General features: G+C 72.7%; 85 protein-coding genes and 2 pseudogenes. 34 read left to right on the forward strand and 53 right to left on the reverse strand.

Features of this window, described 5'->3' with window-relative positions:
* Positions 1–217: 217 nt before the first annotated feature.
* The gene (locus tag Ani05nite_RS18820; protein WP_203770036.1) at positions 218–697 is read right to left on the reverse strand and encodes a DUF2231 domain-containing protein; all 480 of its coding nucleotides are present in this window, start codon (positions 695–697) and stop codon (positions 218–220) included.
* A 183-nt stretch (positions 698–880) separates the two neighbouring features.
* Between Ani05nite_RS18820 and Ani05nite_RS18825 the strand changes: the two genes are divergently transcribed.
* Both Ani05nite_RS18825 and Ani05nite_RS18830 read left to right on the forward strand, forming a co-directional pair.
* Positions 881–1,315: a Fur family transcriptional regulator gene (locus tag Ani05nite_RS18825; protein WP_203769946.1), complete on the forward strand. Its 435-nt coding sequence runs from the start codon at positions 881–883 to the stop codon at positions 1,313–1,315.
* Positions 1,316–1,354: 39 nt separating this feature from the next.
* Positions 1,355–2,215 (forward strand): oxygenase MpaB family protein, encoded by an 861-nt coding sequence (locus tag Ani05nite_RS18830; RefSeq protein WP_203769947.1) that lies wholly within the window; start codon positions 1,355–1,357, stop codon positions 2,213–2,215.
* Here the strand turns inward: Ani05nite_RS18830 and Ani05nite_RS18835 are convergent.
* From Ani05nite_RS18835 to Ani05nite_RS18865, 7 genes are all read right to left on the reverse strand, one after another.
* On the reverse strand, positions 2,207–3,040 hold the full coding sequence (locus tag Ani05nite_RS18835) for a RecB family exonuclease (protein ID WP_203770037.1): 834 nt from the start codon (positions 3,038–3,040) through the stop codon (positions 2,207–2,209). The genes Ani05nite_RS18830 and Ani05nite_RS18835 overlap by 9 nt on opposite strands.
* Positions 3,041–3,129: 89 nt before the next feature.
* Positions 3,130–3,747 carry a MarC family protein gene (locus Ani05nite_RS18840; RefSeq protein ID WP_203769948.1) on the reverse strand — a complete coding sequence of 206 codons (618 nt, stop codon included), beginning with the start codon at positions 3,745–3,747 and terminating at the stop codon, positions 3,130–3,132.
* A gap of 51 nt (positions 3,748–3,798) precedes the next feature.
* Positions 3,799–4,650, reverse strand: coding sequence for a PHP domain-containing protein (locus tag Ani05nite_RS18845; protein WP_203769949.1), 852 nt, complete (start codon positions 4,648–4,650; stop codon positions 3,799–3,801).
* Positions 4,651–4,693: 43 nt separating this feature from the next.
* On the reverse strand, positions 4,694–5,557 hold the full coding sequence (locus Ani05nite_RS18850; protein ID WP_203769951.1) for a PH domain-containing protein: 864 nt from the start codon (positions 5,555–5,557) through the stop codon (positions 4,694–4,696).
* Positions 5,558–5,566: 9 nt separating this feature from the next.
* The gene (locus Ani05nite_RS18855) at positions 5,567–5,725 is read right to left on the reverse strand and encodes a hypothetical protein (protein ID WP_015625668.1); all 159 of its coding nucleotides are present in this window, start codon (positions 5,723–5,725) and stop codon (positions 5,567–5,569) included.
* A gap of 130 nt (positions 5,726–5,855) precedes the next feature.
* A complete protein-coding gene (locus tag Ani05nite_RS18860; protein ID WP_307836709.1) occupies positions 5,856–6,524 on the reverse strand; it encodes a DUF6758 family protein in 669 nt (222 codons plus the stop codon).
* Positions 6,525–6,626: 102 nt separating this feature from the next.
* Positions 6,627–7,310, reverse strand: a complete 684-nt coding sequence (locus tag Ani05nite_RS18865; protein WP_203769952.1) for a TrmH family RNA methyltransferase — start codon at positions 7,308–7,310, stop codon at positions 6,627–6,629.
* A gap of 443 nt (positions 7,311–7,753) precedes the next feature.
* Here Ani05nite_RS18865 and trxA point away from each other — a divergent pair, with 443 nt between their 5' ends.
* The 4 genes from trxA to Ani05nite_RS18885 all read left to right on the forward strand — a co-directional run bounded on the left by trxA (position 7,754) and on the right by Ani05nite_RS18885 (position 11,255).
* The gene (gene trxA, locus Ani05nite_RS18870; protein WP_203769953.1) at positions 7,754–8,116 is read left to right on the forward strand and encodes a thioredoxin; all 363 of its coding nucleotides are present in this window, start codon (positions 7,754–7,756) and stop codon (positions 8,114–8,116) included.
* 99 nt (positions 8,117–8,215) lie between these two features.
* The gene (locus tag Ani05nite_RS18875) at positions 8,216–10,201 is read left to right on the forward strand and encodes an intein-containing Rv2578c family radical SAM protein (protein ID WP_203769954.1); all 1,986 of its coding nucleotides are present in this window, start codon (positions 8,216–8,218) and stop codon (positions 10,199–10,201) included.
* 46 nt (positions 10,202–10,247) lie between these two features.
* Positions 10,248–10,655, forward strand: coding sequence for a CoA-binding protein (locus Ani05nite_RS18880; RefSeq protein WP_203769955.1), 408 nt, complete (start codon positions 10,248–10,250; stop codon positions 10,653–10,655).
* Positions 10,656–10,745: 90 nt separating this feature from the next.
* Complete coding sequence (locus Ani05nite_RS18885) at positions 10,746–11,255, forward strand: DUF4190 domain-containing protein (RefSeq protein ID WP_203769956.1); 510 nt, start codon at positions 10,746–10,748, stop codon at positions 11,253–11,255.
* Between the two features lie 70 nt (positions 11,256–11,325).
* On the opposite strand, the gene Ani05nite_RS18890 is transcribed toward Ani05nite_RS18885, so the two are convergent.
* The gene (locus Ani05nite_RS18890; RefSeq protein ID WP_203769957.1) at positions 11,326–12,273 is read right to left on the reverse strand and encodes an SDR family NAD(P)-dependent oxidoreductase; all 948 of its coding nucleotides are present in this window, start codon (positions 12,271–12,273) and stop codon (positions 11,326–11,328) included.
* Positions 12,274–12,444: 171 nt separating this feature from the next.
* Here Ani05nite_RS18890 and Ani05nite_RS18895 point away from each other — a divergent pair, with 171 nt between their 5' ends.
* Positions 12,445–12,930 carry a DUF4190 domain-containing protein gene (locus tag Ani05nite_RS18895; RefSeq protein ID WP_203769958.1) on the forward strand — a complete coding sequence of 162 codons (486 nt, stop codon included), beginning with the start codon at positions 12,445–12,447 and terminating at the stop codon, positions 12,928–12,930.
* Between the two features lie 5 nt (positions 12,931–12,935).
* Here the strand turns inward: Ani05nite_RS18895 and Ani05nite_RS18900 are convergent, their stop codons facing one another.
* Together Ani05nite_RS18900 and Ani05nite_RS18905 are read right to left on the reverse strand one after the other, a co-directional pair.
* On the reverse strand, positions 12,936–13,571 hold the full coding sequence (locus Ani05nite_RS18900; RefSeq protein ID WP_203769960.1) for a hypothetical protein: 636 nt from the start codon (positions 13,569–13,571) through the stop codon (positions 12,936–12,938).
* A 77-nt stretch (positions 13,572–13,648) separates the two neighbouring features.
* Entirely contained in the window at positions 13,649–14,584 is a 936-nt protein-coding gene (locus Ani05nite_RS18905; RefSeq protein ID WP_203769962.1) for a DMT family transporter, read from the reverse strand.
* Positions 14,585–14,715: 131 nt separating this feature from the next.
* Between Ani05nite_RS18905 and Ani05nite_RS18910 the strand changes: the two genes are divergently transcribed.
* Positions 14,716–15,414 carry an HAD family hydrolase gene (locus Ani05nite_RS18910; RefSeq protein WP_203770040.1) on the forward strand — a complete coding sequence of 233 codons (699 nt, stop codon included), beginning with the start codon at positions 14,716–14,718 and terminating at the stop codon, positions 15,412–15,414.
* A gap of 1,223 nt (positions 15,415–16,637) precedes the next feature.
* The gene (locus tag Ani05nite_RS18915; protein WP_203769963.1) at positions 16,638–17,135 is read left to right on the forward strand and encodes a hypothetical protein; all 498 of its coding nucleotides are present in this window, start codon (positions 16,638–16,640) and stop codon (positions 17,133–17,135) included.
* 11 nt (positions 17,136–17,146) lie between these two features.
* Here the strand turns inward: Ani05nite_RS18915 and Ani05nite_RS18920 are convergent, their stop codons facing one another.
* Positions 17,147–18,019 carry a PhzF family phenazine biosynthesis protein gene (locus tag Ani05nite_RS18920; protein ID WP_203769964.1) on the reverse strand — a complete coding sequence of 291 codons (873 nt, stop codon included), beginning with the start codon at positions 18,017–18,019 and terminating at the stop codon, positions 17,147–17,149.
* Between the two features lie 33 nt (positions 18,020–18,052).
* Here Ani05nite_RS18920 and Ani05nite_RS18925 point away from each other — a divergent pair, with 33 nt between their 5' ends.
* From Ani05nite_RS18925 to Ani05nite_RS18935, 3 genes are read left to right on the forward strand one after another with little or no spacing between them, the layout of a single operon-like run.
* Positions 18,053–19,363 carry a magnesium transporter MgtE N-terminal domain-containing protein gene (locus Ani05nite_RS18925; protein ID WP_203770041.1) on the forward strand — a complete coding sequence of 437 codons (1,311 nt, stop codon included), beginning with the start codon at positions 18,053–18,055 and terminating at the stop codon, positions 19,361–19,363.
* Positions 19,360–19,884, forward strand: coding sequence for a DUF1003 domain-containing protein (locus Ani05nite_RS18930; RefSeq protein ID WP_203769965.1), 525 nt, complete (start codon positions 19,360–19,362; stop codon positions 19,882–19,884). The genes Ani05nite_RS18925 and Ani05nite_RS18930 overlap by 4 nt, the downstream gene beginning before the upstream one ends.
* Before the next feature lie 21 nt (positions 19,885–19,905).
* A complete protein-coding gene (locus Ani05nite_RS18935) occupies positions 19,906–21,057 on the forward strand; it encodes an Mrp/NBP35 family ATP-binding protein (RefSeq protein ID WP_203769966.1) in 1,152 nt (383 codons plus the stop codon).
* Between the two features lie 3 nt (positions 21,058–21,060).
* Here the strand turns inward: Ani05nite_RS18935 and Ani05nite_RS18940 are convergent, their stop codons facing one another.
* Positions 21,061–21,480: a twin-arginine translocase TatA/TatE family subunit gene (locus Ani05nite_RS18940; protein ID WP_203769967.1), complete on the reverse strand. Its 420-nt coding sequence runs from the start codon at positions 21,478–21,480 to the stop codon at positions 21,061–21,063.
* 79 nt (positions 21,481–21,559) lie between these two features.
* The gene (locus Ani05nite_RS18945; protein ID WP_239130247.1) at positions 21,560–22,825 is read right to left on the reverse strand and encodes a S1C family serine protease; all 1,266 of its coding nucleotides are present in this window, start codon (positions 22,823–22,825) and stop codon (positions 21,560–21,562) included.
* Between the two features lie 164 nt (positions 22,826–22,989).
* Between Ani05nite_RS18945 and Ani05nite_RS18950 the strand changes: the two genes are divergently transcribed.
* The gene (locus Ani05nite_RS18950; RefSeq protein ID WP_239130249.1) at positions 22,990–23,691 is read left to right on the forward strand and encodes an O-methyltransferase; all 702 of its coding nucleotides are present in this window, start codon (positions 22,990–22,992) and stop codon (positions 23,689–23,691) included.
* Here the strand turns inward: Ani05nite_RS18950 and Ani05nite_RS18955 are convergent.
* Both Ani05nite_RS18955 and Ani05nite_RS18960 read right to left on the reverse strand, forming a co-directional pair.
* Complete coding sequence (locus Ani05nite_RS18955) at positions 23,681–25,105, reverse strand: leucyl aminopeptidase family protein (protein ID WP_377880651.1); 1,425 nt, start codon at positions 25,103–25,105, stop codon at positions 23,681–23,683. The two genes, Ani05nite_RS18950 and Ani05nite_RS18955, sit on opposite strands and share 11 nt — an antisense overlap.
* 76 nt (positions 25,106–25,181) lie before the next feature.
* The gene (locus tag Ani05nite_RS18960; protein WP_015625691.1) at positions 25,182–25,349 is read right to left on the reverse strand and encodes a DUF3117 domain-containing protein; all 168 of its coding nucleotides are present in this window, start codon (positions 25,347–25,349) and stop codon (positions 25,182–25,184) included.
* A 292-nt stretch (positions 25,350–25,641) separates the two neighbouring features.
* Between Ani05nite_RS18960 and Ani05nite_RS18965 the strand changes: the two genes are divergently transcribed.
* The 3 genes from Ani05nite_RS18965 to Ani05nite_RS18975 all read left to right on the forward strand — a co-directional run bounded on the left by Ani05nite_RS18965 (position 25,642) and on the right by Ani05nite_RS18975 (position 28,213).
* A complete protein-coding gene (locus Ani05nite_RS18965) occupies positions 25,642–26,454 on the forward strand; it encodes a PaaX family transcriptional regulator (RefSeq protein WP_203769969.1) in 813 nt (270 codons plus the stop codon).
* The gene (locus tag Ani05nite_RS18970; RefSeq protein ID WP_203769970.1) at positions 26,451–27,284 is read left to right on the forward strand and encodes an enoyl-CoA hydratase-related protein; all 834 of its coding nucleotides are present in this window, start codon (positions 26,451–26,453) and stop codon (positions 27,282–27,284) included. Before Ani05nite_RS18965 ends, Ani05nite_RS18970 begins: the two co-directional genes overlap by 4 nt.
* A gap of 131 nt (positions 27,285–27,415) precedes the next feature.
* Positions 27,416–28,213, forward strand: a complete 798-nt coding sequence (locus Ani05nite_RS18975) for a serine protease (RefSeq protein ID WP_203769971.1) — start codon at positions 27,416–27,418, stop codon at positions 28,211–28,213.
* Between the two features lie 47 nt (positions 28,214–28,260).
* On the opposite strand, the gene Ani05nite_RS18980 is transcribed toward Ani05nite_RS18975, so the two are convergent.
* The 5 genes from Ani05nite_RS18980 to ndhC form a co-directional block, all read right to left on the reverse strand.
* Positions 28,261–28,818, reverse strand: coding sequence for a hypothetical protein (locus tag Ani05nite_RS18980; RefSeq protein WP_203769972.1), 558 nt, complete (start codon positions 28,816–28,818; stop codon positions 28,261–28,263).
* A 178-nt stretch (positions 28,819–28,996) separates the two neighbouring features.
* A complete protein-coding gene (locus tag Ani05nite_RS18985; RefSeq protein WP_203769973.1) occupies positions 28,997–29,587 on the reverse strand; it encodes a DNA-3-methyladenine glycosylase I in 591 nt (196 codons plus the stop codon).
* Positions 29,588–29,621: 34 nt separating this feature from the next.
* Positions 29,622–30,119: an SRPBCC family protein gene (locus Ani05nite_RS18990; RefSeq protein WP_203769975.1), complete on the reverse strand. Its 498-nt coding sequence runs from the start codon at positions 30,117–30,119 to the stop codon at positions 29,622–29,624.
* Positions 30,116–30,643 (reverse strand): DivIVA domain-containing protein, encoded by a 528-nt coding sequence (locus Ani05nite_RS18995; RefSeq protein ID WP_203769976.1) that lies wholly within the window; start codon positions 30,641–30,643, stop codon positions 30,116–30,118. The genes Ani05nite_RS18990 and Ani05nite_RS18995 overlap by 4 nt, the downstream gene beginning before the upstream one ends.
* Positions 30,644–30,727: 84 nt before the next feature.
* Positions 30,728–31,105, reverse strand: a complete 378-nt coding sequence (gene ndhC, locus Ani05nite_RS19000) for an NADH-quinone oxidoreductase subunit A (RefSeq protein ID WP_203769977.1) — start codon at positions 31,103–31,105, stop codon at positions 30,728–30,730.
* A gap of 198 nt (positions 31,106–31,303) precedes the next feature.
* Here ndhC and Ani05nite_RS19005 point away from each other — a divergent pair, with 198 nt between their 5' ends.
* Complete coding sequence (locus Ani05nite_RS19005) at positions 31,304–33,157, forward strand: 2-oxoacid:acceptor oxidoreductase subunit alpha (RefSeq protein ID WP_203769978.1); 1,854 nt, start codon at positions 31,304–31,306, stop codon at positions 33,155–33,157.
* Positions 33,150–34,196: a 2-oxoacid:ferredoxin oxidoreductase subunit beta gene (locus Ani05nite_RS19010; protein WP_203769979.1), complete on the forward strand. Its 1,047-nt coding sequence runs from the start codon at positions 33,150–33,152 to the stop codon at positions 34,194–34,196. The genes Ani05nite_RS19005 and Ani05nite_RS19010 overlap by 8 nt, the downstream gene beginning before the upstream one ends.
* A gap of 19 nt (positions 34,197–34,215) precedes the next feature.
* Here Ani05nite_RS19010 and Ani05nite_RS19015 read toward each other — a convergent pair whose 3' ends face one another.
* Positions 34,216–35,061: a LysR family transcriptional regulator gene (locus Ani05nite_RS19015; RefSeq protein WP_203769980.1), complete on the reverse strand. Its 846-nt coding sequence runs from the start codon at positions 35,059–35,061 to the stop codon at positions 34,216–34,218.
* Positions 35,062–35,152: 91 nt separating this feature from the next.
* On the opposite strand from Ani05nite_RS19015, the gene Ani05nite_RS19020 reads away from it, so the two are divergent.
* A complete protein-coding gene (locus Ani05nite_RS19020; protein ID WP_203769981.1) occupies positions 35,153–35,884 on the forward strand; it encodes an SDR family oxidoreductase in 732 nt (243 codons plus the stop codon).
* Positions 35,885–35,888: 4 nt separating this feature from the next.
* On the opposite strand, the gene Ani05nite_RS19025 is transcribed toward Ani05nite_RS19020, so the two are convergent.
* Complete coding sequence (locus Ani05nite_RS19025; RefSeq protein WP_203769983.1) at positions 35,889–36,905, reverse strand: potassium channel family protein; 1,017 nt, start codon at positions 36,903–36,905, stop codon at positions 35,889–35,891.
* Between the two features lie 187 nt (positions 36,906–37,092).
* Here Ani05nite_RS19025 and Ani05nite_RS19030 point away from each other — a divergent pair, with 187 nt between their 5' ends.
* Positions 37,093–37,596, forward strand: coding sequence for a phospholipase (locus tag Ani05nite_RS19030; protein WP_203769985.1), 504 nt, complete (start codon positions 37,093–37,095; stop codon positions 37,594–37,596).
* A gap of 16 nt (positions 37,597–37,612) precedes the next feature.
* On the opposite strand, the gene Ani05nite_RS19035 is transcribed toward Ani05nite_RS19030, so the two are convergent.
* Both Ani05nite_RS19035 and Ani05nite_RS19040 read right to left on the reverse strand, forming a co-directional pair.
* Complete coding sequence (locus Ani05nite_RS19035) at positions 37,613–40,264, reverse strand: winged helix-turn-helix domain-containing protein (RefSeq protein WP_377880748.1); 2,652 nt, start codon at positions 40,262–40,264, stop codon at positions 37,613–37,615.
* 1,207 nt (positions 40,265–41,471) lie between these two features.
* Positions 41,472–41,687: an FmdB family zinc ribbon protein gene (locus Ani05nite_RS19040; RefSeq protein ID WP_203769989.1), complete on the reverse strand. Its 216-nt coding sequence runs from the start codon at positions 41,685–41,687 to the stop codon at positions 41,472–41,474.
* 323 nt (positions 41,688–42,010) lie between these two features.
* Between Ani05nite_RS19040 and Ani05nite_RS19045 the strand changes: the two genes are divergently transcribed.
* From Ani05nite_RS19045 to Ani05nite_RS19055, 3 genes and pseudogenes are all read left to right on the forward strand, one after another.
* Positions 42,011–43,663: a lytic transglycosylase domain-containing protein gene (locus Ani05nite_RS19045; RefSeq protein ID WP_203769991.1), complete on the forward strand. Its 1,653-nt coding sequence runs from the start codon at positions 42,011–42,013 to the stop codon at positions 43,661–43,663.
* Between the two features lie 60 nt (positions 43,664–43,723).
* On the forward strand, positions 43,724–44,767 hold the full coding sequence (locus tag Ani05nite_RS19050) for a GNAT family N-acetyltransferase (protein ID WP_203769993.1): 1,044 nt from the start codon (positions 43,724–43,726) through the stop codon (positions 44,765–44,767).
* A 91-nt stretch (positions 44,768–44,858) separates the two neighbouring features.
* Positions 44,859–47,201: pseudogene (locus Ani05nite_RS19055) on the forward strand (lamin tail domain-containing protein); the annotation flags it as partial.
* Positions 47,202–47,213: 12 nt separating this feature from the next.
* Here Ani05nite_RS19055 and hemB read toward each other — a convergent pair.
* The 8 genes from hemB to Ani05nite_RS19095 form a co-directional block, all read right to left on the reverse strand.
* On the reverse strand, positions 47,214–48,203 hold the full coding sequence (gene hemB / locus Ani05nite_RS19060; RefSeq protein ID WP_203769997.1) for a porphobilinogen synthase: 990 nt from the start codon (positions 48,201–48,203) through the stop codon (positions 47,214–47,216).
* A 339-nt stretch (positions 48,204–48,542) separates the two neighbouring features.
* Positions 48,543–50,129: a bifunctional uroporphyrinogen-III C-methyltransferase/uroporphyrinogen-III synthase gene (locus tag Ani05nite_RS19065; RefSeq protein WP_203769998.1), complete on the reverse strand. Its 1,587-nt coding sequence runs from the start codon at positions 50,127–50,129 to the stop codon at positions 48,543–48,545.
* Between the two features lie 85 nt (positions 50,130–50,214).
* Positions 50,215–51,144 carry a hydroxymethylbilane synthase gene (hemC, locus tag Ani05nite_RS19070; RefSeq protein WP_203769999.1) on the reverse strand — a complete coding sequence of 310 codons (930 nt, stop codon included), beginning with the start codon at positions 51,142–51,144 and terminating at the stop codon, positions 50,215–50,217.
* Positions 51,141–52,436 (reverse strand): glutamyl-tRNA reductase, encoded by a 1,296-nt coding sequence (locus Ani05nite_RS19075; protein WP_203770000.1) that lies wholly within the window; start codon positions 52,434–52,436, stop codon positions 51,141–51,143. The genes hemC and Ani05nite_RS19075 overlap by 4 nt, the downstream gene beginning before the upstream one ends.
* The gene (locus Ani05nite_RS19080; RefSeq protein ID WP_203770001.1) at positions 52,433–53,173 is read right to left on the reverse strand and encodes a redox-sensing transcriptional repressor Rex; all 741 of its coding nucleotides are present in this window, start codon (positions 53,171–53,173) and stop codon (positions 52,433–52,435) included. Before Ani05nite_RS19080 ends, Ani05nite_RS19075 begins: the two co-directional genes overlap by 4 nt.
* Before the next feature lie 248 nt (positions 53,174–53,421).
* The gene (locus tag Ani05nite_RS19085) at positions 53,422–54,063 is read right to left on the reverse strand and encodes an HAD family hydrolase (protein ID WP_203770002.1); all 642 of its coding nucleotides are present in this window, start codon (positions 54,061–54,063) and stop codon (positions 53,422–53,424) included.
* 9 nt (positions 54,064–54,072) lie between these two features.
* Positions 54,073–54,324, reverse strand: coding sequence for a glutaredoxin family protein (locus Ani05nite_RS19090; protein ID WP_203770003.1), 252 nt, complete (start codon positions 54,322–54,324; stop codon positions 54,073–54,075).
* The gene (locus tag Ani05nite_RS19095; RefSeq protein WP_239130255.1) at positions 54,321–55,826 is read right to left on the reverse strand and encodes an AMP-binding protein; all 1,506 of its coding nucleotides are present in this window, start codon (positions 55,824–55,826) and stop codon (positions 54,321–54,323) included. Before Ani05nite_RS19095 ends, Ani05nite_RS19090 begins: the two co-directional genes overlap by 4 nt.
* A gap of 401 nt (positions 55,827–56,227) precedes the next feature.
* Here Ani05nite_RS19095 and Ani05nite_RS19100 point away from each other — a divergent pair, with 401 nt between their 5' ends.
* Positions 56,228–57,088: an ECF subfamily RNA polymerase sigma factor, BldN family gene (locus Ani05nite_RS19100; protein WP_239130297.1), complete on the forward strand. Its 861-nt coding sequence runs from the start codon at positions 56,228–56,230 to the stop codon at positions 57,086–57,088.
* A gap of 181 nt (positions 57,089–57,269) precedes the next feature.
* On the forward strand, positions 57,270–58,427 hold the full coding sequence (locus Ani05nite_RS19105) for a DUF5667 domain-containing protein (RefSeq protein ID WP_203770006.1): 1,158 nt from the start codon (positions 57,270–57,272) through the stop codon (positions 58,425–58,427).
* Positions 58,428–58,511: 84 nt separating this feature from the next.
* Here the strand turns inward: Ani05nite_RS19105 and Ani05nite_RS19110 are convergent, their stop codons facing one another.
* From Ani05nite_RS19110 to Ani05nite_RS19130, 5 genes are all read right to left on the reverse strand, one after another.
* The gene (locus Ani05nite_RS19110) at positions 58,512–59,588 is read right to left on the reverse strand and encodes a lysophospholipid acyltransferase family protein (RefSeq protein ID WP_203770007.1); all 1,077 of its coding nucleotides are present in this window, start codon (positions 59,586–59,588) and stop codon (positions 58,512–58,514) included.
* Entirely contained in the window at positions 59,585–60,673 is a 1,089-nt protein-coding gene (locus Ani05nite_RS19115) for an NAD-dependent epimerase/dehydratase family protein (protein WP_203770008.1), read from the reverse strand. The genes Ani05nite_RS19110 and Ani05nite_RS19115 overlap by 4 nt, the downstream gene beginning before the upstream one ends.
* A gap of 69 nt (positions 60,674–60,742) precedes the next feature.
* The gene (locus tag Ani05nite_RS19120) at positions 60,743–60,844 is read right to left on the reverse strand and encodes a 30S ribosomal protein bS22 (RefSeq protein ID WP_007465623.1); all 102 of its coding nucleotides are present in this window, start codon (positions 60,842–60,844) and stop codon (positions 60,743–60,745) included.
* Positions 60,845–61,020: 176 nt separating this feature from the next.
* Positions 61,021–61,233: a helix-turn-helix domain-containing protein gene (locus Ani05nite_RS19125; RefSeq protein WP_125803603.1), complete on the reverse strand. Its 213-nt coding sequence runs from the start codon at positions 61,231–61,233 to the stop codon at positions 61,021–61,023.
* 187 nt (positions 61,234–61,420) lie between these two features.
* The gene (locus tag Ani05nite_RS19130) at positions 61,421–62,341 is read right to left on the reverse strand and encodes a proline dehydrogenase family protein (RefSeq protein ID WP_203770009.1); all 921 of its coding nucleotides are present in this window, start codon (positions 62,339–62,341) and stop codon (positions 61,421–61,423) included.
* A gap of 79 nt (positions 62,342–62,420) precedes the next feature.
* Here Ani05nite_RS19130 and Ani05nite_RS19135 point away from each other — a divergent pair, with 79 nt between their 5' ends.
* Positions 62,421–62,957, forward strand: coding sequence for a CGNR zinc finger domain-containing protein (locus Ani05nite_RS19135; RefSeq protein ID WP_203770010.1), 537 nt, complete (start codon positions 62,421–62,423; stop codon positions 62,955–62,957).
* Between the two features lie 10 nt (positions 62,958–62,967).
* Here the strand turns inward: Ani05nite_RS19135 and Ani05nite_RS19140 are convergent, their stop codons facing one another.
* Positions 62,968–63,786 carry a sugar phosphate isomerase/epimerase family protein gene (locus tag Ani05nite_RS19140; RefSeq protein WP_203770011.1) on the reverse strand — a complete coding sequence of 273 codons (819 nt, stop codon included), beginning with the start codon at positions 63,784–63,786 and terminating at the stop codon, positions 62,968–62,970.
* 111 nt (positions 63,787–63,897) lie between these two features.
* On the opposite strand from Ani05nite_RS19140, the gene Ani05nite_RS19145 reads away from it, so the two are divergent.
* Entirely contained in the window at positions 63,898–64,770 is an 873-nt protein-coding gene (locus Ani05nite_RS19145; protein ID WP_377880636.1) for a DUF3109 family protein, read from the forward strand.
* Here the strand turns inward: Ani05nite_RS19145 and Ani05nite_RS19150 are convergent, their stop codons facing one another.
* The 4 genes from Ani05nite_RS19150 to Ani05nite_RS19165 all read right to left on the reverse strand — a co-directional run bounded on the left by Ani05nite_RS19150 (position 64,771) and on the right by Ani05nite_RS19165 (position 67,854).
* Positions 64,771–65,190, reverse strand: a complete 420-nt coding sequence (locus Ani05nite_RS19150; RefSeq protein WP_203770012.1) for a hypothetical protein — start codon at positions 65,188–65,190, stop codon at positions 64,771–64,773.
* A 101-nt stretch (positions 65,191–65,291) separates the two neighbouring features.
* On the reverse strand, positions 65,292–65,693 hold the full coding sequence (locus Ani05nite_RS19155) for a hypothetical protein (RefSeq protein WP_203770013.1): 402 nt from the start codon (positions 65,691–65,693) through the stop codon (positions 65,292–65,294).
* 144 nt (positions 65,694–65,837) lie between these two features.
* Positions 65,838–66,521, reverse strand: coding sequence for a response regulator (locus tag Ani05nite_RS19160; protein WP_203770014.1), 684 nt, complete (start codon positions 66,519–66,521; stop codon positions 65,838–65,840).
* Positions 66,522–66,552: 31 nt separating this feature from the next.
* Positions 66,553–67,854 carry a sensor histidine kinase gene (locus tag Ani05nite_RS19165; protein ID WP_203770045.1) on the reverse strand — a complete coding sequence of 434 codons (1,302 nt, stop codon included), beginning with the start codon at positions 67,852–67,854 and terminating at the stop codon, positions 66,553–66,555.
* A gap of 216 nt (positions 67,855–68,070) precedes the next feature.
* On the opposite strand from Ani05nite_RS19165, the gene phoU reads away from it, so the two are divergent.
* Entirely contained in the window at positions 68,071–68,718 is a 648-nt protein-coding gene (gene phoU / locus Ani05nite_RS19170; protein ID WP_203770016.1) for a phosphate signaling complex protein PhoU, read from the forward strand.
* Between the two features lie 64 nt (positions 68,719–68,782).
* Here the strand turns inward: phoU and Ani05nite_RS19175 are convergent, their stop codons facing one another.
* Positions 68,783–69,532, reverse strand: coding sequence for a phosphoglyceromutase (locus Ani05nite_RS19175; RefSeq protein WP_203770018.1), 750 nt, complete (start codon positions 69,530–69,532; stop codon positions 68,783–68,785).
* Between the two features lie 144 nt (positions 69,533–69,676).
* Between Ani05nite_RS19175 and Ani05nite_RS19180 the strand changes: the two genes are divergently transcribed.
* Complete coding sequence (locus Ani05nite_RS19180; protein ID WP_203770020.1) at positions 69,677–71,023, forward strand: MDR family MFS transporter; 1,347 nt, start codon at positions 69,677–69,679, stop codon at positions 71,021–71,023.
* Between the two features lie 85 nt (positions 71,024–71,108).
* Positions 71,109–71,903: a hypothetical protein gene (locus tag Ani05nite_RS19185; RefSeq protein WP_203770022.1), complete on the forward strand. Its 795-nt coding sequence runs from the start codon at positions 71,109–71,111 to the stop codon at positions 71,901–71,903.
* A 274-nt stretch (positions 71,904–72,177) separates the two neighbouring features.
* Here the strand turns inward: Ani05nite_RS19185 and Ani05nite_RS19190 are convergent, their stop codons facing one another.
* From Ani05nite_RS19190 to mshA, 3 genes are read right to left on the reverse strand one after another with little or no spacing between them, the layout of a single operon-like run.
* The gene (locus tag Ani05nite_RS19190; protein ID WP_239130258.1) at positions 72,178–73,422 is read right to left on the reverse strand and encodes an MFS transporter; all 1,245 of its coding nucleotides are present in this window, start codon (positions 73,420–73,422) and stop codon (positions 72,178–72,180) included.
* A gap of 16 nt (positions 73,423–73,438) precedes the next feature.
* Entirely contained in the window at positions 73,439–73,936 is a 498-nt protein-coding gene (locus tag Ani05nite_RS19195) for a type III secretion system chaperone family protein (RefSeq protein WP_203770024.1), read from the reverse strand.
* Positions 73,930–75,234, reverse strand: coding sequence for a D-inositol-3-phosphate glycosyltransferase (mshA, locus tag Ani05nite_RS19200; protein WP_239130261.1), 1,305 nt, complete (start codon positions 75,232–75,234; stop codon positions 73,930–73,932). The genes Ani05nite_RS19195 and mshA overlap by 7 nt, the downstream gene beginning before the upstream one ends.
* Before the next feature lie 142 nt (positions 75,235–75,376).
* Here mshA and Ani05nite_RS19205 point away from each other — a divergent pair, with 142 nt between their 5' ends.
* Positions 75,377–76,135, forward strand: a complete 759-nt coding sequence (locus Ani05nite_RS19205; RefSeq protein ID WP_203770026.1) for an SDR family oxidoreductase — start codon at positions 75,377–75,379, stop codon at positions 76,133–76,135.
* Complete coding sequence (locus Ani05nite_RS19210) at positions 76,132–76,884, forward strand: class I SAM-dependent methyltransferase (protein WP_203770027.1); 753 nt, start codon at positions 76,132–76,134, stop codon at positions 76,882–76,884. Before Ani05nite_RS19205 ends, Ani05nite_RS19210 begins: the two co-directional genes overlap by 4 nt.
* 3 nt (positions 76,885–76,887) lie before the next feature.
* On the opposite strand, the gene Ani05nite_RS19215 is transcribed toward Ani05nite_RS19210, so the two are convergent.
* The 3 genes from Ani05nite_RS19215 to Ani05nite_RS19225 form a co-directional block, all read right to left on the reverse strand.
* Positions 76,888–78,645 carry a DNRLRE domain-containing protein gene (locus tag Ani05nite_RS19215; protein ID WP_239130271.1) on the reverse strand — a complete coding sequence of 586 codons (1,758 nt, stop codon included), beginning with the start codon at positions 78,643–78,645 and terminating at the stop codon, positions 76,888–76,890.
* A gap of 237 nt (positions 78,646–78,882) precedes the next feature.
* Positions 78,883–79,284 (reverse strand): response regulator, encoded by a 402-nt coding sequence (locus tag Ani05nite_RS19220; RefSeq protein WP_203770031.1) that lies wholly within the window; start codon positions 79,282–79,284, stop codon positions 78,883–78,885.
* Positions 79,285–79,357: 73 nt separating this feature from the next.
* Positions 79,358–81,088 (reverse strand): S8 family peptidase, encoded by a 1,731-nt coding sequence (locus Ani05nite_RS19225; protein ID WP_203770032.1) that lies wholly within the window; start codon positions 81,086–81,088, stop codon positions 79,358–79,360.
* Between the two features lie 232 nt (positions 81,089–81,320).
* Between Ani05nite_RS19225 and Ani05nite_RS19230 the strand changes: the two genes are divergently transcribed.
* Complete coding sequence (locus tag Ani05nite_RS19230) at positions 81,321–81,545, forward strand: DUF7455 domain-containing protein (protein WP_203770033.1); 225 nt, start codon at positions 81,321–81,323, stop codon at positions 81,543–81,545.
* Between the two features lie 78 nt (positions 81,546–81,623).
* Positions 81,624–83,426 (forward strand): sensor histidine kinase, encoded by a 1,803-nt coding sequence (locus Ani05nite_RS19235; RefSeq protein WP_239130273.1) that lies wholly within the window; start codon positions 81,624–81,626, stop codon positions 83,424–83,426.
* A gap of 10 nt (positions 83,427–83,436) precedes the next feature.
* Here Ani05nite_RS19235 and Ani05nite_RS19240 read toward each other — a convergent pair whose 3' ends face one another.
* The 3 genes and pseudogenes from Ani05nite_RS19240 to Ani05nite_RS19250 all read right to left on the reverse strand — a co-directional run.
* On the reverse strand, positions 83,437–84,219 hold the full coding sequence (locus Ani05nite_RS19240) for an SRPBCC family protein (protein ID WP_239130285.1): 783 nt from the start codon (positions 84,217–84,219) through the stop codon (positions 83,437–83,439).
* A gap of 74 nt (positions 84,220–84,293) precedes the next feature.
* Entirely contained in the window at positions 84,294–85,046 is a 753-nt protein-coding gene (locus Ani05nite_RS19245) for a hydrolase (protein WP_203770035.1), read from the reverse strand.
* Between the two features lie 110 nt (positions 85,047–85,156).
* Positions 85,157–85,480 (reverse strand): annotated as a pseudogene (locus Ani05nite_RS19250) (methyl-accepting chemotaxis protein); the annotation flags it as partial.

The raw sequence follows: 85,480 nt of genomic DNA on the forward strand, positions 1-85,480 counted from the left end.
CCCGGCGGAGCGCGGCCTCCCCAGCACCCGGCCTGCCCGGCGGAGCGCGGCCTCCCCAGCACCCGGCCTGCCCGGCGGAGCGCGGCCTCCCCAACATCCGGCCTGCCCGGCGGCGCGCGGCCTCCCCAACATCCGGCCCGCCCGGCGGCGCGCGGCCTCCCCGCGACGAGCGCCGCTCCGGCCGCCACCCCACATGGCGGCCGAAGCGGCAGACCCGTCACCCCCCGGAGCCCCAAACTGCCTGAGCCCCGGAGTCACCGGTCCTGAACACGTAATAGCCGGAAACCGCCGCCAGCGCCACCATGATCACCGACAGTCCGATCGAAGCAGCGCGCGGTAGCGGGCGTTCCGAGCGGCGCAGCGTCAGGAAGACCATGACGAGCGTCACCACGCCCAGGCCGAGCGAGTAGTAGAGCGTCAGCGTCCCGAAGCCCATGTGGTCGTCGATCGCCTCCAGCGGCGCGCCCTTCAGGCCGCTGGCCACCAACCGCTCCCGCAATTCTTCGCCCGACTCCGTGGCGACCCAGGCGGTCAGGGGCGCACCGACCGACAACAGCACCGCCGCCCAGCCGATCTTCGCCCGCCAGCGCGGCACGAGCGCGTACCCGATGGCCGCCAGTGCCAGCAGCGGCACGAACACCACCGCCGCGTGGATCACGAGAGCGTGTACGGGCAGGCCGTTGATCTGGTCGAACACGGTCACCTCCGGTTTGTCGCACGGGATCCCGGTCCGCCAGACCAGAACTCTCTGACGACGCAAACATCCCCCCTGTGTGCGCCTACGCGCAGTTGACCATTTCGGTTCACCGGCGCGCGCACCGAACCCGCACTATTCATGATCAGGTTGAGCGGGTACGACGACCCGTGCTGTCATGGTGTGATGCCGACCGAGGAGCAGCTGCTGCGAGCCACGGGGCTGCGGGTCACGCGACCCCGGCTGGCGGTGCTCCACGTGCTGACCCAGGGTGGCCACCTCGAGGTCGAGGAGATCACTCGCCGGGTCCGCGAGCGGCTCGACTCGGTGTCGGTCCAGGCGGTCTACGACGTGCTCGGCGCCCTGTCCCGGGCCGGGCTGGCCCGCCGCATCGAGCCGGCCGGCAGTCCCGCCCGGTTCGAGGCCCGGGTCGGCGACAACCACCATCACATCGTCTGCCGCAGCTGCGGGGCGATCGAGGACGTGGACTGTGACTTCGGCGGGCGGCCCTGCCTCGACCCGGGTGTCGGCCACGGCTTCGAGGTCGACGAGGCGGAGGTCACTTTCTGGGGGCTGTGCCCCTCGTGCCAGCGGGCGAGGCTCGCCGACCGCTCTGCCTGAACCTGTTCAACTTCGCCTTCCGCGTGGCACTCTGGGGTGATGGACAGCAGCCCGGACATGGGACTCTTCGGCCCGGAGTCGGTCACCTGGAAAGTGCACAGCGAACCGATCGTGACCATGGGTGGCCTGCGCTCGCTCTACCTGCAGGCGCTGCACCCGCGCGCGGTGGCCGCGATCGCGCAGAACTCGGGCTACAAGTCGGACCCCTGGGGACGCTTCAACCGCACTTCCGAGTACGTCGGCACGGTCCTCTACGGCAGCACGGACGAGGTGGAGCGGATCGCCAGCCGGATCCGCCGCATGCACTCCCGGATGACGGCGACCGACCCGCGCACCGGGGAGCGTTTCCGCATCGACGAGCCCGAGCTGCTGCGCTGGGTGCACGTCGCGGAGGTGGAGTCGTTCCTGTCGACCGCCCGCCGCGCCGGCCTGAAGCTGACCGACGCGGAGGTCGACACCTACTACACCGAGCAGCTCAAGGCGGCCGAGCTGGTCGGCCTGGACCCCGCCACCGTGCCGGGCACGGCGGCCGAGGTGGCCGCCTACTACGAGCGGATGCGGCCGCAGCTGGGCATCACCCGCGAGGCGGCCGAGACGGCGCTCTTCCTCACCGTGCCGCCCCTGCCCGACTTCTGGGGCAACCGGGCGCTGCGGCTGAGCCTGAACTTCGGCCCGGCCCGCTGGGCGTACTTCGGGGTCGCCGGCACGGCGGTCGCCCTGCTCCCGCCGTGGGCCCGCAAGATGTACGGCGGCCTCGGCCTGCCCACCACGGACCTGTCCGCCGACCTCTCGGTGCGCGGCATGCGCCTGCTGCTCGCCGGGCTGCTGGCCGCCGCCCCGGAGCAGTACAAGATGGCCCCGATGCGGCGGGCCGCGCTGGAACGGGCCGGCCTAGCCTGACGGCCGTTCGAGGTGCTCGACGGCGGACCACGGCTCCTTGGCCGCCACCTCCTGACCGGCCGGGCAGCTGCGCCGGAAGTCGCACCAGCCGCAGAGGCTGCCGGGCCGGGTGGGGAACTCGACGTCCGGGTCCGCGCCGGACGCCACCGCCTTCTCCGCCGCCATGATGTCGCGGGCGGTGTCCTCGGCCCGCGCCACCTGCCGGGCCAGCGACTCGTCGGTGTGCTCGTGCACCGCGGTGGTGCCCGTCGGCAGGTGGTGCAGCTCGACCCGGTGGCACGGCCGGCGGAACACCCGCTGCGCCGCGTACGCGTAGAGCGCCAGCGCCTGTGACCCGCGGGCGTCGTCGGCGTCGAGCCCGGACCGGCCGGTCTTGTAGTCGACGATGACCGCCTCCGGCCCCTGCTCCCCCGGGCGCGAGTCGATCCGGTCGGCCCGGCCGTTGAAGGCCAGCACCGCCGTCTTGGTCGCCACCACCCGCTCCACGCCCAGCGGCTCGTCCAACGGGTCGAGGCCGCGCACGTAGGTCTCGAGCCAGGCCAGCGAGCGGCGGTAGGCGATCCGCTCCTGCTCCACGTCGCGGTAGCCCTCGCGCACCCACGTCGACTTGAGCAGGGTCGGCAGCGACTCGGCCACCCGGCGGTCGCTCGGCACGGCGTACCAGTTCTTCAGGGCTGTGTGCACGCTCGCGCCCAGCGAGTTGTGCGCCCAGGGCGGCCCCTTGGGCGGGGCCGGGCGGTCCACGTAGGTGTAGCGGTAGCGCCGCGGGCAGTCCGTGAACGTGCCGAGCTTGCTCGGCGTGCAGACGAAGAGCCGCTCGGGCATGCCGGCGAAGCCCAACTGCTCGGGCACCGCGGCCGATCGGGGGGAGGTCCTGGGCACCCGGTAATCCTGCCAGCACCCTGCGACAAGAATCAGGCCCCGGCGGTGTACAGCTTCACGAAGGCGGCCACGGCGTCGGCGATGAGCTGCACCGCGATGGCCGCCAGCAGCAGTCCCGCGATCCGGGTGAGCACCTCGATGCCCCCCGGCCGCAGCAGTTTGACGATGCCGCCGGAGAACCGCAGCACCAGCCAGACGGTGGCCATCACGGCCAGGATGCCCAGGCCGATCACCCAGTAGTCGTTGACCCCGTCCGCGCGCTGCACGAACAGCATGGTCGCGACGATCGCACCGGGTCCGGCCAGCAGCGGCGTGCCCAGCGGCACCAGCGCCACGTTGGTCGTGCTGCCCTGCTCGGAGGGCTCGTCGGTCTGGCCGGTCAGCAGTTGCAGCGCCACCAGCACCAGCAGCAGCCCGCCCGCGCCCTGCAGCGCGGGCAGCTGGACGTGCAGGTAGTCGAGCAGCGTCTGCCCGGCGACCGCGAAGATCACGATCACGCCGAGCGCCAGCAGCACCGCCTGGGTGCCCGCCCGGGTCCGCTCCCTGGCCGGCAGCGTCCCGGTCAGGGCCAGGAAGACCGGCACCATGCCCGGCGGGTCGACGATCACCAGGAGGGTCACGAAGACCTCGCCGAACAACTTCAGATTCACGGGATCAACCTAGGCGGCGCCGTCGGCTGGTGCCCTGAACTGCGGCGACCGTCACCCCAGGACCGCGACGCCCCGCGCGGCGGCCACGATCTGCTCGTACGCCCGCGGGTCGGTGGTGAAGGCGCCCAGCCGGACCGTCTTGTGCGTGCCGTGGAAGTCGGAGGAGCCGGTGGCGACCAGGCCGAGCCGGTCGGCCAGCGCCCGCACGTGCCCGCGCTGGGCGACGGTGTGGTCCTCGTGATCGGCCTCCAGGCCGAACAGGCCGGCGGCGGCCAGCTCCACGATCAGCTCGTCCGGCACGATGCGGCCCCGCACGGTCGCGTTCGGGTGGGCGAAGACCGGCACCCCGCCCGCGGCCCGGACCGTGCGCACGGCCTCGAAAACATCAAGATCGGCTTTGGGTACGTAGTACCGGGCGCCCAGCCACCGGGACGCGAAGGCCTCGTTCGTGGTGCCCACCAGCCCGGCCCTGATCAGCGCCTGGGCGATGTGCGGGCGGCCCACGGACCCGCCGGCCGCGTACCCGCTGACCTCCGGCCAGCTGATGTCGACCCCGTCCGCCCGGAGCAGCTCGACGATCTTCTCCGCGCGCTGCTCCCGGTCGGTGCGCAGGCGCTGCAGGTCGGCGGCGAGCACCGGGTCGGCCGGATCGAAGAGGTACGCGAGCAGGTGCAGCGGGATCGCCGGCTCGACTCCGTACCACCGGCAGGAGAGCTCGGCCCCGCGGATCAGCGTCAGGCCCGCCGGACGCGCCGCCGCGGCCGCCGCCCAGCCGCCCGTGGTGTCGTGATCCGTGATCGCCATCACGTCCAGGCCGGCCTCGGCGCCCGCGGCCACCAGCTCGGCCGGGGTGAGCGTGCCGTCGCTGGCGGTCGAATGGCAGTGCAGGTCGATTCTGGTCACCCGAGGACGCTACCGGGTGGCCGCCGCCGGTCACTGAGGACCGTCAGGCGTCGTCGCCCGCGTCACCGTCCTTGCCCAGCCGGGCCTCGACCGCCTGCGGCTCGTACATCTCCTCGACGACGCGCAGGTACAGCTCGTTGGGGTTGGGCAGGTGCTTGACCTCGCGCAGCGCCTGGTCCTGGCCGGCCGACTCCAGCACGAAGGTGCCGTAGCTGAGCATGCGGCCCAGCGCGGACTGCTCGTACTTCATGTCGGTGACCCGCAGCAGCGGCATCATGGCGACCTTGCGGGTGATGATGCCGTTGACCACCATGACCCGCTTGTTGGTCAGGATGAAGCGGTCGAAATACCAGTCGCCGACCTTCCAGGCGACCCAGCCCATCACGCCCAGCCAGATCAGCACCGCCGCGGTGACCAGGCCGTCGATGTCCTGCCTGGTCAGGAAGCCGGCAAGGTAGCCCAGCAGCAGCGTCGAGCCGATGCCGACCAGCAGCGGAGTGGACAGATGGATCCAGTGCCGCTTCCACTCCCCGCGGTACCGCTCCGTCGGGAAGAGATAGCGGGAGACCAGGGTGGTCGGCTCGTCCTCGAGCGGCAGCACCCGGCGGGGTCCACCCGGGACACCCGATCCGTCCCCGCCGAGACCCTGCAGCTCCTCCTCGGTGAAGATCGGAGCCTCGTACTCGCCGGGGTCGCGGTACTCGTCGTCGCGGGGATCGCTGCCGTAGCCCGCGCTGGGCGAGTAACCGGCGTCGGGGGAATAGCCCGGGCCGGCCGAAGCCACTCCCCGGCGGTACTCGGGGCCGTCGTCGCGAAACGCCGGATCGTTGTACCCGAAGGTGTCGTCGTCGTCCCGAGGGCGGCGCGCACCCTCGTCGTCAGGTTGCCGCGGCTCGCCAGGACCCATCAGGTGATGTTAAGCGACGAGGTTGGTGAAGAACGTTCCGAAACCACGGGCAATGTCCCCGATGGTGTCGCCCAGCGACTCGAACACCGCGGCGGCCGAGTTCGGGTTGAAGGCGATGAAGAAGATCAAGAATGCGATGCCAAGCCAGGTGAGAACCTTCTTGATCATGGCGGGCCTTCTCCTCCGTTGCGGGTGACGGTCATCGCCGCAGCAACACTCACGGTATCAGTTCAACTGCGCTCTGTGAACAATGTGCCCGAAAAGCCGATGGTGTTCCCGCCGGTCGAGGCCCTCATGTTCAGGCCTTTCCGTGCAGGTACGGGCTCGGCGCTCCGTACACGAGCTCGGGCGGCACCTCGTCGGACAGGTCGTGCAGGACGACATGTTCGGCCAGAAAGTAGCCCGCGCTTGCCGGCCACGCTACCGCATAGAGCCACATTCCTTTGGCTTCACTCACATAGGCGCTGCGATCTTCCGGCGACTTCACACACCACAGTGGAGTGGGATGCCCACCGACCCTGATCTTGGCATGCGGGCCGGGGTGTCCACCCGGGTCACGCTCGCCCAGCGCCTCGGTGATCAGGTATCCGGGGTCGATGCCGGAGATGCCGGCGAACCGGGTGCCCAGCCCCACGCCGGGCTGCTCGGCGATCAGCACGAGATCGGCCGGGCCCCCGCCGAGCGGCTCCGGGCCGCTGCAGGACAGCGCCGTCGCCCGTACGCCGGAACGCTCGTCGCCCGCCCAGCCGACGCCGGTGACCATCCAGCCGGCCGGCAGCGGCCACGGGCACCAGATCGGCATGTGCTCGACCGTGGGCGCGGGACGGCGCCGTACGCTCTCGAGGATCTCGGGGCTGATGTGCTCCGCCACGTGGAACGGAGCGACGTCGCCACAGTCGTCGCAGCGCCATTCACTGTGCATCAGGTCCGGCGGCCGGACCTGCGCGGCACAACGGGGGCAACTCACTGTGACACCCACCCTCTTAAGGTGGGGCCCGCCGGACCCCTCGTCAAGCGAATCGGCAGAACCCGGGTCAACCCGCTCGTTCTCCGCCCGGGCGAGTGACGATCAACCGGGCGGCGGGCCGGCGTGCTCACGGATCCAGGAGTGCATGGCGATGCCGCTGGCCACGCCGGCGTTGATCGACCGGGTGGAGCCGTACTGGGCGATCGAGAACAGCGCGGCGCACGCGGCGCGGGCCGCGGCGGAGAGCCCGGGACCCTCCTGGCCGAAGAGCAGCACACACTCCCGGGGCAGGCGCTCGCTCTCCATGGGCCGCGAGCCCGGCAGGTTGTCGATGCCGATCACCGGCAGGGCCGCGGCGGCCGCCCAGGCGGTGAACTCCTCGATCGTCGGGTGGTGCCGGACGTGCTGGTAGCGGTCGGTGACCATGGCGCCCCGCCGGTTCCACCGCCGCAGTCCGACGATGTGCACCTCCGCGGCCAGGAAGGCGTTGGCGTTGCGGACGACCGTGCCGATGTTGAGGTCGTGCTGCCAGTTCTCGATCGCGACGTGGAACCCGTGCCGGCGCCGGTCGAGATCGGCGACGATCGCCTCGCGCCGCCAGTAGCGGTACCGGTCGACGACGTTGCGCCGATCGCCGCCGGAGAGCAGCTCGGGATCGTAATGAGGATCGGTGGGCCACGCGCCGGGCCACGGGCCGACCCCGACCGCAAGCTCCGGCTCGTCCACCGTCGCGGCCCCGGCCGCCGGAGCGGGCGGCGGCGCGGGGGCGAATTCTTCGGCGGTCATGGTGCAGGAGGCTAGCCAGGGGCCCGTCGGCCGCACCCGGGGGGAGACGCAATGAGCGGCGGGGCCCTCCCCGGCACCCGCCGCCCACGCTCTGTTGGGAAGGAGTTTGCCTTACCGTGCGTATCCGTGTGAAGGATTCCCGACGGTGACCCAAGTCACATTTAACTTTGTTAGCTATTACGCCGGGTGGTGACCTCATCGTTATCAAGCTGCGATACGTCGGGCCGTGTCGGTCACTGGGGCATCGGAGCGGCGAAACCGGACGACACAATTCGCCGGACAACCGAAGGCGCCTTCCCTACTGTGCGTTACGCTGAGGTGCCAAAGTCCTCCCGGCGTCCAGGTGTCACCGCGCCCACACCGGGAATCAGTGAGGACGACGGCGGGTTGACACCGCACGTAGGCCTCTTTCCCGTGGCCTTTTCCCCGTGGACGGAGAGATCATGGCGACCGTTGCGCTGACCGCAGAGAACTTCGACGAGGTGACCGGCAAGGGCGGCATCGTCCTGGTCGACTTCTGGGCCAGCTGGTGCGGGCCCTGCGTCCGCTTCGCGCCGACGTACGAGCGTTCCTCCGAGAAGCACACCGAAATCACCTTCGGCAAGGTCGACACCGAGGCCCAGCAGGAGCTGGCCGCGAAGTTCGACATCCGCTCGATCCCCACGATCATGGCCGTACGCGACGGCCTCATCGTGTTCTCGCAGCCCGGCGCCCTGCCGGAGTCGGCCCTGGAGTCGCTGATCGACCAGGTCGAGAAGCTCGACATGGACGACGTGCGCAAGCAGCTGGCCGCGCACAACCACTGAGCGCGCAGCAACGCGAAAGCGCCGCGGACCACCTCCGGTCCGCGGCGCTTTCGGCGTTGCGGGTAGACAGTGGATCGAACGTGTGTTCGAATTCTGGCCATGCGATGGTCACACCTGTCGGCCCCGGCCGGCGACGACTCGCTCCTGGACGCGGCGCCGGCGGCTCCACCCCTGCCGCTGGCGCTGCCCGGAGCGACCGTCCGCACGTTCGACACCCCCGGCTTCGCCGGCATGACCTTCTACGAGATCCGGGCCAAATCCCTGATCAACAGGGTGCCCGGAGCCTCCCGGGTGCCCTTCGGGTGGACGGTCAACCCCTACCGCGGCTGTTCCCACGCCTGCTCGTACTGCCTGAGCGGGGACACCCCGATCCTGCTGGCCGACGGTTCGGCGCGGCCGCTGTCCGAGGTGAAGGTGGGCGACGCGGTCCTGGGCACCATGGGCGCCGGCCCGCACCGGCGCTACGTGCCGACCACCGTGCTCGACCACTGGACCACCACCAAGAAGGCCTTCCGGGTGACCCTGGCCGACGGCACCCGCCTGGTGTCCAGCGGCGACCACCGGTTCCTGACCGACCGCGGCTGGCGGCACGTCAGCCCGGCCGAGCCCGGGCTCCCGGCGCTGGCCGTGGGCGACCGGCTCGCCGGCGTGGGCGGCCTGGCCGAGCCGCCCAAGGAGTCCCCCGACTACCGCGCCGGCTTTCTGTGCGGCCTGGTCCGCGGCGATGCGGGCGCGCCGGCCGGGGCCCGGGAGAGCGACGCCTGGATCCGCGCGGACGCCTACCTCGAGGACGTCCCGATGCACGTGGCGCTGCGCTGGCCCGAGCTGCCCTCCGGCGGCTGGTACCGCGGCTTCCTGGCCGGCGCGTTCGGCGCGACCGGGCTGGCGGACCGGCTGGCCGTCGTCTTCACCAGTCGCGACCAGGCCTTCCTGGACCGCGTCACGGACGCCCTGACCCACCTGGGCCTGCCCAGCCGGCGGCCGCCGCACCCCCAGCTCGGCGAGGTCTACTCCGTCGAGATCGCCCGCGACCTGTGGGCCGCCCTGCGGTTCCGCCACCTCACCGGGGTGAGCGGAGCGCCCCTGGACGCGTCCGGCGTCGGCGTGCGCAGCGAGCCCCCGCTGACCGTGGCCGACATCGAGGACCTGGGCCTGACCCTGCCGCTGTACGACATCACCACCGGCACCGGCGACTTCATCGCCGACGGTGTGGTCAGCCACAACTGCTTCGCCCGCAACACCCACACCTATCTCGACCTGGACGCCGGTCACGACTTCGACTCCAAGGTGGTCGTCAAGGTCAACGCGGGCGAGCTGATCCGCCGCGAGCTGGCCGCGCCGGCCTGGCCCGGCGCGCCCATCGCGATGGGCACCAACGTGGACGTGTACCAGCGGGCCGAGGGTCGCTACCGGTTGATGCCGCAGATCCTGGCGGCCCTGCGCGACTTCGCCAACCCGTTCTCCATCCTGACCAAGGGCACGCTGATCCTGCGGGACCTGGAGCTGCTGCGCCAGGCCGCCTCGGTCACCGATGTCAGCCTGTCGATGTCGATCGGCTTCGTCGACGAGCGGATGTGGCGCGCGGTGGAGTCCGGCACCCCGAGCCCGCGCCGCCGCCTGGACGCCCTCGCCCGCCTGACCGACGCCGGCTTCTCCGTCGGGGTCCTGATGGCGCCGATCCTGCCGGGCCTGACCGACTCGGACGAGTCCATCGAGGAGACGGTGTCGGCGATCGCGGCGGCCGGCGCGGCCAGTGTCACCCCCCTGGCCCTGCACCTGCGGCCGGGCGCCCGGGAGTGGTACGCGGCCTGGCTCACCCGCGAGCATCCGGAGCTGGCGCCGCGCTACCGCGAGCTGTTCGGCGGTGGCTCGTACGTGCCGCAGGCGTTCCAGAAGGAGCTCGGCGCGCGGGTCCGGATGGCGGCTCGCCGGCACGGGCTGCACCGGGCGACGCCGGGCGAGGCGCGTACGGTCGGCGCGAACGCGGCCCCGGCGGTGGGCTATGCGGAGTCCGATCCGGCCGCCGACGCGCGCGGACGCAGCGTCGGGCGCGTGCCGGAGTCCCAGCAGCTGACCCTGTTGTGAGCCGAGCGGCGCGGCGCCCGACCCGGGCGTGGCTAGAGTCGGTGCCATGAGGAGCGCACAGCAGATCCTGGCCGAGGCCGACGTCATCGCCGTGGTCGGCGCGTCCCGGGATCCCCTCAAGCCGTCGCACAGCGTGCCGCTGCAGATGCTGCAGCACGGCTGGAAGATCATTCCGGTCAACCCGTTCGTGGACGAGATCTTCGGGATTCCGACCGTGCCCACGCTCGCCGACCTGCCCGGGCCCGTCGACCTGGTGAACATCTTCCGGCCGGCCGCCGACGCCCTCGAGATCGTCCGGCAGGCCGTCGCGATCAAGGCCCCGGCCGTCTGGCTGCAGACCGGCATCGTCTCCGCCGAGGCCCGCCGGATCGCCACCGAGGCCGGTCTCGACTACGTCGAGGACCGCTGCCTGGCCGTCGAACGGGCCGTCGGACAGCTCACCAGGCGGGACTGAGCCCGGAAGGGCAGGCCGGATACCCCGCGTCGGGTCCTCACAGTTACGCCCCGGCTAGTACCGTGCCGGGGTGAACGAGGAGGACCTCACATGACCTACCCGCCGCCCGGTGGTACGCCGGATCCATATCAGCCCCAGCAGCCCTACGGGCAGCAGCCGGGTTACGACCCCACATCGCCGTACTCGCAGGACCCCTACGCGGCCCCGGCCAGTGGCGCCCCGTCCAGCGGACAGCCTTACGGCCAGCCGCCGCCGTACGGCGCCCCGTCCAGCGGACAGCCCTACGGCCAGCCGCCGCCGTACGGCCAGCCGGCCGGTTACGGCCAGGCGTACTCGCAGCCGCCCTACCAGCAGCAGGCGCCGACCAACACCATGGCCATCCTGGCGCTGGTCTTCGCCTTCGTGTTCGCCCCCGCCTCGATCGTCATGGGCCACGTGGCCAAGAAGCAGATCCGGCAGACCGGCGAGTCCGGCGAGGGCCTGGCCACCGCCGGCCTCTGGCTGGGCTACATCTTCACCAGCATCTACGTGCTGATCTGCGCCTTCTACATCGTCGTGGCGATCTTCGCGATCGGCTCGAGCAGCGCGTCGACCTACTGACGCCCGGACCGCCCGGTGGACGCTGGTCCACCGGGCGGTTCCGTGTCGTGCGGCACCGCGCCGGGCCGGCTCAGCGGAACTCGGCCTCGCGGACACTGTTGCCGCCGTCGACCACGAGCATCTGCCCGGTGATGTAGGACGCCGCGGGCGAGCACAGGAAGGCGATCGCCGCCGCCACCTCGTCCGGGGTTCCCGGCCGGCCGATCGGGGTGCCGAGGCCCTGCTTGATCTCCGTGACGGTGGACGCGGCCGTGTAGATCGTGCCCGGCGCCACACAGTTCACGTTGATGCCGTCGGCCACCAGCTCCATCGCCAGCGCCCGGGTCAGGCCCACGACGCCCGACTTCGCGGCGGCGTACGCGGCTTCGGTCGGCAGCGCGTTGATCGGGCCCGCGGTGGCCGCCAGGTTCACGATCCGGCCCCAGCCCTGCTCCGACATGCCGCCCACGAACGCGCGGCTGCACAGGAACGCCGTGCTCAGATTGCGGTCGATCTCGGCGCGCCACTCGTCGTAGGTGAGCTGGGCCACCGGGCGCAGCACCTCGGGGCTGGTCCGGCTGGCCAGGCCCGCGTTGTTGACCAGCACCTGCACGTCGCCGAGCTGGTCGAGGATCGCGTCGGCGAGCGCGCCGACCTCCGCCTCGTCGGTCAGGTCGGCCACGAAACCGGTGACCCCCAGCTCGGACGCGCGCTCGTGGATGCGCCGCGTGGTCGAGACGATCGCCACCCGGGCGCCCAGGTCCCGCAGCCGGCGCGCGGTCGCGTACCCGATGCCGTCCGGGCTGCCGGCGCCGGTGACCAGCGCGACCTTCCCGTCCAGGCGCAAGGTCACGGGGCCCTCCTCGGCCTGGTTCTCGGGGTCGTCCGGGACGGGGCCGGACTCGGCGACCGGATCGGCGCCGGTGTCCTGCTCGGGCTCGGAACTGGGCGCGGCAGACCGGGGCCGGCGGCCGGCCGCCGGGCGGGTGGCGTCCCGCCTCGAGCGGCTGCCGCTGGCGATGCGGGCGTCGAAGACCATGCGGCGATCCTGCCCGCTCCCGCGAGCCGGGGCAAACATCGGACCGCCGTGGCGTACGCCGACCGCACCCCGCGCACAACCAGGCACGCGGCGTGCGCATGGGGCCGGCCATGGGCGTGACAGGGCCGCCTATCCTGACGGGCGCAGCGGACCCGCCGGACGGAGGCAGCCATGACGTATCCACCCCGGCCGGGACCGGACGGCACGTACCCGCCGCCGCCGGATCCACCGATCGAGGCCTACCAGCCGCCCGTGCCGCCCCACCCGGAGCAGTACGGCTACGGCTATCCCCCGGCCCCGATCGCGCCCGGCTACGGCCAAGGCAACCCGGGCAGCCCGTACTCCTATCCGGCGTACTCCCATCCGGCCTACCCGTACGCGCCGGCCCCGCCGACCGAGGGCCTGGCGATCGCCTCCCTGGCCGTGTCGTGCGCGGGAATCGCCGGGCTGTGCCTGTGGTCGGTCGGCGGGCTGCTCGGCATCGTCGGCGCGATCCTCGGCCACGTCGCCCGGCGCCGGATCCGCGCCACGGGAGCCGGCGGCGCCGGTTTGGCGCTGGCCGGCATCATCGTCGGCTGGTCCGTGACCGGCCTCGCGGCGCTGGGCGTCGCCGCGTTCGTGTTCTTCCTCACGCAGAGCGGCTCGTCGACGTACTGACGGACTCAGCCGCCGGGGCGGGGCGCGGGCGGCACGCCGGGCTCCGCCAGCGGGATCACCGGGCCCTGCTCGACGAAGACCAGCGGCGCCTGTCGCCCGTACCGTCGCGGCAGTTCCTCCCGCGCCCGCTCCACGTCCGGGGTGCCGATCTCCACGCCGGCGCCGTCGTGGCGGGCCACCACGCTGGAGATGCGTACGCCGGCGGCCTGCCAGGCGGGCAGGTCGGCGACGATCCGGTCGTGCCAGCCGGTCAGCTCGGCCAGGCTGTGCCCGGCGTCGCGGACCACGATGCAGGTGTTGTCGGCGCTGGTCCGGATGAACTCGTCGAAGGCCGCCGACGGCACGCGATAGACGATCGCCCGTACGCGTTCCTGGTCGACCTCCAGCCCGGCGTAGCTGCCGGCGTGCTCGGCGCGGCCGCCCGCGTCGATGCGGGCCATCGCCGCCTCGAGCGCCGCCGGCGTCGCGGGCAGGACCCGGCCGCCCACCGTCACCGTCTCCGGCCGGCGGGTGAATTCACATCCGGCCGTGGTCCAGCCACCGACCAGACCGGGCTCGGGAGTCTCGGGCTCGCCGCACGAGCCGGTCACGAGCACCGCCCCGAGCAGGAGCCAACGGAGCAGGTATCGACAGCGGCGCATCTCATCTCACCTCTCTACCGCGCGTGGCGGCAGTTCGCCAAGGTTCAACGAGACGAGCGGGGCCCGGCGGCGGCCGGTCAGCGCGGCGTCGGGTCCGCCACGTCGGCCAGCGACGCCGTGGCCCGCCGCCGCTCGCGGCTGCCACCCAGCACCACCACGGCGACGCCCAGCACCAGCAGGCCCAGCCCGGGCAACGCCACCAGCCGCGGCGTCTGTCCCAGCCACGCCCAGGCCAGCAGGGCCGCGCCCGGCACCTCCAGCAGAATCAGCACGCTCACCGTCGTGGCCGAGGTGCGCTCGAGGGCGTAGTTGAACATCGAGTGCCCCAGCAACTGCGCGCCGACCACCAGCGCCAGGATCGCCGCCCAGGTCCGGCCGTCGTATCCGTGCAGCTCGACCCCGGCCGCACGGCACACCACGAGCAGGATCGCCGCGCAGGTGCCGTAACAGACCCAGGTGTACGTGGTCGTGCTCAGCCGGGACCGGGCGCCCTCACCGAACGCCGTGTAGACCGCCGCGGCGAGCGCGCCCACCAGGGCCAGGACGTCGGCCAGGACCGCCTGCGCCGAGACCCCGATGTCCAGGCCGGTGGCCCAGGCCGTACCGGCGACGGCCAGGCCGATGCCCACCCAGCCGGCGGTCGACGGACGCCGGCCCTGCAGCGCCGCGATCATGCCCTGCCAGACCGGCTGGGTCGCGACCAGCGCCGTGGCCGTGGCCACCGAACCCAGCTGCACGCTCGGCATCCAGGTGGCGAAGTGCAGGGCCAGGGCCACCCCGGCGAGGACGGCGAGCAGCCCGCCGCGCCCGCGCAGCGCGCCCAGCTCCGCCCGCCGCGGGCCGGCCGTGATCGGGGTCAGCGCGACGAACGCCAGCCCGTTGCGCCAGAACGCCACGGCCAGCGCGGGGGCCGCCGCGAAGGCGATGAGCGGGGCCGAGGTCGAGACCGCGAGGACCGCCACCGTCAGCGCCGCCGCGGTCAGCCACGGGGGCCGTTCGCGGGGTGAACGCATATTCATCCCTCGCCGTCGCTTCTTGCATATCTACACATCACAGTTTGTCGACCTCGGTTGAGCGGAAAGTGAGGCAGTCGTTACGCTCGCCGCCGATGCATTCCGTCAATCCCTCGGGAGAGTGGTATTCGATGCCCGCGTTCCAAGCGGTCGTGTTCGACTTTTTCGGCACGCTGACCCGCTCCGTCCGGAGGGGGCCGCAGCATGCCGACATCGCCCGGGCGCTCGGCTGCGATCCCGACGCGGTGCTGAGCGTCCTGGATCGTACGTTCCAGGTCCGGGCCCGCGGCCACCTCGGCTCCGCCGAAGCCACCCTACGGTGGGTCACCGAGCAGGCCGGCGGTCACCCGCGGACGTCCCAGCTGAAGGCCGCGGTGCCGGCGCGGGTCGACGCGCTGAAGGCCGACACGCGCCTGCGGGCCGACGCGGAGAGCGTTCTCACGGCGATCAAGGCGCGCGGCCTGCGGACCGCGCTGATCAGCGACTGCACCCACGAGCTGCCCGCCTTCCTGCCCGGCCTGTCGATCGCGCCGCTGCTGGACGTGAACGTCTTCTCCGTCGAGGTGGGCCGGTGCAAGCCGGACCCGCTGATCTATCTGGAGGCGTGCCGGCGGTTGCGGGTGGCGCCGGAGGAGTGCCTTTACATCGGCGACGGGGGTAGCCGGGAGCTCACCGGGGCGGCGGCGGTGGGGATGACGGCGGTGCGGCTGGCGGCGACCGATCTGGCCGACCACCTGGTGTTCGACTCGGACGAGGATTTCGTCGGGCCGAGCGTGGCTTCGCTGAGCGGTGTGCTTGATCTACTTGATCGGCAGCCTGCGCTGGCCTGATTGCATGCAGGATGCATTGGGCCCTCAGGGTCTTGGGTCGAGTTGCATGGGTGTAAGTGGGGTTGTCGGGGCCGCTTCGCCGCCGGCCGGCATGCGGATTTTGCGTCGTCCCGGCCGGTTGAGCGCTTCGCCGGCCGCCGGGGCCAGTGCGGATCTTGGGTCGCTTTGCCTGGTGGCCGCTTTGACGTCGCCCAGCCGGGGATGCGGATCTTGGGTCGTTCCGGATGGGCGGGACGCTTTACTGGCCGCCGGCTGAGCGCGCGGATCTTGGGACACGCTGCCCGGTTGGCCACTCGGCCGACCGTCGGCCGGACATGGCGATCTTGGGGTCCGCTGCCCGGTGGCCCCCGCCCTCGGCGGCCGGCCGACCCCGCGATTCTTGGATCGTCCCGACGGTGGGCGCTTCGCCGGCCGTCAGCCGAGCGCGCCGGTCCAGGAGCCGCTGGGGGGATTCCACCGACCGCTGACCGGACATGTCGATCTTGAGACACGCTGCCCGTTGGCCGTCTCCCCTGGCGGTCGGCCGAGCATACGGATCTTGGATCGTCCGGCCTCGTGGGCGGCTTCACCGACGGCCAGCCGGCATTTGATGTTGGGCAATCCCGGCCGGTGGGCACTCCACCGACCGCCGGTCGAGCGTGCGGATCTTGGGAAGCGCTGCCGGGCGGGCCACCCCACCGACCGCCGGTCGACCACGCCGATCTTGTGACGCACTGCCAGACGGGCCACCCCACCGACCGCCGGTCGACCATGCCGATCTTGATAACCCCTGCCCCGGTGGGCCGCTTCGCCGACGGCCGACCGGCATGCGGATCTTGGGGCGCGCCGACCGCCGTGCGGATCTTCGAGCGCGCGTCCGGCGGGCCCTTCAGTGACAGGCCCGCAGATCCCGGACGACGCCGCCAGCTGCGCATGCGGCCGCCGGAGCGTGCGAGACCCACCGATGCCGAAGCGTCTGGAACTTTGTGACGCGCTGCCCGGTGGCGCCGCTTCGCCGACGGCCGGCCGGCCGCCATGCGGATCTTGGGACGCGCCGACCGTGCGGATCTTCGAGCGTGCGGCCGGCGGGCCCTTCAGTGACAGGCCCGCAGATCCCGGACGACGCCGCCAGCTGCGCATGCGGCCGCCGCAGCATGCGAGACCCACCGATGGCCGAGGCCCCGGCCGCCCGGGCACACCGATCGTGTCCCGGCGCCGCCCGGACCCCGTGCGAGGATGGGCAGGTGACGACCGAGCTCGTGGCCGAGGCGATCAAAAAGGCCGGCATCGCCTGGATCAATGTGCCCGGCGGCCCGCCCCTGGCCCTGTGGGTCATGCCGCTCGACGGAGCCCTCATCGTGGTCTGCGGCCCCGGCGAGCAGGAAGCTCCCGGCCTGGCCGAGGCGTCGCGCGCTGAGGTCCGCCTGCGCGGCGACAACGGCGGCCTCATCGTGATCGTCGAGGCGCAGGTGGAGCGTCTGGCCCCGGGCAGCGACGCCTGGCAGGAGATCGCTCCTCAGCTCGCCGGCAAGCGTCTCAACGCCACCGGCACCGCCGAGGACCTGGTCGCGCGCTGGGCGGAGGCCGGGTGCGCGGTGCTGCGCCTGACCCCGCTGGAGGAGTCGGTCGCCGCGCCGGAGCTGCCGGCCGGCTCGCAGGCGGAGCCGCCCCGCGGGAGCCCGGCCCGGGTCCGGACGCGCCGGCCGTTCCGCCTGCATCGGGTGCGCAAGCGTAAGTCCTGACCGGCCGGTGGTCAGCCGACGAAGGGTGGCACGGCGATCTCTCCCCGGGCGATCGGCACCACGTGGCCGGAGACGGTGGCCGCGGTCACCGCGCCGGCCGACGCCGTCACCGTGCATTCGAGCAGGGACGGCCGGTGCATCTCGACGCCCTGGTGCACGGTGTAGGGCGTCGTGCCCTCGCCCGGCAGCCAGCCCCGCCCGACCAGCCACACGCCCAGGCCGAGGGCCGCCGACCCGGTCGCCGGGTCCTCCGCCACCGACACCCCGGGGCAGAACACCCGCACGTACGCGGTCCGTTCTCCGTCCTCCCAGGCGAAGACGCTGATTCCGGTCACACCCAGCGCCCGGCCCCGCCCGGCGTCGGCCCACGCGCGGGCCAGCGCGTCCCGGCGTACCGGAAGGAAGACGAATTCCAGGCCGCACCCGGCCACCGCCGGGGCCGCCGGGCCGCCCGCGAAGTCGTCGGCCGTCAGGCCCACCAGCTCCAGCAGGTCCGCGACCGGCGGGGCCGGGTGCAGCGTCGGCTTGCCGCCGCTCAGCGTCGCCGCGTCCGGGGTCACGGTGATCGGCAGCAGGCCCGCGCCGCATTCCTGGACGAGCTGCCCGGGCTGGGCCAGCCCGCGCCGCACCGAGGTCACCGCTGCGCCGACGCTCGGGTGGCCCGCGAACGGCAGCTCCGTCTCCGGGGTGAAGATCCGGGCCCGGTACGTGGCCCCCGCCGCCGACGGCAGCACGAACACCGTCTCCGAAAGGTTGAACTCGCGCGCCAGCGCCTGCATCTGATCGCCGGCCAGCGCGTCCGCGCCGAACACCACGGCCAGCGGGTTTCCCGCGAACGGGCGGTCGGTGAACACGTCGACGATCTCGTACGCCACGGTAGACATGGTTCGACGCTAACTTAGGCTGGTGCCGTGACCATGGGGAGCAGGGTTTATCTGGCGCGGCTGGCGGCGCTGCCCGTTTTCGACCCCAACGGCGACCGGGTGGGCCGGGTGCGCGACGCCGTCCTGCGGTTGCGGACCACCAACCGGCCGCCGCAGGTCGTCGGTCTCGTCGCCGAGATGGCGCTGCGCCGGCGGATCTTCCTGCCGATCGGGCGGGTCACCTCGATGGACGCCGAGGCCGTGGTGCTCAGCACCGGCATGCTGAACCTGCGCCGGTTCGAGAAGCGGCCCAACGAGCTGCTGGTGCTCGAGGAGGTGCTGGACCGGCGGGTCATGGTCGAGCCCGAGGACCGGCAGGGTCCGGCCCAGGCCGGCACGGTCGTGGACCTGGGCATGGAGCTCAACCGCAACAACGAGTGGCTGATCACCCGGGTCGCCGTCCGCCAGCACACCGGCCGGCTGGCCCGGCGCGGGCACACGTACCAGGTCGAGTACGACCGGATCCGCGGCCTGGTCGGGCCGACCGACACCCAGGGCACGTCCAACCTGGTCGCGCTGCTGGAGCAGATGCGGCCCGCCGACATGGCCAACGCGCTGCAGGATCTCGCCGACGCCCGGCGCAACGAGGTCGCGGCGGCGCTGAGCGACCGTACGCTCGCCGACGTGTTGGAGGAGCTGCCCGAGCACGACCAGGTGGAGATCCTCATCCAGCTCGACCGGGAGCGGGCCGCCGACGTGCTGGAACGGATGGACCCGGACGACGCCGCCGACCTGCTGGCCGAGCTGCCGAAGGCGGAACAGGCCGTGCTGCTGGACCTGATGGAGCCCGAGGAGGCGGCGCCGGTCCGGCAGCTGATGAGCTACACCCCCGGCACCGCGGGCTCGGTGATGACCTCGGAGCCGGTGATCCTGACGCCGGACACGACGGTGGCCGAGGCGCTGGCCCGCATCCGCGAGCCCGAGCTGTCGCCGGTGGTCGCCGCGCAGGTGTTCGTGGCGCGGGCGCCGTCGGCCACCCCGAGCGGGAAGTACCTCGGCATGGTCCACTTCCAGCGGCTGCTGCGCGAGCCGCCCTCGTCGATCCTGGGCGGCCTCATCGAGACGGACATAGATCCTTTGACGCCCGAGACGAACCTCACCGAGATCACCCGGCGGATGGCGACGTACGACATGGTGGCCATGCCGGTGGTCGACAACGCGTACCGGCTGGTCGGGGCGGTGACCGTGGACGACGTGCTGGACCACTCGCTGCCGCGGGACTGGCGTGACCGGGACGCCCAGGACGCCCAGGAGGAGGCCGACGCGCAGCGCCAGGCCCAGCCGGAGCCGAGGGCCGGTTCATGACGGAGCCGCGCCGCGACCGGCTGGATCAGCCGATCGAGCCGGGACGGGTGCGCCTGCCCCGCTTCGACCCGGAAGCCTTCGGCCGCTGGTCGGAGAGCATCGCCCGGTACATGGGCACGGCGAAGTTCATCGTCTACATGACCATCGTGATCGGGGCCTGGTTCGCCTGGAACACGCTGGCGCCGAAGGACATGCGCTTCGACCCGTACACGTTCACGTTCCTGACGTTGATCCTGTCGCTGCAGGCCTCGTACGCCGCGCCGCTCATCCTGCTGGCGCAGAACCGCCAGACCGACCGGGACCGCCTGGCGATGGAGGAGGACCGGCGCCGCGCGGCCATGCAGAAGGCCGACACCGAGTACCTGGCCCGGGAGATCGCCTCGCTGCGGATCGCCGTCGGCGAGGTCGCGACCCGCGACTTCGTGCGCTCCGAGCTGGCCCGGCTGGCCGACGAACTGGACGAGGCGGCCCACCGCCGGCAGAAGCTGGAACGTAAGGAGTGGGAGGAGGAGCGAACTTAGCGCCGACGTAGCATGGGGTTCATGTCCGCCCCAGCCGCCACCCTCGAGGACGCGATCCAGGCCGCCCTCGCCACCGTCGACGATCCCGAGATCCGCCGCCCGATCACCGAGCTCGGCATGGTCAAGGGCTTCACCGTCGCCGGCTCCGGTGTGAAGGTCGAGCTGCTGCTCACCGTTGCCGGTTGCCCGCTGCGTGACAAGCTCACCGCCGACATCACCGCCGCGCTCACCGCGATCCCCGGCATCACCGCCGTGGAGATCGACTTCGGCGTCATGACCGAGGAGCAGCGCAAGGCCCTGCAGGCCACGCTGCGCGGCGGCGGCGCCCAGGCCGCCGAGCCGGTCATCCCGTTCGCGCAGCCGGGCTCCAAGACCCGGGTGTACGCGGTGGCCAGCGGCAAGGGCGGCGTCGGCAAGTCCAGCGTCACCGTCAACCTGGCGGCCGCCCTGGCCCGGCGCGGCCTGTCGGTCGGCGTGGTCGACGCCGACATCTACGGCCACTCGGTGCCCCGGATGCTGGGCGTCGACGGCCGGCCCACCCGGGTCGAGGACATGATCATGCCGCCGCAGTCGCACGGCGTGAAGGTCATCTCGATCGGCATGTTCACCGCGGGCAACGCCGCCGTGGTCTGGCGCGGGCCGATGCTGCACCGCGCGCTGCAGCAGTTCCTCGCCGACGTGTTCTGGGGCGACCTGGACGTGCTGCTGCTGGACCTGCCGCCGGGCACCGGCGACGTGGCCATCTCCCTGGCCCAGCTGCTGCCGAACGCGGAGATCCTGGTGGTCACCACGCCGCAGATGGCGGCGGCCGAGGTGGCCGAGCGGGCCGGGGCGATCGCGATGCAGACCCACCAGCGCCTCGTCGGCGTGGTGGAGAACATGTCCTGGCTCGAGCTGCCGGACGGCACGCGCATGGAGGTCTTCGGCGCGGGCGGCGGCCAGACGGTGGCCGACTCCCTGACCAGGACGATGGGCGCCGCGGTGCCCCTGCTGGGTCAGATCCCGCTGGACACGCTGGTCCGCGAGGCGGGCGACGCCGGCACGCCGGTCGTGCTGGCCGACCCGGAGGCCCCGGCCGCCAAGGCGCTGGACGCGATCGCCGACAAGCTGGCCATCCGGCGCGAGTCGCTGGTCGGCAAGCCGCTGGGCCTGCTGGTCAACGCCCGCAAGTAGGGCCTACGTAGCGTCGAGATCGAATCTGCGCGGCGCCGGGGTGGACTTCTCCACCGCGGCGCCGGCGTCGTTGCGCTGCGCCCTGATGTCCGCGGCCGCGGCAACCTCGCCGAGGTCGGACTTCACGCCGTTCAGGTCGTTCTTGACGTCGTCGAACAGGCCCTGCAGCGGCTTGCGGATCGCCTGCTCGTCGTCCTCGCTCAGCAGGTGCTTGCGGATGAACGCCTTGGGGTGCAGGTCCTGCAGCTGAATGTCGGTGCCCAGCTCGCGGCTCAGGTCGGACGTGGCGTTCTGGGCCATCGCCCGCAGGCCCCGCAGCATGCGCAGGCCGTCGCCGATCACCTTGGGCAGCCGCTCGCCGAAGATCAGCAGCGCCAGCATCAGCAGGGCGCCGATCTCCCACCAGTTGAGGTTCTCGAACACGCGCGGACCTCCCTCGTCGCGTACCCCAGCAAGACTACGCACGCCGGCTGTGGTCGCGCTGTCCGCCCACGAGGGCGATTCACTTCGCGTCGGCCGCCAGGGTCACGGACGCCGTCTGGACCTTCGTCCCGCGCCGGTATTCGACCGCGACGACCGATTCCGGGGCGTACTTGCGGACGAGCGCGATGAGGTCGGTGCCGTCCTCCAGCAGGTGACCGTTGATCTTGGTGACCACGTCGCCGGACTTCAGCCCGGCCGTCGCCGCCGGGCCGGCCGGCTGCACCGAGCGCAGGCGGGCCCCGGTCGAGCCGGTGGCGCCGCTCGGGCCCCCGGTGCTCACCTCGGCGCCGATCACGGTGCGCCGGGCCTTGCCGTGGTCGATGATCTCGCGGGCGATGCGCATGGCCTGGTTGATCGGGATGGCGAACGCGAGACCGATGTTGCCGGCCTCGGCGTCGCTGCCCCCGACCGACCTGATCACCGAGTTCACCCCGACCACCCGCCCGGCCGCGTCGACCAGCGGGCCGCCGGAGTTGCCCTGGTTGACCGCCGCGTCGGTCTGGATGGCCGCGTAGTAGCGGACGGTGCCGCCCGGCTCGCCGGCCTGGATGGTGCGGTCCAGGGCGCTGACGATGCCCGACGTCACGGTGTTGACCAGAGCCAGCGGTGAACCGAACGCCAGCACCGGGTCACCCACGGCAATGGAGTCCGAGTCGCCAAGTGAGACAGCCGTCACACTCTTCCTTGCGACTTTGATCACTGCGAGGTCCGATTCCGGGTCCCGCCCGACCACCGTCGCGGACGCGGTGGACCCGTCGCTGAACGAGACCGACATGGTGTCGTTCGCGCCCTCCACGACGTGGTCGTTGGTCACCACGTAGCCGTCCGGGGAGATCACGAAGCCGGACCCGATCGCGCCGGTGACCCGCACGGTGACCACGCTGGGCAGCACCTGCTTGGCCACCCCGGCCAGCGAGTCGGGCGCCCGCTGCGCCGCCGACGGGGCCGCCAGCGGCGGGCCGCCGAGCGCGGTCCCGCCGCCGACACCGCTACGGGTGGCGAACACGAAGCCCAGCGTGCCGCCCAGGCCGCCGGCCAGCAACGCCGTGACCAGGCAGATGAGCAGCACCGGGGCGATCGACCGGCGCGGCGCGTCGGGATCGACGACCGGCTCGGGCGGTGGGCCGGTGCTCACCGGGGCGGACGACACGACCACCGCGGACGGTGCGTACGGGTCTCGCCACGGATCGGTCAATGCGTCGGACCACCACGGCGAGTCGGCCGGCGCTCCGGGCGTGGCGGGCGGCGGCGGTGGAGGCTGGCGCCAGTTCCAGCCGTCGGTCACGTCGTGCCTCCCATGGTTCGACCGGAGCGGCGGGCTCCGGCTTCCAGGATGACACGGATCGGTGGAGATCATCCGGTCCGTGGGACCCCGGGTCGCGGAGCGCCGCTTTCCGCCGCCGAAGTCCCGGTGCGCGAAGGGTGAGCATCGCTCTACGCTCATACCCGATGTGCACCGGTTCCGACCGCGCATCCCCGCTCCCGACGGAGGTCGTCATCGTCACCGCAGCCCGATCGTTCGGCGCCCCGACCGCGCAGTCGGTGCAGTTCGCCGAGGCCTACGCCGCCGAGGACATCGTCCTGCAGACCGCCCGCAGCCTGGCCCACGAGGTCGGCTTGGCCGCCGTGAGCCCGGGCGCGGGGTCCGTGCTGAGCGTGCTCACCGCGGCGGGCAGCGCCAAGGCGGTGGTCGAGATCGGCACCGGTACGGGCGTCAGCGGCGTCTGGCTGCTCCGCGGCATGCGCGCCGACGGCGTCCTGACCACGATCGATGTGGAGAACGAGCACCAGCGCATCGCCCGCCGGATCTTCCAGGAGGCGGGCTTCGCCGCGTCCCGGACCCGGATCATCACCGGCCGCGCGCTGGACGTGCTGCCCCGCCTCGCCGACGGCGTCTACGACCTGGTGTTCGTGGACGCCGACGCCACCGAGTTCGGCGCCTGCGCCGACGCCGCGCTACGGCTGCTGCGCCGCGGCGGGATCCTGGTGGTCAACGGCGCGCTGGCCGGCGGCCGGATCAGCGACCCGTCGGCCCGCGACGTCGACACGATCACGATCCGCGAGACGGTCAAGGCCGTCCGCGAGTCGGAGGACTGGATCCCGGCGGTCGTCCCGACCGGCGCCGGCCTGCTGGTCGCCGTCAAGCGCTGACGAGCCAGCGCAGCAGCGTACGGGTGCCCCAGCCGGTGGCGCCCACGGAGAGGTCGCCGTCGTCCTGCTCGGCCCAGCTGGGCGCCGACATGTCGAGATGGGCCCAGCGGTCCCGCCGGTCGCCGAGAAACTCGCTCAGGAACAGCGCCGCCACCACCGAACCCGCGCCGCGCGTCGGCGAGCTGTGCCGGTCGGCGATGTCGCTGCGCAGGTATTCCCGGTAGTCGTCGGGCAGCGGCAGCCGCCACATCGACTCGCCGGCGGCGGCGCCGGCGGCGGTCAGGGCCGCCGCCAGCTCGTCGTCGTAGCTGTACAGCGCCGCGGTGCGCTTGCCCAGGGCGACCGCGTTGGCGCCGGTCAGGGTGGCCAGGTCGAGCACCACGTCGGGGCGCAGCTCGGCGACCGCGTACGCCAGCGCGTCGGCCAGCACCAGGCGGCCCTCGGCGTCGGAGTTCGTCGACTCGGTGGTGGTGCCGTCGTACTGGGTGATGACGTCGCCGGGGCGGTAGGCCGAGCCGCTGACCGCGTTCTCCGCCAGCGGGGCCAGCGCGGTGATGCGTACCCCGAGGCCCAGGTCGGCCGCGCCCAGCGTGGCCGCGACGACCGCGGCCGCCCCGCTCATGTCCTTCTTCATCAGCTTCATGCCGTCGCGGGTCTTGATCGAGATGCCGCCGGTGTCGAAGGTGATGCCCTTGCCCACCAGGACCACGTGCCGGGACGCGGACTCCGGCCGCCAGCTCAGCTCGAGCAGCCGCGGCGGGCTGGCCGAGCCGCCGCCGACGGCCAGGATGCCGCCGAAGCCCTCGGCCGCCAGTTGCGCCGGTTCGCGGACGGTCGCCGTGAGTCCCGGGCGTGTCGCGGCCGCGGCGACGATCTGCTCCGCGAACCAGGCCGGGTTCTTCACCGAGGCCGGCATGTTGGCCAGGTCCCGGGCGAGCCAGGTGGCGGCGGCCGTCACGCGCGCCGTCTCGAGGCTCTGCTCGTACGGGTGGGCTCCGGTGACCGCGATGGTGACCTCCGCCGTCCGGGGGCCCCGCGGCGCGTCCCGGAACCGGTAGCCGCCCAGCCAGAGGCCCTCGGCCAGCCCGCACAGCCCCTCCGCCGGCACGTCCGGCCCGAGCGCGATCCCGACCGGCTCGTCCGCGCGTACCGTCCGGATGATCGCCGCCCCGGCGGCCCGCCAGCCGGCCTCGTCGCCGGCGCCGATCCCGGCCAGCAGGACCCTCGCGGGCTGCCGGGCCGGACGCGGCAGCAGCTGCACCGCGCCGGGCCGGGCCGGGTCGTCCGCGCTGCTCAGCAGCGCTGTGACCTCCCCGGCCAGCGGTTCGGGCAGGGCGTCGGCGCCGGCCGGGCCGACCGCCAGCACGAGGGTGGAATCGTCGGCGGGTCGGGGCGTCAGCCTGATCGCGAACACTGGAGGATGACCTTTCCTCAGGACATGGAAAGCCCGCCGGTACGGCAGGTACCGTACCGGCGGGCCACGTGAAACGTCAGCCGGCGATCGCCTTCAACGCGTCACCAAGCGCGTTGGCCTCGTCCGGAGTCATCTCAACGACGAGACGGCCACCACCCTCCAGCGGGACGCGCATGACGATGCCGCGCCCTTCCTTGGTGACCTCCAGCGGACCATCGCCCGTCCGCGGCTTCATCGCCGCCATCTTGTCTCCCCTCAGACCTACATCAGGGTCGCGGTGGGTTACCCCACAGCCACTTCGTCAACGCGCCGTGCTCAGCCCCACGGTGCGCCGTACCTCGTATCCGACCGGCGGAGTCGCCCCCGCTGGACCGACCCGAGACCGCAGCGCTGCGGACCTCGCCCGACGTCGTCCGACGCGGCCCACCGTGCCGATCAAACATTTTCCCTGATGAACACCGGCTTACCCAAACCCAGCCCGGGCGGATGTGACAGCGTCTAGCATATCGCCTTTCGGGCTGTCACAATGTGCGGTCATGCAGGCGCGGTCGGCACTCTTCGACCTCTACGGCGACTATCTACGCCCGAGGGGTGGCCGCGCGCCCGTCGCCGCGCTCGTCAAGCTGCTCGCGCCGGTCGGCATCGCACCGCCCGCCGTCCGCACGGCGGTGTCCCGCATGGTGCGTCAGGGCTGGTTGCACCCTATGCGACTGGTCTCCGGCCCGGGTTATCTGCTCACCCCGAAGGCCGCGCGCCGGCTCGACGAGGCCGCGGCCCGGATCTACCGGACCGGGCGCAACGGCTGGGACGGGCGCTTCGATCTGGTCCTCACGCACGCCCCGGTGCCGCGCAAGGAGGCCAAACGCCTGACTTTTCTGGGCTACGGGATGCTGGGGGAATTCGGCTGGGTCGCCCCGCGCGCCGCGGACGAGGTGGACGCCGTCCTGGCCGACGCGGGGGTCGCCTACGAACGGTTCAGCGCCAGCCACGCCGCCGGCGCGACCGGCGCCGCGGAGATCGTCGGGCGCGCGTGGGACCTGGCCGAGATCGGCCGGGCGTACGAGGAGTTCATCGCGGCGCAGCGCCCGACCGTCACCGCGGTCAACGCGCGCAGCACCGACGAGGAGGCGTACGCCGCCCGCTTCCAGCTCGTGCACGCCTGGCGCTCGTTCCTGTTCCGCGACCCGCAGCTGCCCGCCTCCCTGCTCCCGCCGCACTGGCCGGGCACGAGCGCGGCGACCTTCTTCGACCGGCACGCCGCCCGGCTGCGGCCGGCCGCCGACCGCTACGTCGAGAGATGCCTGGCGTCGGTCTCCCGCGGCGGCCGTATGGGATTCTCAGAGCCATGACAGCCATCCAACCGCCCCACCCGCCGTCGCTGACCGGGCTGAAGACGGACTCCTTGCTCGTCGACCGCACCGACGCTGTCGTCACGCTCACGCTCAACCGGCCCGAGGCGATGAACGCCCTCGACGTCGATCTCAAGGAGGCCCTGCGGGACACGCTGGCGGCCATCGAGAACGACCGGTCGGTGCGGGCGGTCGTGCTGGCCGGCGCCGGCCGGGCCTTCTGCGTGGGCCAGGACCTCCGCGAGCACGCCCGCGACCTGGACAAGGGCGCCACCGAACTGGACACCGTGCGGCAGCACTACAACCCCATCGCGCAGCGGCTGGCCAGCCTGCCCAAGCCGGTGGTCGCGGCGGTACGCGGCACCGCCGCCGGCGCCGGCGCGTCGCTGGCCCTGCTGGCCGACTTCCGCATCGGCGGTCCCCGCACCACCTTCCTGATGGCCTTCGCCAACGTCGGCCTGGCCGGGGACACCGGCGTGTCGTGGTCGCTGCCGCACCTGGTGGGCCGGGCCCGGGCCCTGGAGCTGCTGCTGCTGGCCCAGCCGTTGCGCGCCCAGGAGAGTTACGACTACGGCCTGCTCACCCAGCTGCTGCCCGACGACGAGCAGGTGCTGCCGGCGGCGCAGGAGCTCGCCGCCCGGCTCGCGGCCGGCCCGACGGTGGCGTACGCGGCCATCAAGCGGGAGCTGTCCATCGGCACGGCCGGGTCGCTGTCCGACGCGCTCGCCGCGGAGGCCCAGGCGCAGGCCATCTGCGGCGCCACCGCCGACCACAAGGCCGCGGTGACCGCGTTCGTGGCCAAGGAGAAGCCGACCTTCGGCGGACGGTGATTCTTCCTGCGGGGTGGTGCCGGCGATATGAGCATTTCGGGATACCCGCATCTATGCAGGTAAATGTTTGACTCTCCCCCATCGAGATGAGGTGCAGCCGCAGGGCGCATCTCGGGCTGGGGAGGTTCCGAATGGCAAGGTGGCGCAGGATCCTGGGCGGGGCGGCGGCCGCTCTGACGGTGGCCGCGATGGGCACCCTGATGCAGTCGTCGCCCGCGGCGGCGGCTCCCGACGGCCCGGACATGGTCGTCGGCGGCACCACGGCCACGCAGGGCGAGTTCCCGTTCATGGTCCGGCTGTCGATGGGCTGCGGCGGGGCGCTCTACAGCCCGACCCTCGTGCTGACCGCGGCCCACTGCGTGAACGGCACCGGCACCAACACGTCGATCACGGCCACCGTCGGCGTCGTCGACCTCAACTCGACCAGCAAGGTCACCCGCCGGTCGAACTACGTCTACCGGGCGCCCGGCTACAACGGCAACGGCAAGGACTGGGCGCTGATCCGCCTGTCCAGCCCGGTGACCGGCCTCGCGACCCTGCCCATCGCCAGGACCACGGCGTACGACTCGGGCACGTTCACCATCGCCGGCTGGGGCGCGGCGACCGAGGGCGGCGGCCAGCAGCGCTACCTGCGCAAGGCGACCGTGCCGTTCGTCAGCGACGCCACCTGCAACTCCAGCTCGATGTACGCCGGCCAGATCATCGCCAGCAACGAGATCTGCGCGGGCTACGCCGCCGGCGGCGTGGACACCTGCCAGGGCGACTCGGGCGGCCCGATGTTCCGCCGCGACGCGGCCAACGCCTGGATCCAGGTCGGCATCGTCAGCTGGGGCGACGGCTGCGCCCGGCCGAACAAGCCCGGCGTCTACACCCAGGTGAGCTACTTCGCCGCGACCATCGCCTCGGCGGCGAGCAGCCTCGGCGGCTGACTCCCGCAGTAACCGAACGGGCCCGGAGCACACGCTCCGGGCCCGTGCTAGTCGTCGTCCTCGTCCTCTTCCGGATCCTGGTTGGCCGGCTCGCCGAGCACGAAGGCCTGCATGGCCAGCTCGTCGCCGGACGGCGAGACGAAGGTCGGCAGCTCGGCCGGGCCGAGCTCCAGCGCGTACGACCAGAACTGCCGCACCGCGTCCGCCGGGGTGGCGGCCTCGATCGGCAGGTCCAGGCTGACCAGCCAGGTCTGCCGGTCCGGGCCGGCGTGCAGCGGGGCGGCCAGCCGCTCGAACAGCTCGTCGTCGACCTCGGTCACCGGCTCGGCGAGCTTGAGCCCCTCGGCCGGCGCCGGCGCGTCGAAGGAGCGCCGGGTGTAACGGATCGCCAGCTCGGGCTCGCCGTGCGCACCCCGCCGGGCGGGCGCGGCAGCCACCACGCCCAGCGCCACCACCCGTGGCGCCTCCTCGCCGGCGACCAGCAGGACCCGCTCATCGGCCGCCGGTCGCACCCCGGCCAGTCCCGCCACGGTCAGGGTGTCGTGATGGAACAACCGCTCGGTCGCCCACCGATCCGCTGGAATGATCACCGCCCACTGCGCCATGGGGACCATCTCATCACGCGCCGGCGCGGCGCCCGGCGCTGGCTCGGGCCGGGGTGACCGGGCCGGCGCTCAGCCAGGCCTCGCGGCGGCCTGAGTGAGCCGCTGAGGCTGGAGAACGCCGCGGGGATCCCCGGGCCAGGGCGGCCGGGTGAACCCTGGCAGAGCGGCGCTGATCACCTCAGGCCCGGGCCGGCGGGACGAAGCAGCCCGCCAGGTGGTCGTCCACCATGCCGGTCGCCTGCATCAGCGCGTAGGCCGTGGTCGGCCCGACGAACTTGAAGCCGCGTCGCTTGAGGTCCTTGGCCAGGGCGATCGACTCCGGCGTGGTCGCCGGGACGTCCGCGCCGGTCGCCGGGCGGGGCCGCGGCGCCGGGGCATGGGACCAGAGCAGGGCCGCGAGCCCGTCCGGCAAGTCGGCGGCCACCCGGGCGTTGTGCAGGGCCGCGTCGACCTTCATCCGGTTGCGGACGATGCCCCGGTCGGCCATCAGCCGGGTCGCGTCCGCCTCGGAGAACGCCGCCACCGCGGTGATCGAGAAGCCGGCGAACGCCGCCCGGAAGGCCGGTCGCTTGCGCAGGATGGTGATCCAGGAGAGCCCGGACTGGAACGCCTCCAGGGTCATCCGCTCGAACAGCGCGTCGTCGGTGCGGACCGGCTGTCCCCACTCGAGGTCGTGATAGGGCAGGTAGTCGGGCGTGCTGCCGCCCCAGCCGCACCGGGCCAGGCCGTCCGCGCCCACCACCAGCCCGGCGTCGGTCACATCGGTCATGCCGAGCACCGTACGAGGCACCTCTGACAGGAACTCAGGGCAGGCGGCCCTGCTCGACCAGGCGGCCGAACTTCTTCAGCGCGCCCTTGAGGCTGAGCTTCGAGCCGGGCCAGATCAGCGGCCAGGCGAGCCGGGTGGCGGCGCCCCCGGGCAGGTGGAACCACTCGTGCATGACCACCTGGGTGCGGTCGCCGGCCATCGCCGTACAGCGCATCGCGCCGGGACCGCGCAGGACCTTGCCGCAGTGCACGACGCGGACCTCGTACGGCGCGTCGACCCGCACCACCCGCATCTCGTCGCGCAGCGCGGCGCTGCCGAACCCGGTGATCGCCTCGATCAGGCTGCCCTCACCGCCGTCGCCCTCGACCACCCGCACCCTGGTGAGGGGGATCCAGTCGGACTGCCGCTCCCAGTTGGTGAAGGCGGCGAAGACCCGGGCGGCGGGCGCGTTGACGATGACGGTCGCGGTGACCTCGCCGGTGCCGGGGGTCGCGGCGTCGCCGAGCCCGTCGACGGGGCCGGGCGCGCTCATCGGCTCTCCGCCGGTTCCTCGTCACCGGCCGCGCGGGTGGGCTGCGCGGCGGGCTGGCCCGCGGCGGGCGCTCCCTCGGCGGCGGCGCCGGCGGCGGGCTGGCCGGCGGGCTTGTCGTCCGGCGGGGTGACGTCGGGCACCACGACCGGCTCGGCGGGCGGCGGAGCCACCGCGGCCTCCCGGGCCCGGCGCAGCACGTCCGCGTCGGTTGTCCGGCCCTCGCGCAGCGCCGTCACCTCGGCCTCGAGCACGCCGATCAGCTCGCTCTTGTAACCGATGTCATAGGCGGCCCGCTGGAGCGCCTGATCGACCTGCGCCATCCGGTAGCCGCGGAAGGCGGTGTCGAAGCGGGTCCGGAACACGTCCTCCTCGCCGAGCGGGCGGTCGCTGGGCAGCGGCAGCGACTTGCCGTCGGGCTCGACCGGCGTCAGTCCGGGGTCGCCGCCGCTCACCATGACGGTCACACCGAAGACGATCGCCGCGACGACCAACGCCACGACGACGAAGAGGAGAAGCTGGCCCATGGGCACGATCGTGGCACGACCGCTGCGGGTGTGCGAGCCCGCCACCCCGCCGGGCCGGAAACGCCGGCCGCCGATCGAGGGGCGTCAGGTCCAGGTAAGGATCTTCTTGCGCCAGGCGTAGACGATGCCGAGCGCGAGAACCGCCACGAAAACGCCCATCTCGGCGACCGTGAGCAGGCCGAATCCGGGGCGGTCGAAGACCACCGCCCACGGGAACAGGAAGACCGCCTCGACGGCGAAGAGCACATAGAGGTACGCGTAGACGTAGTACCGGATCTGCGCCTGCGCCCAGTCGCCGCCGACCGGGTCGACGCCGCTCTCGTAGGTCAGCCGCTTGCCCACCGGCTCGGCCGGGCGGGCGGGCCGGAGCAGCTTGTTCGCCCCGAACGCGGCGACGAAGACCAGCACGCCGGCGGCGAGCACCAGCCCCAGCGTGGCGTACGAACCCAGATAGCCCTGCACGGCCGCAGCCTAGCGACCGAAGTTTGAACTCGGTTGGCCCAGGTAAGCCTCACCTGGCTACTGTGGTCAACGGTCTGAAGTCGGACACGCACCCGTCCCCACGACGGTAAGGAGTGCCGACGTAGGCTGGAAGTGACTATTGCGGGCCGGCTCATCGACGTGCGTACCCGCCGGCCGGCTCCCTCAGGAGGTTGGAACGTGGGCGCTCCCGCGAAGCGTGTCGAGCAGCTCGATCGTGTGGTCATCCGCTTCGCCGGCGACTCCGGCGACGGCATGCAGCTCACCGGCGACCGGTTCACGTCGGAGACCGCACAGCTCGGCAACGACATCTCGACGCTGCCGAACTTCCCGGCGGAGATCCGCGCACCAGCCGGCACGCTGCCGGGCGTCTCCAGCTTCCAGGTGCACTTCGCCGACTACGACATCCTCACCCCCGGCGACGCACCCAACGTGCTGGTGGCGATGAACCCGGCGGCCCTGAAGGCGAACCTCGGCGACCTGCCGCCGGGCGCGGACATCATCGTCAACACCGACGAGTTCACCAAGCGCAACCTGGCCAAGGTCGGGTATGCGGTGAGCCCGCTGGAGGACGGCTCGCTGGAGGGCTACGCCCTGCACCCGGTGGCGCTGACCTCGATGACCATCGGCGCGCTGGCCGAGCTCGGGGTGGCCAAGAAGGACGCCGAACGGGCCAAGAACATGTTCGCCCTGGGCCTGCTGAGCTGGATGTACTCGCGCCCGTTCGAGTCCACCATCCGGTTCCTGGAGCGCAAGTTCGCCAAGCGCCCGGACCTGGTGGCGGCGAACAAGGCGGCCTTCCGGGCGGGCTGGAACTTCGGCGAGACGACCGAGGACTTCTCGGTGCGCTACGAGGTGAAGCCGGCCAAGATGCTGCCGGGCACCTACCGCAACATCACCGGCAACGCGGCGCTCGCGCTGGGCCTGGTGGCCGCGGGCGTGCGGGCCAAGCTGCCGGTGTTCCTGGGCGCGTACCCGATCACCCCGGCGTCGGACATCCTGCACGAGCTGAGCAAGCACAAGCGGTTCGGCATCACCACGATGCAGGCCGAGGACGAGATCGCCGCGGTCGGGGCCGCCCTGGGCGCCTCGTACGGCGGCGCGCTCGGCGTCACCACGACCTCGGGCCCCGGCGTCGCGCTCAAGGGCGAGACGATCTCCCTGGCCATCGCGCTGGAGCTGCCGCTGGTCATCGTCGACGTGCAGCGGGCCGGGCCGTCCACGGGCATGCCGACCAAGACCGAGCAGGCCGACCTCAACATGGCCCTGTACGGCCGGCACGGCGAGGCCCCGCTGGCGGTCATCGCCCCGAAGTCGCCGTCGGACTGCTTCCACGCCGCGATCGAGGCGGCGCGGATCGCGCTGAAGTACCGCACGCCGGTGATCCTGCTCTCGGACAACTACGTGGCCAACGGCTCCGAGCCGTGGCTGCTGCCCGAGGTCAACGACCTGCCCGACATCTCGGTGGCGTACACGACCGAACCGAACGGCGAGGACGGGCGCTTCCTGCCGTACCTGCGGGATCCGGAGACCATGGCCCGCCCGTGGGCCATCCCCGGCACGCCGGGCCTGGAGCACCGGATCGGCGGCCTCGAGAAGGCCGACAAGACCGGCGACATCTCCTACGACCCGGCCAACCACGAGTTCATGGTCCGCACCCGGGCCGAGCGCATCGAGTCGATCCCGGTGCCGGACGTCGCGGTCGAGGACCCGGACGAGAACGCGCGGGTGCTGGTGCTCGGCTGGGGCTCGACGTACGGCCCGATCGGCGCCGCCTGCCGGGCGCTGCGCCAGCGCGGGCTGCCGATCGCCCAGGCGCACCTGCGGCACCTGGCGCCGCTGCCGGCCAATCTCGGCGAGGTGCTCAAGGCCTACGACCGCGTGATCATCCCGGAGATGAACCTGGGCCAGCTGGCCCACGTCATCCGGGCCCGGTACCTGATCGACGCGGTTCCCTTCAACCAGGTCAGCGGCCTGCCGTTCACGGCCGCCACGCTGGAGAACATGCTCGAGGACGTGGTCAAGAATGGCTAGCCCGACGATTCCCCTGACCCCCGTGAAGCTGACGGCCAAGGACTTCAAGTCGGACCAGGAGGTCCGCTGGTGCCCCGGCTGCGGTGACTACGCGATCCTGGCCGCGGTCCAGCAGTTCATGCCGGAGCTGGGCATCGCCCGGGAGAACACCGTCTTCGTGTCGGGCATCGGCTGCTCGTCGCGCTTCCCGTACTACATGAACACGTACGGCATGCACTCGATCCACGGCCGCGCGCCGGCGATCGCGACAGGGCTGTCGGCGTCCCGCCCGGACCTGTCGGTCTGGGTCGTGACCGGCGACGGCGACGCGCTGTCGATCGGCGGCAACCACCTGATCCACGCGCTGCGCCGCAACGTCAACCTGAAGATCCTGCTGTTCAACAACCGGATCTACGGGCTGACCAAGGGGCAGTACTCCCCCACCTCCGAGCTCGGCAAGATCACCAAGTCGACCCCGGCCGGCTCGGCCGACTCGCCGTTCAACCCGCTGTCGCTGGCGCTGGGCGCGGAGGCGACGTTCGTGGCCCGCACGATCGACTCGGACCGCAAGCACCTGCAGTCGGTGCTGCGCGCGGCGGCCCAGCACGAGGGCTCGGCGTTCGTGGAGATCTACCAGAACTGCAACATCTTCAACGACGGCGCGTTCGAGGTGCTCAAGGACCCGAACACCCGCGACGACCACCTGATCCGGCTGGAGCAGGGCGAGCCGATCACCTTCGGCGCGGAGCAGCAGTATTCGGTGGTGCACCCGGCCGGCGCGTTCGGCCTGTCGGTCCGCCCGTCGGCGGAGCTGTCCGGCGAGACCCCCGTGGTGCACGACGCGACGGTCGACGACCCGGCGTACGCGTTCGCGCTGAGCCGGCTGTCGGGCTCGGATCTGGGTACGACGCCGATCGGGGTGTTCCGCAACGTCCAGCGGCCCTCCTACGACGAGCTGATCCGTAAGCAGCTGGAGGACGCGAAGGCGCAGGTCACCGGGACGCCGGAGCAGATGCTGGGCGAACTGCTCAACGCCGGCGACACCTGGACCATCCTCTAGGACCGCGGGCGCCCGCCCCTCAGAGGCGGGTCGCGGTGCGGATCAGGCCAGCCAGGGCCCGCGAGCGGCTGTGCGGCGGCCAGGCGATCACCGTGGTGACCGGGGGTGCGTCCACCACCGGCACCGCGGCCAGGTCGCGGCGCAGGTCGGCCCGGGTCGACTCGGGCAGGACCGCCGTGGTCCGGCCGAGGGCGATCAGTTGCAGCAGCTGCGTGCTGTCCCGGGCCTGCGGGCCGGATCCGTCCGGGTAGCTCCCGTCGGGGCCGGGCCAGCGCGGCAGCGGCAGATCGGGCAGCGTGGTCACCTCGGCCAGTCGCACTTCGGACCGGGCGGCCAGCGGATGCCCGGCCGGCAGGACAGCCACCTGCCCCTCGGTGCGGAGCTCCTCGGTGTCGAAGCCGGCCGTCGAGTCGAACGGCAGGTGCAGCAGGCCCACGTCGGCCCGCCCGTCGCGCAGCAACCGTTCCTGCTCGCCGATCCCGCACAGCAGCACGTCGACGGTGGCCGCGCCGGGCTCCGCGGCGTACGCCTCGAGCAGTTTGGCCAGCAGCTCGCCGGATGCTCCGGCCTTGGTGACCAGCACCAGCCCGGGGCCGTCCGGGGCCCGGCCGGCGCGCCGGGTACGGCGGTCGGCGGCCTCGACCGCGTCCAGCGCGGCCCGGCCCTCCGCCAGCAGCACCGCGCCGGCCTCGGTCAGCGTGACGGTACGGCTGGTGCGTTCCAGCAGCGCCACCCCGAGCCGCCGTTCCAGCTGCGCGACCGCCCGGGACAGCGGCGGCTGCGCGATCCCGAGCCGCCGCGCGGCCCGGCCGAAGTGCAGCTCCTCGGCGACGGCGATGAAGTACCGCAGCTCCCTCGTCTCCATGCCCGCACGCTACCGCCCCCGATACCCCCCGGGTATTGATGCCCACCGAGACGGTGTTGGTGGGCCGCCGGCCCCCGGACAGGATCGGCGCATGAGCGAGCAGAGGATCGCGCTGGTCACCGGCGCGAACAAGGGAATCGGGTACGAGATCGCGGCCGGCCTGGGCGCCCGCGGCTGGAGCGTCGGCGTCGGCGCCCGCGACGACGCTCGCCGGGAAGCCGCGGTGGACAAACTGCGAGCGGGCGGCGTGGACGCGTTCGGCGTGCCGCTGGACGTGACCGACGACGCGAGCGTGGCCGCCGCCGCCCGGCTGGTCGAGGAGCGCGCCGGCCGGCTGGACGCGCTGGTCAACAACGCCGGCATCACCGGCGGCCGGCCGCAGGAGCCGACCCGGGTGGACCTCGGCACCATCCGGACGGTCGTGGAGACCAACGTGCTCGGCGTGATCCGGGTGACTAACGCGATGCTGCCGCTGCTGCGCCGCTCGGCGTCGCCGCGGATCGTGAACATGTCCAGCAGCGTCGGTTCCCTCACCCGGCAGTCCGGGCCCGCCGGCGAGACCACGACCGGGCCGGTGGCCGTCGCGTACTCGCCGTCGAAGACGTTCCTCAACGGCGTCACCGTGCAGTACGCCCGGGAACTGCGGGGCACCGGCATCCTGATCAACGCCGCCTGCCCGGGCTTCGTCGCCACCGACCTCAACGGCTTCCGGGGCGTGCGTACCCCCGAGCAGGGCGCGGCGATCGCGATCCGGCTCGCGACCCTGCCCGACGACGGCCCGACCGGCGGCTTCTTCGAGGACGCCGGGACGGTTCCGTGGTGACGGATCAGACAGCCACGCCGAGGCCGCTGTTCTCCTCGTCGCGGATGTAGATGAGCATGTCTCCGGTGTCGATGGTGATCGACTGCTGGCCGCCCAGCGGCATCACCTTGCCGCGCCGGATGAGCGCGACGACCAGCGTCTGCAGCTCCCGCGGGTTGCGGCCGACCTCGTCGCGTTCCGCCGACCGCATCGCCAGGGCCATGCCCTGGCCGGGGGTCAGTAGGTCCTCCACCACGTCGATCAGCGGCGGGGTCGTCGTGGTCAGGCCGAGCAGCCGGCCCGCCGTCGACGACGACACGATCACGTGATGGGCGCCGCTCTGCTTGAGCAGGGCGGCGTTCTCCTGCTCGCGGACCGCCGCGATGATCCGGACCTGGCCCGCCGTCAGCTGCCGCACCGTGAGGGTGATCAGCACGGACGCCTCGTCACTGTCGGTGGCGATGATGACCGACTTGGCGTTCTTGACGTCGGCCTCGAGCAGCACGGCCGAGCGGGTGGCGTTGCCCTCGATCGCGACCAGGCCGTTGGCGGCGGCCTGGCGCAGGGCCTCCTCACGGTTCTCGACGATCACGATGCGGGACTTGTCGTACCCCGTCTCCAGCAGCGCGCTGATCGCGGCCCGGCCCTTGGTGCCGTAGCCGCAGACGATGATGTGGTCCTTCAACTTGCGCCTCCACCGAGTGACCCTGATGTTCTTGCGGTACTGATCCGTCAGCACCTCGAGGGTCGTGCCGACCAGGATGATCAGGAACAACACGCGGGCCGGGGTGATGAACACGATGTTCACCAACCGCGCGTCGGGCGTCACCGGCGTGATGTCGCCGTATCCGGTGGTGGAGAGCGACACGACCGCGTAGTAGAAGCAGTCGAGCAGGGACAGGCCGTCCTCGTTGAGATCGCGGTATCCGTCGCGGTCGATGTAGATCACCAGCACGGTGAGCAGCACCAGGACGACGGCCGCGACCACCCGTACGGCGAGCGCCCGCAAGGGTCCCTGTCGGACCAGCGGTAATCGGATCACTGAACGGCCGCCTGCACGTTCACACCATAGCGGCCGGGACCCACACCGCTTTCCAGGACAGCACACGACAGGCCCGCCGCGGAATACCCACCGGTAAGTTGAGGCATCGTTAAGGAAATCTCCATTGATCGTCTTGTATGTCGAAACCCGTCGAACCAAGACTGGCGGCCTACCGCTGGAGGTTTCGATGAAACGGTCCGTCCGCCGTACCCTCGTCGTCCTGATCTCTGCTGTCGCCCTGCTGGCCCCCTCCGCCGCCGCTTCCGCCGCGGCGGACAGCAAGGCCACCGTCCTGTCCCGCTGGACCCAGACCACCGCGACCAGCACCACCGCCTGGAACGACGCCCGGCTCGACCGCGCGCCGTGGGCGAGCTACGGCTTCGACTGGACCACCGACTACTGCTCGTCCAGCCCGGACAACCCCCTCGGCTTCAACTTCACCAACGCCTGCTGGCACCACGACTTCGGCTACCGCAACTACAAGGACCTCGGCGCGTTCTCGGCCAACAAGTCCCGGCTGGACAACATGTTCTACGCCGACCTCAAGCGCAAGTGCGCCACGTACAGCTCGGTCCTCCGGCCGGCCTGCTACAGCCTGGCCTGGACGTACTACCAGGCCGTGAGCATCTTCGGCTCGCTCGAGGCGGTCAACCCGTCCGACATCGACCGGGCCCGCAGCCTGGTCGAGTGACGCCCGGCCGGCCCGGTCAGCCCAGGGTGTGGGCGAAGCGGGCCGACCCGTGCTCGAGGTCCGGATGCTCGACGGCCAACGCCATCGCGACGGCCCGGCCGAAGCCGATGTCCGCCCCTTCGGCATAGGCCGCGTCGAAAGCCGCGTCGCCGAGCATCCGCCTCAGGGCGGCCTGCTGCCCGGCCCAGAACCCACCGAACTGGGTGGCCCGGCGCGCCCCGCGCACCGATTCCGCCGCCCCGAACAGGACAGTCGCGGTGCCCGGGTCACCGCCGACGGCGCACCGGACGGCGATGGCCGCGACGGCGTCCGCGGCGGCGCCCCGGAAACCGTGCCGCAGGCGCGACCGCAGGGCGACGACGAGATGGTCGTGCGCGGCGACCAGGTCGCGGCGGCGCAAGGCCACCATTCCCAGAAGCCAGTCCACGGTACGGCTGCCCCGGTCCTCCGGCCGTCCCGCCTCGAGCTGGCGGGCCCCGCCCAGCAGCTCCGCCGCCTCGTCCAGGGCGTCACGCCGCCACAACAGCTCGGCGAGCGTCACCACCGCCGGCAGCGCAGCCCCCGGCACCCCGGTGCGTTCGGCCCGGGCGACGACCTCCCGGCACAACCGCTCGGCCTCGGCCGTCCGGCCCGCCTCCACCAGCGAGAGCCGCTGCCCGGAGAGCGCCCGGACCAGCAGCGCCGGATGACCCGTCCGGCGGGCGATCGCCTCGGCCCGGTCCAGGAAACACCGGCGCTCCTCACGGTCGACGGCCAGTCCGGCGTGGACCAGGTACGCGCTCGCGAGCTCCTCGGAGTCGACCCGCTCACCCCGGTCGGTGCGGTCGCCGTCGACCCGGGCGTACAGCCGGTGCAGCAGCTCCCGGCCGTCGCGGTTGCCGCCGTGCTCGCGCCACCAGGGATCCAGCGCGCGGGCCAGCCGCAGCCCGGCCGAGACGCTGCCCTCGGCGGCCGACCAGCGCAGCGCCGCCTGCCACTCCTGCACGTACGGGGCCAGCTCGGTCAGCGACACCGTCCGCGGCTGCCCGTCGGTGTCGACGGCCACCCCGCTCAGCGTGTGCAACGCCCAGGCGACGTGCCGGTCCCGGGCGGCCGGCTCCTCGCCCGCGGCGGCGAGCCGGCGAGTCGCGTACGCCCGGACCTGCTCGGACAGCTGGTAACGCGGCCCGGTCACGACCTCGACCAGCGACCGGTCGGCCAGCTCCGACAGGGCGCCGAAGGCGTCCTCACCGGACCACTCGACGGTGCCGAGCTCGACCGGCCCGGCGAAGACGGCCAGCCGGCGCAGCAGCCCGGCGGCGCCGTCGCTGAGACCGCGGTACGACCAGTCGAGGCTGTTGGTGAGGCTCGCGTGCCGGCCGGCCTCGACCCGGCCGGCGTCGAGCGCGGCGATCGGATCGTCCAGCCGGGCGACCAGCTGCGCGGCCGACACGAGCCGCAGCCGGGCGGCGGCCAGCTCGAGGGCCAGCGGCAGGCTCTCCAGCTTGGCCGCGATCCCGGCCAGGTCGGTGGCCTCGCCGGGCGGGCCCGGCCGCCCACCCCGGGCCGCGGCGGCCCGCGCGGACAGCAGGGCGAACGCGTCGGCCGGGGCGAGCTGCGGGATCCGCCAGACCAACTCCCCGGGCACGCCGAGCGACGCGCGCGAGGTGGCGAGCACGTCCATCCGGCGGCAACCGGCCAGCAGCCGCCGGACCAGCTCCCGGGCGGCCTGGTGGCGGGCCTCGCAGGTGTCGAGGATGAGCAGGGTACGGCCCGCGGCGCAGCGCTCGACGAGGGTGTCGAGCAGCGGACGGGCCGGCTCCGGCCGCACGCCCATGGCCGCGGCCAGCGCCTCGGCCGGCTGCTCCTCGGCGAGATCCACCAGCCAGACCCCGTCCGGGTACGCCGACCGCAGCTCCTCGGCGACGGCCAGGGCCAGCCGGGTCTTGCCGGCGCCGCCCGCCCCGGTGACAGTGACCAGACGGTGCGCGCCGACGAGGCCCTTCACCTCGGCGACGTCGTGCTGCCGGCCGACGAAGGGAGTGAGAGCCGCGGGCAGGTTGTCCACCGGCGCGCCCGGGGTGCGCGGCCGCGGGAAGACCCGCTCGAGCCCGGGGGCGACGATCTGGAAAAGCCGCTCGGCGTCGTCGAACCCGCGGAGCCGGAACGGACCGAGATCCATCAGATCGACGCTCTCGACCCGCGGCGCTGGGCCGGTGCGACGACGCGGGCCGCTGCCACCGGCGGCGGCACCGACCAGTTCCTCGCTGCGAGAGGTCAGATCGGCCGACCAGGTGCTGATGGCCAGAGCGGTCGCCTCGGAGCAGAGCACCTGACCGCCGTGAGCGGCAGCGGCCACCCGGGCGGCGCGGTGCACCTCGGCGCTGGTGTACTCGCCGGCGACCGGAGTGGCCCAGCCGGTGTGCAGTCCCATGCGGACCCGGGGTGCGGCGTCGGCACTGGGCCACGGATGCCCGGCAAGTGCACGCTGTGCTGCCACACACGCCGAGACGGCGGCGGCGGCATCCCCGAAAGCAACGAAGAAGGAATCACCCTCCGTGAAAAGCTCGACGCCGGCGTAATTACGCAGCGCTGCGCGCACCACGCCACGATGGGCGTTGAGCACCCGGCCATAACCATCGCCGAGCATCCGAGCCAGGCGCGTGGAGCCCTCGATGTCCGTGAACATGAAGGTCACAAGCCCGCTCGGCAGCCCGGTCCGTCCCGCCACGGTGAGAACCTCCGCCCCCTTGGGAAGTCGAGCTTCATGCTGCCGCACCGCAATCACACGGCACATCGTAGAAACGGTCGGTAACCGTCTTGCCGCCACGGCCGGCCCCCGGAAGGGCGACCCTCGGTCGGGTCATCGACGGTCACGCACGGCACTACGCGTGACGTAACGACGAGGTTCAGGTTCTGGTTGCGCTGCGGATGGTCATTTCCACCGACCCGTTCGGACGGCCCCGGACGAGTCAACGTTTGTGCGACTCCGGCTGGTCACCTGACGATCACCAGAGCGTCATGGCGGGGACCGGCCACAGTCGACCGGAGAGGAGATCCCCGGGGAGGGGCTGGTGATACCTCTTGCCTGAAATGGTTCCGGCGGGTGGGTCGGATTGGTGGGTTGGCGGGTGGGTTGCTAGTTGGGTGGCGGCCTTGATCGGCTCGGGTTGGGCTCGGTCGCGGCTCAGCCCGGGTCGGTCGCGGCCCAGTCGCGGCCTGGCCCGGCCCGGTCGCGGCTCCGTCGCGGCCGACCCGGCCCGGGCTCGGTCGCGGCGCGGACCGGTCGCGGCGCGGACCGGTCGCGGCCCGGCAGAGTCGCGGCCCGACCCAGGCCGCAGCCCCACCCGTCGCGGCCGGACCCAGTCGCGGCGCGGACCGTGCCGCCGGGACCCAGACTCGGCCGAGCCAGTCACAGCCTGAACCGGTTCCAGCCTGGGACCAGACTCGGCTCGGGCACGGCCTGGAGCAGTCGCGGTCTGGAGCAGTCGCGGCCCCAACCCAGATGCAGCCGAAGCTGGTCACCGCCAAAGCGGGCCGCGGCCGGGCCGGTCGGTTCGGTCGACGGCTGGTCTGTCTGTCTCAGGCCCGGCGCGTCCGTCGCTGACTGCTCCGCCTCGTCGGTGGAGGGCTGCTCGACCCGAAGACCGGCGTGCGGCCACTGCTGACCGATGACATCCTCCGGCCGGCCAACTCTCCCGGCTGTGGGTCACACGGACTCGATGGGCTCGGCCGGCGTGCAACCATCCGAGCACGACCGCTCCCTGTCAGGCCGCCGGACATCTGGCCAACCCGTCAGATCTTGGCGCGCCCGGACCAGCATCGCGGACAGCGCCGCGTTGGCCAGGTCTGCCGGGCGGGCCTCGACGTAGCGCGGTCAGGCCCCTCCGGGCGTGTCAGCAGCCGCAGGCACCGCCGCAACAGCCTCCGCCCCCTCCAGAGGGAGGTGACGGCGTGGCTCCTCCCCGGCCCGTGACAGCGACTGTGGACAGGAGCTTGACCGTGTCGGCGTGCTCCTGGGGACACGGCGCCGGTGCGGCGGACTCGGCCATCGGCCGGTTCAGCTCGAAGGTGTCGCCGCAGGCGCGGCAGCGATAGTCATAGCGCGGCATCCTCACAGGGTATGGCGCGGGCGGGTCGGTTCGCCGCCCTGGTCGGCCAGGCTGTGGACAACGATTCGGGCGAGATCGGAGGACCCCCGCGCTCGCCGTCGCCCGGTAGTGTCTTTCGGGTGGCGGACGGGCACGAGACATCTCCGGAGCGGCGCGGGCGGCGGTCCCCGGCGCCGCATACCGATGGGCCCCTCGGCAGCTCGGGAGCGGCGCCCGAGGAGTCGCTACCGGCGGTCGGGGCGGCCGACAGCACGACCGGCGGTCCGACCGGTGGAGCCGGCGGTCTGGCCGGCGCGGCCAGTGCAGCTGACGGTTCGCCAGGTGTGGCCGATGGCCCAATCGATGCGGTCGGCGGCCTGACCCGCGGTTCAACCAGCACGACCGGCGGGGCCAGCACGACCGGCGGGGTCAGCGCGACCGGTGGGACCAGCACGACCGGGGGCCCAATAGGCACGGCCGGGGATGCGGGCACGGCCAGCGGCTCGGCTCGGCCGGCCGAGGCAAGCTCTCGGCCCGAGACGGATGTCGAGCCGGAGGGAAAGGTTGGTGCCGGCAAGCCGGCTGATCCCTCCGCGGGCAGGTCAGGCGAGTCGGACAACACGAGCGGACGCGAGGCGACAGCGACCGGCGAAGAAACCGGGCACGCCGTCGCGACCCCCGAACCGGCGGACAAGGACAGCGACAAGGACAAGAGCAAGAACGAGGACAAAGGGCAATACCGGCCCTACACCTCGGATATGACCCCCGCCGCCGACAAGCAGTTCCCGGGCGGTGACGAGTCGAACAAATCCGAAGCGTCCGACCAGACGGCTAAATCCGACAAATTAGACGCGGACAAGAACAAGGCCGAGAAACAAGCAGCTGCCGCGGCCAAAGCCAGCCCCAGCAACAAAGATCAGCCCGCAAGCACGAGCAACTCCGACAAAAAGCGCGGAACCACGGACAAGGCCGCCGCGGAGAACACCAGCGACGACCCAGGCAAAGCTCAGACCAAGGGAAAAACCGAACCCACCCCACCCACAGCAGCCGCACTGGCCGCCGCCTCCCAGGGCCGAGCGACCCGAGTCCTCCGCCGCGCCAACCCCGTCCGGGTCGCCCGGAGCACCGCCCGCACCACCTCCGCCTGGGCCAAACGCCCCAGCGGCCGCCTCATCCTCCCCGCCCTCATCGCCGTCCTGCTGCTCGGCGCCGCCGGGACGGCCGGTGCTTACCTCGTACCGCAGGCTTTGCAGTCCGTGCCGTCGCCCAGCGCGACTCCCGGCTTCGGCCAGGATGCCGGTCTGCCGTCGGGACCGCCGTCCAGTTTCGGCGGGCTGCCGCCGGCTCCCGGCGCCTCCGCCCCGGTCGTCGGTGGCACGTTGCCCGGCGCTCCGCCCGCGGTCGGCGGTGCGCGGCCGGCCGATGTGCTGGCTTCGTGGGCGCAGCAGACCGGGACCCGGGCCGGGATCCCGGTCGTGGCCGTGCAGGCTTACGGGTACGCCGAGCTGGTCGTCGGGCGCACCACCCCGAGTTGCCATCTGTCCTGGACCACCATCGCGGCCATCGCCAAGGTGGAGTCGGCGCACGGCAGCGCCAACGGCGCGGTGCTCAATGTCGACGGGTCCGTCGCGCCGCCCATCTTCGGGCTGGCGCTGGACGGCAAGGGCGGGCGCCAGGAGGTGCGGGACACCGATCGGGGCGCGCTCGACGGTGATCCGCAGTTCGATCGGGCCATGGGACCGCTGCAGTTCATCCCGCAGACGTGGGCCGCGGTGTCCGCCGGCAATGGTGTCGATGCCGACAACAATGGAGTTTCGGATCCGCACGACATCGACGACGCGTCACTGGCCGCGGCCAAGTACCTGTGTCAGGGCGGGCGCGACCTGGCCAAGCCGGATGCCTGGTGGGACGCCATTTTGTCGTACAACGCGCTGCGTCCGTACGCGCAGAAGGTGTTCGACGCGGCCAACGATTACGGGCAGCGCAGCCGGGTCTGATTGTCAACTCACAGTGACGGGCCGCGTACATTTGCCCACCCGGCACTTCCCTGAAGGTCCATGTACCGGCAAGCTGTACGGGTGAGGGTGCGTGAGTGGGATCCCCGAACCGCGTCGGCGGGGGAGATCCGGTCGCTCGTGGAGACGTACAACGCGGTGCTGGCCGCGGATCTCCCCGACGATCCACCGTGGCAGGACGTCCAGGTCGTCGACTATCTGGCCGAGACCATGCCGGGTGAGCGCCGGATGAGCTGGGTGGCCGAGGACGACCGGCTCGCCGAGGGCGAGAGCACCATCTACGGCCACGTCAGCGTCCTGTTGCTGGGCGACATCGGCGTGCTGGAGGTGCTGGTCCATCCGGCCCTGCGTCGGCGGGGGCTCGGCCAGCAGCTCGTCGCGGTGGCCGCGCGCCGCGCCTATCTCGAGGGCTTCTCCTCCATCGGGGTCGAGGCGATCGGGGACACCCCGGCCATCGCGTTCTACGAGGCGCTGGGCTTCGAACAGGAGTATGTGGAGACCCGCAGCGTCCTCACGCTGTCCAGCGTGGACTGGAGCGCGCTGAAGGTGATGGCCAACGGCATCAGCCCGGGCTACCGCGTCGAGTACCACCCCGGCGGGCCGCCCGCCGCCCTGCTGGAGGCGTACGCGCAGGCCAAGCTGGAGGGCCAGGAGGGCGACGACAACGACCTGGACCTGCGGCCGAGCTCGTCCGATCCGCAGCGGCTGCGCGACAGCCTCGACACGCTGCACCGCCGGGGCCTGAAGCCGTACATCGTGCTGGCCATCCACGAGGCCTCCGGCGCGGTGGCCGGGCTGACCGAGGTGGTCGTGCCCGCGCAGCACCCGGAACGCGCCGACCAGTACGACACGATCGTGGTCCGGGAGCACCGCGGCTACGGCATCGAGCGGGCCATCAAGGCGCGGATGCTGTTCGAGCTGCGCGCCGCCGAGCCGGGCCTGCGCGAGGTGCAGACCTGGAACGCCCAGCACAACGAGTCGATGCTGAAGGTCAACGCCGAGCTGGGCTTCCAGTCCGACCGGGACTGGTACGAGTACGGCGTGGACGTGGCCCAGCTGGTCCAGCGGCTCGAGCCCACCGACTGAGCTGGGAGGCTCCGTGCTGCGTCGCCGCGTCCTGCCGCTGTTCACCGCCGCGCTGCTGACCGGCGTGCTGCTGCCCGGCGTCGCCCGGGCCGCCGACGAGCCGCTGACCGTCGGGGCCGTGCAGGGGCCCACCACCGACACCGAGAATCCGCGCACCGACCGGTCGCCGCTGGCCAACCCGTCGGGCAACGGCACCAGCAGCGTGCTGTACGACGTACGCGGGGTCGTCGCCCAGCGCACGCTGGCCCGCACCGCCGCGGGCGCCGCCCAGCACGGCTTCTTCCTGCAGAGCCGCCGCGGCGCCGACGACGGCGACCCGGCCAGCTCCGACGGCGTCTTCGTCTTCATGGGCGGCTTCACCACGCTGATCGGCGGCTACGAGCCGGTCGTCGGTGACGAGATCGTGGTGCGGGCGCGGGTGTCGGAGTACTTCTCCATGACCCAGCTCTCCGGAGCCTCGCTGGTCAGCAAGCTGGCGTCGGGCGTGCCGGCCGCCGACCTCCAGGTCGACGACGCGGTCCCGCCGGGGAGCCTGGCCGCCGCCGACCGCTTCTGGGAGCGGCACGAGGGCATGCAGCTGCGGGTCCGCGACGGGGCCGGGGTCGTCGCCGGGCGCAACGTGTTCGCCGGCACCGCCGACTCGGAGATCTGGGTCATCGACCGGGACGATCCCCTGCTGGGGCGGTCAGACCCGTACGCACGGCGGGTCTTCCGCGACGCGCATCCGCTGGACAACCTGCCCGGACTCGTCGACGACGGCAACGGCGACCGCATCCTGCTGGGCACGACCGGGGTGAAGGCGACCGCGGGCGACAGCGGCGCGCTGCTGCCGCCGGCCAGGACCTTCGACGTGCTGTCGGGCGACGCGGTCGGCGGCCTCACCTATTCCTTCAACAAGTACGGCATCCAGCCGGCCGCCGTCGCGTTCACGTCCGGCGCGGACCCGTCCCGGAACCATCCGCCCCAGCCGGCCGCGCGCCGCAGCGAGTTCGCCGTGTCGACGTACAACGTGGAGAACCTGTACGACTTCCGCGACGACCCGTTCGACGGCTGCGACTTCACCGGCAACGCCGGCTGCCCCGGGGTGAGCCCGCCGTTCGACTACGTGCCGGCCAGCGAGGCGGCGTACCGGGAGAAGCTGGCCGACCTGGCCGGCCAGATCGTCACCGACCTGCACTCCCCCGACCTGATCCTCGCCCAGGAGGCCGAGGACCAGGACCTGTGCGCGGTCGCCGGGGACGCGCTGGTCTGCGGGGACGTCAACGACGCGGACGGGCAGCCGGACACGTTGCAGGAGCTGGCGCTGACGATCAAGGGCAACGGCGGCCCGGCGTACGCGGCGGCGTACGACCGCACCGGCGCCGACGCCCGCGGGATCACGGCGGCGCTGCTCTACCGCACCGACCGCCTCTCCCTGGCCACCGTGACGGCGGCCGACCCGGTGCTGGGCTCGGCGCCGCAGGTGAGCTACCGGGGCGAGCCGCTGGCGAGCAACGCGGACGTGTCCAACCCCAAGGCGCTGAACGCGGTGCTGCCGGCCGACGTGGACAGGTCGACCGGCGTGGACGGCCCGAACGTCTACACCCGGGCCCCGCAGGTGGCGCTCTTCGACGTCGCGGCGGCCCCGGGCGACGCGGAGCATCTCCAGCTGTGGGCGGTCAGCAACCACTTCTCGTCCGGGCCGGACAGCCGCGTCGGGCAGCGCACCGAACAGGCCGCCTACGGCGCGGCGATCACCTCGGCGATCGAGCGGACTCACGCGCCCGCGCGGATCGCGTACGGCGGCGACCTGAACGTGTTCCCGCGCCCGGACGACCCGGTGCCGGCCGACCCGGGCGACCAGCTCGGCCCGCTGTACGACGCCGGCCTGCACAACCTGTGGGACGACCTGGTGGCCGACGCGCCGGCCTCGGCGTACTCGTACGTCTTCGACGGCTCGGCCCAGACGCTGGACAACCTCTTCGTCAACGACGCCCTGTACGGCGACCTGATCGAGATGCGGGCGGCGCACGTCAACGCCGACTGGGCCGCGGCCGACGAGGGCAACGGCACGAAGGGCGCCAGCGACCACGATCCGCAGGTGGCCCGCTTCCAGTCCCGGGCCGCCCTGTCGGTGGCGGACGCGACCGTCGTCGAGGGCGACCGCGGCACGACGTCGCTGGTGTTCCCGGTGACGCTGACGCGCCCGTTGAGCCGGCCGCTGACGGTGTGCGCGGGCAGCGTGCCGGGGTCGGCGCGGGCCGGGAGCGACTTCGAGCCGTACCTGGGCTGCGAGGTCGTGCCGGCGGGCGCGACCGGCCTCACCTTCGCGGTGCGGGTCCGGGGCGACACGCGCGCCGAGCCGGACGAGCGGCTGACGCTGGTGGTCGCCGGCCTGGCCGCCGTCCGCCTGGCCGACGCCCGCGCCACCGGCACGATCATCGACGACGACTGAGCTTCCGGACCGTCAGTAGCGCTCGCGGAGCAGCTGGGCGGCCTCGGTCGCCCAGTAGGTCAGCATGATCTGGGCGCCGGCCCGCTTGATTGACGTCAGCGTCTCGAGCATGACGCCCTGCCGGTCGATCCAGCCCTTCTCCGCGGCGGCCTCGACCATCGCGTACTCGCCGGAGACCTGGTACGCGGCCACGGGCACGTCGACCCGTTCCCGCACGGCGGCGATCACGTCGAGGTACGGCAGCGCCGGCTTCACCATGACCATGTCCGCGCCCTCGGCGACGTCCAGCTCGACCTCGCGCAGCGCCTCGCGGACGTTGGCCGGGCTCTGCTGGTATGTGCGCCGGTCCCCCTGGAGGCTGGACTCGACGGCCTCGCGGAACGGGCCGTAGAAGGCGCCCGCGTACTTCACCGAATACGCCAGCGTCGAGACGTTCTGGTGCCCGGCCGCGTCCAGCGCCCGGCGGACCACGCCGACCTGGCCGTCCATCATGCCGGAGGGGCCGACGACGTGCGCCCCGGCCTCGGCCATGGCGACGCCCATCCGGCCGTAGAGCTCCAGGGTGGCGTCGTTGTCGACGGTGCCGTCGGGGGCGAGGACGCCGCAGTGCCCGTGCGTGGTGAACTCGTCCAGGCACAGGTCGCCCATGATCACGGTGGCCTCGCCGACCTCGGCGACCAGGTCGCGGAGGCCGACGTTGAGGATGCCCTCGGGGTCGAGCCCGGACGAGCCGGTCGCGTCCTTGTGGGCGGTGTCCGGCACGCCGAACAGCATCAGGCCGCCGACCCCGGCCGAGACGGCCTCGTGGGCGGCCTTGCGCAGCGACTCGCGGGAGTGCTGCAGCACGCCGGGCAGGGAGCCGATCGCCCGCGGCTCGGTCAGGCCCTGCTTGAGGAACAGCGGCAGGATTAGGTCGGCCGGTGCGACCCGGGTCTCGTCGACCAGGCGCCGCAGGGCGGCGGTGCGGCGCAGCCGCCGTGGACGCACGTCGGGGAACGACACGCTCTCTCCCTCAGCCAGGCCGGCCACGGGAGCCGGCGGACCCGGACCGGTCGAGCGATCGGCCCGGCCGGGCCGGCTCCGGGCCGGTCCGGCGGTGCAAAGGGGCCGGCAGTGAGCCGGTCCGGCGGGGCAAAGGGGCCGGCAGTGAGCCGGTCCAGCGGGGCAAACGGGCCGGCAGTGAGCCGGTCCGGCGGGGCAAACGGGCCGGCAGTGAGCCGGTCCGGCGGGGCAAAGGGGCCGGCGCTGGGCCGGTCCGGTGACCGCTGCGGCGCGGCCGGCGCGGGGCCGGCCGAGCCGATTCTGGCGGACCGGCCCCCGGCGGGGCCAGTCCGCAGACGATCAGCGGAAGCGCAGGGCGGTCGGCCCCTGCACCTTGGAGCCGCGGCGCTGCTTGGCCGGCATCGCCGCCAGCTTCTCGCGCAGCTCCACGGCGTATCCGGCCAGCGCCTCGACCAGGTCGGGCACCGACGCGTGCTGCGGCTGGACGTCGACCCGCAGGCCGAACTCCGTCGCCGTCTCGGCCGTCTTCGGGCCGATCACCGCGACCACCGTGCGGGCGTGCGGCTTGCCCGCGATGCCGACCAGGTTGCGGACCGTCGAGGACGAGGTGAACAGCACCGCGTCGAAGCCGCCCGACTTGATGGCGTCGCGGATGTCGGCCGGCGGCGGCGCCGCGCGGACCGTGCGGTACGCCGTGACGTCGTCGACCTCCCAGCCGCGCTCGATCAGGCCGGCGGCCAGCGTCTCGGTGGCGATGTCGGCGCGCGGCAGCAGCACCCGGCCGACCGGGTCGAGGATCTCGTCGTGCGGCGAGAACTCGGCCAGCAGGCCCTCGCTGGACTGGTCCCCGGCCGGGATGAGCTCGGGCTGGATGCCGAACGCGCGGACGGCGTCGGCGGTGGCCTCGCCGATGCAGGCGATCTTGACGCCGCCGAAGTGGCGGGCGTCCAGGCCGTGCTCGGCGAACTTCTCCCAGACCGCGCGGACGGCGTTCACCGAGGTGAAGACCACCCAGGCGTACCGGCCGTCGACCAGGCCCTTGACCGCGCGTTCCATCTGGGCCGGGGTGCGCGGCGGCTCGACGGCGATCGTCGGCACCTCGCACGGGATGGCCCCGTACGCCCGCAGCCGGGCACTCATCGCGCCGGCCTGCTCCTTGGTGCGCGGGACGAGCACCTTCCAGCCGTACAGGGGACGGTTCTCCCACCAGCTCAGCTTGTCGCGCTGGGCGACCTCCGCGCCGACGGTGAGCACCACCCGGCCGGTGAAGCCGAGCGCCGCGGCGACGAAGCTGTCCACCGACGAGGTGGTCGTGTACTGGGTCTCGCCGGTGCCGTCGCCGGTCACGCCGACCGGCGTGCCGGGCTCGACGCCCGCGGCGAGCAGGCCGTCGCGGACGGCGGCCAGGTCGCCGGCGTCGACGGCGAGTGCGAACGAGCCCTTGACCGCGGCCGCGGCCAGCGCGTCGAAGTCCAGCGCGGTCACGTCGTCGATGTCGGCCGCGGTGCGCACGCCGGGCAGCGGCACACCCGCGTAGGTGGCCACCCCCTCGGCCTGGCCCAGGCCGGGCACGACCTCGAAGTGCACGGCGGTCCGGGCGACGGCCTGGACCTCCTTGACGACGGCCTCGTGGCCGAACGGGTCGCCGGCCACCAGGTGCACGGCCGACAGGCCGGACTTGGCCGCGGACAGCAGCACCTTGGCGACGTCGCCGGGTGCCCCCTCGGCCGGGCTGAACTGGGTGTCGTCCTTGGCCTCCGCCCGGATGGCCGCCAGCAGCGACTCGGGCACGCCACGGTCGTAGACGACCTGGTCGGCGTCGGCGAGGGTGTCGTGGGCCCGGCGGGTCAGCAGGCCGGGGTCACCGGGTCCGGCGCCGACGAAAGCGATGCGCCCTGCGGACTTGCGGGCGGTGCGGGTGGTCATTCTCTGCCTTCCTTACGCATGCGCTCCTGGCCCTCGCCTGCTAGGCCGTCGTCTGGTGCGACCTGGTGCCGCTCGGTGCAGTCGCTCATGCAGTGCTCCCCATCAGGGTATCGGCGCCGTTGTCGAGGAGATCGGCGGCGAGCGCCTTGCCGATCTCCGCCGCGTCGGCGGGCGTTCCGGTGCGCGACAGCCGGACAGCTCGGGCCCCGTCCGGGCTGATCACCGCACCGCGCAGGTAGATCTCGTCGCCTTGCTCACCCTCGGCGAGCTCGGCGTGTGCCGCGACCGGTGCGGAGCAACCGGCCTCGAGCGTGGCGAGCATCGCCCGTTCCGCCGTGACGGCGGCGCGGGACGGTGCATGGTCGAGTGCGGCCAGCAGCTCGACCAGGTCTGCGTCGTCGGATCGGCACTCGACCGCCAGCGCACCCTGGGCGGGGGCGGGCAGCATCAGCATCGGGTCCAACGTTTCCGTGATGTCGGCGGAGCGGCCGATACGCGCCACGCCGGCCCGGGCCAGCACGACAGCATCGAGGTCGGCCTCGGGGCCGAGCACCCTGGCGATGCGGCTGTCGATGTTGCCGCGAATCGGCGTGACCTGCAACTGTAGGCCCAAAGCATGCAGTTGCGCGATTCGGCGCACCGCTCCGGTGCCGATCACGGCGCCGGGCGCCAGCTCCGCGAGCGTCTTGTCGCCGCGGGCGATCAGGGCGTCGCGCGGGTCCTCGCGCTGCGGTACGGCCGCGATGTGCAGGCTCGGATGCTGGGCCGTGGGCAGGTCCTTGTACGAGTGCACCGCGAAGTCGATCTCGTTGGCGATCAGCGCGTCGCGCAGCGCGGAGACGAAGACACCGACCCCGAGCTGAGCCACCGGCGCGCCGGAGCGGTCGCCGGCGGTGACGATGCGCACCAGCTCGACCGGGCGGCCGGTGGCCGCGGTCAGCGAGTCGGCGACGAGCTGGGACTGGGCCAGCGCCAGGGTGCTGCCCCGGGTGCCGAGGCGAAGGGCGGTGCTCACGCTTGTCCTCCGATCTCCGGAACGGCGTCGGCCTGGGTGGCGTGCGGGACGTCGAGGTCGAACAGCTCCCGCAGCAGGGCCGCGTACTGGTCGCCACCGGGTTCGGCGGCGAGCTGGCGGACCCGCACGGTCGGCGAGTGCAGCAGCTGCTGGACGACCCGGTGCAGGGTACGGGAAACGTCGGCCCGTTGCTCCGCGGTGAATTCCGGCCGGCGCGCGGACAGCTTGCGCAGCTCGGCGCTGACCACGTCCTCCGCGCGGGTGCGCAGGGCGGCGACGGTCGGGGCGACCTCGGCGCCGCGCAGCCAGGACAGGAAATGCTCGACCTCGGCGGCGACGATCTGCTCGACCGCGGCCGTCTCGGCGGCGGCCGGCAGGGTGCGCCGGCTGGTGGCCAGGCCGTCGATGTCGACGACGGTGACGCCGGGCAGCTCGCCGACCTCGGGGGCCACGTCGCGCGGCACGGCCAGGTCGAGCACGACCAGCGGCTTCTGCCGGCCGGCGAGGGTCGCCGCGGTGAGCACCGGCTCGGTGGAGGCGGTGGCGCAGACCACGACGTCGGCCGCGGCGATCGCCTCGGGCAGCCCGGCGAACGGGACGGCGGTGGCGCCGTACGCCTCCGCGAGCCGCTCGGCCCGGGGCGCGCTGCGGTTGGTGATCTGCAGCGGCCCGACCCCGGAACGGGTGAGGGTCGCCACGGACAGCGCACCCATCGCGCCGGCGCCGATCACCAGGCCGGTGCGCCCGGCCAGGTCGCCGCCGAGGGTGGCGGCGGCCACGTCCAGCGCGGCGGTGACGACGCTCTGCCCGGCGCGGTCGATGCCCGTCTCGGCGTGCGCCCGCTTGCCGACCCGCAGCGCCTGCTGCATCAGCTCGTGCAGCAGCCGGCCGGCGGTGTCGGTCTCGGTGGCCGAGTGGTACGCGTCGCGGAGCTGGCCCAGGATCTGCGCCTCGCCCACGACCATCGAGTCGAGCCCGGCGGAGACCCGGAACGAGTGGCGCACGGCCGCCTCGTCGTAGTGCACGTAGAGGTGGCCGGCGAGCTCGTTGGCGGCGATGCCGGAGTGGTCGGCCAGCACGCTGCAGACGTCGCTGAGGCCGCCGTGGAAGCCGGAGACGGCCGCGAACACCTCGACCCGGTTGCAGGTGGACAGCACCACGGCCTCGCCGACGTACGGCTGGTCGACCAGCTGCTGGAGCACGGCCGGGATGTCGGAACCGGCGATGACGAGGCGTTCCAGGGTGTCGATTCCGGCGGTCCGGTAGGACGCGCCGACGCTGAGCAGATTCACGACCCGACCGCCTCCTGGTTGCCCGCCTGCGGTGAGCGCCCGCCGGGCAGCGCCGTCAGGGACGCCTTGCGGTGCTCGTGGAAGGAGAGGATCTGCAGCTCGATGGCCAGGTCGACCTTGCGCACGTCGACGCCGGCCGGCACGGCGAGCACGCAGGGGGCGAAGTTGAGGATGCTGGTGACCCCCGCAGCCACCAGATCGTCCGCGACGGCCTGGGCGGCGCCGGCCGGGGTGGCGATCACGCCGATGGTGATGCCCTCCTCGACGACGGCCCGGCCGAGCTCCTCGACGTGCCGCACGGTCAGGCCGTTGAGCGCCTGGCCGACCTGCTCGGGATCGGCGTCGAACAGGGCCACTATGCGGAAGCCGCGGCTGGCGAAGCCGTCGTAGCCGGCCAGCGCGTGACCGAGGTTGCCGACGCCGACCAGCGCGACGGCCCGGCGCTGGTCCAGCCCGAGGATGTACTCGATCTGGTCGATCAGCAGGGCGACGTCGTAGCCGACGCCACGGGTGCCGTAGGACCCGAGGTGGGAGAGGTCCTTGCGGAGCTTGGCGGAATTGACCCCCGCCGCGGCCGCGAGGCCCTCGCTGGAAACCGTTTCGGAACCGGTTTCGGCGAGATTGTGCAGGGCGCGAAGGTATTCCGGTAGCCGCGCGATCGTCGCCTCCGGAAGGTCCGGGAAGGCGGGGACTGCGCCGGTGTTGCCCGGCGTGCTTCCTTGACGCTGCTGACTCATCTGACTCCGTGCCGACGAGGCGAACCTGAAGTGAGCCCTGCTGCCGGTGCGGGACCGGTGACGCCTGCGTGGACCGGCTGTGATAGCGGGGCTCGTCGGAGTCACAGAGTAGGCGCTTGTGAAGGCGTGCACAAATCGCGATCTTGATAGCGGAACTGGACAAAGATCGAGTCGGCATGTTAACCGTCGTCGACTCTTCGCCGAGTATTACCGCTTATCGCCCCCGGATGCCAATACGCAGTCGAGCATCACAACGTCCGGGCCAGCCGGACCGCCTCGAGGAGGGTGTCGGCCACCGGGCGGCCGCTGGCCCGCAGCCGGACCGGGTCGGTGAACCCGCCGGTGTAGAGCACGCTGGCGCCGCCCACCGCCTCGGCCGCCTCGGCGTCGTCGAGCGAGTCGCCGATGAGCACCACCTGGTCGCCGGGCACGCCCAGCTCGGCCAGGTGCCGGGCCAGGTGGCCGGCCTTGAGCCCGCCGTCGACCTCGGTGGGCCGGCCGTCGATGCGGGCGAACATGCCGGCCAGGCCGTACGTCCGCACGGCCGGGACCAGCTCGTCGTGGAACCACATGCTCAGCAGCGACTGGCTGCCGCCCCAGGCCTTGATCGCGGCCTCGGCGTCGGCGGCCAGCGAGGTGGTGGTCAGTCCCAGCCGGTACGCCTGGTGGAAGATCCGGTCGAGCTCCTCGAACTCCGCCGCGTCGACCGCCCGCTCCAGGATCTCGGCGTAGAACTCGGCCACCGGCCGCCGGAAGCGCCGGCGGTGCTCGTCGGCGTCGACGCTGCGGCCGCCGACCGCCTTGAACGTGTGGTTGGTCGAGGAGACGACCAGCGACAGGTCGTCCAGCAGGGTCCCGTTCCAGTCCCAGACGAGGTGAGTGCGTGCCACCGGGCGAGATTACAGCCGCGGGGTACCCGGCGGTCTACCGAGATCCCGCAACAGCCGGTCCTCCTCGACCCGCCAGTAGCCGTGCTCCTTGCCGTCCAGCAGCACCACCGGGACCCGGTCGCCGTAGTCGCGTTCCAGCTCGACGGAGTCCCCGATCGCCACCCGGGTCCACTGCCCGGGCGCGATCCGCTCCAGGGTCTGCTCGGCGACCTCGCACAGATGGCAGCCATCCCGGCTGATGAGCGTGATCCGGCTAGTCACAGTGCCCCCTTGCGTACCTTGCCGATGGCCGAGCGCGGCAGCTCGGCGACCAGCTCGATGCCGGCCGGCAGCTTGAACCGGGCGAGCTGGGCGGCGCAGTGGGCCAGCAGCTCGGCGGCGGTGGGCGGGGGGTCGGCGGCGGACACGACGTAGGCGTACGGCGCCTGCCCGGTCGCCTCGTCGGGGACGGCGGTCACCGCCGCCTCGGCCACGCCCGGGTGCGCGACGAGCACCCGCTCGATCTCCGCCGGGTAGACGTTGAAGCCGTTGACCAGGATCAGCTCGCCGATCCGGTCCACCAGCACCAGGTCGCCGTCCGCGTCGGCGTACGCGATGTCGGCCGTGCCCCACCAGCCGTCGGCGTCCGGGCCGTCCCGCCCGTCCGGCCAGTAGCCGGAGAACAGGTTCGCCCCGCGCACGACGATCTCGCCCGGGTCGGTGCCCGCGCCGACCTCGAGGTCGAGCTCCAGCTCGGCGTCGTCCGGCTCGTCGGCGACGGGCCCGTCGCGCCACAGCACCTCTCCGCCGGCGGTGCGCAGCAGCAGCGACACCCCGGGCAGGGGGCGGCCGATCGAGCCGGTCTTCTGCCGGTCGCTGACCGCGGTCGTGGTGAGCACCGGGGCGGTTTCGGTCAGGCCGTACCCGATCAGCACGGTCCGGCCGGTCGCGGCCGTGAAGCGGGCCGCGTCGGCCGGGTCGAGCGGCGCCGCGCCGCAGACCGCCGTCCGCACCGAGGCCATCCGCTCGCGCACCGCGGGCTCACGCGACCACGCGGCATACATCGAGGGCACCCCGATCACGGCGGTGACCTGGTGCTTCGCGATCAGGTCGAGGCTCGGCCCGGGCGTGAAGCGGTCCACCAGCACCCCGCACGCGCCGTGGTGGGCGATCGCGCCGAGGCCGGTGTTGAGCCCGTAGGCGTGGAAGAACGGGATGGTCAGCAGCACCACGTCGGCGCCGTCGAGCACCGGCGGCTCGATCAGCGCGAGCTGGTCGTGGTTGGCGGCCAGGGCCCGGTGGGTGAGCATGGCGCCCTTCGGCCGCCCGCTGGTCCCCGAGGTGTAGAGCAGGACCGCGAGGTCCTCGGCGGCGGCCGGGTGCGGCGCGCCCGGCTCACCGGACCGCAGCTCCGGCACCCGTACGGCCACCCCCTCGGCCAACCGCAACCGGCCCAGCACCGCGTCCTCGGCAACCACCCGGGCCGCGCCGCTGTCGGTCAGCGCGAAGGTCAGCTCGTCGGCGGTGTAACCGGGGTTGAGCGGCACGGCGACCAGGCCCGCCCGCAGCGTCGCGAAGTACGCGACGGCGAAGTCGACGGTGTTGCCCAGCACCAGCGCCACCCGGTCGCCGGGCCGGGTGCCGGTGACCAGCCGGCCGGCCGCGCGCGTGACGCGTTCGTCCAGCTCGGCCCACGTGACGACGGTGTCCTCGGCGATCAGGGCGGGGGCCGCGGGGCGGTCCCGCGCGGATGTGCGGACCGGGTCACGCGCGCTGTTCTCCACGACGCCCGAGTCTGGCACAGAAGACCCTCGATCGGGTGGCCGGACAGCCGGTCCGGGCCCCCTTTCGAGGTGTCCTACATGATGGCAGAAGTTCTTGATGTGCACTCTGTGACACTTCGGAGTAATTTCGCACAGCGCACACGGTGTGCGACTGCCCGTGGTCGAGCTCCGCAATACTTCCCGTCTGTGTAACGGAGTCCACATCCGTGGGTGAGGTTGGCCTGCTATATGCGGCCGCCCCACCCCTTTTGTTGTGGACCGGTTTCTGACACCCCCTCATCGACGGCCCGCCGGGTCAAGGAGGCGCAGTGAGTCATGTGTACGCCGGCGATCCGTACAGCCGTGACGTGTTCGCGGCGCGTCTCGCCCTCGCGGAGGGCCTGAACGCCCTCCGCCGGGGCATCGACGGCACGATCGCGCACGCGATCCGCAGCGACGGACCCAAGCGGACCCGGAACCGGCCGCACATCAACGAGTCCCCGAGCCGGCACCTGCCGCCGACCGGGAACGCGAAACCGGGCAGCGGGCGGGTGGCCGTACCCGGCCGGCCGGCGCAGCCGCCGCAGCAGGCCGGACCGGACCGCCGGACCGGCACCACCGAGAGCGACAGCACCGCCGTCGTCCCGAGCCAGAGCACGACCGGGCCACCGAGCGCGGCCGAGCCACCGAAATATCCGGCCCGCCCGGACCCCGGTGACGCCGCCGCCGAGGTGTGGGCGCTGGTCGAGCGGGCCCAGGCCGGCGAGTCCGCCGCCTTCGGCCTCATCTACGACCGGTACGTCGACACCGTCTTCCGGTTCGTCTACTTCCGCGTCGGCAACCGCCAGCTCGCCGAGGACCTCACCTCCGACACGTTCCTGCGCGCCCTCAAGCGGATCGGCAGCTTCACCTGGCAGGGCCGCGACCTCGGCGCCTGGCTGGTGACCATCGCCCGAAACCTGGTCGCCGACCACTTCAAGTCGGGCCGCTACCGGCTCGAGGTCACCACCGGCGACGTCCTCGACGCCGACCGCGAGGACCGCGGCCCCGAGGGCAGCCCCGAGGCCGCCGTCGTCGACCACATCACCAACGTGGCGCTGCTCACCGCGGTCAAGCAACTCAACCCCGAGCAGCAGGAGTGCATCGTGCTGCGCTTCCTGCAGGGCTTCTCGGTGGCCGAGACCGCCCAGACCATGGGCAAGAACGAGGGCGCCATCAAGGCGCTGCAGTACCGGGCCGTCCGGGCGCTCGCCCGGTTGCTGCCCGAAGGGTTCCAGTGGTGACGGCAATTCACCGTATGTCGATCTCTGTGGGCGTTGCCGCCCTGCTGACACCCGTAACCGGGCCCGCCCGTCGAGCGTTTGTCCGGGTGCGACCAGTGGTGGGCCGTCGGCTCGCCGGTTCCGTCGCGACCGCCGGCGATTTCGCCGGCACATCAGTCACGAGCGAGGGGAGGTGCCCGCGGTGAACCTGAACATCTTCGATCGCCGGAGCGCCGAGCGCTTCGCGGAGCTGCTCGACGAGACCAACGGCGGCCGTCGCCATCACACCCGGGGGCAGGCCGACGAGCAACTCGCCGAGCTGGTCGCCATCGGGCACAGCCTCTCCGCGGCACGATCCGGGGTCCACGTGGATCCCGAGTTCCGGATCGGCCTGCGAGCGATGCTCGTGGCCACGGCCGAGCGGGACGGCATCGGCACGACCGCCGCGGCCGCCGAACAGCAGGAGCCGGCCGAGCCGGTCCGCAAGCTGCTCGGCCGCACGGGTCGCCGGATCCGGGCCCGGGGGGCGATCGTCATCGGCGTCGCCGCCGGCGCCATGGCCGTCTCGGGCATCTCGGCGGCCAGCGAGAACGCCGCACCGGGCGACGCCCTGTACGGCGTCAAGCGCTCCACCGAACGCGCCCAGCTGGCCATGGCCGGCTCCGACGTCACCCGCGGTCAGCTCTCGCTGGCCTTCGCCCGCAACCGACTCGTCGAGGCGGCCGCGATGGACGGCGACAACCCGGAGTTCCGCCGGGTCCTCGGCGACATGGACAACGACACCCGGCAGGGCGTCAAGTTGCTCACGTCGTCCGCGGTGGCCCGCCGGGACAAGACGCCGCTCGCCTCGGTCGACTCATTCGCCGACAGTCAGCGCCGGGTGCTGAGCCCGCGGCTGGAGAAGCTCGGCGCGGGCAACCGCGAGCGGGCGCTGGTCTCGCTGAAGCTGCTCGACTCGGTCCGCGAGCGCGCCGCCGACCTGCGCGCCGGGCTCGACTGCGACCCGGTCACCCAGTCCGGCGGCGACGCCATCGGGCCCAAGCTGCGCGGCTGCACGACCGGCGCCGCCACCAGCTCCCCCGACGATCAGCCGGCGGGCCGGGGCCAGCGGGAAGCCACGACGGGCAGCGGCAACAAGGGTGACACCGGCAAGAAGGCCAAGCCGAAGAGCACCGGGAAGCCGACGGCCGACCCGGCCGGCGGCGGCAGCCGGACCGTCGCCCCCGCCGGCGAGGCGACACCGGACGTCACGAAGGACGACCCGGCGCCGCTGATCACCGAGGACCCGGCCGGCGACGTCGCCGACCAGGGCGACAAGGGCCTGCTGGGCGGGCTGCTGGGGAACCTCTTGGGGAGCTGAGCTCCCGGGCCGCGCGGCGAGAGCCGCACATGGCGAGGGGCGGTGTCCGACTGCGAGAGTCGGGGCCGCCCCTCACTGCGCATGCTACAGGCCGAACGGGTCCGGACGCTTCTCCAGAAGGGAGTGCAGGGTGGCCTGGATGGTCTCGCGCACCTGGTCGGCGAGGTTGAAGACGACCATGGGATCGTCCGCGTACTCGGTCAGGTGGGCCGTCGGGATCGGCGGGCAGAACTCGATGAGCCACTTGCTGGGCAGCGGGACCAGGCCCAGCGGCCCGAGCCAGGGGAAGGTCGGGGTCACCGGGAAGTACGGCATGCCGAGCAGGCGGGCCAGCGGCTTGAGGTCGGCCAGGATCGGATAGATCTCCTCGGCGCCCACGATCGCCACCGGCACGATCGGGGTGCCGGTGCGCAGGGCGGCCGAGACGAAGCCGCCGCGCCCGAAGCGCTGGAGTTTGTAGCGCTCCGAGAAGCGCTTGCCGATGCCCTTGAACCCCTCGGGGAAGACGCCGACCAGCTCGCCGTGGCTCATCAGGCGCTCGGCGTCGGGGTTGCAGGCCACCGTGGCGCCGGCCTTGCGGGCCAGCTCGGACAGCACCGGGAGCCGGAACACCAGGTCGGCCCCGAGTAGCCGGAGGTGGCGGTCCTTCGGGTGCTGGTCGCGCAGCGCGACGGTGAGCATGAGGGCGTCCAGGGCCAGGGTGCCGGAGTGGTTGCCGACCACGAGACCGCCGCCGGTGTCCGGCACGTTCTCGATGCCGAACACCTCGGTGCGGAACCAGTCGCGGTACAGGACCTTGAGCATCGGCTGGAAGACGGCGTCGTTGAGCTCCGGGTCGAAGCCGAAGTCGTCGACCTCGTACGCCCCGGCCAGCCGCCGGCGCAGGAAGGCCAGCCCACCGGCCACCCGCCGGTCCCAGACGTCGATCGGGTCCGCGCCGCGGGCCGGCTCCGGATCCCCGGGCTCCGGGCGGGCCGGCGCCGGGGCGGCGGCCTCCGGCGGAGCGGCCTCGAGCTGGGCCGGCGGGTGGACCTCGGTCGCGGGCAGGGCGGGCCGCCGCCGGCCCGGCCGGTTGCCGTTGAGCGGCTTCGGCGGCGGGGTCGCGGGCAGCGCGAAGTCCGCGTGCCCGGGCAGCGCGGCGTGGTACTCGTCCTGGGTCATGGTGCTACGTGCTCCTGGTCCTGCGTCGCGGCGGCCCGGACCCGGCGGATCCCGTCAAGGATCGCGTGCTCGGCCGCGGCCAGCCGATCGGCGCTCAGCGCCCGGCCGCCGCGATGACCGTGGATGAAGTCGTCGAAGGCGGCCGCGGTCGTGCGCGGGGTGAAGCCGAACTCCTTGACCAGCCGGCCGGTGTCCACCACCCGGCCGTGCACGAACAGGTCGATCTGGTCCAGGCCGATCTGGCCGACGCCGATGTTGCGGGCCAGCGCGGCGGCGGAGGACAGCGTGCCCTCGGGCAGCGGCAGGGAGACCCGCCCGGCCCGGCGTACGGCCTGGGAGAGGGCGAGCACGCCCGCGCCGGCCACGTTGAACGTGCCGGGGTGGTCCTCCACCACCGAGCGGTGCAGGATCTCGAGCGCGTCGTCGACGTGCACGAACTGCAGCCGCGCGTCGCGGCCCAGCACGGTCGGGATCAGCGGCTGGGCGAAGTAGCGGGTGAGGGAGGTCTCCGCGGTCGAGCTGATGAACGGCGCGAACCGCAGCACGGTGGCCGCGACATCGGGCCGGCGGCGGCGGAAACCCCGCACGTAGCCCTCGATGTCGAGGATGTCGCGCGCGAAGGAGCCCCGCGGCACCGCCCGGGGCTCGGTGTCCTCGGTGAAGACCGCCGGGTCGCGGAACGAGGCGCCGTACGCGGCCGTGGACGAGCGCACCACCAGCTTGCGCAGCCGGTCGGCGCCCTGGGCGGCGGCGAGCAGCTGCATCGTGCCGATGACGTTCTGCTCTTTCATCGCCGCGCGGCCGCCGCTCTGCGGGTCGGGCGCGCTGGTGACCGCCAGGTGCACGACGGCCTCGGCGCCCAGCTCGGCGATGGCGGTGCCGGCGGCACGCGCGTCGGCCCGGATCAGCTCGACGTCCGTCAGCAGGCCCGCGAGGGCCGGCGACGGGGCGAACGGATCCAGGCCGATGACCCGGTCGACACGGGGATCCGCGGCGAGCCGGGCAGCGACCCGGGCACCGAGGAAACGACTGACCCCGGTGACCACGACGACCCTCGGCGGGGCCTCGGGTGAAGAAGTCACCACGGGCGCGCCTTTCGCATGCGGCGGTGGGTGAGGCAAGTGACCGGGCCGGGCGTCATGCCCGGCCGGACGTCACTTGCCGAGACGGCGACGCTGGACGCGGGTCTTGCGCAGCAGCTTACGGTGCTTCTTCTTCGCCATACGCTTGCGACGCTTCTTGACCACGGAGCCCATACGAAATGCCTCTCGAAACCATGTGGGGCCGGTCCCTGCGCACCGGAGAGCGCGCCCGACCGAGCTTGACAGCGGTTTGCCCCTGACCCGGCATCCAGCAGACGCGGACAGGTCACCCGGGGCGAACCGCTTCAGCGTAGCCGCCCGGCCTGCCGGGGACCAACACGCCCCCGGGCTCAGGCCGTTTGGCTGAAGGCCCCCCGCAGGTACGTGTGGACGGCGTGCTCCGGCACCCGGAACGAGCGACCCACCCGGACGGCGCTGAGCTCACCGCCGTGCACGAGCCGGTAGACGGTCATCTTGGACACCCGCATGAGCGCCGCCACCTCGGCGACGGTCAGGAAGCGCACCTCCGCGAGGCGCTCCTCGGCTTGGGCTGGACCCGTCATCTCCTCGCACCGATCCTTTCGCAGGCGCCTCCGCCGCGGCCGTTGGGCCGTGCGCCGCGGCGGGCGGGCGCGCGTGTCATCAGTACGGTATCGAGACTCCTGTGATCAAGGAGATGCGTTCCGTGAAATCGCCGCAAAAAGTCAAGTCGACACGCCCCGTGTGGCGCTTTCTCCCCCGAAAGGTGACTTACTTCTTGCTGGTCAGCGCCCGGCCGAGGAAAGCCACGTTGGCCGGACGCTCGGCCAGCCGGCGCATCAGGTAGCCGTACCACTGGTCGCCGTAGGGCACGTAGACGCGCACGGTGTGCCCCGCCGCTGCCAGCCGGGCCTGCTCCTCCGGGCGGGTGCCGTAGAGCATCTGGAACTCGAACTCGTCGGCCGAGCGGTCGAACCAGCGCGCCCGGTCCTCGGCGATGGCGATCAGCCGCGGGTCGTGGGTGGCGATCATCGGATAGCCGGCGCCCGACATCAGGATGTTGAGGCAGCGCACGTACGCCTTGTCCACGTCCAGCGCGGACTGGTAGGCCACCGACTCGGGCTCGGCGTACGCGCCCTTGCACAGCCGCACCCGCGACCCGGCGGTGGCCAGCTCCCGGCAGTCCCCCTCGGTGCGGCGCAGGTACGCCTGCAGCACGGCCCCCGTGGCCGGGTGGTCCTTGCGCAGCTCGGCCAGGATCTCCAGGGTCGAGTCGGTGGTGGTGTGGTCCTCGGCGTCCAGCGTGACCGTGGTGCCCGCCGCGGCCGCCGCCGCGCAGATCTCCTGCGCGTAGCCGTAGGCCATCCGGTCGTCGACCTTCTGCCCCAGCGCGGACAGCTTGACGCTGACCTCGGCCGCCGGGGTCAGGCCGGCGTCCTTCAGCCGGGCCAGCAATGTCAGGTACTGATCGCGGGTGGCGGTTGCCTGCTCCGCGGTCAGCGTGTCCTCGCCCAGGTAGTCGAGGCTGATCGCGAGGCCGTCGTCGGCGAGCTCCCGGCTCGCGCGCAACGCGTCGTCGATACCGTCGCCGGCGACGAACCGGCGCACGATCCCCTTGCTGACCGGGGCGGAGGAGATCAGCCGCTCCATCCGGGACGACCCGGCGGCGGCGAGAAAGACGGAACGGAGCATGCGCCGAGCGTATCGCCCGTCCCCGCACGGGTCGCGGTAGAGCTGTCTTAATGCTTCACCGTCCCGCTACGGTTGTCGGGTGAACTTCGATGCGTACGCGCGTACGGCGGTCGAGCTCGTCAACGCCGGGCTCGCCGACCTCGACGGTCTCCGGGCGCTGTTCAGCCAGGACCAGGCCTGGATGCGGGACGAGGTCGGCGAGAAGGACCTGGGCGTCTTCCGCCGGGCCCAGCGCCGGCTGCGGGACGTGTTCGAGTACGGCACCACCGGCCGCGACGCCGACGCCGTGACGGAACTGAACGCGCTGCTGGAGGCGTACCCGGTGCAGCCGCGCATCTCCGGGCACGACGCCTCCGACTGGCACATGCACGTGACCAGCCGGGGCGCCTCGGTCAGCGCCGAATACCTGGCCGGCGCCGTCTGGGGTCTGTCGGTGTGGCTGTGCGAGTACGGCAGCGCCCGCTTCGGCATCTGCGCCGACGAGCGCTGCGGCAACGTCTACCTGGACACGTCGTCCAACAACTGCCGGCGCTTCTGCTCGGAGCGCTGCGCGACCCGCTCGCACGTGGCGGCCCACCGCGCCCGCAAGCGCGCCGCGACCCTCACCCCCGCGTAGCCCGCTCCGCTCAGAGCGGGATCGCCGCGGTGGCGGTCGGGGCCGGCGCGAGGTGGCGGCGGGCGAAGGCCAGCGACTCGCGCAGGTCCGCCTCGCGCACCGCGCGGCTGGTCACCTTGCGGGTGGAGACCTCGAGCGCCACCGAGCCCTGGAAGCCGCGCCCGGCCAGCGACTGCAGCAGCTCGGCGCAGGGCTGGGTGCCCCGGCCCGGCACCAGGTGCTCATCGCGGCCCTCGCCGGTGCCGTCGCCCAGGTGCACGTGCTTGAGGCCCCGGCCCATCCGGTCGGCCAGCACCAGCGAGTCGGTCCGCGAGGCGGCGGCGTGCGACAGGTCGAGCGTGTACGCGTCGTAGCCCGCCTCGGTCGGATCCCAGCCCGGCACGTACGGCACGAAGGTGCGCCCGGCCATCCGGACCGGATACATGTTCTCGATCGCGAAGGTGATCTCCGGGTGCCGCAGCTGCATCTTGGCCAGGCCCTCGGCGAAGGTGCGCGCGTAGTCCCGCTGCCAGGTGAACGGCGGGTGCACGACCACCGTCGGGGCGCCCAGCGTCTCGGCCAGCTGGGCGGCCCGGTGCAGCCGCTCCCACGGGTCCGGGCTCCACACCCGCTGGGTCACCAGCAGGCACGGCGCGTGCACCGACAGGACCGGCACGGCGTAATGGGCGGACAGGCCCTGCAGCGCGCCGGCGTCCTGGCTGACGGCATCCGTCCAGACCATGACCTCGACACCGTCGTAACCCACCGTCGCCGCCATCTCGAACGCGGCCGCGGTCGGCTCGGGGAAGACGGATGAGCTGGACAGAAGCACGGGGACGCGGAAAGTCACCCGTCAAGGGTAGACCCGTCCGGCACACCCGCCAGCTCTCAGCTGGGAGATAAGCCTACAAAACGCCCGGCCGCGCGGGGGTTTACCACCCGCACGCGTACGCTGTCGCAGGTGAGTCGCCGCACCCAGCTCCGCATCGTCCTGGACGAGGCGGCCGCCGCCCGCGCCCGCGAGGTACCGCTCGACTTCCCTCGGGAATGGATCGAGTTCACCGATCCCGCCGACGAGCAGCACGTGGTCCGGGCCGACCTGACCTGGCTGCTCTCCCGGTGGACCTGCGTGTTCGGCTCCGCCTGCCACGGGATCGTCGCCGGCCGAGCCCAGGACGGCTGCTGCTCGCACGGCGCCTTCTTCACCGACGCCGACGACGAGACCCGCACCCGCAACGCCGCCGCCAAGCTGACCCCCGAGACGTGGCAGCACTACCGGCGCGGGTTCAAGAACTACACCGAGATGGACACCATCGACGGCGAGAAGCCGGCCCGGCGCACGGCGACGCAGTCCAAGGACGGGCCGTGCGTCTTCCTCAACGACGCCGGCTTCGCCGGGGGCGGCGGCTGCGCGCTGCACGCCCAGGCGCTCCGCGACGGGGTGCACCCGCTGACCTACAAGCCCGACGTCTGCTGGCAGCTGCCGGTCCGCCGCGAGCAGGACTGGACCAAACGCCCCGACGGCACGAAGTACCTGCTGTCCACGCTCACCGAGTTCGACCGGCGCGGCTGGGGTCCCGGCGGGCACGACCTGGACTGGTGGTGCACGTCCTCACCGGACGCCCACGTCGGCACCGAGGCGATGTACCGCACGTACGCACCGGAGCTGATCGCCCTGATCGGCCAGGAGGCCTACGACGAGCTGGCCCGGCATTGCGACCAGCGGCTGCGCGCCGGGCTGGTCGCGCCGCACCCGGCGACGGTGGCCGCGGAGGCGGCCCGGGCGCCGAAGAAGCGCGGCGGACGCGAGCCCGCCACCCCACCGCAGGCGTGATCAGAGAATGAGGAAACTGTCGATCCCGGCCGCCGCGAGCACCTGACGCCGGACCTCCGGGCACTGCGCCCGGGTCTGCTCGTCGATGTCGCGGCCGGCCGGCACAGCGCCCTGCTTCTGGTAGAAGGTGAACAGGTCGATGGCCAGCTGAGCCTGCGCGGCGCCCTCGCCGCCGACCGCCCGCCACTCGGGCAGCTTCCCGCGCAGGAACCCGCACAGGTCGGCCGCCGCGACCGGCCGGCTGCCGGGAACGAGGCTCGGCGGCCGAGCGGAGGTTGGCGTCGGCCCCGGAGCGGTGGACTGCGGCACCGGGACCGGCGTGACGTCCGGGCCGGCCTCGTCACAGGCGGCGACCGCGACGGCGAGCAACCCGGCCACCACGAGCCGGGACAGTCGCGGGCCGGAAGGGTCAGGGCTCATGGCACACCTCGATTCGGGCCGGGCCGAGCATCGTCGCTCGCCGCCGCAGCCCCGAAGCTATCGACGGGCGACGATACGCACAACGCCCGCCGCCCGCGCCGTCACAGCGCCGTGAAGGAATCGATCCCCGCCGCCCGCAACACCTCGGTCCGCACGTCGGGGCACTGCGCCCGGGACTTCTCGTCGATGTCGGCGCCGTCCGGGACAGCCCCCTTGCCGTCGTAGAAGTCGGCCAGGCCGATGGTCATCTGGGCCATCGCGCCGACCTCGCTGCCGACCGCCTTCCAGTCGGCCACGTTCTTCTTCAGGTAGGCACAGAGATCGGCGGCGGAGACGTCTATGGCCGCGGCGGCCGCCGTGCTGGCACCGGCGGCCGGGGCTGCGGCGGGCGCCTCGGCCGTTCCGGCCGACGATGAGCCGGAGCCGTCGCAGGCGGCGAGGGACACGGTCGCCAGGCCGGCCACCAGCAGAGCCAGGGCGGTCCGGGGCAGGAAAGAATTCATGGCAGGCACCTTCGGGTCGGTCCGGCGCCGCGTACTTGCTCGCCGTGGTGACCACGAAGCTATCGACGGCCGCAGGGCCCGCACATCGCCCATTCGCGCCACGACGACGGGCGGCGACCGCCGCCACCACCCGTCGCGTTCCGATCACGGTTCGAACTTGTACCCCAGACCCCGCACCGTGACGATGTAGCGCGGCGCCGACGGCTCGGGCTCCACCTTGGAGCGCAGCCGCTTCACGTGCACGTCCAGCGTCTTCGTGTCGCCCACGTAGTCCGCGCCCCACACCCGGTCGATCAGCTGGCCCCGGGTGAGCACCCGCCCCGCGTTGCGCAGCAGCAGCTCCAGCAGCTCGAACTCCTTCAGCGGCAGCTGCACCGACGACCCCTCCACGGTCACCACGTGCCGTTCCACGTCCATCCGGACCGGGCCCGCGGCCAGCGTCGGGGTCGTGACCTCGGCCGCCTCCGCGCCCTGCCGGCGCAGCACCGCGCGGATCCGGGCGACCAGTTCGCGCGGCGAGTACGGCTTGGTGACGTAGTCGTCGGCGCCGATCTCCAGGCCGACCACCTTGTCGATCTCACTGTCCCGGGCCGTCACCATGATGATCGGTACGGCGGAACGCTGCCGCAGCTGCCGGCACACCTCGGTGCCGGACATCTCGGGCAGCATGAGGTCGAGCAGGACGATGTCGGCGCCGGTCCGGTCGAACTGCGTCAGCGCCGAGGTTCCGGTCGGGGCGACCGACACCTCGAAGCCCTCCTTGCGCAGCATGTACGACAGGGCGTCGGAGAACGACTCCTCATCCTCGACCACGAGCACGCGAGCCAATGGGGGTTCCTTCCTGGAAGGGCCGGCCGGGTCAGGCCGTGGGGAGCCCGGCCGGGCCGGGCTCCGTCTCGATCGCCGCCGGTAGCGGCAGGGGGGTTTCCGGTGGGCGCGCCGGTAGGCGCAGGGTGAACGTCGAGCCACCGCCGAGCGTGCTGGAGACCTCGACGCGGCCGCCGTGATTGGTGGCGATGTGTTTGACGATGGCCAGGCCGAGGCCGGTGCCGCCGGTGGAGCGGGAGCGGGCCTGGTCGGCCCGGTAGAAGCGTTCGAAGATCCGGTCGACGTCGTGCGGGGCGATGCCGATGCCCTGGTCGGTGACGTCGATCTCGATCCAGTCGTCGTCCTGGCGCAGGGCAACGGCGACCTGGGTGTCCTCGCCCGAGTAGGCGATCGCGTTCTCCACCAGGTTGGTCACCGCGGTGGCGACCTGGGTGTCGCTGCCGTACACGGTGGCGCCCTTGGGGCCGGTGTAGACGACCTCGATGTGTTTGGCCGACGCCGTGGTGCGGGTGCGGTCGATGACCTCGGCGATCACCCAGTCCACGGCGACCGGTTCGGGGGTGGGCAGCGGTTCGGCGCCCTGCAGCCGGGTCAGTTCGAGCAGTTCGTTGACGAGCCGGCCCATCCGGGCGGATTCGTGGTGGATGCGGTCGGCGAACCGGCGGGCCGCGATCAGGTCCTCGGAGCGGTCGGCGAGCTCGGCCTCGGGCAGTTCGGTCGCGTCGAGCAGGGCCTCGGCGAGCAGTTGCAGGGCGCCGATCGGGGTCTTGAGCTCGTGGCTGACGTTGGCGACGAAGTCCCGGCGGACCCGGGCCAGCCGGTGGGACTCGGTGACATCGGCCGCCTCGACGGCGACGTGGGTGGCGTTGAGCGCGACCGCGCGCAGGTGCAGCCCGAGCGGCGCCTGGGCGCCGCCGGCGCGGCCGCGCGGCAGGTCGAGCTCGACCTCGCGGCGGACCCCGGTGCGGCGGACCTGACCGGCCAGGGTACGCAGGATCGGGTGCGCCGCGATGGTCCCCGGCGCGCCGCCGGAGCGCAGCAGTCCCATCGCGCGGGCCGCCGGGTTGACCAGGACGGGCTCGTCCTCGGCGTCGAGCACCACCACGCCGACGCGCAGCGAGTCGAGGCTCTTGCGGCCGAGCCCCTTGAGCCCGTGCTTGCCGGTGCGGTCCCCGTCGGTGTCGATCTTTCGTCCCCCCTCGGTCGACCGGGCCTTCGCCGGCTTGTCCGGCCCGGTGGCGACCGCCCGGCCGGTGCGGCGGTACCGGGATAGCAGGAACCCGGCCACCACGCCGATGGCGAGGGCGACGAGAACGAGGGTTGTGCCGTACACCGGATCCACGCTGCGATCGTAGGGTCATTGTTTACCTGGACCGTACGGCTAACCGGACAAACCCGGCGCGCTTCGAACAATGTTCACCATCAGGCCCGGCGTCGTTCACCGCCGTTCATGTCCAGGCCGCCGCGCCGACCTAACCTGGGCCGGCAAGCCCAGCTCAACCCCGGCTGCCACCGGTTCGCCGGCAGCCCCGAACCCCGGGACGAAATCATGCGCGAGGAGTTTCAGGCCGACCTGTCCGAGGTCAGTCGCCTGCTGGTGACCATGGCGGAATCGGTCCGTGCCGCGATGCGCAAGGCCACCACCGCCCTGCTCAAGGCCGACCGGGAGGCCGCGGAGGCGGTGGTGGCGCGCGACGCCGAGGTCGACGACATCTACCGCCAGGTCGAGACCAAGGTGGCGGACACCATCGCCCGGCAGGCGCCGGTCGCCTCCGACCTGCGGATGGTCATCACCGCCCTGCACATCTCGGCCGACCTGGAGCGGATGGGCGACCTGGCCGAGCACGTGGCCAAGACCGCGCTGCGCCGGCACCCGTCGCCGGCGGTGCCGGCCGAGCTGCGGCCGGTGTTCCGGCAGATGGCCGAGGTCGCGGACCGCATGGCCGACAAGATCACCGTCGTGCTGGCCAGCCCGAACGCCGACCTGGCGGCGGAGCTGGAGAAGGACGACGACGCGATGGACGACCTCGAGCGGGACCTGTTCAAGGTGCTGCTGCACGACGACTGGCCGTACGGCGCGGAGACCGCGATCGACGGCGCGCTGCTGGGCCGCTTCTACGAGCGGTACGCCGACCACGCGGTCAACGCGGGCGAGCAGATGATCTACCTGATCACCGGCGAGCCGGTGCACAACTGACCCGACGGCACGGAAAAGCCGGGACGCCACGGGGGCGTCCCGGCTTTCCGCTGTCCCTGCGGCGTCAGCGGCCCTGGTTGGCGACCGCGGCGGCGGCCTCCTTGGCCACCTCGGGGTCCAGGTAGGCACCGCCGACGGTGACCGGGCGCAGGCTGGCGTCCAGGTCGTAGCGCAGCGGGATGCCGGTCGGGATGTTGAGCTTGGCGATCGCCTCGTCGGAGATCTGGTCCAGGTGCTTGACGATGGCGCGCAGCGAGTTGCCGTGCGCGGTGACCAGCACGGTGCGGCCCGACAGCAGGTCCGGGACGATCGCGTCGTACCAGTAGGGCAGGGCGCGCTCGAGGACGTCCTTGAGGCACTCGGAGCGGGGCTTGAGCTCCGGCGGCAGGGCGGCGTAGCGCGGGTCGGCGAACTGCGAGTACTCGTCGTTGTCGTCGATCGGCGGCGGCGGGGTGTCGTACGAGCGGCGCCAGAGCATGAACTGCTCCTCGCCGTACTGCTCGAGGGTCTGCTTCTTGTCCTTGCCCTGCAGCGCGCCGTAGTGCCGCTCGTTGAGCCGCCACGAGCGGCGGACCTGGATCCAGTGCCGGTCGGCGGCGTGCAGCGCGATCTCGTTGGTGCGGATCGCCCGCCGCAGCAGGCTGGTGTGCACGACGTCGGGCAGCAGGCCGTGCTCCTTCAACAGCTCGCCGCCGCGCCGGGCCTCCTGTTCACCCTTGGCCGTGAGGTCGACATCGACCCAGCCGGTGAAGAGGTTCTTGGCGTTCCACTCGCTCTCGCCGTGCCGCAGCAGCACAAGGGTCCCCACAGTCATGCCTCCATCCTGCCGCAGTCCGGGCCGGCGTGTGCGTGGACCCTCCAGTGGCGACCACCACGTGGAAACCCGGCTGCGCGGGTCGGTCCGGATCAGTAGGTTGTAAGGCAGCAGAGGTGTTCCGGTGCTTACGGGGGTTGGCGCGTGCGCGGGTGGTTACAGCAGGCTACGGGCGGTCTGCCGCGGCAGTTCTGGTTCCTCTGGACCGGCACGCTGATCAACCGCCTGGGCGCCTTCGTGGTGATCTACCTGGCCATCTACCTGACCCAGGCGCTGCACTTCAGCCAGAGCCGGGCCGGCCTCGTGCTGGGCGCCTACGGCGTGGGCGGCGCGATCGGCACGATGACCGGTGGCGTGCTCGCCGACCGCTGGGGCCGGCGCCCGACCCTGCTCACCGCCCAGTTCGGCGCGGCCGCACTGATGCTGGCCCTGGGCTTCGCCGACGGCCTGGGGCAGCTCGCCGCCGGGGCGTTCCTGCTCGGCGTCTTCGCCGAGGCGATCCGGCCCGCGTTCCAGGCCATGATGATCGACGTGGTGCCCGAGCGCGACCGCATCCGGGCGTACTCGCTGAACTACTGGGCGGTCAATCTCGGCTTCGCCTGTTCGGCCGTCCTGGCCGGTTTCGCCGCCCAGTTCGACTACCTGCTGCTGTTCGTCGTCGACGCGGGCAGCACGCTGGCGTTCGCGCTGATCAGCCTGGTCTTCCTGACCGAGACCCGGCCCGCACGCCCGGCCCCCGCGGCCCCCGCGGCGCCCGGGCGACCGGCCCGCGGCGGCCCCGGCCTGCACACGGTCTTCCGCGACCGGGTGTTCGTCGGCTTCCTGCTGCTGAACTTCTTCGTGGTGCTGGTGGTCATGCAGCACATGTCGACGCTGCCGATCGCGATGAGCGCCGACGGGCTCAGCCCGGCGACGTTCGGCTGGGTCATCGCCGTCAACGGCCTGATGATCGTGGCGGGCCAGCTGTTCGTCCCCAAGCTGATCGACGGTCACGACCGCACCCGGGTGCTGGCCCTGGCCACGCTGATCCTGGGCGTGGGCTTCGGCCTGAACGCCTTCGCCGGCACCGTTGCGGTGTACGCCCTGTCCGTGGTCATCTGGACCCTCGGCGAGATGCTCCAGTCGCCGTCGAACTCGGCCCTGATCGCCGAGCTCTCCCCCGCCGCCCTGCGCGGCCGCTACCAGGGCGTCAACTCGCTGTCCTGGTCGGCCGGCTCGGCGCTCGCCCCGATCGTGGGTGGCTTCGTGCAGCAGCACCTGGGCAGCACGGTGCTGTGGCTGGGCTGCGCCGCCGTCGGGGTCGTGGTGGCGGCGGGACAGCTCGCCTCCGGCCCGGCCCGCGAACGCCGCGCCGCGGCCCTGCGGGAGCTGGGGCCGGCCGCGCCGGGGGCGGCCGGGCGGCCGCCGTCGGCCGGCGAGACCCGCCACGAGGAGGACACGACGCCGCCCGCGCCGGCCGTCGAGGGCGTCAAGGTGCCGGCGCGCGACTAGGGGATTTGTGTCCCGCCCGCGGTCAATGGGTACGGAACAGCGGATAGACGTATCTCCCCGTTGTTTTTCGAGAGGATGACCCCGCGTGGCAGCCACCAAGACCGCCAAGAATCCGACGCCGCACAACGACACCCCGAACACCCCGACGGTGCGCGAGGGCGCGATCGCCAAGATGAAGGTCGCCGAGCTGCGGCAGAAGCTGCGCGGGCACGGCGTGAAGGACACCGCCGAGCTCAAGAAGCCGGAGCTGGTCAAGAAGCTCATCAAGGCCGAGGTCGCCGGCACCCGCAGCACCTCCGCCGCCGGCAAGAACGCCGCGAAGAGCACCTCCGCCGCCGCCGGCAAGAGCGCCGCGAAGAGCACGTCGGCCGGCCGGAAGAGCACCACGGCGGCCAAGCGGTCGGCCAAGAACCCGACCTCGGGCAACGACACCCCCAACACCCCGGGCGTCAGCGAGAGCGCCATCGCCGCCCTCAAGGTGGACGGGCTGCGCCGCCGGCTGCGCGGGCACGGCGTCACGGACACCGCCGACCTGAAGAAGCCCGAGCTCGTCAAGAAGCTCATCAAGGCCGAGGTCGCCGGCACCAAGAACACCAAGAGCACCGCCGGCGCCAAGAAGAGCTCGCCGAGCACCAAGAAGAGCACCACCAAGAGCGCGCCGGCCGCCAAGCGCTCGACCAAGAACCCGACCTCGGGCAACGACACCCCCAACACCCCGGACGTCAGCGAGAGCGCCATCGCCGCCCTCAAGGCCGACGATCTGCGCCGCCGGCTGCGTGCGCGCGGGGTGAAGGGCACCGCCGAGCTCAAGAAGCCCGAACTGGTGCAGCGGCTCATCAAGATCGAGGTCGGCGCGAAGAAGAAGTCCGCCAAGAAGTAGCCCGGAGCGCCGGTGTGGGGCCGGGCGGGCGAAGGGGCGACGGCCGGACGGCCCACCCGGGCATCCCCCGTGAGGGTGAAGTTGCGAGCTGTGACGGGTCAGACAGATGGCAGACAGCCAACCCGCTTGTGACCCTTGACCGGCCCAACTAGCGTGGTCGATGGACGCCGAACCGTCAGTTCGGGGAACGGGTTGACCTTCGGGTCACCGCGGATCGGCGTTCGGGGACGGGTGGCATCAGCCGTTGGGGGACGGCGTTACCCGAGACCGGCGGTTAGTGCGGGCGACGCCTATGGGGATGGGTGTCGCCCGCCGCCGCCGGCGCCGTTGTTTCGGCCTCTCGCACCCTCCGTACCCTTCGCTCCCGGCTCGGGCCCGCCGCCAGATGCAGCACCGCGGCGACGATGCCCACGGCGGCGACGATCAGCCAATGCCCGGCCCCGAAGGCCTGCAGGCTCACGCCGCCCAGGGCCGGCGCCAGGAACGCGGCCGCCGGGAAGGTGAGGAAGAACACCGCCTGGTAGCGCCCGCGCAGTTCCACCGGCGCCAGCTCCGAGTTGATCTCCGCGTTCGGCGGCGCGGCGAGCATCGATCCGAGCGTCCAGACCGCCGCTGCGATCAGGTAGCCGCTCAACCGGTCGGCCACGGCCAGCATCGCGAAGCCCGCGGCCATGGCCGCCACCGCCACCGCCAGCACCCGGTCCTTGCGGTGCCGGTCGATCAGCCGCGGCACGAAGAGCTGCCCCAGCACGATCAGCGTCCCGCCCAGCGCGGTGACCAGGCCGTAGCCCGAGGGGCCGAGCCCGTCGGCGCGCATGGCCAGCGGCACGATCGTGCTGGTCTGGGCGTACAGCAGGGCCTGGAGCAGGGTCAGGCCGACGAAGACCAGGAAGATCCGGTCGGCCAGCACCGTGCGCAGGCCCGGCCGCGGCCCGGCCCCGGCCGGGTCCCCGGGTCGCCGGCGCAGCGTCTCCGGGACCTTCCACGCGATGATGACCCCGGTGAGCACCGTCGACGCCGCGTCGATCAGGAACAGCGCCGGATAGCTCCACTCGGCCAGCAGCCCGGCCAGCAGCGACGCGCCGGCCAGGCCCAGGTTGAACGCCCAGAACTGGAGGTTGAAGGCCCGCGAGCGGCGGGCCGGCGGGACCACGTCGATGATCGCCGCGACGAAGGCCGGCCCCGGCATCGCCTGGGCGAGACCGAGCAGCAGGCCGAGCCCGGCGACGAACCGCAGGTCGGTGGTGAGCGCGAGCGCGGCCAGCAGGGCCGCGGTGGCGAAGTGCGAGACCAGCAGCGTGGAGCGGCGGCCCCAGCGGTCGGTGAGCACGCCGCCGAGCAGGGTGCCGGCGATGCCGCCGGCGCCGTACCCGCCGACGATCAGGCCGGCCAGCGCCGGACTCGCGCCGCGCTGGGCGGTGAGATAGAGGCTCAGGAACAGCACGGCGAAGCCGCCGACCCGGTTGATCAGCAGCCCGGTCCAGAGATACCAGTACGTGGCCGGGAGCCCACCGGCCACGCCCGTCCACCACCTGTTAAACGGTGCTCTCCGGATCCGCGAGGTGGGCGAAGGCCTGGAGGTTGGCCAGGGACTCGCCGCGCTTGACCCGCCACTCCCACTCGCGCTTGATCGACGAGCCGAAGCCGATCTCCAGCATCGAGTCGAAGGACTCGTCGGCGTACGTGAGCACCGCGCCCAGCAGCCGGTCCAGCTCGTCCTCGTCCAGGCCCTTCAGCGTGACCCGGCCGGTCAGGTACACGTCGCCGGCCGCGTCGATGGAGAAGCTGACGCCGTACATCCGCGCGTTACGGCGCAGCAGCCAGGCCCACAGCTCCTCGCGCCGCTCGTCCGGATGGCGCATCACGAACGCCTCGATGCGCAGGGCGTGCTCGCCCACGATGAGGTTGCAGGCCGTCTTCAGCTTGTGCGTGCCGGGCAGCGTCACCACCCACGACGACTCGCCGGTGGGCTCGCACTCCAGCTCGCGTTCCGCGCAGACCCGCTCGATCAGCGCGCCGATCTCGGTCACCATGAGAACGAGCCTGCCAGGCGGGCCTCGATGAGCGCACGGTGCTCGGTCGCCGCCTCGCGGTAGACCCGCAGCAGCCCGTCCGCGGTGCGGTCCCAGGAGAAGTTGGTGGCGTGCCGCACCGCGCCGACCGAGAGCCGCAACCGGCGGCCCGGCGCGAGCAGCAGATCGGCCAGCACCCGGGCCCAGTCGCCGGGATGGTGCCCGTTCACCAGCACCCCGCTCACCCCGTCGGTGACCGCGGTGACCAGGCCGCCCACCGCCGCCGCGACGACCGGCGTGCCGCAGGCCTGCGCCTCCAGCGCGACCAGCCCGAACGACTCGTTGTGCGACGGCACGGCGACCAGGTCGGCGGCCCGGTAGAGGGCGGCCAGCGCCTCGCCGGTCTGCGGGGCCACGAAGCGCACCTTGTGCGAGACGCCTAGCGAGGCGGCCAGCTCGATCAGCGAGGTGGGCCGGTCCAGCCCGCTGCCGCTGGGCCCGCCGCAGATCACCACGGTCACGTCCAGGTCGCGCAGCGCGGGCCCGGCCAGCGCGTTGATCAGCACGTCGGGCCCCTTGAGCGGCTGGATCCGGCCGACGAAGGCCACCACGTACCCGCGGGCGGGCAGGCCGAGCCGGCGCCGGTCGGCGGCCCGGGTGGAGCGGGGTCGAAAACGATCCAGGTCCACCCCCGGCTGCACCACGGCGAGCCGGGTGGGGTCGGCGTCGTAGCAGCCGACCAGGTCCTGCGCCTCGAAGCGGGTGTTCGCGACCAGCCGGTCGGCCTCGGCGATGACCTGTTCCTCGCCGATCACCCGGGCCTTGGGCTCCGGGCGGTCGCCGGCGGCGATGAGCCTGTTCTTGACCTTGGCCAGGGTGTGCGGGGTGTGCACGTGCGGCACTCCCCAGCGCTCCCGGGCCAGCCAGCCCACCTGCCCGGACATCCAGTAGTGGGAGTGGATCAGGTCGTACGCGCCGGGCGGGCGCGCGGCCTCGGCCCGGAGCACGCCGTTGGTGAAGGCGCAGAGCTGCGAGGGCAGCTCCTCCTTCGACAGACCCTCGAACGGCCCGGCTGTGACGTGCCGCACTGTCACGCCGGGGGCCATCTCCACGGTCGGCGGCAGCTCGCTCGACGTGGCCCGGGTGAAGATCTCCACCTCGACGTCGCGCTCGGCCAGCCGCTTGGACACCTCGACGATGTACACGTTCATGCCGCCGGCGTCGCCCGTGCCGGGTTGCTCCAGCGGCGAGGTGTGCACGGAGAGGGTGGCGATGCGCCGGGGTGTCGGCCAGGGGCCTGCTGCCCGCAGCTCAGCCACGTCGTGTCCCTTCGCGAGGCAGTGGTTGGTAACGCCGAATTGTTACGCCGTCGTTCATCTTCCCCATCCCGGGCCCCTCAACCCAACGCCGGAAGGCCGGGGGTGACCCAGCTCTCCCCCCGCGGTGAGGCAGGATCAAAGGATGGTGCAGAAGAAGATCGCCGTCGTCACCGGGGCGTCCAGCGGCATCGGCGCGGCGACCGCGCGCCGGCTGGCCACCGAGGGCTTCCACGTGGTAGCCGCCGCCCGCCGGGCGGACCGGCTCGCCGAGCTCGTCCAGGAGATCGGCCCGGACGCCACCGCGGTCGCCTGCGACGTCACGTCGGACGCGTCCGTGGCCGCCCTCGCCGCGGCGGTCGCCGAGCTCGGCGCGCCGCTCGCGCTGCTGGTCAACAACGCCGGCGGGGCCCGCGGCATGGATCCGGTCGAGGCGGGCTCGGTCGGCGACTGGCAGTGGATGTACGACGTCAACGTGCTGGGCACGCTGCGGGTCACCCAGGCCCTGCTGCCCGCCCTGGAGGCCGGCGGCGCCGGCACAGTGGTGACCATCGGCTCCACGGCCGGGTTCACCGTGTACGAGGGCGGCGGCGGCTACACGGCGGCCAAGCACGCGCAGAACGCCCTGGTCGGCACGCTGCGCCTGGAACTGGCCGGGCGGCCGGTCCGGGTCGTCGAGATCGACCCCGGCATGGTGCGCACCGACGAGTTCTCGCTCAACCGGCTCGGCGACCCGGCCAAGGCCGACGCGATCTACGCCGGGGTGCGCGAGCCGCTGGTCGCCGACGACATCGCCGACTGCGTCGCCTGGGTCGCCACCCGGCCGCAGCACGTCAACGTCGACCGGCTGGTGGTCCGCCCGATCGCGCAGGCCGCCCAGCACAAGGTGGCCCGGGAGTTGTGAAACCGCTCGGCGCCGTCACCCGGGGGACCACCAACCCGAATCGGCTGCGCCGCGTGGACAACTTCCTGGCCCACCGCTGCGCCGAGGCGCTCACGGCCGCGGCCCACCCGCTGGTCGTCGATCTCGGGTACGGCGCGACGCCGGTCACCGCCGTCGAGCTGCGCGCCCGGCTCGCGGCCACGGTCCGCCCGGACGTGGCGGTGGTCGGCCTGGAGATCGATCCGGAACGGGTCATCGCCGCCCAGCCGTACGCCGACCCGCCGCTGCTCGAATTCCGCCGGGGCGGATTCGAGCTGGCCGGCCTGCGCCCCCAGGTGGTCCGCGCCTTCAACGTGCTGCGCCAGTATCCGGAGCAGGACGTGCCCGCCGCCTGGGCCGCGATGACCGCGACCGGCGCGTTGCTGGTCGAGGGCACCTGCGACGAGCTGGGCCGGATCGCGACCTGGGCCGTGGTGGAGGCCGGCGACCCGCGGACGCTCACCCTGTCCGCCCGGCTGTCCGATCTGGACCACCCGGCCACCTTCGCCGAGCGGCTGCCCAAGGCGCTGATCCACCACAACGTGCCGGGTGAACCGGTGCACGAGCTGCTCCGGGCGCTGGGCGTGGCCTGGGACGCGTCGGCGACGCCGTTCGGGCCCCGGCAGCGGTGGCGGGCCACGGTCGAGAAGTTCCGCGAGCAGTGGCCGGTGCTGCCGGGGCCGGCCCGGTGGCGTCGCGGCGAGCTCACCGTGCCGTGGCCCGGCGGTTAGGGCTCACCGGCCGACGCTCACCCGGAACATCGGGTCGGCGGCGACCTTGCGGAAGGCGGCGAGGCTGCCCGCCGTCGAGTTCACCGAGATGTCGCGGTCGCCCTCATCGTCGCTGGCGGTGTCGAAGTAGACGATCGCCTTGATCGCGGGGTGGGCCTTGAGCTCGGGGATGACGGTGTCGAAGGCGGCGGACTTGTCGGTCATCGTCGCGCGGCGGTGGTACATGCCCCACTCGGCGACCATGACCGGCTTGGTGGGGTGGTTGGTGACGGCCCAGTCGTACCAGCCGAGGCCGCCACCGGTGGGCTGCCGGTCGAGCAGGTCGCCCATGTCGCCGTAGTGGTAGTAGCCCTTCTCCACGCTGACGTAGGAGTCCAGACCCATCCAGTCCACATAGGCGTCGCCCGGGTAGAGGTCGGCCCACCAGGATTGGGCCATCCACTTCTCGTTGCCCATGTAGGCGATCACGTTGACGGCGTTGGTGACGCCGTTGGCCCGCAGCCGGGTGATCACGTGCCGGTACATCGCCGCGTAGTCCTTGGCGGTCATGCCCGACGCCGCCGCGGTCTGCACGTCGTTCTCCGGCTCGTGGTGCAGCGCCAGGAAGAACTTCTCCGGGTAGGTGGCCTTGACGTACGCCGACCACTTGTCGATGCGGGCGTCCTGCGCGCCGGCCGCGACCTTGGCCCACGTGGAGTTGTACGCGACCTTCCAGTTCAGCAGCAGCACCCGCGGGTTCTGCGCGTCGCGGGTCATCGCGATCTCGGCCTTGGTCGGGAACTGCTCGTCGCCCTTGTGGTAGGCGTGGAAGATCGTCGCGGTGCGGCCGGTCAGCGTCTCCCAGGTCTTCAGGGCCTGGTCGCGCGGCGCGTCGGTGAAGCCACCGGCCGCGGCCCCCCACAGCACCCCGCAGGACGGCACGAGCAGCGCGCCGGTGACGCACTCCGCCGGCGCGGTCGTCGGCGCCGGCGTGGTGGGCGCGGCCGTGGCCGGAGCCGTGGTGACCGGAGCCGTGGTGGGCGCGGTCGTGACCGGAGCCGTGGTGGGCGCGGTCGTGGCCGGGACCGTCGTAGGCGCGGTCGTGGCCGGGACCGTCGTGGGCGCGGTCGTGGCCGGGACCGTCGTAGGCGCGGTCGTGGCCGGCTTGGTCGGGGCCGTCGTGGCCGGCGTGGTCGCCGTGCGCCTGATCGAGAGCAACAGCTGCGGGCCGCCCGTGCCGGCGGTGCCGTAGTCGGCGGCACGCAGGCGGGTGACCGCGCCGGTGGCCGCGGACTTGAGCGCGAACGCGTACGTGCCGCCCTTGATGACCACAGTGGAGACGTCGAAGCTCAGCGTCGTGTCGGTGGCCTTCGGCCTGACCGAGGCCACCAGCTTGCCCAGGGCCGGGGCGCTGGCCGCCGTGATGGTCCGCTGCGACCAGGTGCTCGCCACGGCGTAGAGGCTCAGCGTCTGGGCGACCGGCTTGCTCTCCACCGGCAGCCGCAGCACGGCCGCGGTCACCGTGGCGCCGGCGGCGACCCTGGGCGCGAACTTCACATAGGACAGCCGGGTGTCCCCGGACTCCCGGCCGACCACCAGCTTGTCGGCCGAGCCGAAGTTCACCGTCCGGCGGATGCTGGACGTGTAGGCGTCGTCGGTGCTGTAGGTGCTCGTCGTCTCGGTCGTCGTCGCGGCGTTCGCCGTACCGGACAGGGCGATGCCCGCACCGGCCACCACCACGCCCGTCAGTGCGACCCCGATCGTCCTGCGCCTGCCCGTCACGTCGTTCCCCCTGTATGTCAAACAATTGCTGTCTGACATTCAGGTTCAGCGCGGACGGGTGCCGCCCCGGATCGCGAACGGGTGCGGGCCCGGTGCTACACCACACAGGACCCACGGGCGGCAGGAGCACCACCGCATGAAGGGTTTTCCGGCCGAGCGCGGCTCCGCCGTTCGGCCGAGCCCCCGGACGCGAAAACGCCGCCGGATCGCTCCGGCGGCGTTCTGGCTGGCGGGTGTTCAGCCGGTCGGCGCCCGCTGGTCGAGGATCGAGCGCAGGGCCTCGAGCAGCAGATCCGAGGTGAACGGCTTCTTCACCAGCAGCGCATCCGCGTCGATCAGGCCCTTGGCCACGGCGATGTCCTTGGGCAGGCCCGAGATGTAGACCACGCCCAGCCCGGGACGCAGCCCGGTCAGGGTGCGGGCGAGTTCGCCGCCCGAGTCGCCGGGCAGGTTCAGATCGGTGACCAGCACGTCGATGACCCCGGCGTGCTGCCGGCACACCGCGACGGCCGACTCCCGGTCGCCGGCCACCAGGGTGGCGAAGCCGCGGCGCTCGAGCATCCGGCGCATGATGTCGCGCAGGTCCTCCTCGTCGTCGACGACGAGGACCGTGGGGCGCTCCTGCGTGACCTCCGTCATGGCGGCCTCCTTGCCTCTTTGTCTCGGCCAACGCTATCGGCGCGGCCCTGCGCCGGTACGGCTTTCCGGGCTTTCAGAGGCTCAACTTCCAGCTGTCCAGGTATCCGGTCGTGGTGCCGTAGGTGTCCTTGACCTGCAACGTCCACGTCCCGTTGCGCGAGGTGCCGGACAGGTTGATCGGGTAGGTCTGGGTCAGATTGGCCGCGGTGTCCGCCCTGTTGGCCGCCTTCAGCGTGATCTTGGTGCCACGCGGGCTGATCAGCGACACGACCAGCGAGCCGCGGTAGCCGTGCACGACGGCCACCGTCACCGACGAGGTCGCCGACGCGGTGCCGGTGCAGCCGGAGATGGTCGCGCTGCTCCACGCGGTGCCGTACCGGGCGATCCGGACGTCGTTGCCCATGGTGAACGGTCCGCACGCCGGGGCCGGCGCGGTGGTCGGGGCGGTCGTGGGCGTCGTGGTCGTGGGCGCCGTGGTGGGGGCCGTCGTGGTCGGGGCGGTGGTGGGGGTGGTCGTGGGCGTGGTGGTGGGCGTGGTGGTGGTGGGCGTGGTGGTCGGGGTCGTGGTCGCCGGGGCGGTGGTGTTCAGCCAGGAGGTGTTGAGCAGCCGGTTGACCGAGCCGGTGCCGGGCGAGGTCACCTTGCCCGTCGACGCCTTGCTGGTCAGCGCGGCGAGCACCTGGGCCGGCGTGGCGGTCGGGTCGGCGCCCAGCACCAGGGCCGCGGCGCCGGCCACGTGCGGGCTGGCCATCGAGGTGCCGCTCATCGTCTGGGTGCCGGTGTCGGACGCGTAGCCCGCGGACAGGATCCGCGCACCGGGGGCGAAGATGTCGAGGCAGGGGCCGTAGTTGGAGAACGAGGCGCGGGCGTCGGTGCTCTCGGTGGCGCCGACCGTGATCGCGTCGGGCGTGGCCGCCGGCGAGAAGTTGCAGGCGTTGGTGTTGTCGTTGCCGGCCGCGACGGCGTACGTGACCCCGGCGGCGATCGACTTGGTGACGGCGGCGTTGAGCGCCGAGCTGAGCGTGCCGCCGATGCTCATGTTGGCCACGGCCGGCTTGACCGCGTGCGCGGTGACCCAGTCGACGCCGGCGATGATCGCCGAGTACGAGCCGGAGCCCGTGCAGTCCAGCACCCGGACACCCACCAGCTTGACGTCCTTCGCGACGCCGTACGTCTGGCCGCCGATGGTGCCGGCCACGTGGGTGCCGTGCCCGTGGCAGTCCTGGGCGGTGGCGTCCTTGTCGATGAAGTCCCAGCCGGAGCTGGCCCGGCCGCCGAACTCGGTGTGGCTGGTGCGGATGCCGGTGTCCAGCACGTACGCGGTCACGGTGGCCGCCGAGCGGTAGGTGTAGGTCTGCGACAGCGGCAGCGCGGTCTGGTCGATCCGGTCCAGGCCCCAGGTGGGCCCGCTCTGGGTGTCGGTCATCCGGACGGTGGCGTCCTGCTCGACGAAGTCCACCGCCGGGTTCGCGGCCAGCCGGCGCGCCTCGGCGGCCGTCATGCTCGCCTGGAATCCGCGGACCGCCGACAGATAGTTGGTGCGGACCTTGCCGCCGTACCGCTTGACGAGGCTCTGCGAGGCGGAGGTGACCCGGGCGGCCGCCGCCGAGCCGGGCTTGAGCACCACGATGTAGCTGCCGGGGATCACGCCGGCGCCGCCTGTCACCCGGACCGGGCCGGTGGGCAGCGCGGCCGGCGTACCGGCGAGGGCAGTGCCGGCGACGCCGGTCACCGCCGCCGCGGTGGCGATGCCGGCGGTCAACGCCAGGCGCGCGGCGCGACGCCGGCCGTCGATGCGAGTCATTCTGGGTTCCCTCCCGTTAAGCCACCGGCGAACGACTTCACCCGCGCAAACGGGTATGCCGGGGGCGTCTGAGGGAAAGGTTGACGTTGGGACAGAGTCGCCCGGGGACCCCGCCGGTTGCGCCTCAGTTGCAGGGGGCCGATCCCCGTCCCGAGCGCTAAGCCGCCTCTCCGGCGGGCCGAAGTACCCGCTGTCAGGACCGCCGCACCGCCACCGAGCAAGGAGAGCGATGATGACCACCATGCTGTCGCCCGAGATCGTCACCGTCCCCGCCCTGGTCGACCGCTGCGACAGCTGCAACGCAGCGGCCAAGGCCGAGATCGCGTTGAGCAGCGGCGGTTCGCTGGTGTTCTGCGGGCACCATGCCAACAAGCACGCCGGCCGGCTGGCTCTGGTCGCGTCGAAGGTCACCGTCGAGGACGGCTTCGAGTGGGCGGGGCAGTCTCACCCGGCGTAACCCCTTGGTCCCATCCGCCGCGATATGATCACTCCCTCACACTTGGGCGATACGCCCATATTTGGAGGGGTTCCACCGGTGCAGATCGCGGCGCAGGACGTGGGCAGGCTGTCCCGGATCCTCGCCGGGTGCGCCGGTGTCGCGGTGGCCGTCTTCGGCGCCCTGGACCTGCTCACCACCTCCGCAGCCCTGACGTCGAGCCCGGCGGCCGCACTACTGGCCGCCGGGCTCGCTCTGTCCCTGCTGGCGCCCGCCCGTCCCGCCCCGGCGCTGCGTCTCGCCGCCGCCCTGCTCGCCGGGCTGGCCGCCGTCCTGGGCGCCGCCGCGCTCACCCGCCATCCCGCCGCGGGCGTGGCAACCCTGCTGACCGGCCTGGCGCTGCTCGGCATCGACCTGCGGGTACGCCGGCCCGGCCGGCAGTCCCGGTTCCGGGTGGCCGATCCGCTGCTGGCCGGCGCCGCGATCATCGCGCTGGTCGCGCTGGTCCCCCGCATGTTCGCCCCGACGTTCCCGGACGGCGGCGGCCCGGACAGCGTCATGTCGCCGTACCACGCCGGCGCGCTGTTCACGCTCGCCCTCGGCGCCATCCTCGCGCGCCCGGAGGCCGGCCCGTTGCGGACCACCGCGGTCGCCGGGGCGGGCACCCGGATCCGCCACACCCTGCCCGCCGCGATCGCCGTGCCGGTGGTCGCCGCCCTGATCAGCGCGCTGGCGGTGCGTACCGGAATCAGCCGGCCGGCCGCCGCGATCAGCACCGGGGCGATCCTCGCCGCGCTGGCCGTGCTGGCCCTGATCGCCTTCCTGATCCGCTCGCTCGAGGGCGCCGACCGCCGGCACCGGGAACTGGTCGCCGAGCTGCGGGAGGGCCGGGAGTTCGCGGACACCCTGCTGCAGTCGATGAACGAGGCGGTGCTGGTGCTCGACGCCAACCACCGGGTGATCGACGTCAACCGCCGCTGGCGCGACCTGACCGGGCACAGCGAGCCGACCGGCCTGGACCCCGCGCCGCTCCCCCCGCCCGGCACCGGCGACTGGCTGGTCCGGCACGCCGACGGCACGGACATCCCGGTGCTGGCCACGATGGCCCCGATCCCGGACGCCGAGGGGCAGCCCCGCGCGTACGTGGCCACCTACGTCGACATCACCGACCGCCAGCGGGCCGCGGACGAGCTGCGGGAGCGGGCCGGCGAGCTGGAGCGCGGCAACGAGCGACTGCGCGAGGCGAACCTCCGGCTCGAGGCGGCGCTGGCCTTCAAGAACGACCTGACCTCGATGCTGACCCACGACGTGGCCCAGCCGATCAGCTCGATCGCCAGCCTCGCCGAGCTGCTCAACGCCGACTGGGCCGAGCTGGACGAGGACGTGCGCCACGAGCTGGTCACGAAGATCGACAAGAACACCCGGCGGCTCATCCGGATGATGAACGACCTGCAACTGCTCTTCCGCCTGGACACCGGCACGGTGACCGCCCGGCGTACCCCGGTGCCGCTGCGGGAGGTGGTCACCGCGGTGACGGCCGAGCTGGACTGCGCCGCGGACGTGGCGCTCGAGATCGACGACGACCTCGCCGCGCTGGCCGACCGGCAGCACGTCTGGCACGTGGTCCGCAATCTGCTCGGCAACGCGCTCCGGTACGGCGAGCCGCCGCTGCGGATCGGGGCCACCCGCACCGGCGAGTCGATCGAGCTCGTGGTCGAGGACGGCGGCCCGGGCGTGCCCGCGGAACTGGTGCCCCAGCTGTTCGGGCGGTTCGTCCGCGGCGCCGGGCTGGGGCTGTTCATCGTGCGGCACCTGGTGGAGGCGAACCGGGGCTCGGTCCGCTACGAGCGGGCCGAGCCCCGGGGAGCCCGCCTGGTGGTGACCCTGGAAGCGGCCCGCTGAGGCGCGCGGGTCACCAGTCGTGGTCGCCGCCGCGTTCCTCCTCGCTGACGACTCCGTCGCCGCGCACGTCGCGGGCGCCCATCGCCTTGCCGCCCATGGTCGCGGCGCCGCCGCTCACCGTGCGCGCACCACCGATCCGGCGGCCGGGGGCCAGCACGTCGTCCAGGTCGGCGGCGCTGGTGATGCCCGGGGCCGAGGTGATGTCCACGTCGGTGCCCGTGTTGGCGTTGCTGAACTCGCCGGCGCTCGTGCCCCATCCGGCGCCGGGGTGCGACCGGCCGCCGCGGGCCCGGGCGGCGACGGAGGTGGGTGAGGCGGGGTTGCCCGGCGGGCCGGCGAGCCGCTTGGAACTCGCCCCGCGCAGCTGCAGGTCGCCCAGCTTGCCGGTCTCGATCAGGCCCTTGAAGGTGTCCAGGTCGGCCTTGAGCCGCCGGCGCAGCGTCTCCTGGCCGTGCCGGTCACTGGGCAGCAGGAAGGCCACGTCGGCCTCGAGCTGGGCGACGATCTGGGTCCGGGTCTCGCCCATCGGCCGCAGCGTGATGGTCTCGGCGAGCAGGGGTCCCTCGGTGGTCGCCCACGAGACCCGCTCGTCCAGGGAGCGTTCGGTGATCCGGGCGTCGAACTCCCGGCGGTGCCCGTCGACGTCCATGATCCAGTGGGTCTGGTCGTCGCCGACCCGGGTCACCCGCTGCACACCGGTCATGAACCGGGGATAGTTCTCGAACGTCGCGATCTGCTCGTACACCGCGTGCAGCGGAGCCCCGATCTCGACGGCCTGCTGAACCATACTCATCGCATCTCTCCCATGCTGAAGTGCTGGCATGACTGAGAGTACGTACGCGATTACGGCTCGCGGCCGGTTTCCGATCAGACGCGGCGCAGGTACTGCCAGTGGCCGACCTCGCCGGCGTACCGGGCGTCACTCGCCGCGATCAGGACCACTCCGGCCTCGCGCAACATCGCCACCACCCGGGGCGACGGACCCCGCCACGCCTCGCTGATCTCGACCGCCGTACCGGTGAGCCGGCAGGCGGCGGCGAGCGCGTCGAGGATCTCCGGGGTCACCGCGGCGTCGTCGATGCCGACCTGGGTGAGCAGGCTCAGCGGGCGGGCGAGCTGCACGGGGGCGTACCGGGCGGCCCGGTCCAGGCCCTTGATCGTCGCGGTCACCACGATCTCCGCGACCTGTTCCGGGGTGAGGTCGCCGGTGGCGAGCAGGGCCCGGACGTCCCGCGGCGCCACCGGCCCGGCCGCGAGCGGCAGCCGCGACACGGACACCGAGATCGCCTCGAGCTCGCCCAGGTCGGCCGGCCACGCGAGCCAGCCGTCGCGCCGGACGACCTCGACCTCGGCGGCGATGCGCAGCGCCAGCTCGGTGCGCCGGCGGGCCCGGCGGATGGTGTCGGCGTACGCCGGCAGCCACGTCGTGTCCGGCCCCACCTGGTCGGCGAACGTGACCGAGGCCAGCCCGGCGACGTCGGCGGCGGAGACGATCAGGCCCACGCTGTCCCGGCCGGCCGCGAAGCCGGTGTGCACGTGCGCGTCGGACCGCAGATCCAGGGCGGCCGCCGGCGCGGCGAGGGTGGTGCCGTCCATGACCGATTCGCGCTCTGCACCCACGACGACTCCCGAGACCGTTCCGCCGGACGAGTTCCTCTCGTCCTGGCACTACGGTGCGGCCCCGGCGTTGTGGACCGGGGCCGCGCCAGGTGCAGTCGGGGTGCGCCGGGTCAGAGCCGGAACGCGCCGACCAGGGTGCGCAACTCCTCGGCGGTCCGGGCCACCTCGTCGCTGGCCTGCCGGGTCTGGGTGACCCCCTGGACCGCGGACCCGCTGGCGGTGGAGACATCGGCGATGTTCGCGGCGATCCGGCTGCTGCCCGACGCCACCTCGCTGATGCTGCGGCTCATCTCGCCGGTGGTGGCGGTCTGCTCCTCCACGGCGCTGGCGATCGTGGTCTGAAAGTCGTTGATCTTCGCAATGACCTCGCTGATCCGGCTGATCACGTCGACCGCGCCGCTGGTGTCCTGCTGGATCGCGGTCACCCGGGCGCC

Origin of the sequence: Actinoplanes nipponensis, from assembly GCF_016862275.1 — a bacterium.
Taxonomy (GTDB): Bacteria; Actinomycetota; Actinomycetes; order Mycobacteriales; family Micromonosporaceae; genus Actinoplanes; species Actinoplanes nipponensis.

Excerpts from the sequence above, each read along its gene's own strand:
- Ani05nite_RS18825 (WP_203769946.1), top strand. The coding sequence starts at position 881 with ATGCCGACCGAGGAGCAGCTGCTGCGAGCCACGGGGCTGCGGGTCACG.
- Ani05nite_RS18830 (WP_203769947.1), top strand. The coding sequence starts at position 1,355 with ATGGACAGCAGCCCGGACATGGGACTCTTCGGCCCGGAGTCGGTCACC.
- Ani05nite_RS18835 (WP_203770037.1), bottom strand. The coding sequence starts at position 3,040 with ATGCCCGAGCGGCTCTTCGTCTGCACGCCGAGCAAGCTCGGCACGTTC.
- Ani05nite_RS18850 (WP_203769951.1), bottom strand. The coding sequence starts at position 5,557 with ATGGGTCCTGGCGAGCCGCGGCAACCTGACGACGAGGGTGCGCGCCGC.
- Ani05nite_RS18855 (WP_015625668.1), bottom strand. The coding sequence starts at position 5,725 with ATGATCAAGAAGGTTCTCACCTGGCTTGGCATCGCATTCTTGATCTTC.
- Ani05nite_RS18865 (WP_203769952.1), bottom strand. The coding sequence starts at position 7,310 with ATGACCGCCGAAGAATTCGCCCCCGCGCCGCCGCCCGCTCCGGCGGCC.
- trxA (WP_203769953.1), top strand. The coding sequence starts at position 7,754 with ATGGCGACCGTTGCGCTGACCGCAGAGAACTTCGACGAGGTGACCGGC.
- Ani05nite_RS18875 (WP_203769954.1), top strand. The coding sequence starts at position 8,216 with ATGCGATGGTCACACCTGTCGGCCCCGGCCGGCGACGACTCGCTCCTG.
- Ani05nite_RS18880 (WP_203769955.1), top strand. The coding sequence starts at position 10,248 with ATGAGGAGCGCACAGCAGATCCTGGCCGAGGCCGACGTCATCGCCGTG.
- Ani05nite_RS18885 (WP_203769956.1), top strand. The coding sequence starts at position 10,746 with ATGACCTACCCGCCGCCCGGTGGTACGCCGGATCCATATCAGCCCCAG.
- Ani05nite_RS18890 (WP_203769957.1), bottom strand. The coding sequence starts at position 12,273 with ATGGTCTTCGACGCCCGCATCGCCAGCGGCAGCCGCTCGAGGCGGGAC.
- Ani05nite_RS18895 (WP_203769958.1), top strand. The coding sequence starts at position 12,445 with ATGACGTATCCACCCCGGCCGGGACCGGACGGCACGTACCCGCCGCCG.
- Ani05nite_RS18900 (WP_203769960.1), bottom strand. The coding sequence starts at position 13,571 with ATGCGCCGCTGTCGATACCTGCTCCGTTGGCTCCTGCTCGGGGCGGTG.
- Ani05nite_RS18905 (WP_203769962.1), bottom strand. The coding sequence starts at position 14,584 with ATGCGTTCACCCCGCGAACGGCCCCCGTGGCTGACCGCGGCGGCGCTG.
- Ani05nite_RS18910 (WP_203770040.1), top strand. The coding sequence starts at position 14,716 with ATGCCCGCGTTCCAAGCGGTCGTGTTCGACTTTTTCGGCACGCTGACC.
- Ani05nite_RS18920 (WP_203769964.1), bottom strand. The coding sequence starts at position 18,019 with ATGTCTACCGTGGCGTACGAGATCGTCGACGTGTTCACCGACCGCCCG.
- Ani05nite_RS18925 (WP_203770041.1), top strand. The coding sequence starts at position 18,053 with ATGGGGAGCAGGGTTTATCTGGCGCGGCTGGCGGCGCTGCCCGTTTTC.
- Ani05nite_RS18930 (WP_203769965.1), top strand. The coding sequence starts at position 19,360 with ATGACGGAGCCGCGCCGCGACCGGCTGGATCAGCCGATCGAGCCGGGA.
- Ani05nite_RS18935 (WP_203769966.1), top strand. The coding sequence starts at position 19,906 with ATGTCCGCCCCAGCCGCCACCCTCGAGGACGCGATCCAGGCCGCCCTC.
- Ani05nite_RS18950 (WP_239130249.1), top strand. The coding sequence starts at position 22,990 with ATGTGCACCGGTTCCGACCGCGCATCCCCGCTCCCGACGGAGGTCGTC.
- Ani05nite_RS18960 (WP_015625691.1), bottom strand. The coding sequence starts at position 25,349 with ATGGCGGCGATGAAGCCGCGGACGGGCGATGGTCCGCTGGAGGTCACC.
- Ani05nite_RS18965 (WP_203769969.1), top strand. The coding sequence starts at position 25,642 with ATGCAGGCGCGGTCGGCACTCTTCGACCTCTACGGCGACTATCTACGC.
- Ani05nite_RS18970 (WP_203769970.1), top strand. The coding sequence starts at position 26,451 with ATGACAGCCATCCAACCGCCCCACCCGCCGTCGCTGACCGGGCTGAAG.
- Ani05nite_RS18975 (WP_203769971.1), top strand. The coding sequence starts at position 27,416 with ATGGCAAGGTGGCGCAGGATCCTGGGCGGGGCGGCGGCCGCTCTGACG.
- Ani05nite_RS18980 (WP_203769972.1), bottom strand. The coding sequence starts at position 28,818 with ATGGCGCAGTGGGCGGTGATCATTCCAGCGGATCGGTGGGCGACCGAG.
- Ani05nite_RS18985 (WP_203769973.1), bottom strand. The coding sequence starts at position 29,587 with ATGACCGATGTGACCGACGCCGGGCTGGTGGTGGGCGCGGACGGCCTG.
- Ani05nite_RS18990 (WP_203769975.1), bottom strand. The coding sequence starts at position 30,119 with ATGAGCGCGCCCGGCCCCGTCGACGGGCTCGGCGACGCCGCGACCCCC.
- Ani05nite_RS18995 (WP_203769976.1), bottom strand. The coding sequence starts at position 30,643 with ATGGGCCAGCTTCTCCTCTTCGTCGTCGTGGCGTTGGTCGTCGCGGCG.
- Ani05nite_RS19010 (WP_203769979.1), top strand. The coding sequence starts at position 33,150 with ATGGCTAGCCCGACGATTCCCCTGACCCCCGTGAAGCTGACGGCCAAG.
- Ani05nite_RS19015 (WP_203769980.1), bottom strand. The coding sequence starts at position 35,061 with ATGGAGACGAGGGAGCTGCGGTACTTCATCGCCGTCGCCGAGGAGCTG.
- Ani05nite_RS19020 (WP_203769981.1), top strand. The coding sequence starts at position 35,153 with ATGAGCGAGCAGAGGATCGCGCTGGTCACCGGCGCGAACAAGGGAATC.
- Ani05nite_RS19030 (WP_203769985.1), top strand. The coding sequence starts at position 37,093 with ATGAAACGGTCCGTCCGCCGTACCCTCGTCGTCCTGATCTCTGCTGTC.
- Ani05nite_RS19035 (WP_377880748.1), bottom strand. The coding sequence starts at position 40,264 with ATGTTCACGGACATCGAGGGCTCCACGCGCCTGGCTCGGATGCTCGGC.
- Ani05nite_RS19040 (WP_203769989.1), bottom strand. The coding sequence starts at position 41,687 with ATGCCGCGCTATGACTATCGCTGCCGCGCCTGCGGCGACACCTTCGAG.
- Ani05nite_RS19050 (WP_203769993.1), top strand. The coding sequence starts at position 43,724 with ATGTACCGGCAAGCTGTACGGGTGAGGGTGCGTGAGTGGGATCCCCGA.
- Ani05nite_RS19065 (WP_203769998.1), bottom strand. The coding sequence starts at position 50,129 with ATGACCACCCGCACCGCCCGCAAGTCCGCAGGGCGCATCGCTTTCGTC.
- Ani05nite_RS19080 (WP_203770001.1), bottom strand. The coding sequence starts at position 53,173 with ATGAGTCAGCAGCGTCAAGGAAGCACGCCGGGCAACACCGGCGCAGTC.
- Ani05nite_RS19110 (WP_203770007.1), bottom strand. The coding sequence starts at position 59,588 with ATGACCCAGGACGAGTACCACGCCGCGCTGCCCGGGCACGCGGACTTC.
- Ani05nite_RS19120 (WP_007465623.1), bottom strand. The coding sequence starts at position 60,844 with ATGGGCTCCGTGGTCAAGAAGCGTCGCAAGCGTATGGCGAAGAAGAAG.
- Ani05nite_RS19125 (WP_125803603.1), bottom strand. The coding sequence starts at position 61,233 with ATGACGGGTCCAGCCCAAGCCGAGGAGCGCCTCGCGGAGGTGCGCTTC.
- Ani05nite_RS19130 (WP_203770009.1), bottom strand. The coding sequence starts at position 62,341 with ATGCTCCGTTCCGTCTTTCTCGCCGCCGCCGGGTCGTCCCGGATGGAG.
- Ani05nite_RS19150 (WP_203770012.1), bottom strand. The coding sequence starts at position 65,190 with ATGAGCCCTGACCCTTCCGGCCCGCGACTGTCCCGGCTCGTGGTGGCC.
- Ani05nite_RS19155 (WP_203770013.1), bottom strand. The coding sequence starts at position 65,693 with ATGAATTCTTTCCTGCCCCGGACCGCCCTGGCTCTGCTGGTGGCCGGC.
- phoU (WP_203770016.1), top strand. The coding sequence starts at position 68,071 with ATGCGCGAGGAGTTTCAGGCCGACCTGTCCGAGGTCAGTCGCCTGCTG.
- Ani05nite_RS19175 (WP_203770018.1), bottom strand. The coding sequence starts at position 69,532 with ATGACTGTGGGGACCCTTGTGCTGCTGCGGCACGGCGAGAGCGAGTGG.
- Ani05nite_RS19195 (WP_203770024.1), bottom strand. The coding sequence starts at position 73,936 with ATGGTGACCGAGATCGGCGCGCTGATCGAGCGGGTCTGCGCGGAACGC.
- Ani05nite_RS19205 (WP_203770026.1), top strand. The coding sequence starts at position 75,377 with ATGGTGCAGAAGAAGATCGCCGTCGTCACCGGGGCGTCCAGCGGCATC.
- Ani05nite_RS19220 (WP_203770031.1), bottom strand. The coding sequence starts at position 79,284 with ATGACGGAGGTCACGCAGGAGCGCCCCACGGTCCTCGTCGTCGACGAC.
- Ani05nite_RS19225 (WP_203770032.1), bottom strand. The coding sequence starts at position 81,088 with ATGACTCGCATCGACGGCCGGCGTCGCGCCGCGCGCCTGGCGTTGACC.
- Ani05nite_RS19230 (WP_203770033.1), top strand. The coding sequence starts at position 81,321 with ATGACCACCATGCTGTCGCCCGAGATCGTCACCGTCCCCGCCCTGGTC.
- Ani05nite_RS19240 (WP_239130285.1), bottom strand. The coding sequence starts at position 84,219 with ATGAGTATGGTTCAGCAGGCCGTCGAGATCGGGGCTCCGCTGCACGCG.